Below are 115343 nucleotides of genomic sequence, written 5' to 3' on the forward strand. Positions count from 1 at the left end.
GATTCCGCGGTGGTAGCTGGAAGTTCTTCAGATGAAAACGGTGATTTTATACTTGAAGGAGTAAGGAGAGGTGTTTATTTATTAAAAGTTTCTTCCCTGGGATATGCCGACTATGTAGCTGATCTCCGGGTTTCCGGGGATACGCCGGTGGGGAAAGTGATCCTTGAGGAGAATACGGAATCCCTGGAAGAGGTCACTGTTACCGGGCGACAGCCTTTGGTACAGCGGCAGGCGGGAAAGCTGGTATTTAATGTGGAGCATACGGTGTTATCTTCGCGAAATTCGTTTGATATTCTGAGAAATACCCCGGGAGTGCTGGTCATAAACGGGGAGATAAGAATACGGAATACCGCGGCGGATGTATATGTCAACGGAAAAAAGGTTTACCTCGGCGGAGAGGAGCTGAAAGCTTTTCTCGAAAATTATCCGGGAACCCATATCCGTTCGGTGGAGGTTATCACATCGCCCCAGGCCAGTTATGATGCCGATAGCGGAATGGTACTGAACATAGTGACCTCAAAAAATATTGTTGCAGGTTATAAGGGAGGGATCAATGCGGGATGGACCCAGGCCGTTTTCCCGAAATTCAACCTGGGGACCGAGCATTATTTTAAGAGTAAGGTGCTGGATCTTTTTGCCGGTTACAACTTTGCCCCGTCGAAGGAGTACAAGCACGACCTGGATTACATCAATTTCTTTGCCGATGGCGAAATGCCCTCCGGACGCCTGGAAACGGACTTTCACCGGGTGACTCATTCTTATGTCCATAATTTTCACAGTATTGCAGACCTTACACTGAATAAAAAAAACTCCCTGAGTATTTCTGCCAATATACAACACTCCCCGGGAACGGATTACCGCAATAATGCGGTCACGGAGATATTCGAGGCCGGCGGTACTCCGGGCCCCTATTTTCTCACAGACAGTGATCTTGACAACGACCGGTCCAATCTTTCGTTTTCACTCGAGTATACCTATCGTCTTAACGACCGGGATGCCGTATTAAAAACCCTTTCCAATTATATTTATCACGACGACAGGCAGTTTCAGCAGCTCCGGACCTCCTATTTTGACGAAACCGGGCAGCACGACAGCAACAGCGCATTTGACTTTCTTGCCCGTCAGCGAAATAATATTTTTACGCAACAAGTCGATATTTCCCTTCCTTCTGCTTCATCGGTCCTGGAAACAGGGGTAAAATATTCCTCCATACAGAGCAGGAGCAGAGCTGATTTTTCGGGAGGAGGAGTTCCTGAAAATACCCCGGACGACCGCTTTAATTATTATGAGAACATATATGCGGGCTATGTGAATCACACACGGGAATGGGGTGAGGATATATCCACCGTACTGGGGGTAAGAGGGGAATATACCGATGTCAATGCCCGGTCTGTGGTTCTCGGGGAGGTCAATACCCGGGGGTATTTTGAACTGTTTCCTTCGGTAAGCCTGCGATACACCCCCGGAGAGCATCACGCGTTTGATCTCAATTACAAGCGGAGCCTGAACCGTCCGTCATACGGAGACCTGAATCCTTATCGCTATTATCTCAACGAACGGCAATACGAGGCCGGGAACCCGGCACTCACCAGGGCCATAGAACATAAGCTCGCCCTGGATTATACCTACAAACGGCAATATGTGTTTTCCCTGTATTATTCCGGGGCCTCCGGGGCACTTCGCGGACTGCCGTACCAGGATAATGCGGAACGTGTGATCTATACCTCCCGGTACAACATAGACCGGGAATTCCAGTACAGTTTTGATTTTTCTTATTACGGGAATGTTTTCGACTGGTGGTATAGTTATGCTTATACCTCTGCCTTCTATATGGAGAGCCGTTTTAATGCCATAGCCACAGACCGGCTGCACAATGTCAATGTAACCGCATTTTACGGGCAGGTGTATAACCAGTTCCGCCTGGATGAAGACGGGGCAACGAATATGGAGCTGACCCTGAATTACCTTTCGGGAATGGTTTCGGGTTCGCTGAAAAGTAAGAACCAGTTTTCTGCGGGACTGGGAGTTACCAGGACGATGTGGAAAAACAGGCTGGTGGCATCGCTGAGTCTTGAAGACATTTTTAACACCTCCAATATCTGGTATCGTTCTGAGTATGCCGACCAGGATAACGGTTATATAGCCCGCCCGGAAACCCGGAAACTTATCCTGGGCCTGAAATATAATTTCGGGAATTACCGCCTGAAAGACAACAACAGGAACACCACCCCCGACGAGCAGGAAAGACTGGGCGGGTAGTGGTGTTTTTTATGTCGTGTCTTGTCCTTACCGGCATGTAACCTCCTATATTCCGAGATGCCCGGCCGTACTTCCGGATAGTGCTTCCTTGTGGAGCATGACCGAGATCGCCTTTAATCTCATATAAGGAACACTCATGTAAATATATCCGCCGGTGTCGCCCACACGGTTCTGGTCGGTACCCCAGGAGTTCTTTACCTTGTAATACGTATTTCCGTTCTGGTCCGTCGCCTTGCCCGTAATATGCATCAGGTGGTCGTCTGTAGTATGGAAATTTTCAAATTCCTGCTGACGGTATTCGGGAGACACTGCTTTTTCCGGTTTTATTTCCGAAAGAATGGCAGGGGCATCCGCAGTGTTTTCAGGGACAACCGCTACACCGTGTTTCTGTGAAAATCCGGGCTCGCTTACATCACAATCCAGAGCAAGGGTATAACCTTCTTCAAGGGCGTGGTCTATAACCTGTATGAATTCATCCAGGGGCAGGTTGTAAAAGCTTCCGTCAGAGAAATTATCGGGGATGTTCAGCACAAATGCGGAGTAGAAGGGACGATGGGTGAACGAAGTGACGGTAATGTAGTTTTCGGGTGCTATTCCCGTCATTTTCATAAACGACTCCGGGGAGTACTCCTTACCGTCAAAAGTAAAGGTATCCACCCTTTTTCCGAGGTATACATCCAGGACGCTTTCTACGGCATCTTTCCATTTCGGGGAAAGTGTCCTGGCCGGGTTTTCGATATAGACGTTGAGCATGCCTTCGAGTACCGAAACCATTTCGGTGTGATTGTGTTTTTCCTGTCCGTCAGACAACCCGGTATATACCTGATGCGGTACCAGGCCATATTCCGCAGCACTGTTGATCACGTCGTGCGCCAGTCCGCCCTGGCTGAACTGGGCTTTTCCCTGCCGCATGACGTAATTCCAGGCTTTTTCGGGATAGGTATTCCTCACATTGTACATTTCGGAAATATCGATCTGCTTTCCGGATATGCGAATGATCTCCGATTCGAGAAAGGACGAGGTGGAAAAACTCCAGCAGGTCCCGGTGATGTCCTGGCTGATTACGGGAGTGGCTTCCAGGTCAATAACACTGTTAAAGCTGTATTGTTGTGAAAAGGCGAGGGTTGCTGAACATAAACATCCCAGGCAGAGAAGGAATTTTTTCATTCTGTGGTATTGCTTTAAAAAGACTAAAAAGGATTATTTTTACGCAAAATAACAAAATTATGAGTAAAGTAGATTGGAAAGTTGTCAAAGAATACGAAGATATCACTTATAAGAAATGCGGTGGCGTGGCACGGATCGCCTTTAACCGTCCCGAAGTGCGCAATGCTTTTCGCCCGAAAACCGTAGGCGAACTTTTCGAAGCCTTCCTCGATGCCCGGGAAGACACATCCATAGGGGTGGTTTTACTGTCGGCTGAAGGGCCTTCCGCGAAAGACGGGGTGTATTCCTTCTGCAGCGGGGGCGACCAGAATGCCAGGGGGCACCAGGGTTATGTAGATGATTCCGGCATGCCGAGGCTGAACATACTCGAAGTACAGCGGCTGATCCGGTTTATGCCCAAGGTGGTCATTGCGGTGGTCCCGGGATGGGCCGTAGGGGGCGGACACAGCCTGCATGTGGTCTGCGATCTTACCCTTGCCAGTAAGGAGCATGCCATATTTAAACAGACCGATGCGGATGTGACGAGTTTTGACGGGGGATACGGTTCGGCCTATCTCGCTAAAATGGTAGGCCAGAAACGCGCCCGGGAAATATTCTTTCTCGGAAGGAACTATTCGGCCCGGGAGGCTTTTGACATGGGCATGGTCAATGCGATCATTCCTCACGAGGAGCTCGAAGATACTGCTCTTGAATGGGCCCGGGAGATCCTGGCCAAATCACCGACTTCCATAAAAATGCTGAAGTTTGCCTTCAATGCCACCGACGACGGGATGGTAGGACAACAGGTGTTTGCAGGTGAAGCGACACGACTGGCCTATATGACGGAAGAAGCCAAAGAAGGGCGCAATGCTTTTCTGGAAAAAAGGAAACCGGATTTCAGTAATATCAAATGGATTCCTTAACCTGAGGGTTTCAGGATTTTGACATCACAGGTATTGGTTTTTTACAAAAACCAGTAAAGCTTCTTCATGTAAATACACAGAGAATGACAAAGACAAAAGCCTTTGTAGAGGCTGCGCGTTTACGCACTTTACCACTTTCCGTGGCGGGGATCATCACCGGGACAGGAGTGGCCGTTGCCAGGGGATATTTTGACTGGAAAATATGTGTCCTGGCCCTGTTGACTACCGTCGGATTTCAGGTGCTGTCCAATTTTGCCAATGACTACGGCGATGGCGTAAAGGGTACGGACAACAAAGACCGTATCGGCCCCCAACGGGCCCTTCAGAGCGGATTGCTTACTCCGGGAGAAATGAAAAGGGGCATGCTCATCACCGTAATCATCACCCTCCTGGTGGCTATGGCCCTTATTTACACAGCTTTCGGCCGGGAGCATTTTGCCTATTCGGTATTGTTCTTTATCCTCGGGATTGCCTCGATAGCGGCAGCCATAAAGTATACCGTGGGCCGATCGGCATACGGTTATAACGGGTTGGGAGACCTTTTTGTCTTTCTCTTTTTCGGATTGCTCAGCGTGGCGGGGAGTTATTTTCTCTACGTAAAGCATATCGACTGGACCGTGTTTTTACCTGCGTCGTCCATAGGATTGCTCAGTGTAGGAGTGCTCAATCTCAATAATATGAGAGATGAAAAGAGCGATGCTGCTTCAGGCAAGAATACGCTGGTGGTAAAAATAGGGGGAAAGGCAGCAAAAAAATATCATTATGTCGTATTAATACTGTCATTAGTGCTGTTTTTGCTTTTTGCTCTCCTTCAAAGTTTTTATATTTATCAATATGTATTTCTCCTGGCTTTTGTCCCGGTGCTCCTGCACCTGCGGACAGTAAAGGGAAACCGCGTTCCGGAAACACTGGACCCGGAACTTAAAAAGCTGGCACTGAGTACATTTTTACTGTCCCTGCTTTTTCTCGCAGTGCAGTTTATATAATGTTTACCACTGTTGTTTAACCCGAATAAAAAACAACCATGAAGATCACATTTTACGGACATGCCTGCTTGGGGATAGAGACTGGAGATACCCACATACTGGTCGACCCCTATATTTCTGCCAACGAAAAGGCTTCGCATATTGATATCAACCAGATAAAGGCAGATTATATCCTGGTAACCCATGCCCACCAGGACCATACCCTGGATGTGGAGACCATTGCAAAGCATACCGGGGCTATGGTTATTTCCAATTTTGAAGTGGCCGGCCACTACGGTGATAAAGGTATCGACGTGCACCCGATGAACCACGGCGGCAGCTGGGATTTCGAGTTCGGAAAGGTAAAGTATGTGAATGCCATTCACACGTCTTCTTTTCCCGATGGGAGTTACGGCGGCCAGCCCGGTGGCTTTGTCATAGAAGGCGAACACAAAAACATTTATATCGCCGGGGATACGGCACTGACCATGGATATGAAACTGATCCCGATGTATATCAAACTCGACCTCGCCATCCTGCCGGTCGGGGATAACTTTACCATGGGAGTGGACGATGCCATTATAGCCTCTGATTTTGTGGAATGTGACAAAGTTCTCGGGTATCATTTCGATACTTTTGGCTATATCGAAATAAATCACGAAGAGGCCAAGCGTAAATTTTTTGATAAAGGCAAAGACCTGATGCTGCTTTCCATAGGAGAGAGTATAGAGCTTTAATTTATAGAACTGTACATGAAAGCATCTTACCGGAAGCATATCCTTCGTTTTAAAAGAGCAAGCGGTACCTCCAGGGGAGTGTTGCACGAAAAGGAAACCTGGTTTATCCTGCTGAATGATGATAACAACGGGAAAACCGGGATCGGGGAGTGTGGCATACTTCGCAGTCTCAGTGTGGATGACCGGGAGGATTACGAAGAAAAATTGCGTTGGGCCTGCGACCATATTCATCTGGGAGAAGAAAGTCTGTATGCCGGACTAAAGGAATTTCCTTCCATACAGTTTGGCCTGGAACAGGCTTTTCGATCGCTTCGGTCGGAGCATCCTTTTTTACTCCATCCGTCTGCCTTTACGGCAGGGCGGGAGACCATCCCTATTAACGGGCTGGTGTGGATGGGAGACAAGGAGTTTATGGCACAACAGATCCGGGAAAAACTGGAACAGGGATTCGGTTGTATAAAAATGAAGATCGGAGCCATTGATTTTGAAACGGAACTGGAATTACTGCGTTCCATAAGAAAAGAGTTTTCTGTCGGGGATATCGAGATCAGGGTAGATGCCAACGGGGCTTTTACCCCCGGAAATGCCCTCGAAAAACTTCAGCGGTTATCCGGACTCGGATTACATTCTATCGAACAGCCCATAAAACAGGGGCAATGGGAATTCATGGCCGGACTATGTGAAAAAAGCCCGCTTCCGATCGCGTTGGACGAGGAACTGATCGGGATCTTTGAAATTTCCGAAAAACAGAAACTTCTGCAGACGATCAATCCGCAATACATCATACTGAAACCAAGTCTTATAGGAGGATACCGGGGCAGCGAAGCGTGGATAGGGCTTGCGGAAAAACAGGGTACAGGCTGGTGGATCACCAGCGCCCTGGAAAGCAATATCGGGCTGAACGCCATCGCGCAATGGACGTATACGCTTCACAATCCGATGCCACAAGGGCTGGGAACGGGAAGTCTTTACACCAATAATATCGAAAGCCCGCTGGAAGTTTCGGCGGGAACCTTGCGATACGGAAATAAAAACCAATGGAATACAACCATTTTGAAAAATTGAATATATGTATATAGAACAGGCGTTTAAAGGCAGGCACGAGTTGTGGCGGTATATTATCGGGGTCTTTGTGGTCTTCGGAGGAAGCCAGATCATAGGAGGCTTCCTGTTAGGGGGAGCAATGGTGATAAAATCGATGTCGGGAGAAAATATGGATATGTCCGACCCCATGGCTATCCTCAGAATATACGACCCCAATATCATGCTGGTACTTATGCTGCTGCCTTTTGCGCTGGGACTGCTGGGATTGATCCTGTGGATGAAACCGGTACATGGCCTGCCTTTCGGGGTACTGCATTCCAGCAAACAGAAACTGGACTGGAAAAAAGTGTTTTTCTCCTTCGGGTTATGGGGTATTATAAGCATACTGTTTATCTGGATAGGGTATTTTATCGCCCCGGAAGATTATCAATGGAATTTCGAGCCGGTCCCCTTTGTTATCATGTGTGTGATCTCCGTATTGCTTATTCCCTTACAGACCAGTTTTGAGGAATATATCTTCAGGGGGTACCTGATGCAGGGGATAGGTGCCTTTGCCAGGAACCGCTGGGTCCCGCTGGTCATTACTTCCGTGGTATTCGGGCTGATGCATATTTTTAACCCGGAAATCGGCAAAATGGGATATGTAGCCCTGGTGGCCTATATAGGGATAGGTTTTTTCCTGGGTATCATAACGCTGATGGACGAAGGCCTGGAGCTGGCATTGGGCTTTCATGCTGCCAATAATCTTTTTATCGCCCTGTTTGTTACGGCAGACTGGACGGCCTTTCAGACCCATTCCGTATTAAAAGATCTGTCTGACCCTTCCGTAGGATTGGAGATCTTTTTCCCGTTGATAGTGCTGTACCCGTTATTGACATTTATCTTTGCCAGGAAGTACGGATGGACCGGGTGGAAGGAAAAGCTTTTCGGACGCATTAGTGTCCCTGAAGAGAATACCGGAATATTAACTGATGAATCATTACATATAAAACCTTAGTTTATGTCTGTAGACACTCCTGTTCGGGATATTGAAATCACTTATAAGAACCTTCACAATCGCTTTAAGCTCAACGGTATCTATTACGATCTCGGGGAACTGGGGCAGGTAGCCTGTACGTATATCAAGGAGGGAGATGCATACCAGAAAGCCATAGGAGACTTCCTGCTCGAATGGCTCGACAATTCGGATGTCATTACCGTAAAGACCTCCGGGTCGACCGGGACACCCAAGGAAATAGTATTGAAGAAACAGAATATGGTGCATTCTGCCCTGGCTACCGGAAATTTTTTCGGTGTCGAAGTAGGGAACAAGGCATTGCTCTGCCTGCCTGCCGATTATATCGCCGGGAAGATGATGCTCGTCCGGGCTATCATTCTCGGGCTGGAACTCGACCTGGTACAGCCTTCGGCATCACCGTTGAAAGCTACCGGAAAAGAGTATGATTTCGTAGCGATGACCCCCATGCAGGTAGAGAACTCACTGGATGAGATATACCGGGTAAAGACCCTGCTGGCGGGAGGCGCCCCCATGTCTGATAAACTGAAGAAAGCCTTACTGCAAACCGGTTGTAATGTTTTTGAAACCTATGGAATGACAGAGACCATAACCCATATCGCAGCAAAAAGAATACAGGTAGGGGGAGTGGAAGATGAAGACCCCTGTTTCAGGGTAATGCCCGGGGTAACCGTATCCCTGGACGAAAGAGGATGCCTGGTTATTCATGCTCCCGAAATTACAGATGAGACTATTGTAACCAATGACCTTGCGGAACTGGTTTCCGAAACCGCCTTTAAATGGCTGGGACGGGCAGATCATGTCATCAATTCGGGAGGAATAAAATTAATCCCGGAACAGGTGGAGGCAAAGCTGGAAAAGCTCCTGGAAGGACGGTTCTATATCACCGGAATACCGGATGATACCCTGGGAGAAAAGCTGGTGTTGTATGTAGAAAAGCAGACCAATACCGGGTGGACCCCGGAGGGGATACGGGAAAAAATAGATCACCTGGAAGGGCTGGACAAATACGAAAATCCCAAAGAGATCTTCATGGTCGAAAAATTCAGGGAAACTTCCAGCGGAAAGGTATTAAGAAATAACCACTTGTAACTGTGAGAGGAATAAGCCGGCCAATTTATAATGATTTGTATTGCTTTCTTTAAAATTCAGTTATATATTTGCACCGCTTTTAAGCAAATGGTCGCGTAGCTCAGCTGGATAGAGCATCCCGACTTATGAGTCGGGACGGTCATAGAGTTTGTTGAGTATACTGAAATATAATAATGGTCGCGTAGCTCAGCTGGATAGAGCATCTGCCTTCTAAGCAGACGGTCCCAGGTTCGAATCCTGGCGCGATCACTTGACGGGACAAAAAGGAATTTCTTCTCTTTGTTCCGTTTTTTTTTGGGCATAAGAACCTGTTAATGTGTCAGATAGTGCATATAACTTCATTAACCCTACGGTTCGATCTGTCTTCTCACCGTTAATTCTCTTGCATAGGACAATATCCTTGTCTTTTTCAACCAGGAGAACGGAGTGGATAAAGAATACCAGGATAAATCACGTGTATACAGAAGGTCATATTTATCTCATTCGCCAGAATATCGTATATTCATTATCCCAAAGTCAAATATATAACAGTAGTATAGTACCGTGATTTATTACAAAGTAATTGAATAATACTAAGGACGAAACGACAAACAGGTAGGATGCTACCGGTTGTGGATAACAAACTACAATAAAAATGTCTATTTATAAATTCCGCTTTACAACATGACCAAACGAGATTTCTTTAAGATCATTATTAAACTTTTAGGGCTTTACTTCGCCGTTTCCGCTGTTTTTAGTGATATACCGACGTATTTGAGTTATTTTACGCAGTCCAGTCATCCCGCTGTCTTTTTATGGGCTATCGGGACGATACTGGTAGTGATACTTATCTTTATAGCACTTGTATTCTTGTCTGATAAAATAGTGACTTTATTACGATTGGACAAAGGGTTTGATGAGGACCGGATACAGTTTGAAAATTTTAACGAGGCCAACCTGGTAAAGCTGGCCATACTCATTCTCGGAGGAATACTATGGATAGATACCTTTCCCGGATTCATTACGGATTGTTTTTTGGTTTTTAAAGAGCAGGTCACCCCTAAAGGAACCGAAGATGTGATATCTGTGAAATATGGCCTTTCCGACTATTTCCGTATGGCGGTATCGGGGATAGGATTGCTCATGGGATATCTGATGTTTACCAATTATAAGAAGATCACCGGATGGCTTTTACGAAAAGAACAATAAAGATCATTGCTCCGTAAGATAATTGTAGATGATTTGTAGTCACTTTTTAACTACTTGTAGTCGGTTCATAGATGGTCGGAATGATGCCGCAAAGTAGTCCTGTGCTATATTTGCGATTGAAGTATAACCTTTAACCTGCTACAATGAACAAGGAAACCTATTCAAAGACGTTTTCTTCTGAAGCTGCCGTCGGGTGGCAATGCATAGACGGTGCTGCATTGTAAATGACGGATACAATAAAAACAACACGTATATGAAAACAGTACAGTTTTTAACAAGAGTCTCCCTCTTTGTCCTTATCGGCACATCGGTCCTTTCCTGTAACAACGACGAGGATAGCGATGATATCCCGCCCGTACCGGAAACCGGGTACTTTGTCAGGACCATGAAGGTTACGGATGGCGAGGATCGTCTTTTTTTTAACATCACCCTGGAATATGACGATAACAATAGGCTTGTCGGGGAAACTTTTGTCGCGAAATCCGGGGCAAGAAAAGTAGGGTGAAATGTTGAAGGATCAGACCTGTATACACGTAACCAACAGAGAAAAAACATACAGCAAAAAAGATGAGATTAAATAAAATAATACTGTTCCTGGCATTTGCAACAGCTATAAGTTCCTGTACCGGTCCCTCTCCCCGCAAAGTAGTGGCACAGACCTGGCTGAACGTCAACCTTGTTACGGCACACTATTCGCCGAAGTTTTTTACGGAGTTGAGGGAAAGGAAAGCAAACAACAATATAACCGTTTATAAAGATAATGCCGTCACAAAGGGTACGGCCGTGGAATATGTAACCCAAAATGTGATTGGCCCGCTTGACGAAGCTTTGAAAAAGGTAGAACGCCTGCCCGTAGAAAATGATACCAAAGCCTTGATACAAGCGTCTCTGGAAGTATTCCGCTATAGCAGGGAAGTCTTTGAAAATGACTATCTCGCCATTGCCAGATCGATTGATGAAAAACAGCCGGAAGATGCCATTGAAACTGCTGTTGATGAGCTGTTTGCAAAGCACGACGGAGCAATACAAACCCGGTTAGACCGGTTGGATAGCTATGCCATACCTTATGCCGAAAAACACAATATCCCTATCCAGAAGTAAATAATCGGCTGATATAGATGAAAATCCATATTTCGTTCAAGTTGAACAACCGGACCATTACAAAATAGCGGTTGGAGTAGTACCTGGAAGCGCATTATTCGACTGTCTGGAATTCGTATTAACGAATAAAAAGAATTGATGATTACTATAAACCCAAAAAATGCCTTTCCCGTTGACGAAGTATTGTTCACATTTGCCCTGGCATCCGAAGCCGCCGATGTATTCGCTGCATACAGGCATTTGATCTGCGGAATAGGCAAAGTAAATGCAGTCTATAACCTGATGAAAGCCATACAGCAGAAAAAGCCGTCATTGATTGTAAATTTAGGTTCTGCCGGAAGTAATCATTTTAAAAAAGGCCAAGTGATCTGTTGCACAAAATTTGTACAGCGGGATATGGATGTCAGGGGATTGGGATATGAGCAATACGAAACACCGTTATCGGGGTTGCCCCCTGTTCTCGAATACGGTCTGCAGATGGAGGGAATACCCGAAGCTGTTTGCGGAACCGGGGATAATTTTGAAATGGCACATTCGGCAAGGGGTTACAATGTTGTGGACATGGAAGCCTATGCCCTGGCTTTGATTGCTATGAAAGAAAATATACCTTTTCTCAGCCTTAAATACATTTCCGACGGTGCAGACGGCAGCGCAGCCGAAGATTGGACGGTACAGGTACACCATGCTGCCGTTGCTTTTGGCAGGGTATTAAAGCTGGACAATAGAAAGCAGGCCTGAACGTGTAATATCCTTTTCAGCTCTCAAAATCTTAGTACCTTTGGCAGTGCTATTGCAAAAGGACTTTCTACATGCACATTCGAAACGCTTACCAGAACAATCTTAAAAATATATCCTTAACCATCCCTGAGAACCGGTTGATCGTGGTTACGGGACTTTCCGGTTCGGGGAAGTCTTCCCTGGCCATGGGCGTGATAGGGAATGAAGGCTATCGGTATTTTTTAGAGAGTTTATCCGCTTACAATCAACAAAATGCCGTTTCGATACCAACAGCCTCGGTAGACGATATAACGGGGCTTCCGCCGGTGATCAAGGTAGAGCAATCCAGGCGTTTTCAATCGATCAATGCTACCTTTGGTACCTTATCCGGGTTGACGCCTGTCTTCCGGATTTTGTTCGCCCGCTATTCCAGAGAAGAAAGTATGAGCAAATCCTTGTTTTCGTTCAATCATCCCCGGGGCGCCTGTGAAATATGTCGCGGAATCGGTGAGGCCGAATATATTGATACAGATAAACTGGTAGGCGATGAAACCAGGACCTTACGTGAAGGAGCCATTGTAACCACGTTGCCCAACGGGTATATGGTGTATTCACAAGTAACGGTAGAGGAGTTGAATAAGGTATGTGAAGCACATGGGTTTAATGTAGATATTCCGTGGAAAGACCTGACCCCCGAACAACAGGAGGTGATCTGGAATGGGAGCCAGCGCATACAAGTCTACTATGGGAAACACAGCCTGGAATCGCGCCTGCGTTGGGAAGGTTTTAAGGCAAAACCCCGCGAGATCGGTTATTACAAGGGCATTTTACCCGTGATGAGCGATATACTCCGGCTGGATAGAAACCCGAGTATTCTCCGCTTTACAAGTGCTAAAACCTGTCCCGGTTGTCACGGTGCACGTATCAAGGCCGAACACCTGAAGTTCCGCTGGAAAGGACTGAATTTTCAGGAGTGGATGGAGTTGCCTTTACAACCATTGTACGATAAACTCCGTAACACACAACACCAGGCGGGAGAGCAGGTACTGGTAAACAAATTGTGTACCTCATTATACGATCTGATCCGGTTGGGGATGGACCATTACTGCCTGGGGACACCGAGTATGGACATTTCCAGCGGAGACGGGCAACGCATCAAACTCATCAAGCAGGTAAACAGTAGCTTACAGGGTATTCTATATGTTTTTGACGAGCCCTCCATCGGGTTGTCACCGGCCTATCAGCAGCATTTGTACAGCATTTTACGACGCCTCATCAGCCAGGGGAATACGGTTATGGCCGTAGAGCACGATCCGGACCTCATCCGGAAAGCCGACTGGATTGTAGAATTAGGACCTAAAGCCGGGATTCATGGCGGGGAGGTGGTCTTTAACGGGAAGAGGACAGATTTTCTTAGCGCAGAAGGTTTAGAGAGTCCGACATTGGCCGAATTGCGTTCGCCCGCAGCCCGCTTGAATAGCGAACGACAGCAGCTTTCGGAAACAGCATTCCGCCCGGCGGCAAAGCGGTTATCCGTAGTAAGCCGGAAAACAGCGGCTGTAGCAGATATTATAAAAGCATATAGCAAAGAAAAAGCATTGCAGGTACTCACCGTATCCGATCAGCCGATAGGCAAGACCCCGCGCAGCAATCCGGCAACCTATACCGGGATGGCCGATAAGATCCGGGACCTGCTGGCCAAAACCGACGAAGCCGGGACATTGCAACTGAAGAAGAGTGCCTTTTCCTTTAATAACAAGGCAGGGCGCTGCCCCCGTTGTGAAGGGGCGGGGGTAATTACCCTTTCGATGAGTGTGATGGGAACTATTAACCAGACCTGTCCGGAATGTAACGGGAAACGCTTTAAGCCGGACGTACTCCGGGTACGCTGGAATACTAAGAATATTGCAGAAATTTATGATCTCAGTATAGCAGAAGCGTATGATTTCTTTCGGGATGAAAAGAAATTATCCGGAATTCTGGCGTTGATGCTGCGCTTAGGTTTAGGATACATCAAACTCGGGCAACCGTCCAACACCTTGAGCGGGGGCGAAGCACAGCGTATAAAACTCACTAAGCACTTTGTGAAGCCTGCCCGGCAAACCATCTTGCTGCTGGAAGAACCCAGTGTGGGGCTGCACCGGCAAAATGTGGTACAATTGCTGAAAGCACTGCATCAGTTGAAACAGGAAACTTCGGGAATCGTATGTTTTGAGAATCATCCCCTGTTTCAGTCGGACTGTGATGTATGGGTAAATAATGCGGAAAGCATCGCTGCAGTAAGCGAACGTATTCCCGAACAATCAGCCACTGATGCCATTCGTGTCAGGGGAGCACGAACTCATGTGTTGAAAGACATCGATATTACATTGCCCAAACAACAACTCACAGTGGTTACGGGAATTTCGGGATCGGGAAAATCTTCTTTGGTGATCGATACCCTGCACGGCTACGGATTGCAGGAAATGAGCAAACAGTTTTCAAGCTATCAACAAAACAGGGCAGGGATTGACTATCAGTTTGAAGCAGACCATATTACCGGGTTGACCCCTACGATCTGTATCACCCGGAAAGACCAGCAGTTTTCCGGGCGTTCGGACGTAGCCAGGCAAACCGATATCGATAAAAGTCTGCGTTTTGCCTTTTCGCGTAAAGCACAATACGAAGGTAAAGAATGGTCGGCCAGCCATTTTTCGAATGCACACGAATTAGGGAAATGTGGTGTTTGTGATGGCGTAGGACACGAATTGCTTCCTGATTTGTCCAAAATAGTGTTGGATGAAGAGCTGAGCATTGCCGACGGGCTCTTTGAGCACAACAAGGCCCTGTACTACTACGGGCAGGCCGGCGGGCAGTATATGGCGATCGTAAACGAAATAGGGAAGGAGTATGGTTTTAGCCTGCAAACACCTTTTAAGTCATTAACTCAAGGGCAACGGGCTGTTATTTTTTATGGAATCCCGGAGAAAACCTGGGAAGCCACCTGGGCTTTCGAGACTAAATCACGAGCGGGAACCCAACAGGTAAAGATGGTGTGGAAAGGCTTATTCGCCTATTTAACGGACGAATATTTTCTTACCCGTAAGAATAAAAATATTCAGCATTTACGCGCTTTGCTGACCCCGGAAGTTTGTAACCATTGCCAGGGAAGCGGATTACAACCCGGGCGTTTAGCGGTTACCCTGAGCGGCAACTCCATGCGGGATCTGAAGGCGATGAGTTTACGGGAGTTTGAAGAATGGCTGGTACATATTCGGGCAAAAGAGGCAGTGGATACCGGGTTGATAGCAAAATTACGAGAGCATTTGCAACATACCCTGGAGCGGGCGCGTCAATTACATATAGACCATTTACAGCTCAACCGGAAATCGGGCACCCTGAGTGGCGGCGAACAACAGCGGGTTTCACTCATCAAACAATTGAATAGTCCGTTACAAGGGGTAACCTACTTGCTGGACGAACCTTCGGCCGGATTATCACAACACAATATACCGGACCTGATTGCTTTACTGAAAACGCTTGTGGCCAAAGGCAATACGGTCATTGTGATTGAGCATCACAAAGACATCATGCTGGCGGCCGATCATTTGGTGCATATAGGCCCGAAAGCAGGAAGTATGGGAGGCGCGGTTACTTTTCAGGGAAGTACAGCCGATTACCTGTCTTCGGAAGCATGCCACCCCTATATAAAAACAAAAAGCAGTGCGGTGCGTTTGCAGCAGGGAAAGGAGTGTATTCATATAGAAGGCATAGCACGTCACAGTCTTAAAAGAGCGCAAACAGACATTCCGGTAGGCGGTATTTCAGCCATAACCGGGAAGTCGGGCATCGGGAAGACCACCTTGGTAAAAGAGGTCGTAATGCCAGGTTTACAGCAGCATCAGCCTGTGTATTGCAGGCGTATTGATTTTCCGAAGCAATACCGGGGCGTACATTATTTCGAACCTAAAAAATTGCAGGCCTATAACAGTACGTTGTTGGTAGCTTACCTGGATATATTAAAAGTGATTACCAGGATATTTGCGAAGGAAACCGGTGGTAAGACCAAAGACTTTTCGTATAAAACCAAAACGAGTCAGTGTCCCCATTGCCAGGGAAGTGGTACTGTAACCACGAGTCTGGATGTAGCTGCCAGGCATATTGAAATTTGTGATGTATGTAAGGGAAAGCGTTATCAAAAAGCCATTTTAGCGTATACCACAGGTGGAAAACATATTGCAGATGTCCTGGCGATGAACGTTACAGAATTGTCGGATTGGATAGCCCCTTATGCCGGGACTGCCGGGGCAGTACGGCAATTGCAGGCATTGATTCATATTGGGCTTTCCCATATACGGCTCGACCAAACGGTAAAATCACTTTCGTCCGGGGAAAAACAACGTTTGTTGTTATTTCATTGGTTGCAGGACAAAACGAAAGATCAACTATTGATTTTAGACGAACCCAGTATAGGGTTGCATTACGCCGATATAGATTTGCTGTACGAAGTATTGAAGCAGCTAAGTGTGCACAATGATCTTATAGTGATCGATCACAACCCGTATTTACTGGAAAAAATAGGTGTTGGTGTAGATTTAAATCTTTCAACGGATAATATGCCCTGTAAGTAAAACCCAACAGGGATCTGAAAACCCATAATCCCGGAACAAGTTCGGCATTTTGCAAAGCCGGTCAATACCAACCGGTATACCCGCCTGGCAGGCCAGAACAAGGCCACACCAACGCCTTGTGAATTTTTGTACCGATAAAAATAATATGAAGCCGGTTTTTTTCTTATTTTGGTTAAATATCGATTTCAGTGATTACCAGGCAAAAGTCTTATTCAAAAACGTCAAGATGGAATTCGGATAGAATCCTGCCTTTTAACCGATCAAATACTTTATATGAAAAACGCCTTATCTTTTACATTCCTGCTGCAGACATTGCTTTTAACAGCACAGATTCCCGTTTTATTACCTGATAATCCGGAAGAAAATAAAACCCGGTTGAACCATACTGATAATAACCTGGAGATCTCATGGCCATTGGCAGATGCCAGCGAGGCCAGAATGGTACTCAATCTTGAAGAAGGCAAACCGCTGTTTCGCAGTATGGGAATAGTAGAAAAAGGGAATCTAAAAGAGATAGTACAGGACCTCGACCCGGCTTTTGTCATTAATGTCGGAAAAAGAACTTTAAAACCTGAAAACGGGTGGACTGTTTTTTTTGATAAAGTGCCCGAAAGGCCTTATACCTCCCATTTACTGAAATTCAGTAAAAAAGATTTGAAGGTTGTTAAAGGAGGGCAAAGGACCAAAATTATAATAGAAGAAATTACAGCGCCGGATTTTACGGGGAACATTGAAATTACGATTTATAACGGGCAGCCGTTGTTGAATATAGCTGCGGTGGTCTCTACCCGGAAAGACAGTACGGCAATACTTTACGATGCCGGTCTTACCGGAGAACAAGCCTGGGAAAAGGTCTCATTTGTCAATACTGACAACCAGTTCCGGGAAATCAGCCCGTCCGTAAAAGACACGAGTACGAACGAGGCCGTGAAATACCGGACGATCATTGGCAATTCGAAAAAAGGAGCTATTGCTGTTTTTCCCCCTCCTCACCAGTACTTTTACCCGTTGGATGAAGCATTTAATTTAAAGTTCACCTGGTACGGGTCCGGTTACAGAAAAATGATCCCGGAATACGGAATCGGCATCAGGCAGGATCCGGAAGGAGATCACCGGTTTGTTCCGTGGTTCAATGCACCTCCCGGAACAGAACAGAGACTCCACTTCTTTTGTTTGCTGGGCACCGACGGGTCGCAGACACTGATGAATTTCGTTAAGGAATACACACATGCAGACACCTATGTTCCGTTAAAGTCTTATAAAACGATGGCCAGCCATTTTCACAATGAGTTTATCATGAATGTGGTCATGGCCGATAAACCCATCCCGGAAAATCCCGAATTTGTGGATGTTTTTAAACAGATGGGAGTAGATATCGTGCATTTGGGGGAGTTTCATTACACAGCCCATCCTACAGGTCCCGACGATCAGCGTTTATCAGAACTGAATGCATTATTTGAACAATGCAGGCGTCTTTCGGATACCGGTTTCCTGTTGCTACCGGGAGAAGAACCGAATGAATTTCTGGGAGGTCATTGGATGGCCATATTTCCGAAGCCTGTTTACTGGATCATGAGCAGGGAAGAGGGCAAGCCGTTTCTTACCGAGGATACAACCTATGGAAAAATATACCGGATAAAGGATAAAAAGGAAATGCAGCGCCTGCTGGAACTGGAAAACGGGCTGGCCTGGACTGCACATCCCAGAATTAAAGGTTCCACCGGGTACCCGGATAAGTATAAGGATGAACATTTTTTCAGTTCTGATCATTTCCTGGGGGGCGCATGGAAAGCAATGCCGGCAGATTTGTCTGAACAGAGATCGGGATTGCGGGTTTTGGATTTACTGGATGACATGAATAATTGGGGGCATAAGAAGAAAGTTATAGCAGAATCCGACCTTTTTACGGTTACTCACGAAAATGAAATGTATGCCCACATGAATATCAATTACCTGCAAATGGACGATTTGCCGGATTTTGAAGAAGGGTGGCAACCGGTATTGGATGCGATGGCCGGAGGAAGGTTTTTCTCCACCACGGGAGAAATCCTGATCCCGTCGTTCTCAGTGAATAAAAGGGCGTCCGGGCAAACGGCAGAAGTAAATAAAAACGGAGAGGCCAATATTGCATTAACGGTGGACTGGACCTTTCCATTAAACTTTATAAATATCGTATCCGGAGATGGGGAAAAAGTATTTAAGGAACGGATTGATCTTGATGATACACAGGCTTTCGGAGCCAAAGAATTTCACTTTTCCGTTAATCTGTCGGGGAGAAAATGGGTACGCGTCGAGGTATGGGATGTTGCCGTAAATGGTGCGTTTACCCAAACTGTTTATCTACAATAAGTTCCGGTTACGTTAAAACAAAATGTGTCAGTCACCACGATCATTACAGTATCACAAGATCATATGTTCACCCTGTCAACGGGATTTCCGGGGATGGACACCACCAGGAAACGCAAGGGGCCGGCGGATTTATTACAGATCTTATGTGCTTGTTTCGCTTTAATTCCTATACCTTCGTTTCCGCTGACCTGAATTTCTTTCCCGTCCAGGAAAAAAGTGGCCACCCCTTCAAGAATATAAAAAAATTGTTCCGTTTCATTGTGATAGTGCAGTTGCTCTTCTGTATTTGACGGCATACACTCTTCCTTGATGATGCCGTTCTCCGATTGTAACAATGTCCACGCATCACACTTGTCTCCCCATACATAATGGGCTGAGTTCTCCTTATTCGTAATCATCACTTTGTGTAGTTATAAATCATCCCGTAACGAGGCGAACGGCTAAATAAGTAAAACCGTTATTTATGACAAAATAAAGCAGGAAAAAAGAAGGAGTACAGGTACGGTAATAATATATGCGCTCCGGATCGTTTTACTTGTGTTGGCAATACCGGAAAATCAATAAAAAAATAAAAAATACCTGTTTTTCGGGATTGTCCTGTGAGCAGGAACCTTATAACTTCGGTTTGTTTCGGGATAAATATTTTGCCGCAGCCTGGGTGAATCCGGGATGATGCCCCGTAAAGGCGGGATATTTACCTGCAATTCTCATTAAACATTGCAAAACACTAAAAACAGCAGTATATTACACTGATTGTAAGAAGCCAATACATAAATTTACCAATTATAACTTTAAATTTTCAATAAATGGGACCATTTCTGTTAAGTACTGCATTATTAATGCTCACATGCCAGCCTGTTGCTGCTGCCGGGGTAAAGTTCAATCTCAATTAACCGAGAACATGAAAAATACACCTATTTTTTTATTTATCGTCTTTCTTTTTACGGGGATGGTAAACACAAACGCCCAATACAAGCAGGGAGAGTATCAGAAACACCCGCTTCAAAAGATTTTCCCGGAACAACGGTTTGATTCGGTTGCCGCCAGGCACTCCCTGGGGCAGGGTACTGCGACCGTAAAGGGGGTGGCCTTTACAAAACCTAAAAACAACCTGGGCTTCAAGGCCCCTTTGGCCAACAGGATCTTTGCAAACCATATTACGGTAGAGTTATTTCCTTATACACCTTATTTTGAGGAATGGTACGAGCTTAAAAAAAAGAAGGAAAATGTAAAGAGAAATAAAATTGTTTATATGGACAGTATCGCTTATCAATACCGGTTGTACTGCGAGACCAATTCGAGGGGAGAATTTACTTTTCCCAAAATGAAACCCGGAAAATATATTATTATGGGAACCTTACCCTGGACCTCCAGTGGTTCCTATGATCAATATACGGGAAGTGGTTACGGTTCTTATGGGGGGCGGGTAGATTATTATGAGCGTCAGCATTATACCGTGTCCCACAGTGATTTCCTGATACGGATCATAGAGGTAGAACCGGGAGAGGAAGTCGTAAAAGTCAAACTGAAATAAAACTTCATTATACCGTAAAAAGACCATTATTGGTTTTTGTGTGGTAATCTTTCTTTGGGCTTGCTATGGCAGGCCCGTCTGTTGAATTAAAAGGTGCCATTCCTTTCTTTTGTGTCATTTTAAAGCCTCCGTATTCACCACCGCAACTGTGGTTTTCGATTCCCGGGAATGATAAACCTCATCCCGGGTAATATGCCCGTAATGCGGCACTCATGGATATTCAGAAAATTATCTCAGGACAAGATAATCGCAGCAATATTTGTAAATTTAAGATCACTACAAAACAGCCGAATTATGAAAACGGGAAAGATAGGATTAAAAGAAGCCGTTTCCATCGGGATCGGTGGAATGGTGGGCGGCGGGATTTTTGCCGTATTGGGGTTGGCAGTAGAACTGTCACAGGGAGGTACCCCGATCGCATTTTTAATAGCGGGAACCATCGCATTTTTGACTTCTTATTCGTATGCAAAACTATCCTTGAAATTCCCGGACAGGGGAGGGACCGTCAAGTTTATGAATGCGGGGTTTGGTGTCGGGGTATTTAGCGGCGGCCTGAACAACCTGCTGTGGATAAGCTATGTGATCATGCTGTCGCTCTATGCCAGCGCCTTTGGTTCCTATGCGCCAAACCTGCTGAGTATTACCGGAGAGAAGACAACGGATACCCATATCTTTATGAGCCTGATCGTATTGGTTGCCGCGGCCATCAATTATTACAGTATCACCGTGGTAGGTAAGATAGAATCGTATGCCGTAATCATAAAGTTAATAATACTTCTCTCCTTTGTGGCCATAGGCGCATACGGTTTGGCGGGGAACGAAAACCTCGGCCAGCTGGCCGTCTCAAACTGGGAAACTCCATTAAAACTTATCACGGGCGGGATGGTGATTTTTGTAGCCTATGAAGGTTTTGAACTGATCGCCAATGCAGCTCCTGATATCGTAAACCCTGAAAAAAACATTCCGAGGTCTTACTATGGCTCTGTCTTATTTGTTGTTGCGTTGTATATGGCTATTGCCGTGATCACTGTCGGGTCGTTGCCATTCGGTGAAATCGCCAAAGCCCAGGATTATGTTCTGGCCGAAGCTGCCAGGCCCATGCTGGGAAAAGCGGGTTTTACAGTGATTACCATCGCAGCCCTGATCTCTACTTTTTCAGCCATAAACGCATCTTTATACGGGGGAAGCAGGGTAAGCTACGAATTGGCGGAAGATGATGAATCTCCCCATGAGCTTACCAAAAAATTATGGAACCAGCCCATAGGGTTGGCCATTACCACCGTATTGACCTTGTTCATTGCAAACATATTGAATCTGGAAAGCATTTCTACGGCCGGGAGCATCGGGTTCCTGCTGATTTTCGCTATGGTCAACTACGCAGCTTTTAAAAAGGCTAAGGAGATAAAAGGAAGCAGGATCATCACCCTGGTGGCCACCGTACTTTGTTCCATCGCTTTAATCGTTTTGACAGCACAGCAGTTACAGGCTAATTTATCAGGAGCGCTGATCGCCATCGGTATTGTATGCTGTAGTTTTCTGTTCGAATACATTTATAAAAAGACAAGTAAATAATAAAGACAGATACTTTCAGGTAAAAATAATATGTTAAACAAATTCATCCCTTTTCTTTTTATATTTTCAGGACTGATCGCAAATGCTCAGGACAGTGAGCCCTGGGTTGCATTCCCGAATAAAGACATCTTTAACACATCTTTAACATAAGTGCTTCTCTTATATTGATAGTTTTGATATCAAATGAGAATCAGTCGCATTAAATACGGTGTTGCTTATTTGCTCCTTGTGTTTTTTATTGCTGTAAAGACAGCAGGGGTACACGCACTGACGCACCAGCACGGTGATGATAATCAGGTGGTTCATTGTACCCTGTGCGACTATATCATGACCCATAATCATATCCCGTTCCTTTCGTCAGATACGGTACAATTCCGGGCTGAGCACCCGGTACACGTTCCGGGAAGGGAAGTTGCGGGAGCATACCATACCGTATATATCGAAACCGGTATTCCCGATCATCTTTTCTCCAGGCCGCCCCCGGCATGAAATTCCTCCCTTAACCATTGCCGTATTCGACCTGGATACATTTACCTGGATCAGGCGTATTCCCAACCTGGTTATCGGCAGTGCCAGTGATAATAATACTCCTCCCAATCCTGTCAGCGGGGATAATGCATGGGCAAACGGGGGCTATTATTTTGGAGTGGTTTACACAAATACCACTTACAACATGAGCCTTTTCCATTATATTGAGTTTACAGTGGAAGGATTTTAGGAATCTTACGGCAGAACAAAAAGACAGGACCTGTTTAGACCTAAATATAGAATATACGAATCTTTAACGAGAATATAATACCGGAAAATGATTTGCAGAGACCTGAAATACGCCCGATCGGGACATGGAATGAAGTGGCTCCGTTTCGCTTTTATCGGTTGCTTTCTCCTGTTCAGTTGTAAAGAGCAAAAAAGCGGACGGATGAACTCGCTTGTCAATAAGGAGGAAACAGGAAGCATGGTCCGGGAGGTGAAAAACAAGGTACTCCTTGACCATTTCTACGTGGTACTGGACAGCAGTTCATATGCCCGGTTTATATCCCATCCGTTTATAAAAGGCTCTTATGCCGGAATAGACCTTGGCCTGCCGGGCTTTGAACCGCCCGGCCAATCGGCAACCTCGGTATACCTGAGAGGTGAAGAAGACTATATTGAAATCCTGGGGCCGCACAACAGGTTTCAGGAACCCATCGGGCAGAACGGGATAGGATTTTCGCTAAACGGGAAAGAGTTCTCGCTGGACAATAAACCCATCCTTAAAGAGACGGAGACTAAGTTTTTAAAAGGCAGCGATACGGCCTCATTCACGATAAATGACGAGGAAACCGTGTGGTACAAAGCTTTTTATACCTATGGGATGGACACCAACTTGTTTACCTGGTATTCCTATTACAACCCCGGGTTTCTGAAAGCCCTGCACCGGGAAGAAGCCGATGATTATTCGGCAAAACGGTTTTTAAAAACAGCCTATAAGCCCGACAGGCTTTTCAAAAAAATTACGAGGATTGAAATTCATTGCAACAAGGCAGACCATTTTCGTATTGCCCGGGAATTGCAGTTACTGGGAAACCTTCATAAGGAAACAGGAAAAAACCACATCTTATTTTCTGTAGGTGATGTACAGATCAGTATCCTCCTGGATGAAGCACTTCAGGATAGCAGAATTGCCCGAATGGACGGTTTGCTCAATCAAAGGGATGACCGGGTACTCCATTTCGGGAAGTTGACCATAAAAAATAATGGGTTTGAAACCCGTTGGATCTTTGACCCGTATCCATAATAACAGACCATTTAACAGAGTATAAACATCAAAAAAGCAAAACACATGAAATCAAAAATGTTTAGTCTAATGGCTCTCCTGCTTTTGGCCATAGGCTGTAAAGACCAGAAAAAGAGCTCCGGAACAGAGGAGACAGTAAGCACCGATACCGTTCAAAGCAGCATTTCCATTGAAAAACTGGAAGGTTCTCCGGAATACTCCGATGCTGTTTTAAAAATGGTAAAACCCGCTGAACCTGAAATAGAACCTGCCGAGGGAGGGACGGATTTTGAGTTTGAGCTTGAGAATTACGAGCTCGGAACGCAAACGGCATCAGACCTGGCCGGCCAGCTGGCAAATTCCGGCGACGGACAGCATATTCACTTTATCCTGGACAACCAGCCGTATGCAGCCCATTATGAGACTTCCTTTAAAAAGGAGCTCCCGGAAGGAACCCATTACCTGGTGACCTTCCTGAGCCGGTCTTACCACGAAAGTGTAAAAAATGAAAATGCCTTTATCGCCGAAAAAATAGTGGTAGGGGACAGTACCGGACAGCTGAATGTGGATCTCGGTGAACCCACTTTGATCTATAGCCGTCCCAAGGGAGAATACAGCGGTAAGGATACCGAAAACCTCCTGCTGGATTTTTACCTGTTGAATACGACCCTGTCTGAAAACGGGAATTTTGTCCGGGCTACCATCAACGGCGAGGAATTCGACCTCACCGAATGGGCTCCCTATATCGTCAAAGGGCTGCCAAAGGGAGAGGTGACCGTAAAACTGGAGTTGCTCGACGGGAACGGCGCCCTGCTTCCCGGAGACTTCAACAGCGTAGAGCGAACTGTTATCCTGAAGGAATAGGGAAACCCGTTTGCTGATAACACCGGGAGAATGACAATCAATAACTATAAACTGAATTACCGGTAATAAAAAGAGCTGTCTGAGATGGATTATATTTCTCAGACAGCTCCTGGTTACTGGAGAGAAAATACCCCGGGGCTGTTTGACATTCAGTAAAATCTTTAATACGACTCCATTGCCAGGGTAAGCGTAGTGGTAAGTTCCAGTCCGGTAGTGGAAACGGCCCTGATGGTCAACTCGTATTGTCCCGGAGTAAGGGTATCGTTCTCCCTGGTCGTAACTTCTCCCGTGTCTTCGATGATACCGAAAATTTCATGGGTATCATCGAACAGTTCCCCGTCTTTTTTGATACTGACGATCTCGAATGTACTTTTATATTCCGCCGGGTAGAATGCAGGTGCACTGGTTTTGGAGCCGCCTGTTAGTGCGAAATGAAGGAAATCGAGATGAATACTCATATCATCTTCGGGAAAATACATACCGTAGAAAAACTTGATCTGCGGGATGAATATTACCCGGAAAGGCGTGGACGCAACAGGAAACCCGTCCTTCAGCAATGCCGGTTCCAGGTCATAAGACACTTCCTCCTGCAGGGTCGGGTTACCTTCTGTACCTGCAAAAGTGATCAGGTCGCCCTCCAGGCTTACCGATACTTCACCGCCGGTTTCCGGCAGGTACCACGTGGTACCGTTTGCCGGTATGGCGGGGGATTCCAGTTCAAAGTGTGTTTCGTCATTGCTGTACAGTGCATAGGCAAACGGAATACCGTCGTTGTTCCCGGCCTCAGAACTCCTACCTGAAATACCTGGCCCCGCTACCCGGCCGGAATATATCGATAGGGATTAAGGCCATACTCTGAGAACATATGGGCCCGATGCCGGTACGGGTATTGAGTGTGAATGCTGCCTGACTGACGAACCCGATAACTAAAATCCAATGGATTTCAGGTCCGTAATGATTTACTCCCGTTCCCCGTCAATAATGCTCTTTATGATCTTTGCAGGGATACCTCCTGCAATGACGTTGTCGGGAACATCTTTGGTCACCACGGCACCTGCTGCCACAATAGAGTTCTCACCAATGGTTACCCCTTGTGTGATGGTTGCGTTGGCACCGATCCATGCATTCCTTTTTATACGGATATGCCCCGGAACCAGTGAATGCCTGTTTTCCGGTGACAGGGGATGGCCCTCTGACAGCAAACTGACCTTGGGAGCGATCAGGACATCGTCTTCTATGGTAATACCGCCCAGCCCCAGGAAAGTGCAATCAAAATTTATAAATACGTTCTTACCTATTTTGATATGCTTTCCGCAGTTGATATACAAAGGGGTGAACACCGCGGTACTTTCGTCAATTTCAGAACCTGTGATCCGGCCCAGCAAATCCCTGATCTCACCGGGGTCTGAGGACTGGTTCATCCGGAGTAGCAGTTTCTTCGTGGCATAAGAGGCTTCCCTCATTTTAGAGGCTTCGGGATCGCCGGGAGGTATGGTTTCCCCATTCCTGAGCCGTTCGAAAATATCTTTGTAATCTTCCATTCTCTGTTTGTTTTTTCAATGTAAAAATAATATTCCTCCGGCAGAAATGACTAAATATTTCCGGACTCCTCTTTATTGATTTTCAAGAGAAGCATAACAGGTTGTTGCACATTCCTTATGACGCATGCACCCTCCGGTATTCTATAATTCCGGGGATTTTCCTGTGTTCGTCCAGGGCCCCGGTCCGGGCAAACCGGCACCATATCTGCCGGATTTCCCTGCCGGCCTGTTCCAGTTCTTCCGGTGATTTTCCCTGGCTGAAAGCCGAACTTTCCCAGAGACCCTTACGGCCGAATAACAGTGAAATATCTGAAATATGGGCGGCCCTTATACCACTGTTGCGGTCTCCCCAGTGTATGCTGTAGCGGTATACCACACCGCCTCCGGCGGCAATATCGGAGGCAAAGACCTTTCCCGGGTTCCGGTATATGCGATCTGTGGTTTTACGGATCAGCCATTCCAGTACGGGTTTTCCAAGGCCGGGTATACGGCCGACAGCCTTGAGTTTTTTGTCAAAAGGGACAAAGACGGAGGTCTCCCGCTCGGTCCAGCCTATAAGTACCTTCCATTGTCCGGAACGCTGCCGCCATATTTTTTCGGCGTCTTTTTCCGGGGGCAACGGGTAATGGCCGTACTGCACCCCGAAAGGCATACCTCCCTTTATTCCGAAACGTTTCATCGAAAGTACCAGGTCGCTTTGAAGTTTCAGAAGATCCTCAATATCTGCGGAACCGGCTGTGGTAATGGCATGTGAGATCATTTTCCGGATCATCGCGGCCCTGTTCTTCCTGATACCCAGGGGAGCACTTTGTATGATGACTTTATGAAAAAGTTCCCCCACATCTTCCGCAAGCATCAGGTGTGCAATGGCATCGCCCCCTGCCGATTGTCCGAAAAGTGTAACATTTCCGGGGTCGCCGCCGAATGCCGGAATATGCTTTTGGATCCACTTCAGGGCAGCCATAATATCCAGAAGCCCCAGGTTTGCCGGGATATTGTGATATCCTCCCAGGAACCCCATAACCCCCAGCCTGTAATTGATGCTGACCACAATAACCTCATTTTCTTCTACCAGCGGATACGGATCATATACCGGGGAATCTCCGGCACCTGATGTATACGATCCCCCGTAAACCCATACCATAACGGGCCATCCGGAAGGAGGAGGGGGTATGCCGGGAAGGGTTATGGAAAGATATTGACAGTCTTCCGTAAGTGTTATGCCCTCGAGAATATCCCTGCCCAGCAGCGCCCTGGTTTTCCGGGAAGGATTCTGGGGGCAGGCCGGTGATTTTTTTCCGGCGGGAAAAGGAAGCGGGGAAATGGCCACTTCTTCCGGAAGGTGGTAACGGCTGGCTTTTGCATAGGGGATACCGGTAGCCCGGACCACATTTCCATCCCGCCATCCTTCCACAGGGCCGAGCGAAGTCTCAAAAACAATGTTCTTCATCATCAGTAGAAAATGTCAGGGGGTTTGCGGAAACACAAAAATATGAATTTTTATCATGTTGCATGGTAACAACAGGTCCCTGCACAAAGATATTCCGGTACATGAGCCGGAGTATTTCAAGGTCTGCCCGATAGTATGATGTACCGGTACTGACAGACTTGTACAAAAGGATTTTGTTCATACCTTTGTAAATAAGGTATTAAAAGAGTTTTCTATGTCCATATCCAGGGAATCCGAATTAACAGGAATGCAAAAGGCAAGTGAGGCCGTCGCATATACACTGCGTAAAATGACCGGTTATGCCAGGCCCGGAATGACCACCAAAGAGCTCGATGATTACGGGGCGGAAATCCTGTCCGGGTTCGGGGCAAGATCCGCGCCTTTTCTTACCTATGGTTTTCCGGGACATACCTGTATAAGTGTAGGAGGGGAGTTCTGTCATGGTATACCTTCCGCCAGCCGTGTACTGCAGGAAGGAGACCTGATCAATATCGACGTTTCTGCCGAGCTCAACGGATACTGGGCAGACAACGGCGGGTCGTTTGTGCTGGGAAGGGATATTAACCGGCATCAGAAACTCGTTGATGCCTCTAAAGCCGTTTTGAAAAAAGCCCTTGAAAACATCCGCGGAGGTATCAGGATTTCGGAAATAGGGCACCTTATGGAAACCGAAGCTAAAAAAAGGGGATATAAGGTGATCAAAAACCTGGGAGGTCATGGTATAGGGCGAAGTTTGCATGAAGAACCGGTAGACCTTCTCAATTATAAAGACAAATTCGACCGCCGGAGATTCCGGAAAAATTCGGTAGTAGCCCTGGAGACCTTTATTGCAACGACCTCTACCTATGCCGATACCCTCGCTGACGGATGGACTATGACGGGGAACAGGGGTGGTTTTATGGCTCAGCACGAACATACCATTGTCATTACCGATGGTAAACCTTTAATCCTCACCGAAAAAAACGGAATACTCAATGAATGACAGGGTATCAGCAATAGCAATATACAGACATCCTTTTAAAAGAATACCATGTTTATAGTAAACCTAACCTATAAGGTTTCCTTCGATCAGGTGGAACCTCATCTTCAGGCACATATGGCTTTTGTAAATGAGCAGTATGAAAACGGGAATTTCCTGGCGTCCGGGAAGAAAGTCCCGCGTACCGGCGGGATAATACTGTCTTCAATGGAAAGCAGGGAGGCCCTGGAGCGCCTTATGGAGCAGGACCCGTTTATACTGCACGATGTTGCCGGTACTGAAATCACGGAATTTGCACTGAGCAGGGTCAGTGAGCATTTAAAGGCTTTTTCAGGATCATAAGGGCTGCGAAAAAAGCCCCGATAACGGGGCCTGATCTTTGGTAATAATATGCTGCGGTCGGGGAGTATTTGTTATTTCCCCAGGACCTGCCTGATCTTGTGATAGATCTGGTGGTTGTCGTAGATACCTCTGAAGGCTTCCGAACCGGGGCCATAGGCAAATACGGGGACCATAACCCCGGTATGTCCGCCCGTGGTAAACTTTCCGTCCAGTTCGTTATAGTTGCCCTCCCTGGCCGGCAGGGAATATCCCCCGGTCTCGTGGTCTGCGGTGATTACAATAAGCGTATTACCATCTTCTTCCGCAAAGTCCAGTGCCTTACCGATGGCCTGGTCAAAATCGATCATTTCCGTAATGATATATTCCGCATCGTTGGCATGGCCGCCCCAATCGATCTGTGAGCCTTCCACCATCAGAAAGAACCCCTTATCCGATTCCTTTTGCAGGTGACGGACGGATGGTGCTATCGAGCGTGGCAAAATATCATCGCGTCCTTTCAGGATAGACTCGGGCTGATCGTCTGCTATAAAATAGCCCACCTTGCCGGCTGTGGTTTTCAAAGCATCGAGGTCATCGATAAACGAAAAACCCTTGTCTTCCAGTTCACGGATAATATTCCGGTTGTCAAACGGTTTCTTTTTGGAATCGACGCGGTTTTCAAAATATTTCTTTCCCCCGCCTATAAAGAGGTTTACCGGGGCATTGACCATATCCGCGGCAATCTCGTTTTCCATGCTTCGCTTTAACTGGTGGGCAAAAAAACTGGCCGGGGTAGCGTGGGTAATGGCACAGGTAGCAATGAGCCCGGTAGCATAGCCATCGTTCCCCAGAAGTTCCAGCAGGGTCTCTTTCGGTTTTCCGTCCTTATCTACGCCAATGGCGCCGTTATACGTCTTTTCGCCTATGGAAAATGCAGTGGCCCCCGCAGCAGAATCCGTGATGAGCTCTGAAGAAGAACTCGTCTTGCTGAACCCGATATTGGCAATCCGCTCCACATGGAGCGATTTGTTCCGGTATATCCCGCTCGAAACCTGGGTGACCCCCATACCGTCCCCGATCATCAGGATGACATTTTTAGGGCGTTTCCCGTTCTGGTTTATAATGATCTCGCCGTTTTCCAGGTCGGTTTTGACCGTCGGGCTGACATTGATGCTGCAACCGGAAATGACAAAAAGAACAGTAAGGACACTTAATCTGGTGAGTAATTTCATGGTATTGTCGTAAATTTAGGTTATTGAGTATAATTACTTGTTTCCAAATTTAGTAAACCTCCGGGAGTAATATCTCTTACCCTACTTTATATTTGTGTGATTTTTTGTTTAAGTCCGCATAGGGTATGATTGTAATTTATTGATCGGGAAATACCGGACCGGGTTTAATAATTTACACTTTTACTTATCTTTATTCTTTTTTAAACAAGGCCATATTCCTTTTGCCGGTTTCATGGCAATAATGCTTATAGCTGATATCAATCCTGTAAAGTCCTGTACTCATGAAAAAAACACTATTGTTACTTGCCTTATGCTCTTTATTATCCCTTCAACTCACTGCCCAGGAAGATAATCCCGGGACCGTAATCAACCATATTGCCGTGTATGTCGCCGACCTGGCCCATAGCACGCACTTTTACCGTGATATTATCGGGCTGGATACTATTCCCGAACCCTTTCACGACGGTAAACATACCTGGTTTTCCATAGGTTCGGGTGTGCAGCTGCATTTAATACAGGGGGCAACAACTGCCACAGAACACGACAAGAACAGCCATCTTTGTTTTTCCGTAGCGTCTGTCCCCGCTTTTATAGAGATCCTCAACAGGAACAAGATCCCTTACGAAGACTGGCAGGGAGAAAAACAGGCTGTTACCAACCGGGTAGATGGCGTAAAGCAGATCTATATTACCGATCCGGACGGATATTGGGTAGAGATCAATGATGCGCAATAAAAATACCCTCTGCAGGGTATTTCCTGCAATTTGTTTATCGGATAATTTTATACCACATAAACCGATAAATAAATTGTATTATGAAAAGACTTATACTCCCCGGGTTTATTGTTCTTTTTAACCTGGTGATGATCTCATGTTCTTCCGATGATGATAACCTCACCGATAAAAAGGGAGAAGAAGACCCGCCGAAAGAGGAAGAATTCGAAGACGGAGGTACCGTATATACCTCTCAGCTGGTTACCATCGATAAAAAGGGAGCCAGTGCAGCAAGCTACGAAGGCACCTTTAACGACCATGCGATAGCACTTAGAAGTGAAACGGACAGTACCCTGGTTTTCATGGTTTTATCAGACCTGGCCAAAGTAGGGGAAGACAACTTCCTGAAGGTGCCTGATCTCGATCTCCATATAAGCTATGAGGTGAAACAAACGGAACTGCCCGGCACCCCGGACGAGGTACTTACTCCCCTGGTTACCGAGATCAGTACTATTGATGCCGGTAGTATAGAAGATGAAAGCTTAAAACAGTTCTTCGAAGGGTTCAATGCGTATTACGCTTCCCTTTCCGCTTCCGACAAACAGGCCATGGCAGAAGCCTATGCGGCCAACTTTAACACTGATGACAGTAATCTTTCACAGCGGATGGCACCGGAAGATGTGCTTACGTCCTGTGAAGAGCATATCCGGGATATGGAGGCTTCGGCATTAGTAGCAATAAATACGGTAGAACATCCTCCGGTTTCCATTCTGTTCAACGCAATAACACTGGTAAAACTCAACACTGCCGTAACCACATGCAGGGAAATTCTCGATATCCCGGCGACAAACCTGTTTCTCGAATTCAGGGAACCGGAAGATGATAATGGCAGGGTGGTTTTTGTCTCCGGAACAGAAAGAGGGTTTGCCCTGAACCTCGGCACCCGTGGCCTGCAGGCTTCCGATGAGGAGGGGGCTACCGGGATCGTTGCGGAGAGTTTTGAGGTCATCCACCGGTTAAATACCCTGGTTACGGATAAGATCAATCCCGTTATTGCCGCCAACAGCGAAGCCGTACCCGAATATTTCACTGCGGAACCTCTGCCCGCACCGGTTTCCATTCCGGAAGAAGCGGAAACACAGGTTGCCCTGCTTGCGGAAGAACAATTCATGAATGTCGGTTTTGGTGTTTCAGGTCCGGATGTTAGCTTCACCGACCTCGCATATGCCGATGGAAGTATTCATATCGCCATGAATATTCTCAACCCGGACTGGATGGAAGGAGATGAAATAGAAACCTCCCTGACCTATACCTATGCTCCCGGGAACTCAAACCGTATAGAGGGAACCCTTCCCATAGTAGTGCAGACGTACTGTAAAGGAGCAGGACCGGCAGCAGATATAGAGGTATCCGGCGATACGGCTACGGTAGTGCCTACGAGGGGAAACGCGCCTTTGAGCTATACATGGAGTACAGGAGATGAGGGCCCTGTTGTGAGCGGACTGGCACCGGGAGAATACACTGTGGTTATTTCTGATTTTAACCAGAGATGTTCAACCACGATATATGTGACTATTGAATAATCCGGATACCGTCAAAGAATACAGACCACCTGTTAAACCGATACCATTTTTACGGCCGCTTCATGCGGCCGTAACTTTTTTATTTTCCGGCTTTTCTCCTTTTCCTCCATTTCCGGATCACCAGGAACAGTACCACGCCAATCAGGACAAAAGGCCAGACATTTGTCAGGGCGACGAAAAACCATACCAGGTTGTCCCAGCCATTGCGGAATCCCTGCCTGAACTCGTGTCCGAACCCGGTATGCCCGGGCAGGGTTTCATAGAATGATATGGTCAGGGTAGAGAATGAGACCCTGTTCTTTAAATATTCAAGCCGTCCTTCAACAGATTCGATCTCCGACCGCAGTATGCCTGCCTGTTTTTCGATCTCCAGTATTTCGGTCACATTTTTTGCCTGCTTTAACAATTCGAGATAGCGTATCTCAAGTTCTTTTTTGGTCTTCAGCCTGGCCTGTATATCGAGAAACTCCTCGGTGACGTCCCTGACGTTTATCTGCTTGTGGTCCAATTGGTCTACGTCCCTGGTGATTTCCTCCAGGAAAGCATCGAAATTATCTGCCGGAACACGAACCGTCAGGGTATTCCTTTTTGATCCCGGGTTGTTGAACTCCTGGTCTGATGCGATATAGGTATTGTATTTGTCCGCAGCCTGGTAAATGATCTCCCTCGTAGCCCCGAGGTCGTCGGTCCTGAATTCGATATTACCTTCTTTTATAAGTTTTCTTTCCGCGATTTCCACCTTGTTTTCCCCGGATGAGGAAGACGCCGGGGCCAGGGACACTTCGGATTCCGTCATTCCGGAACCGGTAGAACCGGCATGGTCTGTACAGCCGGTAAAGGACAGGGACAAAGCGATGGCAACAAATTTGAATAACTGGTGCTTCATGAGCATATGGGTTACTGATCAGTATAAAGATATAAAATATTCCGTCCCGAAAATAAAGCAGGTGCTTCGGCGTTAGCTGTTTACCGCCCCGGTCAATAATAACCCTTATAGCTATGTACCTGACAAAAGAAAGTTTTTTACGTATCGCAAGGCCTGTTGTCGTGTTTCTGATGATCTGCATTATGGGAATATCCTATGGCTGCAGGGATGAAGATGACGATGCTGTGTATGAAGAGGAAAAGGAGGCGGCAGCGGATACGGTGTCCCGGCAGCCGTGAAATGCGGCCCCATGCAATATTACCGCAGTACCGTGCTGTTTACCACATCCTGAACTTCCAGCTGGCACTGTGCCGGGAGTTTGTTGTCTTTAGGCAGAACGGCAAGGAAGCGGTCGGTATTGCGGGTATAAACGTTTTTGAACAGGGGGCGCTCGTACCCGAGTTCTTCGGTAATATTCCCGATAAATTCATCGTGGTGTATCAGGTCGCGGCTTCCGAGGTGATAGATGCCGGTGAGATGCCGGTTGATCATATAGTGTATCTGCCGTGCAAATTTATCGGCACAGGTCACATTCATCACCAGGTCGGGAAATACTTCATAGGCCTCCTTGTGTTCCAGGAAATATTTCAGTTCGCCGAGTCTCGGCGAATTGGGCCCGAACACCATGGGCAGGCGGGCGATAACATATTGCCATACCGGCAGGCGGAGCAGCATGTTCTCGATCCTGATCTTGAATTTTCCGTAAATACTTTCCGAAAGGGTCTTGTCGTATTCGTAGGAAGGATAATTGCTGAACGCATCAAAAACATTGGCCGAAGAGAGAAATATCACCCGGATGTCCCGTTTGGAAATAACGGTGGTGATTTCCTTGTGCAGCGCTACCTGCGATTCGAAATCACCCTTGACCGCAGAGATGATACAGGCCGGTTTTATGTCATTGATCAGGGCCTCTACAGCATCGGTTTCATGGTTGAACGGGAAGAAATGCTGATTTCCGGCACCGGAACCATCAGTAAAATAGGTTCCATAGGTGTCGTAATAAGGACATAATTCCCTGTAGAGGGTACCTCCCAAAAATCCGCTGGCTCCCAAGATCAGTATTCGCTTCACAACAACCTTCGTTTTTTAAAATATAGACAATCCTGTTCTGGTGGTAAACATTTCCAGGGCGCGCATTCCCAACAAGGAATTTCCCCTTTCGTTGAGCCCCGGAGACCATGTGGCCATACAGTAGTTGCCGGGATGTACGGCTACAATACCTCCGCCAACCCCGCTCTTTCCGGGCAGCCCTACCTCGAAGGCAAATTCGCCGGCCTCGTCATAAAAACCGCAGGTCAGCATTATGGCATTGATACGTTTGGCCTGACTGGCAGAGATAAAACTTTTTCCCTTCATATTCTTTCCGCCATTGGCAAACAGATAGAAGGTACGGGCCAGCTGCCGGCAGCTCATATACAGTGAACATTGATGAAAATAGAAATCCAGGACGTCTTCCACTTCGTTTTCCATATTGCCGAACGACTTCAGCAGATTGGCGGCGGCGGCATTCCGGAAGCCGGTTTCCTTTTCAGACCGTACTACGGTTTCATCATAGCGGATGCTGTCGTCATCGGCGAGTTCCCTGACGTAATTAAGAAAATCCTCTTTCGGATCTGAAAAACCGGAGAGGAGTACATCGCATATTACCAGTGCCCCGGCATTGATAAACGGATTTCGGGGAATTCCCCTTTCCAGTTCCAGCAGCGCCAGGAAATTGAAGGGGTTACCGGAGGGTTCAACATCAACCCTTTTCCAGAGATCGGGCCCTGTAAAGTCCAGTGCCTTGGACAATGACAGGACCTTGGAAATACTCTGGATGGAAAACGGAATATCAAAGTCGCCGGAGCCGTACTCCTTCCCGTCCAGGGTAAGCAGGTGCAGACCGAAACGGGCAGGGTCCACCTTGTGCAGTTCCGGGATATAGGAAGCTACCTCACCTCTTTCGGGAACGTCTTTTAAAGTGTTGTAAATATGGTCCAGGATACCTTGATATTCCATGGTTGTCATTATTTTTTGTAAAAGGGCAGTTTCACCACCCTGGCGGGTACCGCCTTGTTGCGTATCCGTATATACACCGTATTTCCCGCTGCAGCCAGTCGGGCAGGGACATAGCCCATACCTATGCCTTTGCCCAGGGAAGGCGACATGGTACCACTGGTTACCCTGCCTGTTTTTTCTCCTTCCTCGTTCACGATATCATAATCGTGCCGGGGGATGCCTTTTTCAATGAGCTCGAATCCTACAAGCTTACGCTCTACACCGGATTCCTTCTGGGCCCTGAGTGCTTCCGAATTCACAAAATCCTTGGTGAATTTGGTAATCCACCCCAGTCCGGCTTCGAGGGGAGAGGTCGTATCATCTATGTCGTTGCCGTAAAGACAGTATCCCATTTCCAGGCGGAGGGTGTCCCTGGCTGCCAGTCCGATAGGTTTTATCCCGAAAGCCGCGCCTGCTTCAAATACCTTGTCCCAGACCTCTCTGGCATCCTCGTTCCTGCAGTAGATCTCAAATCCGCCGCTACCGGTATACCCGGTGGCAGATATAATGATATTGTCAATACCTGCGAATGTACCTGTTTCAAAGCTGTAAAAGGGAATTTCGCCAAGGCTGATATCGGTAAGCGATTGCATGGCCTCAATGGCTTTGGGCCCCTGAATGGCCAGCAGGGAGTATGTTTCGGAAAGGTCTTCCATTACCGCACCGAAAGTATTATGCCTGCTGATCCAGTTCCAGTCCTTTTCAATATTCGAAGCATTTACCACCAGGAGATATTCTTCGTCTCCCAGGCGATAGATGATCAGGTCGTCAACAATTCCGCCCTCATTATTGGGCATACAGCTATACTGGGCTTTTCCTATGGTAAGCCTGGAAGCATCGTTAGACGATATTCTCTGTATGAGGTCGAGAGCGCCCTTTCCCGATATATGGAATTCACCCATATGGCTTACATCAAATACTCCTACGGCCTTTCTTACGGTTTCGTGCTCTGCATTAACACCTTCGTACTGTACCGGCATGTTAAACCCGGCAAAGGGTACCATTTTGGCTCCGAGAGCAATATGGGTTTCGGTCAATGCTGTGTTTTTTATCATATTGTTAGCGTTAGTATGTGATACGATATATTTCCCGGAATACCGGCAGGGAACCAGATCCCGAAAAACGCTGCTAAAATATTCAAAAAATAAGGAGTGGCGAAAGAAAGCCCGGAGTTTATTCCCTGTACCCCTGACGCTTTAACAGGCAGTATTGAAGAACAGAGGACAATAGCAGCAGATCGTAAACCCGGAGAAACGGACGAAAGCCCCGGTACAGGTCAGAACTCGAAATTAAAACCTTTCTCCGTGAGCTGTTCATATATTTTCGGGTCGAACCTGTAGAGCTGGGCCGCACGGTGCGATACATCGGTCTCTTTTTCATTAAGGGGGACCAGGAGTTTCATTTTGAGGAATTTACGGCGAAAATTAGGCTTGTCCATTTCCACCTCCAGTATTTCTTCATAGAGGTGCATAAGCTGTAGCAGTGTAAATTTTTCCGGAAGCAAATTAAAGCCTACGGGTGCCTGCCTGACCCTTCTTTTAAGCCGTTTAAGGCTGACTTCGAGGATACGGGTATGGTCGTATATCAGTTCCGGGACCTGCTTTACCTTATACCATTTTACCGCCGAAGCGGTAAAGCCCGGTTTAAGCCGGTAATCTTGCTTTTTTATAAGGGCATAATACCCGATGGTAATGACCCTGCTGAGCGGAAACCGGGCAGGATCTCCGAATGCCCTGAGCTGCTCCAGGTAAATATTTTCCAGTCCCGTAAGATCCCTCAGCAGCCGGTATGCCGCTGCGTCTATGCTCTCGTCCTTTCTGATCCACCCCCCGGGAAGTCCCCATTTTCCCTTGCTTATACCCTCGGCATGTTGTACGAGAAGTACTTCCAGAACCCCTTCATTTAATCCGAATATCGTACAGTCGATCGTAACCGCTTCAACAGTATTGCTGTCCATTTCCCTGATGGTCACGGAGTCAATAGCCTTCTTGTTCATCTAAACATTTTTTATCAGATCCCTCAGGACCTATTGGTATACTTCTCTTCACATTGTTCCGGTAACAGGGGCGGCAACCGCGGTACAGCAGCGAATAAAGTCAAATATCCTGTTTTTTGGACAATTATAAAAAGAAGTTGCCTAAACTTTGCAGGGAACCTGTTTAAAACTTTCCTCAATAAGCTGTAAAATGAAGGGGTTTTTAGTTACAGGTTGCAGATTCGTCGGGATGACAGGATCAATGTCATTCAAACAAACTACGAACTAACAACTACGAACTAACAACTTCCCCTATAAGGAAGGGACTTCCGGAAAAAGTTAAGTATTTTTGAGCATCATAAACCCTGAATAATGAATGTAAATATAGACCCAAGCTGGAAAGAGCAATTGCAACCGGAGTTCGGCAAACCTTATTTTGAGGGCCTGGCGACATTTGTAAAAAAGGAATATCGGTCGTATACCTGTTATCCCCGTGGCGGACAGATCTTTGCTGCGTTTGGGCATTGCCGTTTCGACGATGTAAAGGTGGTTATCATAGGGCAGGACCCCTATCACGGCCCCGGCCAGGCCAACGGGCTCTGTTTTTCGGTAAACGACGGCATAGCACACCCGCCGTCCCTGGTCAATATTTTTAAGGAAATAGAGACCGATCTCGGAATTCCGTATCCTGTAAGCGGAAACCTGGAGCGGTGGGCAGACCAGGGAGTGCTGTTGCTCAACGCCACACTAACGGTAAGGGCACACCAGGCGGGGAGCCACCAGAATAAGGGATGGGAGACCTTTACCGATGCGGTAATCCAAAAGGTATCTGACGAAAAAGAACAGGTGGTTTTCATGCTGTGGGGCGGATATGCCCGAAGAAAAGGAAGCAGGATAGACCGTTCCAGGCACCTGGTTCTGGAAACGGGGCATCCTTCTCCTTTAAGTGCCAACAGGGGATTGTGGTTCGGGAATAAACATTTCAGCAAAGCCAATGCTTACCTGGAAGAACACGGCAAGAATCCTGTTCGTTGGTAATTTGATAATGTGATAATTAGCCAATGTGATAATGTGATAATTAGCTAATGTGATAATGTGATAATTGGGATTTACTCATTGGCACATTGACCAATTGGTACATTGGCTAATTGACACATTGGCTAATTAACTAATTTAACCAGTTTGTCATACGGTTTTTTTTCTTCGATCAGTCCGAGGTTCAGTAGCTCCTCCTGGACATTTTCCAGCATTTCCGGATCGGGAGCGGACTGGCTCCAGTTCGTGAGGGAAAGCCATTCGCGTATATCCCCGGGGTGCTGGCCGAAACGGTTGGCCAGGGTGCGGTCTATGCTTGGTATTTGTTTGAAATCGGCCGTATAGGTATTGATCACCTCGAGGATGTGCTTTATGATACCGGCATCCTTTTCCAGGATTTCATCTCTTGCGGCAATGACAAAACAGGGCCAGGGTGTGGGGCAATCGCCTACCCGCCGGAATACGCCCTGGTCTACGAGGGGTTTGGTCATAAAACGCTCCCACATAAAGTAGTCGGCTTTTCCGTCGGTGAGTGCCTGTACGGCTCCGTCTATGGTATGAACAATCTCAAAATCGAGGGTACCGGTATCCCAACCCATTTTCCGGGCATGTACGAATGCCATCAGGTGTGATCCCGAACCGTAACGGCTTATGGCCGCTTTTTTGCCCTGAAGGTTTTCTGCGGTGCTGAAAGGAGACCCCGCAGCTACATGGATTCCCCAGATCAGGGGAGTACCCACATAAGTCTGAACAATACGGGAAGGACTCCCCGAAGCAATGTCCCTCACGATACCTTCGGTGAGTATGATGGCTATGTCGGTCTCTCCGTCGCGGAGCATTTTACACATTTTTCCCGTCCCTTCGGGAGTATCTTTCCATTGCAGGTCGATACCTCTTTGCCGGAAGGCACCTTCGTCGATGGCAAAATGCCAGGGGAGATTAAAATGTTCCGGTACACCGGTAATTTTTACGGTTTTCATGGATCAGGCATTTTTATTCTGACGAGACACATCGGAAACCGGTGTGTTGCAGCCCGGTATCGGGTGAAGACTTCATTCTCGAAGTGACCCTGTATCCCTTACAATACGAAGCATTACACAAAAAGGACCCTCCCCGTATCACTTTTTTTGCCACGGTAGGTTCCATGGGGTCGTGACTGTCGTCGGGCCCCTGTGGGTTATCAACAGTGCCTGACAGGCTCTGGTAATAATCGTCCCGGTACCAGTCTGAGCACCATTCCCAGACATTCCCGGCCATGTCATACAATCCGTAACCATTCGGATCATAAGTGGCTACCGGGGCAGCGAGGTGAAAATCATCCCAATCCGTATTGTCATTCGGGAAAGTTCCCTGCCAGGTATTGGCCTTCGGGCTTCCGGCTTCTATATCCTCGTTCCCCCAGGGATATTTGTTGTCCTTTAACCCGCCGCGGGAGGCAAATTCCCATTCCGCCTCGGTAGGCAGTCTCTTTCCTGCCCACCGGGCATAGGCACGGGCGTCGTCCCAGGAAATATGTACTACGGGATAATTGTCTTTTCCTTCGATGGTACTGCCTTCCCCTTCAGGATGTTTCCAGCTGGCCCCCTTGACCCAGCTCCACCATTGCGAGGCATTGTTCAGCGGAACGGGATGAGCAGGAGGGGTAAAGACCAGGGAAGCCGCTACAAAAACACTGTCGTGCGGTTTGGGAGTGCCCGGGGGCAACTGCGGTTTAAGGTCTTCCCATTTCGGGGCCTTTTCGGCAGTGGTTACATAACCCGTAGCGTCTACAAAAGCGCGGAACTGGGCGTTGGTCACTTCGGTCTTATCCATCCAGAACCCGTCCACTTTTACCTGGTGCGCCGGGTATTCATCCTGCCTCCCTTCGTTGTCGGTAGCTCCCATGGCAAATGTACCGCCGGGTATCCATACCATCCCTTCGTGTGAGACTTCCCCGGAGGAGATGTTCAGGGTGGTATCCCGTTGTATGGCGAAACGGTCAGGAAGATTGCTTTCACAGGAAGTTACCGAATCGGGTACGGGAGCACCGGTATGACTTTCCCCGTTTTTTTCTTTGGTACCGGTCTGGCAGGACAACATCATACCTGCGAGGACACTGGCGGTAAAGTAGTGTATAAGCTTTTTGAAATACATCGAATCGGAATTTTGCCTAAAGGTAATAATAAAGCCTTAAAATCCTAATACCTCGGGAAGGGATCGGGCGTATATAAACAAAAACTCCCGAAAGTGTGAACTGACGGGAGCTTGTATTGTGAATTATATCTTAAAACTGGTATCGTATACCCAGCGCGATATCCAGGTCCAGGCCATCCCTGTACTTGTCTGTAAAACCGAGTTCGGGGCGGAAATCAAGCGACAGGATAAGGGGAATGTCAAAATCGTATTCCAGGCCTACATCTCCTGCGACGAAGAAAAATGCCCCGCTACTGTCTATTTCACTGTGATCGTAGCTTCCCAGTCCGCCACCGGCACCTGCATACCAGTTAAAATTGCCGTCCAGGTTCCATACCCATTGATAGAGACCGGTGAGCTTAAAGGCATCGATGTCATCGGAATTCCGCCATCCCAGGTCCAGTTCCAGGCGGTTGTTGGAGTGCAGATACCGCTGGTACGAGATCTCCGCACCAAAACCATCACTGTCTCCCAACCGGAGTCCGAGAGCATTAGGCGAAATTTCCTGGGCGAACGAAGTAGCCACAAAACCGAAAAGAAGTGTGGCAAATAGCATGAAATTTTTCATAAACATAGGTTTATTGTGTTAATAATTTCAGTGTAAAAATAAGATTTTTATCGGAGTTTTTTTGTCCATTCTCTGCTTTTATCTAAAACTGGTACCGTATTCCCAGTGCGATATCGAGGTCCAGGCCATCGCGATAGGCATCGTTAAAACCTATTTCGGGACGCATGTCCAGGGAGAGTATCAGGGGGATATCGAAATTGTATTCGAGGCCCAGGTCTCCCGCTGCGAAGAGAAAGGTTCCGCTTTTGTCGATCTTGTCGTTGTCGTAACTTCCCAGTCCGCCACCGACCCCTGCAAACCAGTTCAGGTTCCCGTCCAGCCGCCATACCCATTGGTGTAAGGCTGTAATTTTTACAGCATCCACATACCGGGAATCCCGCCATCCCAGGTCCAGTTCCAGCCTGGTATTCGAGCGCAGCAGGCGCTGATATGATATTTCGGCTCCGAAGCCGTCGCTATCACCTATTCTGAGCCCCAGGGCATTAGGGGATATACGCTGTGCATTTACGGAACAGATGCCACAGGACACAGAAATAATAAGGAGCAGAAATAATTTTTTCATGTATATATATTTTAATTTTGTGTATGCCTATACAACGGTATTTTCATACAAATCGTATCCTATTATGTTAAAATCACCCGATATGGAACTCAAGGGAGAATATAAGGATGATATGCTCCACAGGGCGATCTATGCCACGGATGCTTCGGTATACCGGAAATATCCTGCCGGTGTAGCCTATCCGGAGAACAGGGAAGACCTGAAAAAGCTGGTACATTATGCCCGGGAAAAGAAATTATCCCTTATCCCCCGTACTGCCGGTACATCGCTGGCAGGACAATGCGTAGGCGAGGGGATCGTGGTGGACGTATCCCGGCATTTTACACGCATTCTCAGTATAGACCGGGAGAAGGCAACGGTAGATGTGGAGCCGGGAGTAATACGGGATGAACTCAATACCTGGCTGAAACCCTACGGGTTATTTTTCGGGCCGAATACCTCTACCTCCAACCGCTGCATGATCGGGGGAATGGTCGGTAATAATTCCAGCGGAACCACTTCCATACAATACGGGGTTACCGGGGACAAGGTACTGGAAATGGATGTTATGCTCTCTGATGGTTCTGAGGTGACTTTCGGAGAACTGGATGAAAAAGAATTTAAAGAAAAAATTGAAATAAATAGCCTTGAAGGACATATATACAGGTGGTTATACGATACTGTTTATCCGGAACCTGTAAAAGAGCAGATCAGGAGTGGTTTTCCGAAACCGGAAATACACCGGAGAAACAACGGGTATGCACTGGACCGGCTTTTGCGGATGAAGCCTTTTGCCGCAAAGGGGGAGAAGTTTAATATGTGTAAGCTCATATGCGGCAGTGAAGGGACCCTTGCCCTGGTTACCCGTATCCGTTTACAGCTGGAACCGCTCCCTCCGGCACAAAGCGTTATGGTGGCCGCTCACTTCAATAGTATTACGGACTGTCTTCATGCGGTAGTTCCGGTAATGAAGCATCATCTTTATACCTGTGAGATGATGGATAAGGTTATCCTGGACTGTACCAGGAATAACAAGGGCCAATTGCCCAACCGCTTTTTTATCGAAGAGGACCCTCAAGCGATACTGATGCTTGAACTGCGGTCTGATGACGCGGAAGACCTCGGGCGGAGGCGGGAACTGCTGCTGGAAACGCTGGGTAAGGATACGGCGGCCTATGCCTATCCCGTATTATACGGAGCGGAGATCGGCATGGCTATGGAATTGCGAAAGGCCGGGCTGGGGCTGCTCGGGAATATTGTGGGCGACAGTAAGGCGGTAGCCTGTATAGAAGATACCGCAGTGGCCCTGGAAGACCTTGCCCCGTATATCGATGAGTTTTCACTATTGATGAAAAAATACGGACAGCAGGCCGTGTATTACGCCCATGCGGGAGCGGGAGAATTGCACCTCAGGCCGATACTCAACCTGAAATCGTCCGCAGATGTGGCCTTGTTCCGTAAGATCACTACCGATGTTGCCCGCCTGGTTAAAAAATATAAGGGGTCGCTGAGCGGAGAGCACGGTGACGGGATCGTTCGCTCGGAATTTATCCGGCTGATGCTGGGAGATGCGAATTACGAATTACTTACCGGGGTCAAAACTGCTTTTGACCCGGAGCATATATTCAATCCGGGAAAAATCGTTCATGCACCGCCGATGGACCAGTCCCTGCGATATGTGCCCGACCGGAAAGAACCGGTTGTAGCGACCTTTATGGATTTTTCGGCCACCCAGGGGATACTCAGGGCTGTGGAACAGTGCAACGGAAGCGGGGATTGCCGCAAGACGCACCGGTCTCCGGGAGCCATGTGCCCGAGTTATCACGCTACGAAAAACGAAAAGGACACTACCCGGGCAAGGGCGAATGCACTGAGGGAATTCCTGACCAGTTCCGATAAAGCCAACAGGTTTGACCACAGTGAACTGAAAGAGGTCCTGGATCTTTGCCTGAGCTGTAAGGCCTGTGGGAACGAGTGTCCCAGCAATGTGGATATGGCCACGCTTAAGGCGGAGTTCCTGTACCAGTACCACCGGGCCAATGGCAGCACATTAAGGGAAAAGGCCTTTGCCTATAACACGGGTATCAACAGGATGATGTCTGTTTTTCCCTGGCTGGCCAACGGCATGTACCGGAACAGGCATACCTCGGCCCTGATGAAAAAAATGATGGGGATAGCTCCGCAACGCAGTTTTCCCCCGCTGCGCCTTTTCCGTGGCGAGGTCCTGCGGAACCACAACAGGCCGAAAGGAAGAGTTGTCCTGTATATCGATGAATTTACGGGTTACCTGGACGGAAATGTAGGGGAAGATGCCCTGGAATTGCTACAGCGGTTGGGGTATGAAGTAGGCCTGTATCACGGCGATAGCGGGCGGAGTTTTCTTTCCAAGGGATTTTTAAAGCAGGCAGGCGTACTGGCAGATAAGAATATTGCAGCGCTGAAGGGCCGTATAGGCAGCGATTGCCCGTTGATCGGGCTGGAGCCGTCTGCGGTGTTGTCTTTCAGGGATGAATACCTGAAACTGGCTACCGACGGGGAAGGCGCAAAACACCTGGCTGAAAACAGCGTGTTGCTGGAAGAGTTCATAGCTGCGGAAGCAGAAAACGGCAGGGTCACGGCCGCAGATTTCACTACCGAAGCAAGAGAAATAAAAATTCACAATCACTGCCATCAGAAAGCCCTGTCGAACCAGAAAGTGACCTTCGACATCCTCAACCTGCCGGAAAATTACTCGGTGAGTATCATAAACAGCGGATGTTGCGGCATGGCCGGGTCCTTCGGTTATGAAGAGGAGCACTACGAGGTCAGCATGAAGGTGGGAGGCCTGCGCCTGTTTCCCGCGGTGAACAAGGCCGGAGAACATACCGTAATCGCCGCCAACGGAACCAGCTGCCGCCACCAGATCCTGGACGGAACAGGCAGGGGCGCGAGGCACCCGGTAAGTATCCTGAAGGAGGCATTGCGGGGATAATTTGATAATTAGCCAATTAGTCAATGTGATAATTAGCGAATTAGTCAATGTGCCAATTAGCAAATTCCAATTGACACATTATCACATTATCACATTGACACATTATCACATTGGCACATTATCACATTAACTATCGATCGAGAAGGAATTGTTTAAGGTCTTCGTAAGTAGCTATACGGTGTTTTACTTTTTCCTTATCCATGACAGCCTGTATCTGTTCCGGGATGGCTATGCCGGTGCCCAGGGTATCTTCCACGATATCGAGGAATTTTACCGGGTGGGCCGTTTCGAGAAAAATCCCCGTTTTCCCGGGTTTGTCTTTCAGGTATTCTTTCAGTCCCAGGTAGCCCACCGCACCGTGGGGGTCTGCAATATATCCTGAAGACTTATGGATGTTTTTCATGGCTTCCCGCGTTTCCCGGTCGGTATAGCTGTAGGATGAAAAATGAGACTTCAGTTTTTTGAGGTCGTTGTCAAAGAGTTGCTGTATGCGTATAAAGTTACTGGGGTTCCCCACATCCATGGCATTGGAGATGGTCTGTTTTGACGGTTTTGGCTCGTATACCCCGCTGTGCAGGTATTGAGGCACGGTATCATTGATGTTCGTGGCAGCCACGAAGTGATGTACCGGAAGCCCGAGCTTACCGGCCATGATGCCGGCACAGATATTCCCGAAGTTCCCGCTGGGAACGGCAAACACCACATCCTTGTCCTTGTTTTTCAGTTGTTTATAGGCGAAAAAGAAATAAAACATCTGCGGTAACCATCTCGCTACGTTGATGGAATTTGCCGAAGTGAGCTGTTTCGCGCTCAATCCTTCATCCAGAAAGGCGGTTTTTACCATGTCCTGGCAATCGTCGAAGGTGCCGTTTACCTCCAGGGCGGTAATATTCTGCCCGAGTGTGGTGAGCTGTCTTTCCTGTATGTCACTTACCTTGCCCGAAGGATAGAGAATGACTACTTCCACGCCTTCCACACCCAGAAATCCGCTGGCCACGGCACCACCGGTATCCCCGGAAGTGGCTACCAGGACGGTGACTTTACTGTCGTTTTTCCTGTTGCGGTTAAAGTATCCCAGGCAGCGCGCCATAAAACGCGCCCCCACATCCTTAAAGGCCATGGTCGGGCCGTGAAACAATTCAAGGGCATAGATATCGTCTTCTACCGGAACCAGCGGAAAATCGAAGGAAAGGGTTCCTTCCACAATCTCTCTCAGGTCGCTTTCGGGGATCTCTCCTCCCGTAAACTGGCGTATGGCATTAAAGGCTATTTCATGGTCACCGAGGTTTTCCAGTTCTTTTATAAAAGAAGCGGGAAGGGGAGTTACAGATTCCGGAAAATACAATCCCTTATCCGGGGCAAGCCCCCGTATTACGGCTTCGCTGAAGGATGCCTGTTCACTATTCCTGTTTAAACTGTAGTATTTCATTATGCTTTTATAAGTTGAGATGGTTCAATATAAATATCGCGCGTTGTTCCGGACTGGTCTCCGGGACCTTTACTGTTTTATAACCTGATCGGACATAGGTATCCTCGATAACCCCGTAGGTTTTTACGGCGAGGTCAAAATCCTGTTTTCTTTCGGTGTCGGTACCGTAAATCGCCTTCCACGGGGGGAACAGGAAAACCTCGGTATTATAACGATAATCGCCGAGTTGCCTGCTGAACTTGTCCGGTACGGGAATGTTTTCCAGTATGGAATAGGCCAATGTATCCGGCAGCCCCCGGTCAAAAAACACGGTTTGTTTTTCGCAACGGGCCAAAGCTTCGTCGAAAACAGCTGCCGAACGGTGCCACATCATGTCCCTGTACGCTGTCATATCGCCCCAGGGCAGGGCATTTCCCCCGGTATCCGCTTGTTCCCTGATGATCTTCCGGGCCACTTCAGGCATATACATAAATCCCCTCCGGTGAAGCTCCAGAAGCGTTGTGGTCTTACCTGCCCCCGGCCCCCCGGTGAGCACGAAAAAATGGTCAATATGTCTCTGGCCGCGAGTTGTCATGGTGTGCCGGACATGGTGGGGCGGACTCCTTCGTGACTGATTCCCGATACATGTACATCAAAAGCTACGCCGCTGTCGGCATAGACCTGTGTCATGGCCTCTGCCACTTTTTTTGCGGTATGCTCCCCTTTACTCAGGGCAAATATCGAAGGTCCCGATCCCGATATGCCACTGCCCAGGGCGCCAGCTTCTGCCGAAGCCTGTTTTACCTGGTCGAACCTCGGGATCAGCAGGCTGCGCAGGGGCTCTACAATACCGTCGTGCAACGACCGGCCTATGAGGTCGTAGTCTTCGGTATAGAGCCCGCTTACCAGTCCGCCCACATTACCCCACTGTGCTATGGCCTTTTTCAGGGGTACGGAATGTTTCAGTACCGACCGGGCATCAGCGGTTTTCACCTCGATCTGCGGGTGTATGATGGTAGCGTAAAGCTGACCGGGAGTATGGAGCCTTATCACATCAAGGGGATCGTAACTCCGTACCAGCGAAAAGCCGCCGAGCAGGGCAGGGGCCACATTATCGGCATGCAAGGCCCCGCTGGCCAGTTTTTCCCCTTCCATGGCGAAGGGGATAAGTTCATTCAAAGTAAAAGGCTCTCCCAGCAGCCTGTTGATGGCAAATACGGCCCCGGCAGCACTGGCGGCACTGCTGCCGATGCCGCTTCCGGGCTTAATCTTTTTATGGATCTCCATATCAAACCCCTGCTTGCTGCCCAATGCCTTAAGCAGGGCCATTGCAGAAACGCCGGCCACATTGTTGGCTGCTTCGAGCGGCAGGTCCTGGCCTTCTATACGGGATATGGTAACCTGGCCGCTACCGGTCTTCCTGACCACCATTTCATCACCTATGTGATCGAGACACAACCCGAGCACATCAAATCCGCAGGCTACATTGGCAATCGTGGCAGGACAGAATATTCGTAATTCTTTCATGGTGATCTCTGGTTTAAAAGTTACCGGCCCGTATGATATCGGCAAATATTCCCGAGGCAGTGACATCGGCCCCGGCCCCGGCCCCTTTTACCAGTAAAGGCTGGTCACTGTATCGCTCGGTAAAGAACAGTACGATATTGTCTTTTCCCTCAAGGTTGTAAAAAGGATGGTCTTTGGGAATATGCTGCAGCCCTACACTGGCCTTTCCGTCTTCGAACCCGGCCACATACTTCAACCGGCATCCTTTGGAAGCCGCCTCCTGGTATATATGCTCAAAATGTGTGCGGTGTTTTACCAGAGAGGCATAAAAATCATCTACCGTACCGGTATCCAGGCTTTCCTCCGGGAGGAACGGTTCATTAGCAATATCTTCAATATCCAGGGCATATCCGCTTTCCCTGGCAAGGATGAGTATTTTCCGCATCACGTCGATACCGCTAAGGTCTATTTTAGGGTCCGGTTCGGTGTATCCTTCGGCCTGGGCTTGTCTTACTACCTCGTCAAAGGGCGTCTTGTCGTCAAAGTTGTTAAATACGAAATTGAGACTTCCGGACAGAACAGCCTGTATTTTATTCACCTTGTCTCCCGAAGCAACGAGGTTTTTCAGGGTGTCTATAATGGGCAGTCCCGCGCCTACGTTGGTTTCGAACAGGAAAGGGGCGTTGTATTTTCTCGAGAGTTCCTTGAGCAGGGAGTAATTTTCATAACCGGAAGAACTCGCTATCTTGTTACAGGTTACCACGGCTATACTGTTTTCGAGATATCCGGCATAGGTGGCAGCGACCACATCACTCGCCGTATTGTCTACAAAAATACTGTTGCGCAGGTTCAGCGACCTGACCTTTTCGAAAAAGGTATCGATATGGGCCGTTTCACCCTGCTCCAGCAATTCTTTCCAGTTTTTAAGGGAAATGCCGTTTTCATCGAAATACATCCTTCTGGAATTGGATAGCGCCACCACCCGTACGTTCAGTTTGAGTTTTTCCCTGAGGTACTTCTTCTGGCGTTCGATCTGCTGCAGGAACTTCTCTCCCACATTACCTACTCCCATCACAAAGATGTTCAGCTGTTTTACATGGTCTTCAAAAAAGCGCTCATGAAGCGTGTTCAGGGCCTTTTTCACATCAGCCTTGTTAATGACAGCAGAAATATTGCGTTCGGAAGCTCCCTGGGCTATGGCCCTTATATTGACATTGTTCTGGCCGAGAGCACTGAACATTTTTCCGCTGAGGCCCTGGTGGCTTTTCATATTGTCACCGACGAGGGCTATGATGGCCAGGTCACTTTCCACGCTAACCGGGTTCAGTTTCCTGGATGCGATCTCGTATTCGAAAGCTTCGTTGACCGCTTTTTCCGCTTTTTCCATATCACTTTGTGCAATCCCCACACAAATAGAGTGCTCCGAGGAGGCTTGTGTGATCAGGGCAACATTGATATCGCCATCGGACAATACCCCGAAGAAGCGTTTGGAAATTCCGGATATGCCTACCATCCCGCTGCCTTCCAGCGAGAGCAGGGCTATGTGGTCTACATGACTTATTCCCCTTACGGGACGCGTAGCGCCATTGGTGTTTTTCCGTATGGAGGTACCCTGTTGATCCGGTTTGAATGTGTTCCTGATATGTACGGGTATTCCTTTGAGCAATACCGGTTGTATGGTGGGCGGGTAGAGCACCTTTGCCCCGAAGTGGGAGAGCTCCATGGCTTCTTCATAAGAGATGTCGGGAATGGTAAAGGCCTGTTTTACCAGCTTCGGGTTTGCCGTATACATTCCGCTCACATCGGTCCAGATCTCAAGTACAGAAGCGTTTACCGCCCCGGCTATAATTGCCGCGGTATAATCAGACCCCCCTCTTCCCAGGGTAGTGGAGTTGCCGGCGGCCGAAGCAGCCACAAATCCCGGAACCACGACCACATCATAGGTAACCGTACCAAAATAGGTTTCACAAAGGGTATTGGTGGTGGTAAAATCGACCGTGGCACACCCGTAGCGCTCGTCGGTTATGACCAGGGAACGGCTGTCCTTGTGAATGGTGTCCAGCCCTTCCGCACCGAAATACTGGCTTATGATATATGATGATAACAGTTCCCCGTACGAGAGGATGCTGTCCAGCAGTTTCGGAGTGGTTTCCCCGATAAGGAATGCCCCTTCGAGCAGTGTTTCGAGGGTGTTGAGTTCCCTTTTGACATGGCTCAGGGTCTTGCTTTGGGATGCGATGGGAAGGAGTTGCTGTACGGTGTTCAGGTGACGTTCTTCGAGCTGTGTGAAAAGCCGGGTGTACTCCTCGTCGCGCCGGGAAGCTTTTTCGGCAGCCTGTAACAACAGGTCGGTAACACCGCCAAAAGCAGAAACCACAACAACCTGTTTGTTTTCTCCTGCCTTGCCGGCTACGATATCCTTTACTGATTTTATGCGTTCGGCATCTGCCACGGAGGAACCTCCGAATTTTAAGACTTTCATTTGTGAATAAAGCTTGAGTTGATATAATGATTTTGGGTTTGAATGATATTCAAACGGAAAATAAGCGGATTATATGAATAGAATTATACCCCCAATGGGGTAATACCGGTAATAATAATAATGCCGAAACAAGAAGTATGTCCTGGTACGGAAAGACGTCCGGAAGAAATTGAAGACATTATGTTGATAGTTTCAGACACAATATTGAATTATTGACGTTTCAAAAGTAGTACTTTTGTCTATATAAGCAAACATTTTTTTAACTTTTGAGGATTCGTTAACAATACTCACAAATCACCATATAATGAACATTTTTTCGGCAGAACAGCTCCGGGAGGCTGACAGATTGACAATTTTAAAACAGGATATCGATAGCCTGGCATTGATGGAGCGGGCCGGGGAGGGTGTTTTTGCATGGCTGGATGCCAGGTTAAAGGGAGATCCCGTTACCATTCACGTGTTTTGCGGTATCGGGAATAACGGGGGTGATGGCCTGGTCATCGCCAGGCACCTTATGGAAAGTGGTTATCGCGTACGCACCTATGTCGTCGATTTCAGTGACAAGCGTTCTCCCGAATTCCTGGAAAACCTGGACCGGATAAAAAGCCTGAAGCACTGGCCGGAACATTTTAACGGAGAAAAGGGTGAGGAATGCCCTGAAATCGGGAATTCGGATATTGTGGTCGATGCGATTTTCGGCATAGGGCTCAACCGGAGGCCGGAGGCATGGGTGGAGGCCATAATGGCCCATATCAATGCTTCGGGTGCCTTTGTGTTGAGTATCGATATTCCGTCGGGCCTGTATATGGAACAGTGCCCGGAAAAAGAAGCCGTTGTGGTGAAAGCACGCCACACCCTTACCTTTCAGCTTCCCAAGCTGGTCTTTTTTCTTCCCGGTACGGGAAAATATACGGATTCGTGGGAGGCACTGGACATTGGCCTTGATGCCGAATACCTCCGGAATACGGTTCCCCGGGCCCTGCTGGTCGGAAAACAGGAAGCCTTGCCCATGTACAGGCCCCGTGACAAATATGCGCATAAGGGAGTGCTGGGGCATGCGCTTATCATCGCGGGAAGTTACGGAAAAACGGGAGCTGCGGCACTTTCGGCCAGGGCCTGCCTGCATTCGGGTGCAGGGCTGGTCACTGCCTATATCCCCCGGTGCGGGTATACGGCACTTCAGGCATCGGTGCCCGAGGTAATGACCCTGACCGATGTGAATGAAGACCATATTACTGCGATAGCATATGATATCTCTCCCGCCGTTATAGGGGTTGGCCCCGGACTGGGAACGCACCGGGCCACTGCGGATGCCCTGGGAGCCTTTTTACGCCAAAACAATACCCCGCTGGTACTTGACGCCGATGCGCTGAACATTATTGCGGCACACAGGGAATATCTCCGGTTCCTTCCGGAAGATACCGTATTGACCCCGCATCCCGGAGAACTGCAACGCCTTATCGGGACATGGAAGGATGATTTCGACAAGCTGGACAAGGCAGGGGAGTTTGCCCGGAAATACAAACTGGTGCTGGTGATCAAGGGCGCCCATACCGTTATTCTGAACAAGGATCGCATTTTTGTAAACAGTACGGGCAATCCGGGTATGGCCACCGCGGGGAGCGGGGATGTGCTGACCGGAATGATCACAGGGCTTATCAGCCAGGGATATGCGCCGCTTCAGGCCGCGGTTTTCGGGGTGTACCTGCACGGAAGGGCAGGAGACATAGGGGCCTCTCAAACGGGATACGAAGCGCTTACGGCCACAGCTGTAATCGAGTATACCGGGGCCGCTTTTACCGATCTCTTTACCAGGCCGGAAGCTCCTCCGGCAGCATCCGCAGACGGAGAAGTCTCCGGCTGATCCCGTTACGGAAAAGAATTAGCATTAAAAACTTGGATATTATAGCCTGAATATGGAATTTTGACCGGTTTTCAACTGCGATACACATGAGGGATACACACTATATAAGTACGGATGTACTCAGCCTGGAACAGGTACTCGATATTATACACAGGAATAAAAAGATCGCGCTTTCGGAAGAAGCCAAACTCAATATAAAGAAATGCCGGGAATATCTCGACGGGAAGCTGAAGAGCCGGAAAGAACCGGTTTACGGGATCAATACCGGTTTCGGTTCGCTGTACAATATCAAGATATCCGGTGAGCATCTCAACCGGTTACAGGAAAACCTGGTGGTATCTCATGCCTGTGGTACCGGCGAAAAAGTACCTGCCGATATCGTAAAGCTGATGTTGCTCCTCAAGGTGCAATCACTGTCTTACGGGCATAGCGGGGCCCGGTTGTCTACTGCACTGAGACTGATTGATTTTTACAACCACGACATTATTCCGGTGGTGTATACACAGGGATCCCTGGGAGCATCCGGAGACCTGGCGCCGCTGGCCCATCTTTCATTGCCGCTTATAGGAAAAGGGGAGGTGTATTACAAGGGTGAGGTCATGCCGTCGGAGGCGGTATTGGAAATCATGGGCTGGGAGCCTGTGAAATTACTGTCGAAAGAGGGACTTGCGCTGCTCAACGGGACACAGTTTATGAGTGCCTACGGGGTATTTATGATCTTGAAAGCCTATAAACTGTCTTACCTGGCCGATCTTATAGGAAGCCTGTCACTGGAAGCCTATGACGGCAGGATAGAACCCTTCGACGAATCGATCCATCTTATCAGGCCGCACAGGGGGCAGGTAAAAACGGCAGAACGCATCCGTTTTTTTCTCGACGGGAGTACACTTATCAACCGCGAAAAGAAGCACGTGCAGGACCCGTATTCCTTCCGGTGTATGCCCCAGGTGCACGGAGCTACCAAAGACACGCTGCATTTCATAAGAAAAACCTTTAAGACGGAGATCAATTCCGTTACCGATAACCCCAATATTTTTATCGAAGAGGACAAGATCATCTCCGGAGGTAACTTTCACGGTCAGGCCCTGGCCCTGGCCCTGGATTATCTCGGTATAGCCATGGCCGAGATCGGCAATATTTCGGAAAGGAGAACCTATCAGCTCATTTCCGGGCTGCGAGGGCTTCCCTCATTCCTGGTCAATGATCCCGGGCTCAATTCGGGACTCATGATACCCCAGTATACGGCGGCGAGTATCGTGAGCCAGAACAAGCAGCTCGCAGTGCCGGCGAGTACAGATAGCATAGTGTCGTCGAACGGGCAGGAAGATCACGTGAGTATGGGGGCCAATGCCGCGACGAAATGCCTGAGGCTGCTGGACAATACGGAACGCATACTGGCCATAGAACTGCTCAATGCTTCACAAGCCCTGGTGTTCCGCGAACCGGACCGGACTTCTCCGTTCCTGGAAGGTGTTCTGGAGAGGTTCAGAAGCAGTGTGCCCTTTATCGGGCAGGACCGCATCCTTCACGAGGATATTGCGGCAGCCATCCGTTTTCTGAAGGACTATGAAATCACCGCGGAGATGCTTTCGGATTAATACCACTCAGTCCGTGAGGGATTGCCTGACTTTATCAGACACCCAAAGTTCCGCCTCTTCCAGATTGTAAAAGTATTCAAAGGGTTTCTTGCAGAATATCTGTTCTACCCTGGAACTCAGCCGTTGTGCCGAGGTGCATACTACTGCTGCAATGGCTATACAGTTGCTTATAAGATTTGTTTCGGAATACATACAGGGATCTATGGAATAGGAATAGATCCTGTGGGAAATATACCCGAAAGGCCGCTCCCCGAAATGTTCTCTGCACAGCGATACGAGCATGCCGAAATTCTCCGTGTCAAGATGGATCCCTTCAAACATTTCACAGATGACGTAGTGCTCGTGAAATTCAAGAATGCCGCAGTCGAATTTTACTTTTTTTACGGGACCCATGTGTTCTGTCGTACTGGTTTATATTTCCTGCGTTTTAAATGATTATTTTCCGGAAGGGAATTTGAGGTGCTTTTCGATGGCCCTGATCATAAGCGTTGCCACGTCTTTCTCCGTAGCCGTCTCGATCCCCTCCAGACCGGGAGAAGAATTGACCTCCAACAGTAAAGGCCCTTTGGAAGAACGTATGATATCTACCCCTGCCACCTGCAGTCTCATGGCCTTGGCCGCTTTTATGGCCATTTTCTTTTCTGCCGGGGTCACCTTGACCAGGGAAGCCGTTCCCCCGAGATGCATATTGGCGCGGAATTCCCCGGGAGGAGCTTCGCGCTGCATCGCGGCGACGACCTTGCCGTCTATTACAAAACAGCGGATATCCTTGCCATTGGCCTCCTTGATAAACTCCTGTACCAGGATATAGGCATTCAGGCTTTTAAAGGCATTGATCACACTTTCGGCAGCCTTTTTGGTCTCTGCGAGGACGACCCCTTTTCCCTGGGTGCCTTCGAGAAGCTTGATAATGAGCGGGGAACCACCTACCATTTTAATGAGGTCGCTGGTATCCAGGGGCGAGTTTGCGAACCCGGTAGTGGGGATGTCTATGCCGTTGTTCAGCAGTAACTGCAGCGAATACAGCTTATTTCTCGACTGGCTGATGGCAGCGGCACTGTTCAGGCAGAATATGTTGAGAGCCTCGAACTGCCGGGTGAGCGTACAGCCGTAAAAAGTCATCGAAGGTTTGATCCTGGGGATCACGGCGTCCAGGTCGTTCAGTATTTTTCCGCCCCGGTAATGGATTTCCGGTGTCTGGGCATCCAGTTTCATATAGCACTGGCGGATGTTGAAGAACTGGATATCATGCCCGAGCAATTCTCCGGCCTCTATGATACGCCTGTTGCTGTACAGGTCGGGATTGCTCGCAAGCAGCCCTATTTTCAGTCCGTTCCGGTTTTCATGTTTCAGCTGGTACCTGCTGTTTACGTCCTCGTCGGAGAGGTCCCCCAGGAGAAAACTGCTTTCCGGGTCTACGAGCATCCTGCCTATCATGGCCTCCCGGCCCAGTAGCATGCGGTATCCCATACTGTCTCTGTTGGTCAGGGTCAGCTCTATGTCCCAGGAAGAACCGTTGATGTACAAGGCCGTTTTTATCACATAACGGCTTTCACGGGTTCCTGTCGAACTTTTTATAACCCTGCGGTCTATTACCCTGGCTTCACAACTGATGTACTTCTTGCCATTGTGCTGAATGGGGAATACATCAAAATTCACCCAGGTTTCGTTATTGCGCTGGAAAGGGTTTATGTTCATCGCGTGAAGCGCAGAGGTTTTTGCCCCGCTGTCTACACGAACCTTGATCGTGGGAATATCGAGCTGCGGAAGCCCTACCCATTCTTCGCTGCCTATAATAATTTTATGGTCTGCCATTGATTTGTTTTATGCTCTTAAAAGATACGTATCTGTGGGGAACAAATTAACTACAATCTGTTAAAATTATAAAAGAAAAAAAGTAAATATAATGTTAGGTTTCGGGAGGAGGCAGGCACTTCCGTTGTGCTGCGCTCCAAACTACGAACTAACAACTAAAAAACTAAAAACCAAAAGAGACTGCCTGATAAAGACAGTCTCTGAATGCTATTGTTTAAATCAGTTATTTTATGGATCAGCTTTCAGTAGGTTCCTCGGCTTTTTTAATGGCCACGGTAAGTTCGTCTTTGTCCTTGTCGAGGTCCATAAAGATGCTGTCTCCTTCGGATACTTTGGAACTGATAATCTCTTCTGCAAGGGTATCTTCGATATATTTCTGGATCGCCCTTTTCAGAGGTCTTGCCCCATACTGCTTGTCAAAGCCCTTGTCAGCGATATAATCCTTGGCGCTGTCGCTGAGTTCCAGTTTATACCCGATATCACTGATACGCTGGTAGAGTTTTTCCAGTTCGATGTCAATGATCTGGTGTATATCCTCTTTTTCCAGCGGATTGAATACGATAACATCATCGATACGGTTCAGGAATTCGGGAGCGAATGCCTTTTTAAGGGCATTTTCGATCACGCTTTTCTGGTGTTCATCAGCCTGGGCCTTTCTCGCGGAGGTCCCGAAACCGACACCCTGTCCGAAGTCCTTGATCTGCCTGGCCCCGATATTGGAAGTCATAATGATGATGGTATTCCTGAAATCTATTTTTCTTCCCAGGCTATCGGTGAGGTAGCCGTCGTCCAGTACCTGCAGCAGCATGTTAAATACATCGGGGTGTGCTTTTTCCACCTCGTCCAGCAGGATCACCGCATAGGGTTTTCTGCGCACCTTTTCGGTAAGCTGTCCGCCTTCTTCGTACCCCACATACCCGGGAGGTGCCCCGATAAGCCGTGATATGGCAAATTTTTCCATGTATTCGCTCATGTCGATACGTACCAAAGAATCTTCGGAATCGAATAGCTCCCTGGCCAGTATCTTGGCGAGCTGGGTCTTACCGACCCCGGTCTGTCCCAGGAATATGAACGAACCTATGGGTTTGTTCGGGTCCTTGAGCCCGGCCCGGTTTCGCTGGATGGCCTTGACCACCTTGTTTACGGCCTCGTCCTGCCCGATGACCTTGCCCTTGATCAGTTCGGGCAATTGCGCCAGTTTACTGCTTTCGGCCTGGGCTATACGGTTTACGGGCACTCCGCTCATCATGGAAACCACATCGGCAACACTTTCCTCGGTGACGATCTCCCGGTGAAGCTTGCTCTCTTCCTCCCATTTTTCCTGGGCGGTAGCGAGTTCTTTTTCCAGTCGTTTTTCGTCGTCCCTGAGTTTGGCGGCCTCCTCGTATTTCTGTTTCTTGACCACCGTGTTTTTAAGTACCCGTACATCTTCCAGCTGTTTTTCCAGCTCGAGGATCTGTTTGGGCACTTCCATATTGGTGATATGTACCCGCGATCCTGCTTCGTCAAGGGCATCTATGGCCTTGTCCGGAAGATAGCGGTCGGTCATATACCTGTTGGTGAGCTTTACGCAGGCCTCGATGGCTTCGTCGGTATAATCCACATTGTGGTGCTCTTCGTATTTTTCCTTGATATTGTGCAGGATCTCAATGGTTTCCTCCACACTGGTAGGCTCCACGATAACTTTCTGGAACCGTCTTTCGAGGGCCCCGTCCTTCTCGATATACTGCCTGTATTCATCCAGGGTAGTGGCACCCACACACTGGATCTCCCCGCGGGCCAGGGCAGGCTTGAACATATTGGACGCATCGAGACTGCCCGTAGCGCCACCGGCGCCTACAATGGTATGGATCTCATCGATAAAGAGGATGATGTCGTCATTCTTTTCCAGCTCGTTCATCACGGCTTTCATGCGTTCTTCAAACTGTCCCCTGTACTTGGTCCCGGCAACCAGGGAAGCCAGGTCGAGGGTAACCACCCTTTTGTTGTACAGTATTCTCGATACTTTTTTCTTTATGATCCTGAGGGCCAGTCCTTCGGCGATGGCACTTTTACCCACCCCGGGCTCCCCGACCAGCAGGGGGTTGTTCTTTTTCCTCCGGCTGAGGATCTGGGAAACCCTTTCGATTTCCTTCTCCCTTCCCACTACGGGGTCCAGTTTTCCTTCTTCCGCCAGTTGGGTGAGATCCCGCCCGAAATTGTCCAGTACAGGTGTTTTGGACTTTTTGCCCGATTTGCTCCCCGAAGGGTTGTTGAAGGGGTTATCCCGGGACGATTCCTCTGCAGATCCGGACTCATCCGAAAAAGATTCGGCAGTAGGCAGGTCGATGTATTCGTCTTCGCTTGCACTCATAAACTTGAATTGTTCTTTGACCCCGTCATAATCCACTTTGAGCTTGTTCAGCAGTTTTGTGGTAGGGTCGTTTTCGTTTCTCAGGATACACAGCAGAAGGTGCGCCGTATTGATAGACGTACTCTGAAAGAGTTTTGCTTCCAGAAAAGTAGTCTTCAATGCGCGTTCTGCCTGCCTGGTGAGATGTAAATTCTTTTTGCTATTGGCCGTAAGGGGAGAACTGGAATTGGCCGGACTCAGTATTTCCACTTTTCTTCGCAGCACATCCAGATCGATTTCCATGGCATTGAGTATATTGATCGCTTTACCACTACCGTCCCTTAATAGTCCCAACATAAGATGTTCCGTTCCTATAAAATCATGTCCGAGGCGCAATGCCTCTTCCTTGCTATAGGCAATTACATCTTTTACTCTTGGTGAAAAATTGTCATCCATAATTTATCTCCTTTCGATATTCCCCCGGCAGAACACTGTCGGGCCGGGGATGGGATTAAAAATAAAAACTACCGGTACTATTACAAAAACCGTACCCTTTGAAGAGCCCCGTATTGCTAATAGACGAAAAATCTCCGAAAAACAAAAATTTTTCAGGAGCAATTTATCAACGGTTTTATACCGATGGCCGGATCGGGGCGAATACACGTTATGCTACCCGTTTACAGGAGCCGGACAAGCCGGTCTGCATGCCTTTTTGCAACAATGGCCCTGCGAAACTTCCTCACACACCGGCTTACGGGTCCGGGATCAGACAATACGTCAGTCCGTTACAGGGCTGAAACTTCTGGAAATCAAGGAGGATAACCGGTCGTGATCCGATTCTTCCGGTGTTGATAAAATACTTAAAAAAGCCATAGGTGAAAGCTTACCAAAGTCAATAAAATCCGTATATTGGCTCGATTTGAAAATTAACCAGATTAATTAATTTTTTTGATATGGCAGAAGGAGAAAAGCTGATCCCTATCAATATTGAGGATGAGATGAAATCGGCTTACATCGATTATTCGATGTCGGTCATTGTGTCACGTGCACTTCCGGATGTGAGAGACGGGCTGAAGCCGGTTCACCGCAGGGTGCTGTTCGGGATGTACGAATTAGGGGTGCTTAGTAACAGGTCTTATAAAAAATCTGCAAGGATTGTAGGGGAGGTACTGGGTAAATACCACCCTCACGGGGATTCGTCGGTTTACGATACCATGGTAAGGATGGCGCAGGAATGGAGTTTGCGTTATATGCTTGTCGACGGGCAGGGAAACTTCGGCTCTGTGGACGGCGATCCGCCCGCAGCAATGCGTTATACGGAAGCGCGGATGCGAAAGATATCGGAAGAATTGTTGGCCGATATCGACAAGGATACCGTAGAGCACCGGCTCAATTTTGACGATACCCTGAAGGAACCCACGGTATTGCCTACGAGAGTTCCGAACCTTTTGGTCAACGGTGCCGCAGGGATTGCGGTAGGGATGGCCACCAATATGCCGCCGCACAACCTGAGCGAGGTTATAGACGGGACCATAGCCTATATAGATAATAATGATATCGAGGTTGACGAGCTGATCCAGTATGTCAAGGCGCCCGATTTCCCGACGGGAGGTACCATATACGGGTACGACGGGGTCCGAGAGGCTTTCAAGACCGGAAAGGGACGTGTGGTAATACGCGCAAAAGCCCGGATAGAAGAGGTACAGGGGCGTGAATGTATTGTGGTCACCGAGATCCCGTACCAGGTGAACAAGGCCGAAATGATCAAGAAAACGGCCGAACTGGTCAATGAAAAGAAACTGGAGGGCATTGCGAATATACGGGACGAATCAGACCGGAAGGGGATGCGTATCGTTTATGTGCTTAAACGCGATGCCATACCCAATATCGTATTGAATACGCTTTATAAATATACCGCCCTGCAGTCTTCCTTCAGTGTGAATAATATTGCCCTGGTCAACGGAAGGCCCCAGCTGCTCAATCTCAAGGACATGATCTACCATTTTGTGGAACACCGTCATGAGGTTGTCGTCCGGCGTACGGAATACGAGCTTAAGAAAGCGGAAGAAAGAGCGCATATCCTGGAAGGGCTGATCATTGCTTCAGATAATATAGATGAAGTGATCGCCCTGATCCGTGCCTCCGGCAATGCCGAAGAGGCGAGGGAGAAACTGATGGAGCGTTTTTCCCTGACCGAGATCCAGGCCCGTGCCATTGTGGAGATGAGGCTGAGACAGCTTACCGGACTGGAACAGGATAAACTGAGGGCCGAATACGAAGATATCATAAAGTATATCGAGGAACTGAGGGATATTCTGGCCCGCAAGGAGCGCAGGATGGAGATCATCAAGGAAGAGCTTCAGGAAGTCAGGGATAAATACGGCGACGAAAGGAGATCCGTGATCGAGTATGCCGGAGGTGATTTCAGTATAGAAGATATGATCCCGGACGAGCAGGTCGTTATTACCATATCGCATGCCGGCTATATCAAGAGAACCCCGCTTTCGGAATACAAGACACAGAACAGGGGAGGGGTAGGACAAAAAGCGTCCAATACCCGGAATGAAGATTTTCTGGAACACCTTTTCGTAGGGACCAACCACCAGTACATGATCTTCTTTACACAGAAGGGGAAGTGTTTCTGGCTAAGGGTCTACGAAATTCCCGAAGGCACACGTACTTCCAAGGGAAGGGCCATCCAGAACCTGATCAATATAGCACAGGACGACAAGGTAAAAGCCTTTATCTGCACGAAGGACCTGAAGGACGAAGCGTATATCAACAATCATTTTGTGATCATGGCTACCAGGAAAGGGGTGGTCAAGAAAACCTCGCTGGAGCAGTATTCCCGCCCGAGACAGAACGGTATCAATGCCATTACCATACGCGAAGACGACGAATTGCTGGAAGCCAGGCTTACGACCGGGAACAGCCAGGTCATGCTGGCCGTGAAATCGGGCAAGGCGGTGCGCTTTGAAGAAGAGAAGACCCGGCCCATGGGCAGAAATGCTTCCGGGGTAAGGGGAATTACCCTGGCGGATGAGTCTGATGAAGTAGTAGGCATGATCACCATAAACAATCCGCAGGAAGAAAGCGTACTGGTCGTCTCTGAAAACGGTTACGGAAAACGGACCTTTATCGACGACCCGGAAGACGGTACTCCCATATACAGGATTACCAACAGGGGCGGTAAAGGGGTGAAAACCATTTCCATTACGGAAAAAACCGGTAAATTAGTAGCCATAAGGAGTGTTTCCGATACGGACGACCTTATGATTATCAATAAATCGGGGATCGCCATACGATTGAAAGTAAGTGACCTGCGTGTTATGGGCAGGGCTACCCAGGGAGTTCGCCTTATCAATATCAAGGGAAAAGATTCCATTGCCGCAGTTGCCAAGGTGATGCGGGAAGAGGAGAATGTGGAAGATATTGATACTGCGGGAGATGAAAATATGGAAACAAATAATTAACTTTGTTAAAATATTAAAAATAAAACCTGATCTTGAGCCGTTGTATAGGTATAATCAAAAAAAAGAAATTTATTTAACACAAAACTCATGAAGAAAAAGATTTTTATCTTTTCCGCAGCACTGTTGATCTCTTCTTTGTCCATTGCTCAGAAGAAAGAGCTCAGGGATGCGGAAAAAGCGTTGAAAAAAGGAAGTATTGCGGAAGCGAAATCTGCATTGCAGAGCATAGAGAGCTCCATATCTTCCGCTGATGACCGCTTTAAGGCCCAGTATTATTACCTTGACGGGAAACTGAATTACGAGGAAGCCAAAAAAGGGGGGGATGCCGATGCGGCCTATCAGGAGGCTGTAGAATCGTTTAAAAGCCTTATTGAAATAGAAAAGGAATCGGGGAGTGAAAAGTATACCGGGGAAGCTTCACAGCTTATCCAGACCATTTCTGCCGATCTTGTAAATTCAGCTGTAGAAGATAACCAGAACGAAGATTACGCCGCTGCGGCCAAAAAACTGTATATGGCTTATCAGCTGGATACCGACAACCAGGATTATCTTTATTTCGCCGCATCAAGTGCCGTTAACGGAGAGGATTTCGACACTGCCCTGGAGTATTACCTGAAGCTCAAGGAGCTGGGGTATACCGGTGAGGCTACAAAATATTACGCAACGAACAAGGAGACCGGCGAGCGTGAGGAACTCCCCAAAGACCAGAGGGATCTCATGGTAAAAGCGGGTACCCACAACAAGCCCGAGGAAGAAAAAACAGAATCCCGGTTTCCGGAGATCGTCAAGAATATCGCCCTGATATATTCCCAGCAGGGTGACAATGAAAAGGCGATAGAGGCCGTACAGGAAGCCAGGAAAGTTGACCCGGAGGATGTTAACCTGCTGATGACGGAGGCCAATCTCTATATCAAGCTGGACCAGAAAGACAAGTTCAGGGAAGTGATGGAGCAGGCTATCCAGAAAGACCCGAACAACCCGATGCTGTATTACAACCTCGGGGTTATTACCGGTGAGCAGGGAGATAAGGAAAAGGCCAAGGAATATTATGAGAAATCTATCGAACTCGATCCGAAATACGAGGCCAGCTATATGAACATGGCTTCGCTGATACTGGGTGATGAAGTGGCTATCGTAGATGAGATGAACAGTCTCGGGACATCCAAGGCCGACAACGAGCGTTATGACGAGCTGAAAAAGAAACGCGAAGACCTGTATCGCGATGCTGTTCCGTATCTTGAAAAAATCCTCGAGCTTAACCCGGAGAGCCTCGACGCTACCAAGACCCTGATGAATATTTACGGTTCCATAGGGGATGATGACAAGTACAAGGAAATGAAAGACAAACTCGATAGCATGCAGTAGCCAGCTGTAGCAGGAGAATGATTAATATGTAAAAAAGCGGGGAGAAACAACCCCGCTTTTTTTTATGCTTGTTTGTAAATCATTATTATTCCTCTGTTTCACCTTCCTGGTTCCGGAATACCAGCTGGTCGCTGAACTCGTCGAGGAGTATGATACTGTCGGTTGTGATCTTCCCGGCCAGTATTTCCTTTGAAAGCTCGTTGAGCACTTCCCGCTGGATCACCCTTTTTACCGGGCGGGCACCGAATTGGGGGTCGTACCCTTTCCGGGCAAGATAGGAAACGGCCTCTTCCGTGGCATCGAGTACAATATGCTGTCTGGCTACCATCCTGGTCACATTTTTGAGCTGCAGCTCCACGATCTCCCTGATATTGGCTTCCGTAAGCGGTGTAAACATGATGATGTCATCTATCCTGTTCAGGAATTCCGGTCTCACGGTTTGTTTCAGTAACCCGAGAACTTCAACCCTGGCTGCTTCCGTAGCGGCATGCACATCTTCCGAATGGTCAAATTTTTCCTGGATGATCTGGCTTCCGAGGTTGCTGGTCATGATGATGATGGTGTTTTTGAAATCGGCAAGTCGCCCCTTATTGTCGGTAAGCCTGCCTTCATCCAGCACCTGCAGCAGTATGTTGAACGTATCCGGGTGTGCCTTTTCAATCTCGTCCAGCAATACCACGGAATAGGGTTTACGCCTTACCGCCTCGGTAAGCTGTCCGCCTTCATCATATCCTACATAACCGGGAGGGGCACCTACCAGCCGGCTCACCGCATGTCGTTCCTGGTATTCACTCATATCGATACGGGTGATGGCCGATTCGTCGTTAAAGAGGTAGTCGGCCAGGGCCTTGGCCAGCTCTGTCTTTCCCACCCCTGTAGTTCCGAGGAACAGGAAAGAGCCTATCGGCCGTTTCTGGTCCTGCAAGCCAGCCCGGCTTCGCCGTATGGCATCGGATACGGCCTGGATGGCTTCGTCCTGCCCTACAACGCGTTTGTGGAGCTCTTCTTCCAGCAGCAACAGTTTTTCACGGTCGCTCTGCAGCATCTTGGTTACGGGAATACCGGTCCATTTAGCCACAACTTCGGCAATATCTTCATTGGTCACCTCCTCTTTTATAAGGGAACTTCCGCCCTGTTGCTGCTGTTCGAGCTGCACCTGCAGTTCATCCAGCTTTTCCTGGGCTTCCTTGATCTTTCCGTAACGGATTTCTGCCACTTTTCCATAGTCTCCTTCTCGTTCTGCCTTTTCGGCTTCGAGCTTGTAGTTTTCTATGGCTTCCTTGGTATTCTGTATGTGGTCTACCACCTCCTTTTCACTTTGCCACTTGGCATAGATCTCGTTGCGTTCTTCCTTGAGATTGGCAAGGTCTGCGTTGAGTGATTTCAGCTTGTCCTGGTCGTCTTCCCGCTTTATGGCCTCTATCTCTATTTCCAGCTGCATGATCTTCCTGTCGAGTACATCCAGCTCTTCCGGCTTCGAATTGATCTCCATCCGCAATTTGGATGCCGCTTCATCCATCAGGTCTATGGCCTTGTCGGGCAGAAAGCGGTTCGTGATATAGCGCTGTGACAATTCTACGGCTGCAATAATGGCCTCGTCCTTGATCCTCACCTTGTGGTGGGTTTCATACTTTTCCTTGATCCCCCGGAGGATGGAAATGGCACTTTCGGTATCCGGTTCGTCTACCAGCACCTTCTGGAAACGGCGTTCCAGGGCCTTGTCCTTTTCAAAATATTTCTGGTACTCGTCGAGGGTTGTGGCCCCTATGGCTCTCAGTTCTCCCCGGGCCAGGGCAGGTTTAAGGATATTGGCGGCATCCATGGCACCCTCACCGCCACCGGCGCCCACCAGGGTGTGTATCTCATCGATAAACAGTATGATCCTGCCCTCGGAAGAGGTCACTTCCTTGATCACCGATTTCAGTCTTTCCTCAAATTCTCCCTTGTACTTTGCACCGGCAATCAGCGCCCCCATATCCAGGGAATGGATCTCCTTGTCCCTGAGGTTTTCCGGGATGTCCCCCTGTATGATACGGTGTGCGATCCCTTCGGCAATGGCCGTCTTACCCACTCCGGGTTCTCCTACCAGCATAGGATTATTCTTGGTACGTCTTGACAGAATCTGTAAAACCCTTCGTATTTCCTCGTCACGGCCGATAACAGGGTCGAGTTTTCCGTCGTTGGCCAGCTGATTGAGGTTTTTGGCGTATTTGTTAAGTGCGTTATAGGTATCCTCCGCACTTGCAGATGTTACCTTTTCACCCTTGCGCAATTCATCTATGGCTGCCTGCAGTCCTTTTTCCGTGACTCCCTGGTCTTTCAGTATCTGCGCAATCTTGCTTTTCGACTTGAACACGGCGAGGATCAGGTGCTCTACGGAGACGTATTCGTCATTCATCCTGCGGGCAATGACACTCGCTTCGTTCAGGGTACTTCCGGCTTCCCGGGAGAGCATGAGTTCCCCTCCCTCCACTTTGGGAAAACTTTGCAGGGTATTGTCGAGGATCTGTTGCAACAGGCTTACATTGACCTGCAGTTTCTTCAGCAAAAAGGGAAGTACGTTCTGGTCTACTTCAAATATGGCTTTGAAGATGTGTTCGTTTTCGATCTGTTGATGGCCGTATCCCTGGGCGATCTGCTGTGCCTGCTGAATGGCCTCTTGGGCTTTTATGGTAAAATTGTTAAGGTTCATATATATTATTTTTATGCTTTTCTATACTAATGATTATTTACGATATCTTCAATGGTCAATTCCCGTTCCAACAATACACTCATGTCATTTTGTCTTGTTTTTAAAATAAAATACTGTCATTTTGACACCAAGACTTGTTGCTTTTCCTGGTAACAGGGGGCCTCCGTCATGGTTTAATATCGTATTTTTGTCCCGGGAAAAGAAATCGAACTCGTCTTGGGTTGTTTCATTTAGGCGAAAAGCCACTATTTTGTGCCCAGATGAAGGCTTTTTGGAGCCACATAGCCATAGCTATGGGGAGAGAAAAAGACAAAATATGGGTGCAAAAGAGGGTTTTGCAGCAAATTATAATAACTCAAGACGAGTTCATTGTCTGATACTATAAAGTTATGGGTTTTTTTGATAAGATATTCGGTAGGGGAACAGGAGATGATAAAAATCATGATCCCGGGGAGCGGCTGGAATGGTCCCCGCTTGTTTCATTGTCACAGCTTGACGAGGTGGTAAAGGAAAGTACTGAAGTTCCGGTACTTATTTTTAAGCACAGTACGCGTTGCGGGATCAGCAGGATGGCCTATAAGAATTTTGAGAGGGAAATGGATGCCGGTGCCCCGGTAAAGCTGTATTACCTGGATATCCTGAACCATCGCGATGTGTCCGGTGCCGTTGCGGAACGTTTCGGGGTCATACATGAGAGCCCGCAACTGCTCCTGCTCAGAAATGGGAAGGTAGTCTACAACGAATCGCACGGGGCCATTACGGCAGGAAAACTACTGGAACAGTTAGGGTAAAAACAAAACGCCCCGCACGGAGCGGGAACGTTTCTAACCAACCAAAACCGGACCTCCTGCGGAGGCCCGTAAGCTATCAGTATCTCAGAATTTATATTCGTTATCTGCGATGATACGCTCTGCAATGCTGTTCTTCAGGGCTATGACGTCGGGCATATTTGCGTATTTCGTAAAGCGTTTGAGCCCCATAAGCATCATGCGCTGTTCATCACCTTGTGCAAAAGATACTATAACTTCCCTGCCTTTACTGTTTATAATGTCTACTGCCTTGTAAAGGTATAGCCTGGCCATGGCTATTTGTGTCCGGGCGGTATCTTCTCCCTGTGCCTTTGCCGTTTTCCCGGCGCGGAGCAGCACGGATTCTGCAATATAGGTGTGAATAAGAATATCTGCGGCCGAAAGCAGTAGCTGCTGGTGTTCTTCCAGTTCCGGTCCGTATTTTTGCACGGCGGCCCCGGCCACCATGAGAAATACCTTTTTGAGTTTGGCAATCATCTCCTTTTCTTCGGAGAAAAGGGAGGAGTAATCAGGACTATCGAAAGAAGGGATTCCCATCAGTTCGTCAGCTACATTCTTTGCCGGGGTAAGGAGGTCTACATGGCCTTTCATGGCTTTTTTGACCAGCATTCCCACTACGAGCATCCTGTTGATCTCGTTCGTACCTTCGTAGATACGCGAAATACGGGCATCTCTCCAGGCGGCCTCCATGGGAGTATCTTCCGAAAAGCCCATGCCCCCGAAGATCTGTATTCCCTCATCGGTACAGTTCTGGATATCTTCGGAAAGGGCCACTTTGAGTATGGAACATTCGATGGCGTATTCCTCAACGCCCTTGAGTTCTGCTTCCTGGTGAGAATTTCCCTGCTCCTTGCGGATGGCGATGCGGTCTTCGATGTTCTTTGCCGCCCTGTAACAGGCCGATTCGCCGGCATAGAGGGTAGTGGCCATATCGGCAATTTTGCCCTTTATGGCACCGAATTGGGCGATGGGGGTGTTGAACTGTACCCTTTCGTTGGCGTATTGCACCGAATTCGTAATCACCCTGCGCTGGGCATCCAGGCAGGCGGCAGCAAGTTTGATACGGCCGATATTAAGGGCATTCATGGCGATTTTAAAGCCGTTCCCCCTTTCGGAAAGCATGTTTTCTACCGGGACTTTGGTCTCGTTGAAAAAAACCTGCCGGGTAGAGGAGGCCCTGATCCCGAGTTTGTGCTCTTCCTCCCCGAGGGTAATCCCGTTTTCCGGGTCGTATTCCACGATAAAACCGGTAATGTATTTGTCGTTTTCGATCCGGGCAAAGACGATCATCAGGTTACAGAAACCGGCATTGGATATCCACATTTTCTGCCCCGAGATCAGGTAGTGTTTCCCGTCTTCGCTGAGCACGGCTTTTGTTTTACCGCTGTTGGCGTCACTTCCTGCTCCCGGTTCCGTAAGGCAATAGGAACCAAACCACTCCCCCGATGCCAGTCGGGGCACATACTTCTGTTTTTGCTCTTCGGTCCCGTAGAGCAGTATGGGCATGGTACCTATCCCGGTATGTGCACCGAAGGCCGTAGCCAGCGACCCCGTAGCGCCGGAGATATAATCACAGACCAACATGGTCGATACAAACCCCATTCCCATACCGCCGAATTCTTCCGGTACGGCTATGCTGAGAAGGCCGAGTTCCCCGGCCTTCCGCATGATCTCTTCGGTAAATGCATAATCCTTTTTCTCAAACCTTTCCTTGTTCGGCCATACTTCACGGTCTATAAAATCCTTTACCGTATCGCGCATCATTTTCTGTTCTTCCGAAAAATCTTCGGGAGTGAAGATATCCTCACATGCGGTTTCCTTTACGAGAAACTGTCCGCCGCGGAGTATGTTATCCTTTTCTGTTTGTGCTTCCATAACCCTTATCTTTTATTTGTTTTTTCAGTGTCTATAACAATTCGTAAATACCGGCAGCGCCCTGCCCGGTACCTACACACATGGTTACCATACCGTATTTGTTACCCCGGCGTTTCATCTCGTCGAACAACTGTACAGAGAGTTTGGCTCCCGTACATCCGAGCGGATGCCCCATTGCAATGGCCCCGCCGTTGACGTTGACGATCTCCGGGTCCAGTCCCAATTCACGGATAACGGCCAGCGACTGTGAAGCAAAGGCCTCGTTAAGTTCTATCAGTTCGATGTCCCCGAGTTGCATCCCGGCCTGTTGCAAGGCTTTAGGGATGGCCTTTACGGGGCCGATCCCCATAATCCTGGGCTCCACACCGGCAGCGGCATAACTGACCAGCCGTGCTATGGGTTCCAGGTTGAGTGCTTTGACCATATCCTCACTCATCACCATGACAAATGCAGCACCGTCGCTCATCTGTGAAGAATTTCCGGCGGTAACGCTACCGTTGCTGGCAAATACGGGACGCAGTCTGGCAAGCACTTCAAGGGAAGTGTCGGCACGCGGGCCTTCGTCTTTACTCACCGTATAATTCTTTGTCGCTTTCTTCCCGGAGCCATCCACATAAGTCTGTTCAATAGGGATGGGAACGATCTGCTGATCGAATTTTCCTTCTGCCTGGGCCTTCAGGGCTTTCTGATGAGAGTTAAAGGCAAATTCGTCCTGGTCTTCTCTCGTAACCTTGAACTTTTCGGCGACCGCTTCTGCCGTTAGTCCCATACCCCAGTAATAATCCTCGTGTCCTGCTTTGGCTAAAGCGTAATCGGGCACGGGTTTGTATCCTCCCATGGGGATGTAACTCATACTTTCCGCACCTCCTGCTATGATACAGTCGGCCATTCCGGATTGTATTTTTGCCGTGGCGATACCTATTGTTTCTATACCGGAAGCACAGTACCGGTTAACGGTAACTCCGGGTACATCGACGATATCGAGCCCCATCAGGGAAATGAGCCTCCCCATATTCAACCCCTGTTCAGCTTCGGGCATGGCATTTCCCACTATCACATCATCTATGCGCTTTTTGTCTAACCCGGGGAGCTCCTCCATGATGTGCTGTATCGTTTCGGCCGCGAGCTCATCCGGCCTCTTGAACCGGAACGTACCCCTCGGCGCCTTGCCTACGGCGGTACGGTATGCTTTTACTATGTATGCTGTTTTCATTTTTTAGATGTTAGGTTTTAGTATTGAGATGTTAGGTTTTAGTATTGAGATGTTAGATTTTAGTATTGAGATGTTAGATTTTAGTATTGAGATTTTAGTATTGAGATGTTAGATTTTTGATTTGAATGAATAAATCATTTTCTGAATTTCTACACATTGTTCGATTAAAATATCAATTTCAGAAATGCTATCTGTTAGATTTAATTCCTTTATCAGGATTAATTGAGTTTGTAATTCGTAACAAGAACCATTTGCTATTCCTAAAAAATGTTTAAATTCTTTATTTGAATTTCTTCCTGCTCCTTCAGCTATATTGGAAGGAATGGAAACAGAACTTCTCTTGATTTGAAAAATAATTCCAAACTTCTCATTATCCGGGATTTTAGAACACAGTACATAAATTTCTTTGGCTAATTGTATCGATTTTTTCCAAACAATTAAATCGTCTACTTTATGCATCTCATAAAAATCTAAATTCTAAAACCTCACTACTCAATTCTCACTACTCAATTCTCACTACTCAATTCTCACTACTCAATTCTCACTACTCAATTCTCACTACTCAATTCTCACTACTCAATTCTCACTACTCAATTCTCACTACTCAATTCTCACTACTCAATTCTATAATTAATTCCTCAACGGCTTCCCCGTCTTTAACATATGCTGTATTCTTTCGAGGGTTTTCCGTTCCGTACAGAGCGACAGGAAGGCTTCCCTTTCGAGATCCAGCAGGTATTGTTCGCTGACGGGCGAAGCTTCGGAAAGATCTCCGCCGGCCATGACGTAAGCCAGTTTATTCGCGATTTTTTTATCGTGTTCCGAAATGTATTTGCCTGCATACATGCTGTCGGTACCCACGAGGAATGGGCCGAGTGCCTGCTTTCCGAGCACCTTGATATCTTTTCTCCTAATGGGTTGGGTATAGCCTGCTTCTGCCAGGAGTACGGCGTGTTTTTTGGCTTCGGCAATCTGGCGGTCCTTGTTCACGACGATAATGTCTTTTCCTTTTTGGAGTATACCGAGGTCATACGCTTCGTAGGCAGAGGTCGATACTTTTGCGGTCCCTATAGTCAGGAAGTATTCCCGCAGGGCATTGAGTTCCACATCATCTTTCTTAAAGGTATCGGAGGCCCTCAGCGTCATTTCCTTGGAACCGCCCCCACCGGGAATGACCCCCACACCAAATTCCACCAGCCCGATATAGGTTTCGGCTGCTGCCACCACCTTGTCGGCATGCATGCTCATTTCGCAGCCGCCACCCAGGGTCATGCCGTGCGGGGCCACCACCACGGGAATGGAGGAGTAACGCACGCGCATCATGGTATCCTGGAACATTTTTATGGCCATGTTGAGTTCGTCGTATTCCTGTTCCACAGCCATCATGAATATCATCCCGATATTGGCACCTACCGAGAAGTTGGCCGCCTGGTTGCCGATCACCAGTCCGGCATACTCCTTTTCCGCCAGGTCGATGGCTTTATTGATCCCCTGCAGCACTTCTCCGCCTATCGTATTCATTTTGGAACGGAATTCCAGGTTGAGGATACCGTCTCCGAGATCTTCGACGATGGCATCGCTGTTGCTCCACACTTTTTTGCTTTCGCGGATATTGTTCAGGATGATAAAGGCATCCTGTCCGGGCACCTTGACCTGCGATCCGGACGGAATGTCGTAATAACAGGTGTTTCCCTCTTTTACCGTATAGAAAGTGTCACTGCCCTTACTGAGCATTTCTTCTACCCATGCTGCCGGTTTTTCCCCTTCGGCCTGCATCATTTCCAGTCCCTGTTTTACGCCTATGGCATCCCATATCTCAAAGGGTCCGTTCTCCCACCCGAACCCGGCCTTCATGGCGTCGTCAATTTTGTAAAGGTCATCGGTAATTTCCGGGATGCGGTGGGAGACGTAGGCAAACATGGCAGAAAAGTTCTTCCGGTAAAACTCGCCGGCCTTGTCTTTTCCGCCCACCAGCACTTTAAAGCGGTCAATGGGGCGGTCTATACTTTTGGTAAGCTCCAGGGTGTCGAAAGAAGCTTTTTTCTGAGGACGGTATTCCAGGGTATCCAGGTCGAGGGAAAGAATATTGCTTTTCCCGTCTTCCCCTTTTACCTTTTTGTAAAAGCCCTGTCCCGTTTTGCTTCCCAGCCACTTGTTTTCCATCATGGTACCGATGAAATCCGGAAGTTTAAACAACTCGTGGGCTTCGTCGTCGGGACAATTTTCATACAGGCCGTTGGCTACATGAACCAGGGTATCGAGCCCTACAACATCTACCGTACGGAAGGTAGCTGATTTCGGGCGCCCGATTACAGGGCCTGTGAGTTTATCTACTTCTTCTATGGTAAGCCCCATTGCTTTCACCTGATGGAAAAGGCTCATAATCCCGAAAATCCCTACCCGGTTTCCTATAAAAGCAGGAGTATCTTTGGCTACGACCGAAGTCTTGCCGAGGAATTTCTCGCCATAGCCGTTGAGAAAATCCAGAACTTCCTGGGAGGTGTCCGGTCCGGGTATGATCTCGAAGAGCCTGAGGTATCGTGCCGGATTAAAAAAGTGTGTGCCGCAGAAGTGTTTCCGGAAGTCTTCGCTGCGGCCTTCGCTCATGAAATGGATGGGGATTCCCGAAGTATTTGAGGTCACCAGCGTACCCGGTCTGCGGTGTTGTTCAATTTGTTCGAACACCTGTTTCTTGATATCCAGCCTTTCCACAACGACCTCGATAACCCAGTCTGCATCGGCGATACGGTGCAGGTCGTCATCGAGGTTACCCGTAGTGATACGGTCTGCAAATTTTTTGTGATAGATAGGGGAAGGGCTGGATTTAAGTGCGGTAGCCAGGTGTTCATTGACGATGCGGTTTCTCACGGAGCTGTCTTCAAGAGAAAGCCCCTTTTGCTGTTCTTTTTCGGTCAGCTCACGGGGCACGATATCCAGAAGGAGTACTTCGACACCGATATTGGCAAAATGGCACGCAATGCCACTGCCCATGATACCGGAACCTATGACCGCTGCCTTTTTAATGTTTCGTTTCATGTGTTCTTAGTGGTTTGTTGTTTTTGTTTATGAGAAACCGGTTTTATCCGGTTTCCTGTAACAGGATATATTTTCTTTTCTACGATAAGACTGTTGATAATGTCTATAACTTCAAAGAAGTGGTTGAGTTTCTCCTCGGGAACATTCTGGTGTATCACTTCGTTAAAGGTGAGGACCACCATTTTGGAGAGTTCCCTTTTTTCCCTCCCGAAAGGAGTGAGGCAGATCAATACACTGCGCCCGTCATCCGGATTGGGCCTGCGTTCGATCAGTCCCTTGGTCTCCATATTCTTGAGAATACGGGAAAGGCTGGTGGCTTCCATGCCCATTTTCGGGCCGAGTGCTGTAGAAGGAGTGCCCTTTTCCTTGTCGATACTCAATAGTGTGAACCCCGTGGCCATGGTAGTGTCGTATTTTCCCGCTTCTTCATTATACATCCTGGCAACAGCCTGCCAGGTAGCTCTTAATGCGTAATCAATGGTCTTTTCTTTCATCTGAAATGGTCTGATATCCCAAATATACAAAATTTTACTATGCATGCATAGTAAAATGAATGTTAAATTTATCCCTGCTGTCCTATCATATTCTTTTGTTTCAGGAAGTTAATTTTACAAAATGATATTGCCGGTCCGGATATGGGTGGTGCTCTTTGCGGGAATAACCCGGTCAAACCACAGGCCAGCGGAGCATCAAAAAAAATGCTTACATTTGTTTTCGAACACACTAAATGGTAAACGCAGAAGTATGAAAACACCTGTTACTGTACTGGGATGTATGTTGTTTGCCGTATTGGTATACGGCCAGGGGAACGAGAAGTTGTCGGAAACTACGAATGAAAAGAAAATGGAATGGTTTTCCGATGCCAGGCTCGGGATATTCATACATTGGGGAATATACGCTGTAGACGGAGTAGACGAATCGTGGTCTTTTTACAACGACAAGATCTCCCATAAAGATTATATGAAGCAACTGGACGGTTTTACGGCCAACCGGTACGACCCGGAGTACTGGGCGGAACTCATCAAAAAGAGCGGAGCGGGATATGCCGTACTCACTTCCCGTCATCACGACGGGGTGGCCTTATGGGACACCGGGAAAGGCGGGCTGAGTGTGGTACATGATACCCCTGCAAAACGGGAACTGATCGCCCCTTTTGTATCGGCCTTGCGAAAAGAAGAGTTAAAGGTGGGTATGTATTATTCCCTTTCGAACTGGTCTCATGACGACTATAACGAATTTACCAAAGAGAAAAAGCGGTATGACATTGCCAGGGAACCCGAAAGGTGGGAACGGTATAAAGAATATATGTTCGGCCAGATAGAAGAGATCGCCTCGCGGTTCAATCCCGATCTGTGGTGGTTCGACGGTGACTGGGAGCACAGTGCGGAAGAGTGGGATGCTGCCGGGATCAGGAACCTCCTGCTGCGCTATAATCCGGAAACCATATTGAATTCCCGTTTGCAGGGTTACGGGGATTATTCCACCCCGGAACAGGGCGTTCCGGTTTTTAATCCTCCCGCCAGGTACTGGGAACTCTGCCTTACCATGAACGGTAACTGGGGGTATCAGCCGTCGGACACAGACTATAAGACCCCGGATGAGATCGTTCGCATCTTTGCCGACATGATCGGAATGGGCGGGAACCTGTTGCTGAATATCGGTCCGAAGGCCAGCGGGGAGATCCCGGAAGAGCAGGTAGCGATACTGGAGGAAATGGGGCGGTGGACCGGCAAGCATGCCGAAGCTGTGTACGGCACCGGGAAAGGGATCGACCTGCATTATTTTTACGGGCCTACCACTTTGTCTGCCGACAGAAAAACACTCTTCCTGTTTACCTCTGGCACACCTGCAAACAACCTTGTGCTGAAAGGGATAAAAAACAACATCAGGGAGATCAGCGTGGTAGGAAGCGGAACCAGACTGGAATATCATACCACGGGGGCCATTGACTGGGCCGATTACCCGGGGATAACCTATATCAGTTTGCCCGAGGAAGAGGCAGATCCTTCGTTGACCGTTTTAAAGGTAGTGCTGGACGGCGAGATAGACCTGTTTAACAAATACGGACCCAAAGAGGAATAGGGGATATGTTCGTGGTGCCGTAGAGACGCAATATTTTGCGTCTCTACAACTATAATATTTGGTTATGATTCATCCGGTTGACGGTATATCTTATCGTATAAATCCTTGTATTGTTCCTTGATGACCCTCCGTTTCAGTTTAAGGGTAGGAGTGAGCTGCCCGTTTTCCACCGACCACACATCGGGGGTCAGTTCGAATTTCTTGATCTGTTCCCAGTGTCCGAACTTGCTGTTGTGTGAAGCGACCTCTTCCTTGAACCGGGCAATAACCCCGGGGGTTTGCACCAGTTCTTCATCGGTCTTGCCTACATCTACCTTTTTCCTTGCCGCCCATTCGCGAACGAATTCGAAGTTCGGCTGAATAAAGGCCGCCGGCAGTTTTTCCCCTTCCCCGATCACCATGATCTGTTCGATAAAGCGGGACTGTTTCATTTCATTCTCTATGATCTGGGGAGCGATGTATTTTCCTCCGGACGTCTTGAACATTTCCTTTTTGCGGTCGGTAATCCGCAGGAACCCTTCGCTGTCTATTTCCCCGATATCCCCGGTATGGAAATAACCGTCTGTCATGGCCGCTGCCGTTTTCTCAGGGTCCTTGTAATATCCCATCATAAGGCTGGGGCCCTTACACAGTATCTCTCCGTCTCCGGCTATTTTCACATCCACTTCGGGGATCATCTTCCCTACGGTACCTATTTTCCATCCCTTGTTTTTCTGACAGTTTACGGCAATTACAGGAGAGGTTTCGGTAAGGCCGTAACCTTCCATGACCGGGATGCCTGCGGCTGCAAATATCCGGCTCAGGCGCGGTTGCAGGGCGGCACTTCCCGATACCATGATATCCAGTTGCCCCCCGAGCCCTTCCTGCCATTTGCTGAATATCAGTTTCCGGGCAATACCGAGTTTTGTTTCATACCACCATCCGTTTGCCCCGTAGGGCTCGAATTTCTCGCCCAGTCCGAGCGCCCAGAAAAAGAGTTTTTTCTTGACTCCCGTAAGTTCTGATCCCCTGGCGTATATCTTGTCGTATACTTTTTCCAGCAGTCTCGGCACCACTGTCATGACGTTGGGTTTTACTTCTTTCAGGTTGTCGCTCATCTTGTCTATGGACTCTGCAAAATATACGGAAATCCCGTAATACTGGTACAGGTATACCACCATTCTCTCGAAAATATGACAGATGGGAAGAAAGCTCAGCGCCCTGGAATCTCCTTCATTCAGGGGGACCCTCTCTGCACTGTTGAGCACATTGGAAACAATATTGCGGTGCGAGAGCATGACCCCTTTGGGCCTCCCGGTGGTTCCCGAGGTATAGATCAGCGTAGCGAGGTCTTCGGGGTTTATGTCTTTCATACGGGATTCCACCTCGTCCTGGTTGCTGTCGTCTTTGCCCAGCTCCAGTATTTCCGTCCAGTGCTTCACTCCCGGGATCCTGTCGAAGGAATACACCTCCTTAAAAGCAGGTAACCCGGAACGTATGGCATTTACCTTGGCCAGGACCTCTTCGTCGGAAACAAAACAGTACTGTGCTTCGGAGTGGCCCAGAACGTATGCGTAATCTTCTTCCGATATGGTAGGATAGATAGGTACGGTTTGTGCACCGGTCTGCAGTACTCCGATATCCAGGAGATGCCACTCCGTCCTGTTGTTTGAAGATATTACCGCGATCTTGGTGTCTTTTTCGACCCCTATGCGCAAGAGCCCCCTGCTGATGGCACAGGCCTGTTCTACATAGTCCTTACTCGACGTCTTATGCCAGTCTCCGTCCTGCTTTGTGACCAGGGCATCTTCCAGCCGGTATTTTTCCAGTTGATAATAAGGGATATCGAAAATACGGGTTACGTTTGTCATTGTCGTTGTGGTTTTGATTCCGTATCGGGGCAGACAGGGAATATATCTTTCTGCAAAATAGGAAAATTGCGGATATAAATCAATGCAGCATTTTAAAAAATGACAGTATATCGGGCTCAGGGATACATAAATCCGAAAAAAGGGGGAGCGCAGTTACCAGGTTGTCAGTTATTGAAGGATCAGGTTACGGGTTTCTTTTCAACCACTTACTGTTTTAATAGGCGGGTAACCGGGTGACAGAATCATAAAATAATTATAAATCAGCAAATTATCCTTTCATTCCTCTTGAAGGTAGCGGAGAAATTTTAACTTTGTAGCTCAACAAGATACAAATCTGATACATTTATTTATGACTAAAGTAAAAGCAACCGACACGGTAAGAGTACATTACACGGGAAAACTGGATGACGGACAGGTCTTTGACAGTTCGGTAGACCGGGAACCTCTTGAAGTACAATTAGGGCAGGGAAGTCTTATTCCCGGTTTTGAGAAGGGGCTTGTAGATATGGAGGTTAATGAAAAGAAAACCATAACCATACCCAAAGAAGATGCTTACGGCGAGGTACGCGAGGAGCTTTTTCACCAGGTAAAGCGGGAGGAGCTGCCTTCCGACATCACTCCTGAAGTGGGCATGGGCCTTGTTGCCAGGAATCCGGACGGAACGGAATACCAGTTGCGTGTGGCACAGGTAGCCGACGACCATGTAGTACTGGATGGCAACCATCCGCTGGCGGGACAGGACCTTACTTTTGACCTGGAGTTGCTGGAAATAAAGTAACAAAACAGACAGAAAGGGGAAAAAAATATTCCCCATTCCATATAAAAAAACAGGGGCCCGGGAACGGGCCTCTTGTTTTTTATCTATCCCTGTACAGTTCACAGGGCACCTCGATGGTGTCCAGTAATTCCACAATACGACCGGTGTTGATCGGGACGACGGATTCCATACGGAGGATATTGTCGGTATCCTCAAGATCAAAATCAATGATGGCATCCGGAAAATGGGACGATAGCAGGGATATACATTTTTCGGCAAGTACCTCATCGGTTACGCCGGTACGATATATTTCTACGGTTTTGGGTGTGAACATGGCTTTTATTTCCGGTATTTCTTTTTGTTGTTCTACTCTACGGTAACCGACCTGTCCGTAGTCTCCGACAGGCGGAAATATCCGTAAGGATAATTATTCTCGTTCGTCGTATTCAGGATGTTTCCCTTTATACTGGATGCAGGAACCCCGAAAGGGTTGCCTTCGGACGACTGGATAATCAGGGACATATAATTGTAAAACCGTTTTGAAATGCCATACAGGTTCATGGTCACCTCGCTCCCCGTATCCAGGTCTTCATGCGTAAAAATATCGTATACCAGGTTGCCCTGGGTAAATGAATCGTCATTGACACTGTATTCTACATAGGGCAATACATGGCTCGAAAAACCGGTGAGATAGTAGTTTTCCGTATCGGGGTCGTCCTGGTAATATCCCCTGACTTCAATGGCATCTCCGAGAAACCCGGCATCTTCAGCATATTCCATCGCAGTAATTTCGGGTACGGCGACAAGTTGCTCGGTTGCCGTGTAGGTTTCTCCTTCCACGACTACGGTAAGGGTATAGTTTGTGCCGATGACGGGAACAAAATCCGTACAGCGGTATATTCCGGTACCCGGGTCTTCTTCAAAATCGAAGATTTCCCCGGTTTCGGCCGCAACAGATACCATAGCCCCGGATACGGGCGGAAGTTCACGGTCATAGTAATCGGTAGTCGTAGTGAGCCTGACGGTCTGCTCTTTTCCGGTGGTCCCCTTTTTCCATTCGATCCCGGCGTCGATCACCAGCCTGGGGTCGGCGGTATCCAGGTCTACTTTAACGGTATCCTCACAGGAGGCCAGTACAAAGGTCAGAAGGAGGACGGAGATATATCTGAGTTTTTTCATCTGTTCTTTTTTATTTGTTTTTCATAGGTCAGATGGAATGCCCAATGATCATTTCGGTTGGTACCCGAAAAATTTGGTTATGGGCATTTCATGGTGCTAAAATTTGAAATTATAGGTTACACTGGGTATCAGGCCGAAGACAGACAGGCGGGCCGCTTCGCTGTAGCCGGTATCCTCATTGGGCCGGAAAGTGATGGAAGCGGCATTTTTACGTCCGTACAGGTTAAAGATACTGAATACCCATTCGCCCTGCCATCCCTTTTTCTTCTGAGGTTTGGGCACATAGGTGGCAGAAATATCGAGGTGGTGGTACGAAGGCAGCCTGCTGTCGTTTCGCGACCGGTAATCGGGAACACTGATGCCGCCTATTTCATATCGCCCTTCCGGAAAGGTGACCGGTCTTCCGCTCTGAAAGGTGAAATTTCCCCCGAGAGACCATTTGTCATTGAGTTCATATCCTGCCGTTATGGCGAGGTTGTGAAGCTTGTCGTAAGGAGTAAGATACCACGCTCCGTCGTTTATCCCGGTTTCCTGCGGGGTTCTTCCGGGGGTTTGCTGCTCTGCCCTGGACAGGGTATAGGATATCCACCCGGTGAGTTTTCCGGTATTCTTCTTCAGCAGTACTTCCAGTCCGTACGACCTTGCCCTTCCTTTCAGTATTTCGGTTTCGAGATGGTCGTTGGCAATGAGTTCGGCATTGTCTACATAATCGATGCGGTTTTTTACCTTTTTGTAAAAAACTTCCGTTTCCAGGGAATATGCCGCATTGTTAAAGTTCCTGAAATATCCCAGGGCTACCTGGTCCAGTATCTGTGGTTCTATATAAGGGCCGCTGGGCGTCCACGTATTGACCGGGGTGGGAGATAGGGTGTTGGACAGCAGGTGGAGGTATTGCGCCATCCGGTTGTAGCTCAGTTTCACCGAGGTTTCCCCGTTAAAGGCATAAGATAAGCCTGCCCGGGGTTCGAGATTGCCGAAATCCGCTATTTTTTCACCGCTTCCGTAATGTGTACTGCCGGTAGGCGGGGCGTCTTCATAGATCCCGAGTTCCGGGTTGAAGACCACGGGAGTATTGTTTTCATAGGTATTGATGTCCTCCTGTCCGTAGCGGTAAAACATGCTGTACCGCAACCCGTAGTTCAGTGACAACTGGTCGGTGAGCTTGTGTTCTGCCTCGACGTATACCGAGGGCTCCAGGGCGTATTTTTTTTCCAGTTGCCTGAAATTGAAACTGGATTCACCCCGGGGCTTTATCGTTCCCGGGTTAAAGTCGTAATACTGTGCATGTGCTCCGTAGCGAAGCCTGAAATTATCGGATATATGCTGGTTGAGATCGTATTTGACCGTATAGGTCTCAATGCTGTTGTCCCATGAAAAATCGTAGAAAGACAAGTCTAACCCGAAGCTGTAATCACTGTATATCAGTGACAGGTCAGACATAAGCGATCCCGAAAAACGGTGATTCCACCTCAGGTTCAGCATGGCGTTGCCATAGGAGGTGGAAAAACTGCTGCTCAGTTTAAACACATCCCTTCCGAAGTACCCGGACAGGAACAGGGTGTTGTTGTCGTTGAACTTATAGCTCAGCTTGGTGTTGAGATCATAGAAATACCCGCTGTTATCATTGTCGGCAAGTTTCAGGAACAAGTGGGCATACGAGCTTCGTCCTGCCACCATGAAGGTTCCCCTCCCGTTGTCGAACGGCCCTTCTGCAAGCAGCCTGCTCGATATAAGGCCTATTCCGCCGTTCATGCTGAAGCGATCGGTACTCCCGGTTTTCTGGTGTACGTCCAGTACCGAGGATACCCTGCCCCCGAACCGTGCCGGGATACCTCCCTTGTAGAGTTCCATTTCCTGTACTATATCCGGATTGAACACGGAAAAGAACCCCAGTAAATGGGAGTCACTGAATATGGGAGCGCCGTCCAGTAGTATCAGGTTCTGGTCGGTAGCCCCTCCGCGGACATTAAACCCGGAGGAAGCTTCCCCGGCATTGGTGACCCCGGGAAGCTGCAACAGGGTTTTTAACGGATCTGTTTCCCCCAGTACCGCAGGGATACGTTTGATCTCTTCAGACGACAACCTGTTGACACTCATCTGCGGTTTCCTGATCTCGGTAATACTGCGATTCCTGGTCACCACCACTTCATCGAGAAGGGCGGCATCCGGTTCCAGACGGATCTTCATGAAACCGTCACCGGCTTCCGGGTATGAGGTCTTATAGCCCATATAGGACACTTCGAGCCCTGCCCCGGGCTGCGAAACGGCTATGCTGAAATTCCCGTTCATATCTGTGACCACCCCGTTCCGGGTACCGCGTTCCAGTACGGTAGCCTGGGGGAGCGGAGTACCGGTCTCGTCCAGAACCTGTCCGCTCAGCCTGGTACTCTTGCCCGGGTTTCGGCGCTTCAGGTATATGATACCGTTTTTGATCTCCCATTGAAGTCCGTGCTTTTTCCGGATTACTTCAAGCAGCTCTTTAAGAGTATAGGCACCCCTGTTTATTCCTGAGTCTGTTATATTGTCAATTTCCCCGTTATTGTACGCAAAGGTATACGCTGTTTGCGCTTCCGTTTGTCTTATAATGTCGTACAGCTTTCCCGGTACGATACGTACTTTTTCCTCCTGCCCGAACAGCAGGGTGTACTGGCATAAAAGCATAAAGGTAAAGAGACACGGTCTCCTGAGCAGGTATTTCATATGAACTGGATGTTTTATATATTGATGTTTAGTGTTTCGCATCGCCGGTCTGCGGTTTCAGTACGACGGTATGTTCATCAGTAAAATCAGCCTTTAATTCAAGAAGCACGGTAATCCCTTCTATGGCCTCCCCGAACGAGGTCTGCCGGGGATACGTCAGGGTAATGCGCGTTTTCATGACCGATTCCGGAATAGCGCCGGTATGGATGCGGGCATGATAATGCTCCTGAATGCGCCCGATGACCTTTTCGAGAGGAACACCCCGGAAGTCCAGCGGTATTTCCCCGTTCGTATCGTTGAATTTACGGTGCTCTATCCTGGCCATGCCATTGTTACGGTTTATGAGCAACCTGGTATTTTTAACCAGGTCTGTACTGTTCTCATGATGATAGACCCTTACGCTTCCTTCCTCTACATCCACCCGCGATACGGTATCTTTTTTAAAAGAGCTTACAAGGAATTTTGTACCGGTAACCAATAGCCTGTTCCCGTCGAAATTTACGTAAAAGGGATGCCGGGTATCGTGCTTTACCTCGAAATACGCCTCTCCCTGCAACCTTATTTCCCTGTCGGTGATAAAATTTTCCCGGTATTCCAGGACCGAAGCTTCCCGGAGCGCTACCCTGGAGCTGTCCGGAAGCAGAAAAATGCTTTCAGGCTCTCCTTCGGCGACCTCGATACGTACAAAATTTTCAGTGTGGTAATGGGAGATAAAAAAGTAGGAGAGCCCCGCAGTAAGCATAACCAGTATACTGGCGGCAATGGCAAAACGGTACGCTTTCCGGACCGGTTTGCGGGACGTGCCCATTCCGGCGCCTTTCCTGATCTTTTCCAGTACCCTGGAATTATATGCCGGCGAAGAGGTATCCGGCACGGCATTTTCCCACTCGGCCTTCAGCAACCGGGAAAACCACAGTTCGTTTTCCGGCCTTTGCACGGCCTTGAGCAATACATCCGCCTCTTCCGGAGATAAGGTCCCGTCGAGATGCTTTTGCCATAACAGGTGAAGTTCGTCCATGTCCGATACTGTTTATTCTTGCCAGATATAGCCGGACAGGGCAGAAAACACCCAGTCTTGTTTTGTTAAAAAAATATTAAATCTTTTGTTGAGTTATTGAGTTGCTGCCTGAATAACTCAATAACCCGTTAACCAAGTAACTGATTACTGAGTTGCTGCCTGAATAACTCAATAACCCATTAACCGAGTAACTGATTACTGAGTTGCTGCCTGAATAACTTATCGTTAGTTTGTAAATGGCGAAATGGTCGGGAGTCGGAAGTCCGAAGTTGGGGTTGGGAGTTCATTCCGACAGCCTGTCCCGAACATCGGAAAAGGAGAACTCTGAAGGGCTCAACGCAGTTAAATCTCCGGCGCTTCCGTTATGCTGTTAAAGCTCCTTTGATCGCGGGGGGAGATTCTTCCTCCGCTGCGCTTCGATCAGAATGACAGAGGCTTGTCATTCCGACGATAGGAGGAATCTCAGGTCTTTCGGTGATGCTGTTAAATTTCCTTTGATCGCGGGGGGAGATTCTTCCTTCGCTGCGCTTCGATCAGAATGACAGAGGCTTGTCATTCCGACGATAGGAGGAATCTCAGGTCTTTCGGTGATGCTGTTAAATTTCCTTTGATCGCGGGGGGAGATTCTTCCTTCGCTGCGCTTCGATCAGAATGACAGAGGTCTTGTCATTCCGACGACAGAGCCTGTCCCGGCCTTTTCGGTCGGGGAGGAACCTCCGGCACCTCCGTTGACAGCAACTAACAACTAAGAACTAATAACTAATAACTATTTATCAGGAGAATACGTTTATTCCCAGAAGTACTATCCCTATGGCAGAAAATCCGGAGAGTTCTTCCCGGAGTATGGTCAGGGCACGGTTCATATGATTTTCCACGGTGCTTTTACTGATCCCGAGTTCAAGGGCTATCTCTTCGGTAGAATATCCTTTTATTCTTTTGAGTATCAATACCTGTCGGGCCCGTTCCGGAAGCTTGTCCATAGAGGTTTCCAGTGCCCTGTGAATGGCTTCCCTGGCATGGACGGCCTCGATATCCTCTTCTTCCGTAATATTCCTGTCGGCGGCCAGCAGCTGCCATTCTTCTTTCAGGTATTTCAGGGCGTGATTTTTGGCGATAGTGAAGATGTAGGCACTGATATTGCCGGAGGGTTCTATGGTATGCCTCCTGTTCCATATCGTTATAAACGTTTCCTGGATGATGTCGTCGCTGTGCTTGTCCAGCCGCAGGCGGAGCAGGAAGCCCCTTATTTTACCGGTATATCTTTGGTACAACAAGGTAAACGCACTTTCACTGTCCTGCAAAAGTTGCTGAGCCAGCATACTGTCTGATACGTGTTCCATAGGAATGAGAAAGCATTTTGACGACCTTGTCCGGATGGTTCAGGAAGTATTAACGCGAAAGTATCACTAAAAATTTTATCTGGCCATAATAATGTTATTTATAAGAAAAATTTAATATTTCCCTGTTTTATGAAATTACGACGCTATTCTTCAACAAGCCTTGAGAGGCCAGGTAAAACGCAGATCGCCGGGATGGTAGTAAAATCCCTATACCTACAGTAGAAATAATTGGCCGTAAGACTTTATCAAACCATTTGTTTACAATAAATTTGAGGTTCAGTTTATAAGTGGTTTGGAAAAAAAGAAGAAAAAAAGATCCGGGTTCGTAAAAATAACCCTCCGGGTATTGCTCGGTTTCCTGGTATTGCTGGTGTTGCTCCTGCTTTTTATAAGGAGTCCCTGGGGACAGGACATTATTACGGGACGTATCGTGTCTTACCTGTCCGGGAAAACGAATACCCGGGTTGCCGTAGATCGCCTGTATATTACATTTTCCGGGGGAGTTTCCCTGCAAGGCCTTTACCTGGAAGACCGGGAGGGCGATACGCTGCTGTATTCGAAGGCCCTGGAGGCGGAAGTCCCGGTATGGCCGCTGGTTACCGGCGGGGACATAGCCATTAACCGCGTAGAGTGGGAGGGGCTTCGCGCCAGGATATATCGTAAAGACACTGTTGAAGGGTTCAATTTCCAGTTTCTCATCGATGCTTTTGCCCCGGAGGATACTACAGCCGTGGAAGTCCCCGACGACAGTGGCGGAGCGGGAATTGGGATCAACCTCCGGAACCTGAGGTTTAAGGATTTTGACTTGTCGTATAAAGATGACGTCAGCGGCATGGATACCCGGCTTGTTCTCGGGGAACTCTACCTGAGAATGAAGAAATCGGACCTGCAGCGGATGGATTTTCATATTGCCGATGCAGCCATCAGGGATACGGATGCCCGCTACCTGCAAACCCTGCCTCTGGTGAGTGAAGACGAACCGGAAACGGAGGAAACGCCATTGCCGCGGATTGTGGTGGATAATCTTGAAATCACATCCCTGAATGCCCGCTATGAGTCCGTCCCCGACGGTATGAAAGCTATGGCGGCCATCGCGGATTTCAGGCTGAAACTCCCGGAGGCCGATCTGGAAAACAATACAATAACCCTGGATGCCCTGGAGTTGTCAGGCTCTGATATACTATATGAAAGTACTTCTTTAAACAAAGACCCAAAAGATAGTTTAAACCAGGATATTACCGAAACCGGTAAAGAAGGGTTTTCATGGCCGGAATGGAGAGTCACAGCCGGAGCGGTAACACTGGAAGACAACCATCTGGTTTACACCATTGACGGGGCCGGGCCACAGCCCGGGGTGTTTAACGCCAATGCCCTTACCCTTGACCACCTCACGCTACTGATCAACGATATTTACCTGGGCGACCAGAGGGCTGGCCTGGCCATAGAGACATTCCGTTTTGACGAAGCTTCCGGGCTGCAGTTAAAGGAACTGACCGCCAGGGCCGGTATCGATGAGAAAAGAATGACCCTGGACGGGTTGCGCCTCCATCTCAATGACAACCGCCTCGATGCCCGGGCCGAGGTATCGTATAAAGATCTCGAATCCTTTTTTCAGAACCCGGAAAGGGCAACGGCCGGTTTTGATATCGACAACCTGCAATTATCTCCCGGGGATGTCTTCTACTTTCAGCCCGGGTTAAAGGAGAACCCTTATATAACAGCCCTCGCTGAAAAAGACGTGGGGGCAGTGATCAGGGGGAAAGGAACCCTGGCCAGACTGTCCCTTACCGAGGGTAAGGTAAACTGGGGAAAGGACACCCGTATTGATGTACAGGGGAAACTGAGCCGTCTTGCGGAACCGGATAGCCTTGGATTTGAACTTGATGACATCCGTTTTTCCACATTAAAAAAAGACCTCCTGGTTTTTGTGAATGAAGAGGAAACAGGGATCTCCCTTCCCGACAGCCTGGAACTCGAAGGAAAGCTCCACGGAAACCTGCAACAGGTTTCCACGGCCCTGGACCTGAGATCTACCGACGGGGATATTACTTTTGAAGGGGCATTGTCGCAACTGGGGGAGAAGCCTTTTGAGGGGACACTGAATGTAACCGGATTAGCATTGGGAAAACTGCTTCAGAACCCGCAGCTGGGAGCCTTGTCTATGGAGTTGAAGTCCGCCGGAAAGCTCAGGGAGATCTACGATATGGATGCAGCACTTGATCTCAATGTCGCCCGGTTCAGTGCGGGGGAGATTTCCGTACATGAACTACCGCTTACCGCTGATATCATTCGGGGGGAAGGGGAGATAAAATCGGCTTATAAAGACAGTATTGTAGATTTTGATCTCCGGGCCGGGGTAACCCTCGATTCGGTGTCTCCGCAGGTAATTGCGGATATCGATCTCAACGGGGCCGACCTTCATGCCCTGGGCGTTATGAGCATGCCGGTAAAAGGGGCGGTAAAGGTACATGCTGATTTTAAGGGAAATGCAGAACGTTTCCGGCTAAACTCGGATATTACCGGGGGAGTAGCCGTCTACGACCAGAATTCATACCCTCTTGGCGACCTTTCCATCAAGGCATTCGCCGATAAGGATACCACTTCCGTGGTGGTGAGAAACAAAATGCTGGACCTCGACCTGCATTCCAATGTAGATCCCGGAAGTTTTACCGGGGCCCTGCAATCGCATTTCCGCGAACTGATTACGGAACAACAGGATTCGGTAACAGGGCGCAAAGACACTGTTCCCGGAACCCTGCCGCCACCTGCCCGCCTGGAGCTGAAAGGGCGGCTGAACAGCGCCCCGATACTGAGTGATATTTTTTTACCGGGATTAAAGGAACTGGATACCGTAAAGATCACGGCAGATTTTCAACAGGAAAACCAGGTTCTGCAAGCTGATATTACTGCTCCGCATATCAATTATTCGGGAAGTGAAATAGACAGTCTCCTGCTCAGGCTGAATTCCGCGAACGGGGTACTGGCGGGGCATTTCGGGTTCAGGGAACTCAGTACCGGGCCGATATCAATTCATCATACCACGCTCGATGCCAGTGTGAAGGACAACAGGATGCTCCTCGACTTCAACGCTTTTCACCAGGAGGAAAAGCTTATGGGTATCCGGACGGAGATCAGCAGGAAGGGGGATACGGTCTATGCCCGGCTGGACCCGGCAGAACTGGTATTTGACAAGAAACAATGGAGCATTCCTGCAGATAACCAGGTCATGATATATCCCGGGCAGGTCCGGTTCAGTGATTTTGTACTGCGGCAGAGCGGGCAGCAACTGGAACTGGTGAGCACCGAAGCGGATGATAAATTCCCGAAAGACCGCCTCGCCCTCAGGTTCGACAATTTCACCCTGTCGTCGCTTTTAACCTATCTGAACCCGGATGAGCCCCTGGCCGACGGGATCATAGATGGAAATATCGTCATGGCAGACCCTTTCGGTACCCCGGGATTCCTGGCAGGGCTTAACATAGATAGCCTGGAAGTCATGACGGCACCGCTGGGAACGCTGAAACTCCGGGGCATTTCCCCACAGGGAGAGCACTATAAGATGGACCTGTCGGTTAAGGGAGGAGACCTCGACCTGGATATGAAAGGGGATTATACGGCGGATACGGGAGGAGCGGTAAACCTGGAAATGAACCTGAACAGCCTGAAAACAAGCCTGGCAGAAAAATTGTCGGGAGGAGAGATCAGTGAACCCGGCGGTTCTGTTTCGGGAAAAGTGGAAGTTGGGGGTACTGTGGACGCCCCGCAGTACAACGGAAATTTCAATTTTAACGATGTAAGCTTCCGGGTCAACATGCTCAATACACTGTTTCGCCTGCCTTCCGAAAAACTGTCACTGGACAATGAAGGGATGACCGTTGACCACTTTACCATAAGGGATGAGAATGATAATACCTTTGTGATAGACGGCAGGGTGGTTACGGAAGATTTCGGCAATCCCGGTTTTGATCTTACGCTCAAAGCCGAAAATTTCAGGGCACTGGATTCGGAAAGGGAGAATAACGACCTGTTTTACGGCAAGGCATTTTTTGATACGGATGCCCGTATTACCGGCAACCTGAAAATGCCGAAAATAGACATGCAACTGCATGTAGGTCCTGATACGGATGTGACGTATATCATCCCCGAGTCTGAACTGGATGTCGTGGAGCGGGACGGAGTGGTGCTCTTTGTGAACCGGGAAGATCCCGACGATATCCTCACCAGGACCAGGGAAGAATCGGTTACCCTCTCCGGGATGGAAGTCAAGGCCCGGATATCGCTGGATAAAAAGGCTGTTTTCAGGGTTGTTATCAACGAAAAGACCAATGACAACCTCGAGGTGTCGGGAGAATCCGATCTTATATTCAACCTGTACCCCAACGGGCGAACGACCCTGTCGGGAAAATATACGCTCAGCAAGGGGCATTACGAGCTGAACCTCTACAACCTGGTACGCCGGAGGTTCGAGTTTAACCAGGGCAGCAGCATTACCTGGGCGGGAGATCCGCTGGATGCCGATCTCGATCTCAGGGCCATTTACCAGGTAAAGGCAGCTGCTTCCCCGCTGATGGCCCTTCAGCAATCGGGGGATGCCTCTGCGAATATGAGGTTCAGGCAGCAGTTGCCTTTCCTGGTGTATCTCAATATAGAAGGGGAGCTGATGCAGCCGGACCTCAGCTTTAACCTGGATATGCCCGAGGACCAGCAGGGGGCCATAGGAGGCCAGGTATACGGCAGGGTACAGCAACTCAACGAGCAGGAAGATGAGCTCAACAAACAGGTATTCTCACTGCTGGTATTCAACCGCTTTTTCCCGGCCAGCGGCAGCGATGGCAGTGGAGGAGGGGCAGCCTCCATAGCCAGGGATAACCTGAACCAGGCCCTGTCGGGACAGCTGAATGCCCTTTCGGATAAACTGATGGGAGAGTCGGGGGTAGAACTGGATTTCGGGCTCGACAGTTATACCGACTACCAGGGAAGCAGTCCGCAGGAACGCACACAACTCGATATTACCGCCCGTAAAAAACTCTTTGACGACCGCGTGGTCATCAGCGTGGGAAGTGAAGTGGACATTCAGGGCAGCAATCAGGCCCCCGGCCAGGAAAACCCGCTTATCGGCAATGTCAGCATAGAATACCTGCTTACCGAAGACGGCCGGTACCGCCTGAAAGGGTTCCGGAAGAACGAATATGAAAATGTGATCGACGGACAGCTTATCGTAAACGGAATAGCCCTTATATTTACGAGAGAGTTTAACAGGTATGAGGAGCTTTTCAGGAAAACACTGCAGGAAAAAATAGAAGAAGAGAAGGAAGCGGCCCGTAAAAAAGAGAACGATAAAAAGGACGAAAAGGAAGAGGAGAAGAAGGATGAAAAACAGCTTTGAAAAAATACGATCTGCCTGTCACGGGTATGTCTGGGCCTTATGGGCCGTATTAATGGCCTCCTGCGGAGTGAACAAATATATTCCCGAGGAAGAAATGTTGTTTAAGGGTTCTGATCTTGAACTTCATGTACCGGACAGCTTAAAGGATAAGGTGAAGGATTACGCCGCCCTGGAATCTGAACTGGAAGAGGTGCTTCGCCCTGTTCCCAACAGTAAAGCACTCGGGGTATACTGGGGGCTGAGAGCGCATTATAAATCCCGGAAAGAGAAGCCCGGGTTTATCAACAGGTTCCTGAACAAAAAAATAGGGGAAGCGCCTGTTTACGCTTCAGATGCCGATCTGTCGCGTACGGAGGCCATTATACGCAACCGCCTGGAAAACCGGGGATTTTTCTATAGTGATGTGCAGTCGCAGATGGAGGAAAACGAAAAGAAAAAACGGGCAGAAGCCCATTATACCGTAAGCCTTCCGGAGCCCTACACGCTGGAACGCTATATCGTGGACCCTGATTCGGCCCCTGTGATCAAAGAGATTGAAAAAAATATCAGGAAATGGATCATACGTCCCGGAATGCGTTTCGACCTGCAGGCCCTGAAATCGGAAAGAGAGCGGCTCGACAATGCCGTGAAGGCCAGGGGATATTACAATTTTAACCCGGATTTCCTGGTTTTCGAGGCAGACACCAACCAGTATAAGGAGAAGAAATTCGACCTGTTCCTCAGGCTCAAGAAGGATGTACCTGAAAAATCGAAAGTTCCCTATCGTATTGAAAAAGTGACAGTATATCCCAATTACATACTGGAAAGCGATACGGTATCGATAGACACCGTAAAGCTCAACAACAAGGACTTTATACAAAGCGAAACCTTTTTCAAGCCTTACCGGCTCGACCCTTTTATACAGATCGCCAGGGGCGCGTACTACAACCCCGACGTTTCCCGGAATACCAGCCGGAGGCTTACTTCCATAGGAGCCTACAAGTTTGTCAATATACGCTATGACGAGATCGACTCCCTGGCCACGGACAGCACCCGGTCGCTGGCAGCCAACATATTTCTGTCGCCGTTGAACAAGAGGGCGTTACGGGCAGAATTGCAGGGTGTAGTAAAATCGAATAATTTCATGGGGCCCAACCTGGCGCTTACGCTTACCAACAGGAACCTTTTCAAGGGAGGTGAAATACTGAGTATTACCGCCAGCGGGGGATATGAACTACAGGTAGCCAGCGGCGATAATACGGGAATGAACAGCCTGCAGCTCGGGTTGAAGGGTGATCTGATTTTCCCGAGGGTATTGTCGCCCATACGCATTCGCGAGAACTGGTTCAAATATGCCATTCCCAAAACAAAGATCAGCATGGGGGCCGATTACCTGAGAAGGAGCAAGCTGTACAGCCTGGCGACAATCAGTACGACCTTCGGGTATATATGGGACTCCAACCGCTATATTACCCATGAGTTCAACCCGGTATCCCTCAACTATGTGAACCTGGCGGAAACCACACCGGAATTTGAACAGATACTGGACGACAATCCTTTTCTGCGCAATAGCTTTGACCAGAAGTTTATTCCGGGGCTCACGTATTCGTTTACGTATAACGGGATGGTAGACCAGTACAAAAAACACCAGCTTTTCCTCAATTCTACCGTAGACATTGCAGGCAACCTGATCGACCTCTTCAGCCAGAGAGACAGCGACAGGCCGCGTTCTTTCCTGGGGCTGGAATACTCACAGTACGCCAAGGCCGATGTGGATGTCCGTTATCACATATGTATGGGAAGAGAAAAAAAACTGGCTACCCGTATTTTTGCCGGGCTCGGGGTCCCTTACGGGAATTCCGGCATCATGCCGTACAGCAAACTTTATTTTTCCGGCGGGCCTTACAGCGTAAGGGCCTTTCGCATTCGCTCGCTGGGACCGGGAACCTTTAATCCCGAAAATAATTCGGGGACGACCTATTTCGACCAGACCGGGAGCCTTCGGCTGGAGTTTAACATGGAATACCGCTTTCCGCTGTTCTCCTATCTGAAGGGCGCCGTGTTTGCCGATGCAGGGAACGTCTGGAACACTTCTGAAAACGAAGCACTTCCGGGAGGAAAATTCAGCAGTAACTTTATGAAGGAACTCGGAATGGGAGCAGGAGTGGGGATGCGTGTCGATGTACAGGGGTTTGTGATCCGTCTCGACCTGGCAGCTCCCCTGAGAAAACCCTGGTTGCCCGAAGACGAACGCTGGGACTTCGATTACAAAAACCCGGTGCTCAATTTTGCTATCGGTTACCCGTTTTAGTAGGGAGCGCGGTTTATAATTAAACCGCGCTATTTGTTATATAAGGTGTTGTGGGTAGTATTTTTTCTGGTGACAGGATTTGAATAATATTATACACTGACGCTTTACTTCTTCCGGCTTTCAATCCATTTTCTCGCATTGACAAACGCCGCTATCCACGGAGAAACTTCATCTTTGCGATCTCCGGGGTAATACGCCCAGTTCCAGGGGAATATGGAGCGTTCGAAATGCGGCATGGTCACCAGGTGCCTTCCGTTGTCAGAAACCATCATGGCCGTATTAAAATCAGAACCGTTGGGGTTTGCCGGGTAGCCTTCATAGGCGTATTTTGCTACGATATTGTATTTTGATTCCTCATAGGGAAAACTGAATTTCCCTTCTCCGTGTGCCGACCAGATCCCGAGTTTGCTCCCCGCAAGGGAGCCGAGCATCACCGAGTTGTTGGGTTGGATTTCTACGGCGGAGAAGGTGCACTCGAATTTATGGGAGTCGTTGTGCAGCATTTTCGGTTTCTGTCCGTGGTCCGGATTGATCAGCCCGAGCTCTACGAACAGCTGGCAGCCGTTACATACCCCGAGCGAAAGGGTATCCTCCCTTTCAAAGAAATTTTCCAGGGCTGTCCTCGCTTTTTCGTTATAGAGGAACGCCCCGGCCCATCCTTTGGCTGAGCCCAGCACATCGGAATTGGAAAATCCGCCCACAGCCCCGATAAACTGTATGTCTTCCAGTGTTTCCCGACCTGATATCAGGTCGGTCATATGTATGTCTTTCACATCAAAACCGGCCATGTACATGGCATTGGCCATCTCCCTTTCCGAATTGCTTCCCTTCTCGCGGAGTATGGCTGCTTTCGGTCTTTTTCCGGCCGGTACAGGACGTTTTCCGTCAAAGCCTTCCGGGAACTGATACCTTACCGGCTGTTTTTTATAGTTCTCAAAGCGTTCGTCTGCCTTGGTCCCGCCGCTCTGTTTTTTGTCGAGCAGGTAAGAGGTTTTATACCAGGTATCCCTCAGGGCACTTATTCCAAAAGAAAAACGGTCACTGCCGTTTTTCAGCTGCAGCCTGTCGCCTTCCACAACTTCCCCGACACGGATAACTTTTATACCGTGTTGTTCAAGCAGTTGTGCTGCTTCATCCCCGGCCTGGAAAACAATACCGGCGTTTTCATTGAACAGGGCTTTTACGGTATCCGTTTCCCCGATGCCTGTAAGGTCTATCCGGGCCCCGAGATCGTGATCTGCAAAACACATTTCGAGCAGGGTAGTGATCAGTCCGCCACTGCCTATATCATGCCCGGCCTTTACTTTTCCTTCCTGCACCAGTTGCTGTATGGCGTTAAAGGCATTTTTAAAATATTCCGGATCCTTCACCGTCGGTGCTTCGGTACCGATACGGTTACAGATCTGGGCAAAAGACGATCCTCCCAGTTTAAAACGGTCTTGAGAAAGGTTTATATAGTATATGCTTCCTCCGTTGCGCTGTAAAACCGGTTCTACCACGGCGGTGATATCAGAACAGTTTCCCGCAGCAGATATGATAACCGTCCCGGGAGCAATGACTTCATCGTCGGGGTATTTCTGTTTCATGGAAAGGGAATCCTTTCCGGTAGGGATATTGATACCCAGGGCCACGGCAAATTCGGAACAGCCTTCAACAGCCTCATACAGGCGGGCATCTTCACCTTCATTCTTGCAGGGCCACATCCAGTTGGCCGAAAGCGAAATACTTTTCAGCCCTTCTTTCATCGGTGCCCATACTATATTGGTCAGTGCCTCCGCGATACTGTTACGGCTACCGGCCACGGGATCGATAAGGGCCGAAACAGGGGAGTGCCCGATAGAAGTAGCGATCCCTTCCTTGCCCTGGTAGTCGAGGGCCATCACCCCGCAGTTGTTCAGCGGCAGTTGTAAGGGGCCCGCACATTGCTGTTTGGCCACACGCCCGCTCACACAGCGGTCTACCTTGTTGGTAAGCCAGTCTTTACAGGCCACGGCTTCAAGCTGCAGTAATTGTACCAGGTATTCTTCGATCTGTGATTTATTGTATTCAACCTCCCTGTAATCCGTCTTTACGGTACGGTCGTTCATTATGGTTTTGGGCGAACTGCCGAACATATCGTCCAGTTCGAGGTCCATCGGCTTCTCCCCGCCGGAGGAAGACTCAAAAGTAAAACGGTGATCCCCGGTAACATCGCCTACCTGGTACATGGGAGCGCGCTCCCTTTCCGCTATGCGTTGCAGGGTCTGTGCGTCTTTTTCACCGATCACCAGGCCCATACGTTCCTGCGATTCGTTTCCTATGATCTCCTTGGCCGAAAGGGTAGGGTCTCCCACCGGAAGCTTGTCCAGGTCTATTTTTCCGCCGGTTTCCTCCACCAGTTCGGAAAGGCAGTTCAGGTGGCCTCCGGCACCGTGGTCGTGTATGGAGACGATGGCATTATGGTCACTTTCCACCATACCCCTTACCGCGTTGGCGGCCCTTTTCTGCATTTCCGGATTGGAACGCTGAATGGCATTGAGCTCTATACCGCTGCTGAACTCCCCGGTATCTGCCGAAGAAACGGCTGCTCCCCCCATCCCGATACGGTAGTTGTCACCGCCCAGGATAACGATCTTGTCGCCTTTTTCCGGGGTTTTCTTCCTGGCCTGGTCGGCTTTGCCATAGCCAATACCCCCGGCCAGCATGATCACCTTGTCATACCCCAGTTTCCGCGATGCTTCTTCGTGTTCAAAAGTGAAAAGCGAACCGGCGATCAGGGGTTGTCCGAACTTATTTCCGAAATCAGAGGCGCCGTTGGAGGCCTTGATCAGGATATCCATAGGGGTCTGGTACAGCCATTTGCGTTCTTCCATCCCGTTTTCCCAGGGGCGATCCTGTTCCAGGCGGGAATAGGCGGTCATATACACCGCGGTACCGGCGAGGGGCAAAGATCCCTGTCCGCCTGCAAGACGGTCCCTGATCTCACCACCCGATCCCGTAGCGGCACCGTTAAAAGGTTCTACGGTAGTAGGGAAGTTATGGGTTTCTGCCTTGAGGGAAATTACCGAATCGAAATCCCTGACCGCATAAAAATCGGGCTTGTCAGCGCTTTCGGGAGCAAACTGTTGTATCCTGGGGCCTTTCAGGAAGGCTACATTATCCTTATATGCCGAAACAATATCATTCGGGTGCGCTTCCGAGGTTTTTTTGATCAGTTTAAAAAGCGATACGGGTTTTTCTTCCCCGTCTATAATAAAAGTGCCGTTAAATATTTTATGGCGGCAGTGTTCGGAGTTTACCTGGGAGAACCCGAATACTTCGGAATCCGTAAGTTTTCGCCCGATCTTTTCCGATAGTCGTTCCAGGTATTCCACCTCTTCGGGGCTCAGCGACAAACCTTGCTGTCGGTTATACGCCGCAATATCATCAATTTCCAGAACGGGTTCCGGTGCTATGCTGACCGTAAAAATATCCTGGTCCAATCCGTCGAATTTCTGGAAGAGCATGGGGTCGAAGCCGGTATCGTCTTTTGCGACCCCGTGGAATTCCTCGATACGGATAATTCCGGATATCCCCATATTCTGGGTGATTTCCACCGCATTGGTACTCCAGGGAGTGATCATGGCAGCCCGAGGCCCAACAAAAAAGGCGTCGAGAGACGCCGCTTCGAGCTTTGGCGCACCGCCAAACAACCATGTTAATTTTGAAATATCTTCTCTGCTGAGTTCTTTACCGGCCTGAACCGCAAAAACTTTCTGTTCGGGGTTTCCGAAGAAAAGGATCATATGTTGTCGAATTAGTCCTGTTTTACACTGTATTTGTAGTGCCTTTATTCAAAGTTGCAAAGTTAAGGATTTATTGTCAGGTCGGGGAGGTTAAAAGCTGCAATTTTAACTCTGTCGTTTCCAGATACCCGGATGCCTTGGACGTATTGAATACCGCTGTTCGTCATAATAATCAATGGCTTCCTGTATGTCAATAATAGCCACAGGTTCTATAACAACAGCGTAAGCCATTGATTATAATTTACTTTTAAAAGTAAACTGTTCACGGGCCTCTTCCCAGGGAATCAGGTTCTCGGGTTTAGAATTTTTAATACGCTCCCTTACAATGGCCTTGTGTTCTTCGGGGATTTCAATGTCTTCGGCTACCTGGATTCCCAATTGCCTGATCAATTCCATAAAGAAAGAGAATTTTTTATCCGGTATTTTAAGTGTTATTTCCCTCATCGGACATCGGTTTTATACAAATATACGAATTCATCAGGTACATTTCTGTACACATCAGGACATTTTAAACCTCATTTAACGAAGTTGGCCGGGAATATCAGCGATCAACCCGGGTTACCCTTACACCGTAAAGCTGTTCGAATATGTTTTCCACCGTTCCGGCGTCCCTTTTCCGCACGGCGAGGGTAATGCGGCAGTCCATTTCCATCTGCTGCCCCGTGATATTCAGGTTTTTTTCCTTTATGACCCGCATCACCTTGTTCATATCCTTATAGTCGAAGTTCAGCTCATAGACCACATCAATGGTCCTTTCCTCGATCTCCGAAGCTTCGAGGGCCAATTGTGCCGCGGTACGATAGGCATTTATGAGTCCGCCCACCCCCAGTTTCACCCCGCCGAAATAGCGTACCACCACGATGAGGACATCGGTAACATCAAACGATTGTATCTGTCCGTAGATCGGCATACCGGCCGAATTGCTGGGTTCCCCGTCATCATTGGCCCTGTAGGCCGTATTTTCGGTACCCATCTGCCAGGCATAGCACCAGTGCCGGGCCGAATGGTGCTTCTTTTTAAGGGTTTCCAGGTGTTGCCTGACCTCTTCTTCGGATATCACGGGAAATGCATACCCTATGAACTTGCTGTTCCTGTCCTTGAACAGCACTTCCGGAGCAGCATTGACAATGGTCTTATACGTATCCTTTTCTGTCAATATCAGTGTTTTTCCGGTTTTACATAGATCAGCCTGTCGCCTGCAATGCCGTACTCCCCGGCGACCGTTCCTTTTAAAAGGGGCGCCGGGGTGCCCCCGTTAAGCATTACATTACCCTGAAATACCCGGGCCTCGTCCCATATATCTGCATCTATAAAAGCCTGAAGCGTTTGCCGTCCGCCTTCAACGATAAGGCTCTGAATATTGTGGCCGTACAATACGCTGCAAATTTCCCCGGCAAGGTCTTTACCGAAACCGATGGTCTCGAAAAAGGTATTTTTTTTCTGCCTTTTTTCCTGTCCGGTGAGCACAATGGTTTTCACACTGTTGTCGAACAGGGCCATTTCCCCGGGAAGGCGCAGGTTTCTGTCCAATACAATCCTTACCGGCGAATTTCCGTACCAATCCCTGGTATTCAGCGCAGGATTGTCCTGCAATGCGGTTTCCGTACCTACCAGGACGGCCTGTTCTTCACTCCGCCAACGGTGTACCAGCTGCCGGGAGTACCGATTGCTGATCCATACCGGGGCCCGGTGTTCCCGTTTTTCCGGGCTGATATACCTATCGGTGCTTTCTGCCCATTTGAGAATGATATAAGGCCGTCTTTTGTTGTGAAAGGTAAAAAAACGCTTGTTGAGTTCCCTGCATTCCTCTTCCAGGACCCCGACAGTCACATTACACCCGGCTTCCATGAGTTTTTTTATGCCCCTTCCCGCCACGGCATCAAACGGGTCTATGATCCCGATAACCACATTCCTGATCCCCGATCTTATGATCAGGTCGCTGCAGGGCGGGGTTTTTCCGTGGTGGCTACAGGGTTCCAGGCTTACGTATATGGTCGCTTTTTCCAGCAGTGACCTGTCCTTTACGGCATTAATGGCATGTACCTCAGCATGAGGTTCACCGGCTTTGCGGTGCCAGCCTTCGCCTATTATGACGCCATCGTGCACCACTACACTGCCCACCATAGGATTGGGGCTGGTAGTACCCAGTCCGTTTTTGGCCAGCTGAATACAGCGGTTTACGTATTTTTCATGTATATTCACCTCCCGAAAAATAAATGGTTCCCGCAAACGCGGGCCCGGTTTGTTCCACAAAAGTAATATAATCCGGCAGACTGGCAGGAGTGTGGAGAGTTCCAAAATCAAACATCCGCAACCTCGTACGGAAAAGAAAGGGGCAGGGCAGGGTAACGGGGGGCAGGGAGATGATTGCGGACCGAGAACTTAAAGATGTGATACTAAAGGAGATCAAAAACATATTTCAGGCAGAACTGAAGGGAATATATGCCCCGGAAGAAACAGATGTATTGTTTTTCAGGCTTACGGAAGCCTATTTCGGCATCAACCGTATCGGGCTTGCGCTGCAACCGGAACTGGTGCTCCGGAAGGAAGAGGACGACAGGCTTTTTGCCGCACTCCACGAGCTGAAACAACATCGTCCTGTACAACAGATACTGGGGAGTACCCTGTTTTATGGTCTCGAACTAAAGGTGAACGAACACGTGCTTATTCCAAGGCCGGAAACCGAAGAACTGGTAGACTGGATATGCAGTGATTACGGCCATAAAAGCGGGCTGTCGGTACTCGATATAGGTACGGGCAGCGGCTGTATAGCCATAGCCCTGGCCAGGAACCTGCCGGGTGCCAGGGTAACGGCTGTAGACCTATCTGAAGCGGCGCTTGAAACGGCACGGGAAAATGCCGGAATGCACGGTGCGGATATTCGCTTTATCCGGGAAGACATCCTGAAAGCACATAAGTTACCTGAAGAAAACATTGATATCATAGTGTCCAACCCTCCTTATGTCAGGAATATGGAGGCGAGGGAGATAAAAAAGAATGTCCTGAAACACGAACCTCATAAAGCTCTTTTTGTTCCCGATGACACCCCCCTTGTCTTTTATGAAAAAATTGCACGGCTGGCTTCGGGGCACCTGGCAAAAGGAGGAAGCCTGTATTTTGAGATCAACCAGTACCTGGGTAAGGAAATGATAAAAATGATCGGTGATACCGGGTTTAAAAACAGTATTTTGAAGAAAGATGCTTCCGGGAACGACCGTATGCTGAAGGCTTTTTGTTAGAATAAGAGGCCTAAAGAAACCGAAGGATAAAATTTAGACCGCCTCTAAGCCCTTATGTTTTTTCAGGAAATCGTAGATTTGGGCATTGAACTCGTCTTGGGTTGTTTCATTTAGGCGAAAAGCCACTATTTTACACCCAGATGAAGGCTTTTTGGAGCCACATAGCCTTAGCTATGGGGGGAGAAAAAGACAAAATATGGGTGCAAAAGAGGGTTTTGCAGCAAATTATAATAACTCAAGACGAGTTCATTGTACGGTTTGCGATCTGTGGCAGGCCAATAAGATTACAGGAAGACAATATCACTCATATATTATGGATCCCATTCTGGAGAAAATACAGGAATTGAGAGAAGAACTTACCGGGCATAATTACAATTATTACGTCCTGGATAATCCCACCATATCGGATTACGATTTCGACATGAAGCTGAAAGAGCTTCAGCAGCTGGAAGCAAGATATCCGGAATATCACGATCCTTTTTCCCCTACGGTAAGGGTCGGGGGGATGATCACCAAGAACTTCGAGACGCTGGTGCACGAATACCGCATGTATTCCCTGGATAACTCATATTCGAGGGAAGAACTGGAAGACTGGGAAAAGCGTGTACAGCGCATACTCGGGGGCACCGAAGTGGACTTTGTATGTGAACTGAAATACGACGGGGCTTCCATAAGCCTTACTTATGAAAACGGCAGGCTTGTAAGGGCCGTGACACGGGGCGACGGATTCCAGGGAGACGATGTCACCAATAACGTAAAGACCATACGTTCCGTTCCCCTGAAACTCAAAGGAAATTATCCTGAGAAATTTCACATCAGGGGAGAGATCATCATTCCTCTCGAGGGTTTTTCCCGGATGAACCAGGAGCGTGTGGAAGCGGGGGAAGACCCTTATATGAACCCGAGGAATACTGCTTCGGGAAGCCTGAAGCTCCAGGATAATGCGGAAGTGGCCAAAAGGCCCCTGGATTGTCTCCTGTACAGCATAATCGGGGAGAAGCTCAATTTCTCCACGCAGTTCGAGGGGTTGGAGAAAGCCCGGGAATGGGGTTTTAAGGTGCCTCCGGTAACCAAATTATGTCACAGTACCCGGGAGGTCATGGATTTTATCGATTACTGGGATATCCATCGCCATGAACTGCCTTATGAAACCGACGGGGTGGTGGTAAAAGTAAACAGCCTGGCACAGCAGGATGAACTGGGATATACGGCCAAGGCGCCCCGCTGGGCGCTGGCCTATAAATTCAAGGCCGAACAGGTATCGACCAGGCTCAGCAGTATTTCTTACCAGGTTGGGCGCACCGGGGCCATTACTCCCGTAGCCAACCTGGAACCGGTACTACTGGCCGGAACTACGGTAAAAAGGGCTTCCCTGCACAATGCAGACCAGATCGCAAAGCTGGATGTGAGAGTGGGCGATACGGTATTTGTGGAAAAGGGAGGGGAGATCATCCCCAAGATCGTACAGGTAGACTTTACCCGGCGGCAACCCGGTTCGGAACCTACGGTGTATATTACCCATTGCCCGGAATGCAGTACGGAGCTCATCAGGAAAGAAGGGGAAGCCCAGCATTACTGTCCGAATTATTACGGTTGCCCGCCGCAGATCACGGGGCGCATACAGCATTATATCTCCAGGAAAGCCATGGATATCGAAGGGCTCGGAGGAGAAACCGTGGCCTTGCTGTACAAGGAAGGGTTGATAGAAAATTATGCCGATCTCTACCTGCTTCGCAAAGAACAGGTAATTCCCCTGGAACGTATGGCCGATAAAAGTGCGGAAAACCTGGTAAACGGTATAGCAAAATCAAAGGAAATACCTTATGAAAGGGTCCTTTATGCCCTGGGGATACGTTTTGTGGGGGAAACGGTGGCCAAGAAACTGGCCAAGGCCTATCCTTCCATAGACACACTCAGAAGGGCTACCCTGGAAGAACTCGTAGCCATTGATGAAATAGGAGTAAAGATCGCGGAAAGCGTAGTGGACTTTTTCAGCAATGAGGATAATGTCCGGATCGTGGAACGCCTCCGGTCGTATGGGGTGCAAATGGAAACTTCTCCTGAAAAACTATTGGGACAAACCAACCTGCTCAAGGGGCAGACCTTTGTGGTGTCAGGGGTTTTTGAGCATATATCCCGTAACGACCTCAAGAAAAAAATAGAGGATAACGGGGGGAAGGTCGCTTCTTCCATTTCTTCCAGGACAGCCTATGTGATCGCCGGTGACAATATGGGGCCCAGCAAGCGGGAAAAAGCCGAAAAACTGGATATTCCCATTATATCGGAATACGATTTTATGGAAATACTGCAACGGGCAACAACCGGGGTTTCCTGATCAATCGATCCTCGTTGCAGTGCCCCGGTGCTTGTTTTTGGAATCTCCTACTACGGAATATTCAAAGGTATAAGAGTCTTTGCCGGTGGAAAGGATCCTGACCTGTACGGCTTTTTTCTCCTGTAGCGAATGCGGGTGCAGTTTCCTCATTATAAATTCGCAGTCGCTCACCCAGGTTACCGATGCCGTGTCTACTTCTTCTCCTATATAATCGATGTTGATGGAATCGTTCCTGACAAAGGTAGAGTGTACTTCCTCCCCGTTCAGTATATAGGTAAACTCAAAGGTTCCGGTCTTAAAATCCTTGCAATTGCGCTCTGCTTCATAACAGGACACAGTGATCACAGCCAGAATAAAAATACAGAAGATTTTTTGTAGTTTGCTCACGACGGAAGAATAGGTTTAGGTTTAACGTCCTGCAAAGGTACGGATTAAAATACTCTTGCCAACCCATGTGGAAATGTTCATTTTTTTCATATTTTATCAACTTTCATAAGCTTTTTCCAACGTGGCTATATCCAGCTTCTTCATCTGAGGGGGCGTAGGTTTAACTTTGAACAGGATAGGATGGCTAAAAAGTTTACTCTTTCCTGTATTCCTTAAAAGTCCCGTCTTTATAGAAGAAGACAATACGTTCCAGTTCGGGATGTTTGCCGGGAGCATCGGTCTCCTTACCCGTATCCTGTGCGGGAGAAGTTCCGGAAAACAGGTCGGGAGAGGTAGCCGGAAGAACCGTTTTCCCGGTTTCCGGTTTTTCCTTTCCGGCAGGAAAAGTCCCCTTGCCGTTCAGCAACCAGTAAAGTTCCACTTCAGGGTAAGCCTGTAAAATACGCAATACAAACTCCAGGCTCGGCTTGTTCCTTCCCGAAAGAATATGGGAAATGGAAGAGCGCTGTACCCCGATACGATCGGCGAAGGCAGAAGCACTTACCCCGTAATATTCCAGCACCTGCTGCAGCCTTTTGGTGAAATCCTCCGTGTTTACCATTGTAAACAATGTTTAATCTAAAGTGTTCGTTACAAATGTAAACATAATTGATCGAAATAGCAATTTTAATGTGCTTTTAAACTGTAATACATTAAAGTTTTAGTATAGATAAATATATATAATTAATTGATATTTATTTAAATATATCCTAAGTAATAACATTTCTCCTGAAGATGTAGGAAACAGGGGCTACAGGAAGCGATTTCTTCTTTTAGAAGTTTATTGTTGTAAACAGCCGGAGCATCCTTTCCTGTTTACAGATGTAAAAAGCAGATTGTTTACTTTTGTAATCTTAAAAAATCAACCTATGGAATTGACAACCTGGCACGATGCTAATTATCACTCCGGACTGGCAGGAAGGTATATCACATCTGCCGATATAGTACCGCTTATACACACTTATGAAAAACAGGGAGAAATTTCCGTTATCGGAACTTCGGTAAAACAGGAGCCCATTTACCTGCTGAAAACGGGAGAAGGTAAAAAAAAGATACTGATGTGGTCGCAGATGCACGGAAACGAATCGACAACGACCAAAGCCGTGATCGATCTTCTGGAGTTCCTGAACCGGGGAGAGGGCCCCGCACGGCATATCCTGGAACAATGTACCTTATATATTATCCCCATGCTTAACCCTGACGGGGCAAAGGCCTATACGCGTGTAAATGCCAATGAAGTGGACCTCAACCGGGATGCGGCTGATCTCAGCCAGCCGGAAAGTTTTGCGCTCCGGCATGCTTTCGACCGGATCAAACCCGATTTCTGCTTTAACCTGCACGATCAGCGTACCCTGTTCAACACAGGAAACAGTGACAAACCGGCAACGCTTTCGTTCCTTTCTCCTGCTACCGACGAAGCACGGACCATAACTGCGCCCCGGAAAAAGAGTATGGAGGTGATCGGCACCATGAACCGGGTATTGCAGCAATACATTCCCGGACAGGTGGGGCGGTACGACGACAGTTTTAATATAAATTGTGTCGGTGACAGCTTTCAATCATTGGGAACACCCACCATACTTTTCGAAGCAGGCCATTTTAAGGAGGATTACGACAGGGACATCACCAGGAAATTTGTCTTTACTGCCCTTATAACGGCGCTGGAATATATTTCCGGTACTGAGGTAAGCGGGGAGGGGTACGGGGAGTACTTCGATATTCCCGAAAACGGAAAACTTTTTTTTGATATTCTCATCCACCGTTTTCCCTTTGCGGGGAATGAGGGCGATGTGGTATATAAGGATATAGGAATACGCTATAAAGAAGTACCCGAAGACGGTAAAATCAAATTTGACCCTTTCGTATCAGAAATTGGTGATCTTGAAGGGTTTTACGGGCATAAAACTTTTGATGCCGGCGGAAAAAAGATCAGTCCGGTAGAAGAAAAAAACTTAAAAACAACTGCTTTGCTTAAATTATTTCTTTAAATTAACCCTATCTTAACAAAAAACATAAATATTTACGTGTATATATTGAATATTTTTTATTTTTTTGCACTCTGATTTGTTATTAAAAAGAGAGTTAAAAATTATTGGTTAAAAGTAAGATTAATATGGCAAAGTTTAGATTAGACGAAGTAGATCACCAGATTCTGGATATGCTTATCGACAATACGCGTACACCTTTTACCGACATCGCAAAAAAATTGCTGATTTCTGCGGGGACAGTACACGTACGTGTCAAGAAAATGGAAGAAGCGGGTATTATACGGGGTTCTTCCCTTACACTGGATTATGTAAAACTGGGATATGCCTTTATCGCTTATGTAGGGATATTCCTGGAAAAGACGCATCAGACAAAGTTTGTTATCGAACGTCTTAATGAGATTCCCAACATTACGGTGGCGCATGTAACCACGGGCAAATTCAATATCTTCTGTAAGGTAAGGGCAAAAGATACCAAGCACGCCAAGGATATTATTTTTAGAATTGATGATATAGACGGAGTGGCGAGAACAGAGACCATGATCTCCCTCGAAGAGAGCATCAACGACAAGAAACGATTGATGCACTCCATATTTAACGAAATGTAAAATTTTTGTTTACACACAATAAAGAACCCTCTCCGATTGCTGTATTGGAGAGGGTTTTTGTATCTTCGGGCTGGAATAAAAGTAGCGTATATATGTTGAGAAAACCCAAAATTGAACGTTTTAACGAGAATGTATTGTCTAAATATCAGATATACAATAGTATACTGATGACCCTGCCTTTTGATGAAATAACCAACACGGGGGTTTTGCTGCCCCTGTTCAGCGAGATATGTGAAAAGGGGTATGACGAGAGCAAAAACCCTACGGAAATCGTAGAGAATTTTTTCTCGAAATACTATGAAAATCCCGCCGAAGAGGAAAAGAATGATCTGCTGTTCCGTTTTATTCAGTATATCGAGCGACAGGTAGTGCTGTTCGACGCTATAGAGGATGCCGCATTTCCCGTTGTGAACAACATGGACGGACGGGGTACGCTGAGAAGCGTTAAGGAAGAAGCCGAGGAAAAAAATGAAACGGCAGACCTGCGCGATTTTTTGCAGAAGTTCAAGGTAAGGCCGGTGCTTACGGCCCATCCTACACAGTTTTATCCCGGCCCTGTACTGGGCATCATCACCGACCTGGCCAAGGCCATCAGGAATAACGATCTTAACGAGATCAAGGTACTGCTTGCCCAGCTCGGGAAAACACCTTTTTTCAAAAAGGAAAAACCGACACCATACGATGAGGCCGTAAGCCTGATATGGTTCCTGGAAAATGTATTTTATCCTTCGGTAAGCAAAATATACAATTATATACAACACAATATTTTTGAGGGAGAAAAGCTCGATAACCAGATCATAAATCTCGGTTTCTGGCCCGGGGGTGACCGCGATGGCAATCCTTTTGTCACCAGTGAAATTACCCTGAAGGTGGCCGAAAGACTTCGGCTCACCGTACTGAAAAACTATCACAGGGACCTCAGGAAGCTAAAGCGCAGGATCACCTTTAAGGTGGTAGACAAGCTCATTGCCGACCTGGAAGAAAAAATATACAAGAGTATCTATGTATATGCCGAAAAACCGCTCACTACTGCTGAAGAGACCCTCACGGCACTGCAGGATATCAAGGATATACTGGTAAAGGAACACCAGTCACTGTTTGTGGAAGAAGTGAACGACCTGATCAATAAGGTAAAGATCTTCGGATTTTATTTTGCTTCCCTGGATATCCGGCAGGACTCAAGGGTACACCACACTGTAATTTCCGACATTATTGCAGAGTCGAGAAACCTGGGGCTGGATATTTTTCCGGACAATTACGAGAAACTGTCTGAAAAGAAACAGATCGAGGTGCTGGGCAAGGTAAGCGGAAAACTCAATCCCAAACTCTTTAAGGAAGAGATCACCCGTTCGACACTGGAATCCATTTACGCCATGAAAGAGGTCCAGAAAGTCAACGGAGAACTGGGGTCCAACCGCTATATAATCAGCAATAACGGGAGTGCGCTGAACGTGATGGAAACTTTCGCGATGATACGTCTTTGCGACTGGAAAAACCCTACCCTGGATATCGTTCCGCTTTTTGAGACGGTAGACGATCTCAGGGTGGCCGATAAGGTCATGGAGGTGTTGTATACCGACAAGGCATATGCTGCTCTTCTGAAACGAAGAGGGAACAAGCAGACCATCATGCTCGGATTCTCCGACGGTACCAAGGACGGAGGGTACCTGATGGCCAACTGGAGTATATACAAGGCCAAGGAAATACTCACCGAGGTATCGCGGAAATACGGTATAAAAGTGGTCTTCTTCGACGGCCGTGGCGGCCCGCCCGCAAGGGGAGGTGGTAAAACCCACCAGTTCTATGCCTCGCTGGGGCCTACCATTGAAAATGAGGAAGTACAGCTCACCGTACAGGGGCAGACCATCAGTTCCAATTTCGGGACCCTGGATTCCTGCCAGTACAACCTGGAGCAGCTTATCAGTTCGGGAGTCGCCAATGATGTTTTTGACGAAGCGCAGAACAAGTTGCAAAAAGAGGATAAAAAGACCATGCAGGAGCTCGCCGACATCAGTTACCAGGCGTATGTCGACTTTAAAAAGCATCCCAAGTTCCTGCCCTATCTCGAAGAGATGAGCACGCTTAAGTACTATGCAAAAACCAATATAGGCAGCCGTCCTTCCAAACGGGGAAAATCGGAAAAACTCGATTTTTCCGATCTCCGGGCCATTCCTTTCGTAGGAAGCTGGAGCCAGTTGAAACAGAACGTCCCCGGTTTCTATGGAGTGGGGCTGGCTATTGAGGCGCTCGATAAAAAGGGAGAACTGGACAGGGTGAGGTCGCTCTATCAGAATTCTACTTTTTTCAGGACACTGATCGAAAACAGTATGATGAGCCTTACCAAATCGTTTTTCAAACTTACCGAGTACATGAAAGATGATGCGGAATACGGAAAATTCTGGACGATCATTCACGATGAATACCTCAGAAGCAAGAAAATGATACTGAAGGTAACGGGAGACCAGGACCTGATGCAGAATACCAGGTCGGGTAAGGCTTCTATCGAGATACGGGAAAAAATCGTACTGCCTTTGCTTACCATTCAGCAATATGCCCTGCGCAAGATCCATGAATTGCGAAAAGACCCGGAGGCTGATGAGAACCTGCTTGGTATTTACGAAAAAATGGTCACCAGATCACTGTTCGGAAATATTAATGCCAGCAGGAACTCGGCATAAACCCGAATGATCTTAATAGGAGACAGCCATCGTTGACCTTGTGTAAACGATGGCTTTTTATTTTTCAGCGCTCCCGTTTTGCAGGTTGCAGACCGATTTTGTAACTTACGGGAAGTACAACACTGTAAAATAGAAATCACCGTTAGTTTGCAAATGTCGGAATGGGGGAAGTGGGGAGTTGTCATTCAGAACGCAGTGAAGAATCTCCGGCCCAGGACCAAAGGAACTTTAACAGCATAACGGAAGCCCCGGAGATTTAACTGCGTTGAGCCCTTCGGGGTTCTCCTTTCCCGATGCTCAGAACAGGCTGTCGGAATGCCAACTAACAAACTACGAACTAAGAACTAAAAGACTAAATCATGAAACAAGTTTTAATTGTCGGGGCCAACGGAAAGGTCGGGAGAATACTGTGTGAAAAACTAAAAGACGCTTCTGGCTATATGCCCGTGGCCCTGGTACGAAAAGAAGAGCAGCAAGCTTTTTTTGACAGCCAGGAGATCACTTCCCGCGCAGGAAGTATTGAAAACAGCACGGATGATATAGCAGCCTTGATGAAGGAGATCGATATTGTGGTTTTTACCGCGGGTTCCGGGGGTAAAACAGGGTATGATAAAACCCTTACTGTCGATCTTGACGGCGCCGTGAAATGTATGGATGCGGCCGGTAAGTGCGGGATCAGGCGCTTTGTTATGGTCAGTGCCCTCAATGCTGACAAAAGACCGGGCTGGGCGGCATCGGGGATAGCCCCCTATTATGTGGCCAAGCATTATGCAGACCGGCTTTTAAAAAAATCCGGACTGGATTATACCATTGTAAGGCCCGGCAGGTTACTGGATAGTCCCGGAAAAGGAAAAATAAACATAAAAGATCCCGAAAAAGAGCAGGGGGTACCCAGGGAAGACGTAGCTTCCGTAATTATAGAAACACTGGATCACGACAATACCATAGGCAAGATTATTGAATTCAACGAAGGGGAGAGGCCGATAGAAGAAGCAGTGGCTGCTGTTTAAAGTTCAATGCCGCTCCCGGAACTGTTGCGGGGTCAAACCGGTACGCTGTTTAAAAAACCTGGAAAAACTGGCATGGTCGTAAAAACCGAGTTCATAAACTATTTCCTTGACGTATCTATCTGAAGTTTTCAGCAGTCTTTTGGCCTCGAGCAGGCTTCTGTCCTGGATACGGGAAGAAGCCGGAACTGAATCGATTTTAAACACTTCATTTACACTGCTCACTTTCATCCGTTTTGGGTGGTTCACTTTATCCGTTCTTTCCACTCCATCTTCCTAATCAGAGCATCACGCAAACCGTCAAGGAATTTTGTCCGGTTTATTTTTCGACTTTTAAGTTCCATATAGGTATGGTAAAAATCACCCAAGTTGATATTAAAAGCTAGTTCAAATGTTCTAGCAATGAGTTTGATATCCGCATTTCCATTGTCAAATACCGCTTGTGAATGGAGTGCATAAATCAATTCTGTTAAAGCGGTTTTATTTGCGGTCCAATTTAAAGGATAGCTTTCAGAAGTGTTTTTTTGTTTGTTATTACTTAGCTGGTCTTCAAGATAGACCTGTATAAGATCGTTCGCAATAATTTTGGCGACCTTATAGTCATGTGATGTTGAAAAGCGATGGTCTGCCTCAAAATAAAAAGTATCTAACCATAGCCCAATATTGTGTTTTCCACGTACAAAAAGGCACTCATCAAGGAAAGAGTTATTGCTTCGGTAATATTTATAAAAATCAAGGTTATTATCAAAGAACCTTTTTAGTTTCTTCAGTTCTTTATTAAGATATTTCCTGGTGCGTTTGACTCCGTACGGTTTTCTGGTTTCGATTTTGTAAATGGCATTATAGTAGATGAGTTTTGAAACAATAAGAGGTTTTTGGTATTTGAAAAAATAGATTTCCTCTTCCGTGTTCTTAAAATCTTTCTTAAGTATAAAATCCTTTAAATCCGAAAGGCTTGTGATGATGAGCTGTATAACAGCTTCGATACTTTTTGTAGGGCAGTCAGCTTCACTTACTATTTCTTGAATTGCAGTTTCCAATTTAAGATGTGTTTCATTGTAGAATTTTTCCATCCCCTTAGTTTGCAATATTGATGTTTGATTTATTAATAGAAAAGCCTAAACGGTACATTTAGGCTTAATGCGGATCATCAAGTTGAAGGATTATTCAATTGCCTTATTCAATAAAAGTTACAAACTCATCCATCGGGTTTCGAACTTTTCTCATTGGAGCCAGCCAATCATGTTCTGCACGATAGCCCACATACATTAAAACCACACTTTTTAAACCTTTCACTTTCAGTTCCAACGTTTTATCTACCTGAGCATTGTCAAACCCTTCAGCAGGCGTACTGTCTATTTTTAGCTCTGCAGCTTGAGCTAATGCCATTGCCAGGCCGATGTAGCACTGACGTGCGGCATTGTCAAAATTTTGTTCTATGGTTTGTGAAGCGAAAATGGCTTTTATCTTATCGGTATAACTTTTAAATTGTCCGTCCGGCAAGCCTCTTTGCCTTGTGGTATAATCGTATATCGTATCTATACGTTCATCTGTATAATTGTCCCAAGCTGCAAATACAAGGACATGTGAGCAATCCATCATAGATTCAGGATTTAGAGAGCCTTCTTTTAATCTTTCTTTCATTTCCTGATTAGAAATAGCTAATACCCTATATTGCTGTAAGCCTGAAGATGTGGGTGCCAATCGGGCAGCTTCCAGAATCTTGTATAAATCCTCCTCGCTTACCCTTTTTGTTGGGTCATAAGCTTTTGTGGCGTATCGCCAATTAAGATTTTCAATTAATGACATATTTAAATTTTGTATTATGTTAGTTAGAATGTTTTTTTAATAACTATTCTAAGGTTTTAGAAAATTATCCTGTTCGTAGCTCGGGTTTGGATACTTGTAAAAACCTTCACCGGTGGACACTCCGAGTTTATTTGGCTCTATAAAATTTTTTCTGATGAATTCTTTTCTTTTGATCCAAGTATTCTCACCAGTCTTCTCTACATTATTGGTGATAACGTTATATGCAGTAGTCATTCCGATGATGTCCAAAAGGGCGAAAGGTCCGATATGCCTGTTTCCAATTGGTGTTAGTATCCAGGTTTTATCAATACTCTCTACATCTCCGACCCCATCTATCAACAAATCCAATGCGGTCATCAGCCACGGAACTGATAGTGCATTCATAATATAGCCGGGATTTTCTTTCTGAATGACAACTGGTACCATCCCAATTGTTTTTGCAAATGCAAGAATGATTTCGATGTTTTGGGGATCCGTGCTGGCATGACCCATGATTTCTACAACGTTGTACTTCCAGACCAGGTTAGCAAAGTGCAGTGCCAAAAATTTCTTTGGCCTGCCTGTTTCAGCAGCAAAATCACTTGGGAGCAGTGTGGAGGAATTCGTACAAAAAATGGTTTTTTGCGGTGCCAGTGTACTTAATTTGACATAGAATTCTTTCTTTACTTCCAGGTTTTCAGGTACGGCTTCTATGGTAATATCTGCATCTGCAACAGATCCTGCGAGATTTGTAGTATAACTTATATTATTGAAAGCGTTATCCAAATCCTCATCAGTGGCATCGATATCGGTCTTATAAGATTCACGTAGGTTCTTAAACCTTTTACGGGCATTTTCAAGGAATTCATCTTTGATATCATATAAAGTGACTTTATGGCCGTGAAAGGCTGTTTGAAACGCTATTTGCGCACCCAGTACGCCTGCGCCAAACACTGTGACATTTTTTATATCCATATTATTTGCTTTTAAAATTGAACATTATATTCTTTAAACTAAAAATTCATATTTCAACAACTCTATCACCTTACCGCAGAATGAATTAGCTACAATGGTTCGCACATATCTCAAAAAATCCATTTGGACTTTCATTGTATTGTGCACTTAAATTGACGCAGATTGCTCAATTGAAGATAGAACTTGGTGCAATGCTGCTGCATCCTCAAATGTGGGGGCGTTATGGGTATTCTTGCGGATATCACCAGCTGCAAGTCTGTAAATGGCGGCAACATTTCTAACTAAAGGATCATTGGGTAGCCCTTGGTACATTTCAATAGGTGGAGTCAAGTTTCTCAATTCTTTTTCGCCGCTTTTCTTCCCAAGTATGTTAAGTCTTAACAGTTGGGCGTGTCCTGAAGTACCGGTAACTTGTATATCTCCTTCGGTTCCATTAATCTCCCATACTAGGCTGGTTGCGTTGATACCGCCACGATAATGAGCAGAAAAAGCAGCTCCGCTTTTAAATGCACCAATAACCAGTATTTGGTCTTCAGTTGTTTTAGATTTAATTTCGTCTGTATCGGTTACTTTTACAGAGGTGAAATTATTGTACATTTCTGTCTTAAATTTCCCAAATCCTCCCAATACTTTTATGACACCTGCTAAGGTGTGCGCGAATGGAACTGTAAATAATGTCGCTCCAAATGACTTATCATTAATATAGTAATTGTGAGAAATTACGTTATCCCCCCAGTTGTTAACAGAACCGTTCAAGGTAGAAGATAAAACCCTCCCCACATATCCCTCATTAACGAGTTGCTGTAGATAAAGCAACTCTGGAGCAGCAACTAGTTGAGTGCCGACCACGGCGACTACATTTTTTTTGGCGGCTAATGCAGCCAATGCTTTTGTTTCTTCCAGGCCATTGCCCAATGGATGTTCACAATAGACGTGCTTACCGGCTTCCAATACAGCCTTAACCAATTCATAGTGATGAGGCACCTTGACGGTGATAACCACCAGGTCGATTTCATTTGATTGTATCAATGCCTGAGCATTTGCAAAAGCTAAGGGAATCTGGAAAGCTTCTGCTGATCTTTTGGCGCTCTGGTAAGTAGAGTTTGCAACCCCTACAATTTCAAACTCTTCAACCAACGTTCGCAATGCAGGTATATGAGCGGTTGAAGCCCATTGTTTGTCTGGATTTAACCCAATAAATCCAATACGAATTTTCGATTTATTCATTCTCTTTTATTTTTCACACTCTCAATAATGATTATTGAGTTCATGCGGTGTCAGATTATAGTCGTTTATAAGATTCATTACGTAAAGTATAGTCTCGTTCAGCATTCTACTCCTTAATTTCGGATCAGCATTTGACAACGTATAATTCAAGCAAATATGCCCATGCATTACTGCTATGGCAGTCTGGCTTTTATGTAAAAGGTATTCTTCTGTACATACTTTCTTGCCGCACAGATTTTTCAGCGTTTCACTTAAAAAATTCAGAAATAGTCCCAACTCTTTGAATTGTGTAAAAGGATCGGTGCAAGTGCTACCAACCTCCCACATTAAATTATACATTTCTTTCTCGTCAATCGCAAAGTTCCAACATGTGGTCACTATTGCCGTCAACCTTTCTTCCGGGTTGGTCAGCTTTCTACAATTTTTCTCAATACATCCATTAAATTGCTGATAGCATAATTCGCATAGAGCAATTAAAATGGCTTCTTTATTTTTAAAGTAAGAATATATTACTGGTGGAGAGTACTCAATGCGGTCAGCTATTTTTCGCAGGCTTAGGGATTGGCGTCCATCATTTTTTAAAATAGCAAGGGCTGCGTAAAGTATGTCTTTACGCAACTCGCTCTTTAATCTGGCTATCCTTTCTTTGCTGCCCATTATTATCTATGCTGAATTACAAAATACTTAGAAAGTAAACTCACTGACTGTTTCCTGTGCTTTAGATAAGGCAGTTTCTTTAACTCCGGGGATAGCTGTTCCCTCCACCCTGAAGGCTGTGAGGTCTGTCAAGCCGATAAATCCCAGGATTGCCCTTAGATAGGGTTCTGTAAAATCATAGCTCTTCATTGGCTCTTCGCTATATATACCCCCTGAGGCGATGGCCAGATATACTTTTTTATCGGTTAAGAGACCTATCGGTGCATTATCTACGTAGCTGAATGTCTCGCCAACACGCGCCACGTAATCGATCCATCCCTTTAAACTGGCCGGAATACCTAAATTGTATATGGGTAAACCAATTACGATAAAATCAGCTTCTTTCAATTCAGTTATAGCCTGCCCGGAACGGCCAAACACTTCTCGCTGGATTGCAGTGTGATGTTCGGCAGGTGTAAAAAATGCCTCAAAATGTTTGGCTTCAAGATAAGGGAAATGTGACTCCGACAGGTCGAGTTTATTAACCTGGCTGTCAGGATAAGCATTTTTTAAGTTCTCAACGATTGTGTTTGATAACTGACTGCTGGAAGATGTTTCTCCGTGGATGCTTGAAATGATGTGCAATATTTTTTTCATTTTTCTTTATTTTTAGTTATAATGATTTCTGTGGGACTACCTTTAGTAAGCGCTAGCAACTAATAAGTGCGACGCTCTAATATTTTATGCTCTATTTAATTTATGATAGTATCGGTGGGATACGATTAAGAAAATAAGTGGTAATAATGGTGTTATCGCCGCTCCAACGCCGTCAACAACGGTATGTGCAATGATTGCCGACATAAAAACAATACCATAAGCGGCATAAGCCCATTCTTTTATTATTCTGGGAACAGCAGGGATAAGTAAAAGTGGAATGCCTATAATTTTGCCGATAGCCAGCTCAACTTTAAAATAGTCGGGAAAGCCTAAATGCCTGAACGCTTCTCCCATAGCATCTGTAAAGTAAAGGAAGGCAGAGGATGCACCGGTCAGGATTGTTAGTGAAGTGGACACCCAATAAATGATTTTGTCTTTTCTCATATTTTTTAATTATTGTTTGTTTAACTATGCAAAGTTACCTACATTTGCTATCCAAAAGATATTACTATCCCATTGGATAGCACTATCCAATGGGATAGTAATACATCACATTATGATCACAGATAAAATAAATCAAGAGAAAAAACAGGAGTGCGTGAAGGCAATTCTACCTGTTAAGGACGCTTTAGAAGTTTTAAACGGGAGATGGAAAATACCCATCATTATATCGCTAAAATTTGGAAATAAGCGATTTAAGGAAATATCGAGGGATGTTCAGGGTATTACTGACAAAGTGCTCTCAAAAGAATTGAAGGCCTTGGAGGTAAATCAACTTATAGCTAGAACAGTCTTTGATACTTTTCCCCCGACCGTAGAATATTCCTTGACCGAACACGGCTTTTCACTACATAACGTTATAACGGCACTTGGCGAATGGGGTACGAGTCATAGGGAAAAGATTATTGGAAAATAGCGTAAACCTTTCCAATGGTAAAGTGCAAACAACCATGCCACGATATATCATTTCTGCTGCACCAAATGCTGCAAGTTCATGTATTTCTTAATACGTTTTGCGCCGTATGGCTTCCTTGTATCTATCTTATAAATGGCGTTATAATAAATGAGCTTTGAAACAATTACTGGTTTCTGATATTTGAAAAAATGGATTTTTTTCCTCCACATTTTTAAATCCCTTATTTACAACATATTCCTTAACTTCTGACAAACACTTAAGAATGTTATCTATAACAGCTTCTCTCCGATGTAATGAACAATCGGCCCCAATCTCTAATTCATTGATTGCGGTTTCCAGTTTAGTTCGTGTCTCATTATAAAATTTATTCATTTAGTTATTTGAAATCATGGCATTCTTATCTGTTACTAAATTTACAAACTACCTTATGTATTCGGATCTGCACTATTTTAGAAATAGTCAGGCGTCATTAAGTTGGACAATTGTCCTCAAACTAAATAGACATTTACTTGTCGCTATTAGCTTATCTTTAAATCATTATACAGATGCAACTAAATTGACCACTTTTACCTTAATAATTTTTCAGTTTTCGTCAGAAACTTTTCTACAGCATCTTCAAAATCTATATCCATCCGGTCGGCCAAAACCGCCAGCCACCAGACACATTCGCCCAATTTGTGTTCCAGCTCGGTATCCGTGTCCTTTGCCGGCCAACGTATTTGCTGAGACATTGTGTGGCGACCAACTAAACCCGCATCTGTTAAAAACGCCAGGGCATCTTCCTCAACAGTCCATTCACTGCCATGGTGCCGTTTCTCTAATTGATGATAGGCTGCCCTGATGTCCTTTGAGCGTCCGACAATTTCTTTAATATCCATAGTCTATATTCTTATAATGATTTTTTACCAGGGCAAAGCGCCATTAGGCCCGAAAAATTTACCGCTTAAGGAAATGTCTTTCATCAGGGCATATTCAGCAATTAATTCAGCTGCACTTTCAGGTGTCGCAGTCCCGGTATTGTTGTTCAGGTCTGTTTTGATGTGGCCTGGTTCTATGGCAATGACAGGGATGCCAAATGGTTTCAGCTCTTTTGCAAACGCTACGACAAACGCGTTCAATGCCGTTTTGGAACTTGAATAGCCAGCGAAATTTACCTGCCCGTAGACGGTACTTTCATCACCTGAAAGCGCGAGCGAACCGACAATACTGCTGATCATAACGATACTTGCATCTGGTGCAGATTTTAATAACGGAAGTAACTGCTGGGTTACGCGGACCGGGCCAAATGTATTCGCCTCATATTGTTTCCTGATCGAGGAAATGGGTTCTTCGCTCGGCGCTACTGAAAGGTCTTCGGCAAATCCTGCGTTATTGATAAGAATATCCAGTTTGCTTAGGTGTTGCTTCAGATATTGTGCGGCTGCAGCCACACTTTCATCATTGGAAACGTCCACTTGCAACACGTGCACGTCCAGGTTTAGCGCTTTCAGAATACCATGCGCTTCTTTTCCTTTATGCATGTCCCGAACACCCATCCACACCTGAAAACCTTTTTCTGCCAGGAGCTTTGCCGTAGCAAAACCGATGCCTTTATTGGCACCGGTTATGAAAGCTGTCTTATTATTATCCATTATTTTCAATGGTTTTTGGGTCAATGGTATTGGGTGCTGCGTGATGTGACAGATCACCGACTAAGGTAATCACCAGTTCACGAACAGAAAAATGCCATTTGCCGTTCGTTTTTTTGAACAGATCATGATAACGTGCGACAGCAACAGGCTGTAACGGAAAATCGCGTTCAGCATCCTGCTGAAAAATAGTAAGGTAGGACACTGCGGTCGCTTCCTCTTCCTGAATATCCAGGACTGTATTGGTTGTAACGTGAGCTGTTCTTGGCGTACCATCTGCATACACCTGAAGATTTTGCGCCAATTGGCGGGCTATGTTTTCTTTACCTTCCATAACGTTGCCTGGTGCGATGATCTTTCCATCGGCAAATAGTTCGCCTACTTTTTCAAAATTTCCCTGGTCAAGATAGTGGGTATATTGTCCAATCAGGTTTAGGATCTGTTGTTCGTTGCTCATAAAGCTTTTATTAAATTGATTAAAAATATGTT

At 47.6% G+C, this 115343-nt stretch carries 94 protein-coding genes and 1 tRNA gene (1 of these 95 cut by a window edge); 42 read left to right on the plus strand and 53 right to left on the minus strand.

Translation table 11 applies throughout. From position 1 onward, the window contains the following. On the plus strand, nucleotides 1-2259 hold the 3' portion of the coding sequence (locus DN748_RS12065) for an outer membrane beta-barrel family protein (protein ID WP_112372082.1). The gene continues 153 nt to the left of window position 1, outside the view; the window shows 2259 of its 2412 coding nt (coding positions 154-2412); its start codon lies beyond the left edge, outside the window; the stop codon is at nucleotides 2257-2259. Between the two features lie 45 nt (nucleotides 2260-2304). Here the strand turns inward: DN748_RS12065 and DN748_RS12070 are convergent, their stop codons facing one another. Continuing rightward, nucleotides 2305-3426, minus strand: a complete 1122-nt coding sequence (locus tag DN748_RS12070) for a C1 family peptidase (protein WP_112372083.1) — start codon at nucleotides 3424-3426, stop codon at nucleotides 2305-2307. Nucleotides 3427-3485: 59 nt separating this feature from the next. Here DN748_RS12070 and DN748_RS12075 point away from each other — a divergent pair, with 59 nt between their 5' ends. The 13 genes from DN748_RS12075 (at nucleotide 3486) to DN748_RS12135 (ending at nucleotide 19146) form a co-directional block, all read left to right on the plus strand. Next, nucleotides 3486-4328, plus strand: a complete 843-nt coding sequence (locus DN748_RS12075) for a 1,4-dihydroxy-2-naphthoyl-CoA synthase (RefSeq protein WP_112372084.1) — start codon at nucleotides 3486-3488, stop codon at nucleotides 4326-4328. Nucleotides 4329-4411: 83 nt separating this feature from the next. Next, on the plus strand, nucleotides 4412-5314 hold the full coding sequence (menA, locus tag DN748_RS12080; RefSeq protein ID WP_112372085.1) for a 1,4-dihydroxy-2-naphthoate octaprenyltransferase: 903 nt from the start codon (nucleotides 4412-4414) through the stop codon (nucleotides 5312-5314). Between the two features lie 38 nt (nucleotides 5315-5352). After that, the gene (locus DN748_RS12085; RefSeq protein WP_112372086.1) at nucleotides 5353-6030 is read left to right on the plus strand and encodes a metal-dependent hydrolase; all 678 of its coding nucleotides are present in this window, start codon (nucleotides 5353-5355) and stop codon (nucleotides 6028-6030) included. 15 nt (nucleotides 6031-6045) lie between these two features. Then, nucleotides 6046-7095, plus strand: coding sequence for an o-succinylbenzoate synthase (locus DN748_RS12090; protein ID WP_112372087.1), 1050 nt, complete (start codon nucleotides 6046-6048; stop codon nucleotides 7093-7095). Nucleotides 7096-7099: 4 nt separating this feature from the next. Next, nucleotides 7100-8071: a CPBP family intramembrane glutamic endopeptidase gene (locus DN748_RS12095; RefSeq protein ID WP_112372088.1), complete on the plus strand. Its 972-nt coding sequence runs from the start codon at nucleotides 7100-7102 to the stop codon at nucleotides 8069-8071. A 3-nt stretch (nucleotides 8072-8074) separates the two neighbouring features. Further along, entirely contained in the window at nucleotides 8075-9181 is a 1107-nt protein-coding gene (locus DN748_RS12100) for an AMP-binding protein (RefSeq protein ID WP_112372089.1), read from the plus strand. 175 nt (nucleotides 9182-9356) lie between these two features. Next, a tRNA-Arg gene (locus DN748_RS12105) sits at nucleotides 9357-9430 on the plus strand. Nucleotides 9431-9844: 414 nt separating this feature from the next. After that, on the plus strand, nucleotides 9845-10369 hold the full coding sequence (locus tag DN748_RS12110; protein ID WP_112372090.1) for a hypothetical protein: 525 nt from the start codon (nucleotides 9845-9847) through the stop codon (nucleotides 10367-10369). Nucleotides 10370-10622: 253 nt separating this feature from the next. After that, the gene (locus DN748_RS12115; protein ID WP_112372091.1) at nucleotides 10623-10874 is read left to right on the plus strand and encodes a hypothetical protein; all 252 of its coding nucleotides are present in this window, start codon (nucleotides 10623-10625) and stop codon (nucleotides 10872-10874) included. Between the two features lie 62 nt (nucleotides 10875-10936). Continuing rightward, nucleotides 10937-11470: a hypothetical protein gene (locus DN748_RS12120; protein WP_112372092.1), complete on the plus strand. Its 534-nt coding sequence runs from the start codon at nucleotides 10937-10939 to the stop codon at nucleotides 11468-11470. Nucleotides 11471-11608: 138 nt separating this feature from the next. Beyond that, nucleotides 11609-12208 (plus strand): phosphorylase family protein, encoded by a 600-nt coding sequence (locus DN748_RS12125; protein WP_112372093.1) that lies wholly within the window; start codon nucleotides 11609-11611, stop codon nucleotides 12206-12208. Between the two features lie 71 nt (nucleotides 12209-12279). Then, nucleotides 12280-16797 carry an excinuclease ABC subunit UvrA gene (locus DN748_RS12130; protein ID WP_112372094.1) on the plus strand — a complete coding sequence of 1506 codons (4518 nt, stop codon included), beginning with the start codon at nucleotides 12280-12282 and terminating at the stop codon, nucleotides 16795-16797. A gap of 273 nt (nucleotides 16798-17070) precedes the next feature. Then, the gene (locus tag DN748_RS12135) at nucleotides 17071-19146 is read left to right on the plus strand and encodes a CehA/McbA family metallohydrolase domain-containing protein (protein ID WP_112372095.1); all 2076 of its coding nucleotides are present in this window, start codon (nucleotides 17071-17073) and stop codon (nucleotides 19144-19146) included. Nucleotides 19147-19205: 59 nt separating this feature from the next. On the opposite strand, the gene DN748_RS12140 is transcribed toward DN748_RS12135, so the two are convergent. Continuing rightward, complete coding sequence (locus DN748_RS12140; RefSeq protein ID WP_112372096.1) at nucleotides 19206-19544, minus strand: cupin domain-containing protein; 339 nt, start codon at nucleotides 19542-19544, stop codon at nucleotides 19206-19208. A 503-nt stretch (nucleotides 19545-20047) separates the two neighbouring features. On the opposite strand from DN748_RS12140, the gene DN748_RS12145 reads away from it, so the two are divergent. From DN748_RS12145 to DN748_RS12165, 5 genes are all read left to right on the plus strand, one after another. Next, a complete protein-coding gene (locus DN748_RS12145) occupies nucleotides 20048-20680 on the plus strand; it encodes a peptidase associated/transthyretin-like domain-containing protein (protein WP_112372097.1) in 633 nt (210 codons plus the stop codon). Between the two features lie 294 nt (nucleotides 20681-20974). Beyond that, complete coding sequence (locus tag DN748_RS12150; protein ID WP_112372098.1) at nucleotides 20975-22252, plus strand: APC family permease; 1278 nt, start codon at nucleotides 20975-20977, stop codon at nucleotides 22250-22252. Nucleotides 22253-22480: 228 nt separating this feature from the next. Further along, complete coding sequence (locus DN748_RS19005; protein WP_146746607.1) at nucleotides 22481-22741, plus strand: hypothetical protein; 261 nt, start codon at nucleotides 22481-22483, stop codon at nucleotides 22739-22741. Between the two features lie 316 nt (nucleotides 22742-23057). After that, on the plus strand, nucleotides 23058-24029 hold the full coding sequence (locus DN748_RS12160) for a DUF5829 family protein (protein ID WP_146746608.1): 972 nt from the start codon (nucleotides 23058-23060) through the stop codon (nucleotides 24027-24029). A 45-nt stretch (nucleotides 24030-24074) separates the two neighbouring features. After that, nucleotides 24075-24872 (plus strand): hypothetical protein, encoded by a 798-nt coding sequence (locus DN748_RS12165; protein WP_112372101.1) that lies wholly within the window; start codon nucleotides 24075-24077, stop codon nucleotides 24870-24872. Nucleotides 24873-25033: 161 nt separating this feature from the next. On the opposite strand, the gene DN748_RS12170 is transcribed toward DN748_RS12165, so the two are convergent. The 3 genes from DN748_RS12170 to DN748_RS12180 all read right to left on the minus strand — a co-directional run bounded on the left by DN748_RS12170 (nucleotide 25034) and on the right by DN748_RS12180 (nucleotide 27866). Beyond that, the gene (locus tag DN748_RS12170; protein WP_112372102.1) at nucleotides 25034-25453 is read right to left on the minus strand and encodes a hypothetical protein; all 420 of its coding nucleotides are present in this window, start codon (nucleotides 25451-25453) and stop codon (nucleotides 25034-25036) included. A gap of 378 nt (nucleotides 25454-25831) precedes the next feature. Further along, the gene (locus DN748_RS12175; protein ID WP_112372103.1) at nucleotides 25832-26413 is read right to left on the minus strand and encodes a DapH/DapD/GlmU-related protein; all 582 of its coding nucleotides are present in this window, start codon (nucleotides 26411-26413) and stop codon (nucleotides 25832-25834) included. A 115-nt stretch (nucleotides 26414-26528) separates the two neighbouring features. Next, entirely contained in the window at nucleotides 26529-27866 is a 1338-nt protein-coding gene (locus tag DN748_RS12180) for a carboxylesterase family protein (RefSeq protein ID WP_112372104.1), read from the minus strand. A 211-nt stretch (nucleotides 27867-28077) separates the two neighbouring features. Between DN748_RS12180 and map the strand changes: the two genes are divergently transcribed. Both map and DN748_RS12195 read left to right on the plus strand, forming a co-directional pair. Then, nucleotides 28078-28845, plus strand: coding sequence for a type I methionyl aminopeptidase (gene map, locus DN748_RS12190; RefSeq protein ID WP_112372106.1), 768 nt, complete (start codon nucleotides 28078-28080; stop codon nucleotides 28843-28845). Nucleotides 28846-28893: 48 nt separating this feature from the next. Beyond that, nucleotides 28894-29184 (plus strand): YciI family protein, encoded by a 291-nt coding sequence (locus DN748_RS12195; RefSeq protein WP_112372107.1) that lies wholly within the window; start codon nucleotides 28894-28896, stop codon nucleotides 29182-29184. Between the two features lie 71 nt (nucleotides 29185-29255). Here the strand turns inward: DN748_RS12195 and DN748_RS12200 are convergent, their stop codons facing one another. Continuing rightward, nucleotides 29256-30395: an alkaline phosphatase gene (locus DN748_RS12200; RefSeq protein ID WP_201741474.1), complete on the minus strand. Its 1140-nt coding sequence runs from the start codon at nucleotides 30393-30395 to the stop codon at nucleotides 29256-29258. 281 nt (nucleotides 30396-30676) lie between these two features. Between DN748_RS12200 and DN748_RS12205 the strand changes: the two genes are divergently transcribed. Beyond that, on the plus strand, nucleotides 30677-31129 hold the full coding sequence (locus tag DN748_RS12205) for a VOC family protein (protein ID WP_112372108.1): 453 nt from the start codon (nucleotides 30677-30679) through the stop codon (nucleotides 31127-31129). A gap of 80 nt (nucleotides 31130-31209) precedes the next feature. Continuing rightward, nucleotides 31210-32691 (plus strand): hypothetical protein, encoded by a 1482-nt coding sequence (locus tag DN748_RS12210; RefSeq protein ID WP_112372109.1) that lies wholly within the window; start codon nucleotides 31210-31212, stop codon nucleotides 32689-32691. Nucleotides 32692-32770: 79 nt separating this feature from the next. Here the strand turns inward: DN748_RS12210 and DN748_RS12215 are convergent, their stop codons facing one another. Continuing rightward, nucleotides 32771-33577, minus strand: a complete 807-nt coding sequence (locus DN748_RS12215) for a DUF4349 domain-containing protein (RefSeq protein WP_161554553.1) — start codon at nucleotides 33575-33577, stop codon at nucleotides 32771-32773. Between the two features lie 113 nt (nucleotides 33578-33690). Between DN748_RS12215 and DN748_RS19105 the strand changes: the two genes are divergently transcribed. Continuing rightward, a complete protein-coding gene (locus DN748_RS19105) occupies nucleotides 33691-33855 on the plus strand; it encodes a hypothetical protein (RefSeq protein WP_161554554.1) in 165 nt (54 codons plus the stop codon). 19 nt (nucleotides 33856-33874) lie between these two features. On the opposite strand, the gene DN748_RS12220 is transcribed toward DN748_RS19105, so the two are convergent. The 4 genes from DN748_RS12220 to DN748_RS12235 all read right to left on the minus strand — a co-directional run bounded on the left by DN748_RS12220 (nucleotide 33875) and on the right by DN748_RS12235 (nucleotide 37649). Next, nucleotides 33875-34687 (minus strand): sugar nucleotide-binding protein, encoded by an 813-nt coding sequence (locus DN748_RS12220; protein ID WP_112372111.1) that lies wholly within the window; start codon nucleotides 34685-34687, stop codon nucleotides 33875-33877. A gap of 15 nt (nucleotides 34688-34702) precedes the next feature. Beyond that, nucleotides 34703-35614, minus strand: a complete 912-nt coding sequence (locus DN748_RS12225; protein ID WP_112372200.1) for a glutaminase — start codon at nucleotides 35612-35614, stop codon at nucleotides 34703-34705. A gap of 8 nt (nucleotides 35615-35622) precedes the next feature. Beyond that, nucleotides 35623-36705, minus strand: a complete 1083-nt coding sequence (gene gcvT / locus DN748_RS12230; RefSeq protein ID WP_112372201.1) for a glycine cleavage system aminomethyltransferase GcvT — start codon at nucleotides 36703-36705, stop codon at nucleotides 35623-35625. 224 nt (nucleotides 36706-36929) lie between these two features. Then, nucleotides 36930-37649 (minus strand): NUDIX hydrolase, encoded by a 720-nt coding sequence (locus tag DN748_RS12235; protein ID WP_112372112.1) that lies wholly within the window; start codon nucleotides 37647-37649, stop codon nucleotides 36930-36932. A gap of 351 nt (nucleotides 37650-38000) precedes the next feature. On the opposite strand from DN748_RS12235, the gene ung reads away from it, so the two are divergent. Next, complete coding sequence (gene ung, locus DN748_RS12240; RefSeq protein WP_112372113.1) at nucleotides 38001-38666, plus strand: uracil-DNA glycosylase; 666 nt, start codon at nucleotides 38001-38003, stop codon at nucleotides 38664-38666. A gap of 122 nt (nucleotides 38667-38788) precedes the next feature. Here the strand turns inward: ung and DN748_RS12245 are convergent, their stop codons facing one another. The 4 genes from DN748_RS12245 to DN748_RS12260 form a co-directional block, all read right to left on the minus strand. Next, complete coding sequence (locus DN748_RS12245; protein ID WP_112372114.1) at nucleotides 38789-39643, minus strand: substrate-binding domain-containing protein; 855 nt, start codon at nucleotides 39641-39643, stop codon at nucleotides 38789-38791. Between the two features lie 13 nt (nucleotides 39644-39656). After that, nucleotides 39657-40796, minus strand: coding sequence for a formylglycine-generating enzyme family protein (locus DN748_RS12250; RefSeq protein ID WP_236636850.1), 1140 nt, complete (start codon nucleotides 40794-40796; stop codon nucleotides 39657-39659). 130 nt (nucleotides 40797-40926) lie between these two features. Then, nucleotides 40927-41403 carry a hypothetical protein gene (locus DN748_RS12255; RefSeq protein WP_112372203.1) on the minus strand — a complete coding sequence of 159 codons (477 nt, stop codon included), beginning with the start codon at nucleotides 41401-41403 and terminating at the stop codon, nucleotides 40927-40929. Nucleotides 41404-41485: 82 nt separating this feature from the next. Continuing rightward, nucleotides 41486-41965 carry a hypothetical protein gene (locus tag DN748_RS12260; protein ID WP_112372115.1) on the minus strand — a complete coding sequence of 160 codons (480 nt, stop codon included), beginning with the start codon at nucleotides 41963-41965 and terminating at the stop codon, nucleotides 41486-41488. Nucleotides 41966-42029: 64 nt separating this feature from the next. Between DN748_RS12260 and DN748_RS12265 the strand changes: the two genes are divergently transcribed. Next, on the plus strand, nucleotides 42030-44915 hold the full coding sequence (locus tag DN748_RS12265) for an FAD-binding and (Fe-S)-binding domain-containing protein (RefSeq protein WP_112372204.1): 2886 nt from the start codon (nucleotides 42030-42032) through the stop codon (nucleotides 44913-44915). A 130-nt stretch (nucleotides 44916-45045) separates the two neighbouring features. Here DN748_RS12265 and thrC read toward each other — a convergent pair whose 3' ends face one another. Genes thrC through thrA form a run of 4 tightly spaced genes read right to left on the minus strand, consistent with a single transcriptional unit; the run spans nucleotide 45046 to nucleotide 50311 of the window. Next, a complete protein-coding gene (gene thrC, locus DN748_RS12270; RefSeq protein WP_112372116.1) occupies nucleotides 45046-46344 on the minus strand; it encodes a threonine synthase in 1299 nt (432 codons plus the stop codon). 7 nt (nucleotides 46345-46351) lie between these two features. Next, nucleotides 46352-46918 (minus strand): AAA family ATPase, encoded by a 567-nt coding sequence (locus DN748_RS12275; protein ID WP_112372117.1) that lies wholly within the window; start codon nucleotides 46916-46918, stop codon nucleotides 46352-46354. Continuing rightward, nucleotides 46915-47850 (minus strand): homoserine kinase, encoded by a 936-nt coding sequence (locus DN748_RS12280; RefSeq protein ID WP_112372118.1) that lies wholly within the window; start codon nucleotides 47848-47850, stop codon nucleotides 46915-46917. Before DN748_RS12280 ends, DN748_RS12275 begins: the two co-directional genes overlap by 4 nt. Before the next feature lie 13 nt (nucleotides 47851-47863). Beyond that, nucleotides 47864-50311 (minus strand): bifunctional aspartate kinase/homoserine dehydrogenase I, encoded by a 2448-nt coding sequence (gene thrA / locus DN748_RS12285; protein WP_112372119.1) that lies wholly within the window; start codon nucleotides 50309-50311, stop codon nucleotides 47864-47866. 304 nt (nucleotides 50312-50615) lie between these two features. Here thrA and DN748_RS12290 point away from each other — a divergent pair, with 304 nt between their 5' ends. Beyond that, nucleotides 50616-52175: an NAD(P)H-hydrate dehydratase gene (locus DN748_RS12290; protein WP_112372120.1), complete on the plus strand. Its 1560-nt coding sequence runs from the start codon at nucleotides 50616-50618 to the stop codon at nucleotides 52173-52175. Between the two features lie 86 nt (nucleotides 52176-52261). Then, nucleotides 52262-53773, plus strand: a complete 1512-nt coding sequence (gene hutH, locus DN748_RS12295) for a histidine ammonia-lyase (RefSeq protein WP_112372121.1) — start codon at nucleotides 52262-52264, stop codon at nucleotides 53771-53773. A gap of 6 nt (nucleotides 53774-53779) precedes the next feature. On the opposite strand, the gene DN748_RS12300 is transcribed toward hutH, so the two are convergent. From DN748_RS12300 to DN748_RS12310, 3 genes are all read right to left on the minus strand, one after another. After that, nucleotides 53780-54166, minus strand: a complete 387-nt coding sequence (locus DN748_RS12300; protein WP_112372122.1) for a hypothetical protein — start codon at nucleotides 54164-54166, stop codon at nucleotides 53780-53782. Between the two features lie 42 nt (nucleotides 54167-54208). Continuing rightward, a complete protein-coding gene (rimK, locus tag DN748_RS12305) occupies nucleotides 54209-55588 on the minus strand; it encodes a 30S ribosomal protein S6--L-glutamate ligase (protein WP_112372123.1) in 1380 nt (459 codons plus the stop codon). Nucleotides 55589-55823: 235 nt separating this feature from the next. Then, nucleotides 55824-58376, minus strand: coding sequence for an ATP-dependent Clp protease ATP-binding subunit (locus DN748_RS12310; RefSeq protein ID WP_112372124.1), 2553 nt, complete (start codon nucleotides 58374-58376; stop codon nucleotides 55824-55826). 497 nt (nucleotides 58377-58873) lie between these two features. On the opposite strand from DN748_RS12310, the gene gyrA reads away from it, so the two are divergent. Both gyrA and DN748_RS12325 read left to right on the plus strand, forming a co-directional pair. Continuing rightward, on the plus strand, nucleotides 58874-61393 hold the full coding sequence (gene gyrA, locus DN748_RS12320) for a DNA gyrase subunit A (protein WP_112372126.1): 2520 nt from the start codon (nucleotides 58874-58876) through the stop codon (nucleotides 61391-61393). 87 nt (nucleotides 61394-61480) lie between these two features. Then, the gene (locus tag DN748_RS12325; protein WP_112372127.1) at nucleotides 61481-62758 is read left to right on the plus strand and encodes a tetratricopeptide repeat protein; all 1278 of its coding nucleotides are present in this window, start codon (nucleotides 61481-61483) and stop codon (nucleotides 62756-62758) included. A gap of 85 nt (nucleotides 62759-62843) precedes the next feature. Here the strand turns inward: DN748_RS12325 and clpB are convergent, their stop codons facing one another. Next, a complete protein-coding gene (gene clpB, locus DN748_RS12330) occupies nucleotides 62844-65450 on the minus strand; it encodes an ATP-dependent chaperone ClpB (protein WP_112372128.1) in 2607 nt (868 codons plus the stop codon). Nucleotides 65451-65839: 389 nt separating this feature from the next. Between clpB and ytxJ the strand changes: the two genes are divergently transcribed. Continuing rightward, the gene (gene ytxJ / locus DN748_RS12335; RefSeq protein WP_112372129.1) at nucleotides 65840-66241 is read left to right on the plus strand and encodes a bacillithiol system redox-active protein YtxJ; all 402 of its coding nucleotides are present in this window, start codon (nucleotides 65840-65842) and stop codon (nucleotides 66239-66241) included. Between the two features lie 84 nt (nucleotides 66242-66325). Here ytxJ and DN748_RS12340 read toward each other — a convergent pair whose 3' ends face one another. The 5 genes from DN748_RS12340 to DN748_RS12360 form a co-directional block, all read right to left on the minus strand. Continuing rightward, complete coding sequence (locus DN748_RS12340) at nucleotides 66326-68134, minus strand: acyl-CoA dehydrogenase family protein (protein WP_112372130.1); 1809 nt, start codon at nucleotides 68132-68134, stop codon at nucleotides 66326-66328. A gap of 31 nt (nucleotides 68135-68165) precedes the next feature. Then, entirely contained in the window at nucleotides 68166-69347 is a 1182-nt protein-coding gene (locus DN748_RS12345) for an acetyl-CoA C-acyltransferase (RefSeq protein ID WP_112372131.1), read from the minus strand. A 108-nt stretch (nucleotides 69348-69455) separates the two neighbouring features. After that, nucleotides 69456-69806: a four helix bundle protein gene (locus DN748_RS12350; RefSeq protein WP_112372132.1), complete on the minus strand. Its 351-nt coding sequence runs from the start codon at nucleotides 69804-69806 to the stop codon at nucleotides 69456-69458. A 171-nt stretch (nucleotides 69807-69977) separates the two neighbouring features. Continuing rightward, on the minus strand, nucleotides 69978-72383 hold the full coding sequence (locus tag DN748_RS12355) for a 3-hydroxyacyl-CoA dehydrogenase/enoyl-CoA hydratase family protein (protein WP_112372133.1): 2406 nt from the start codon (nucleotides 72381-72383) through the stop codon (nucleotides 69978-69980). Further along, on the minus strand, nucleotides 72380-72877 hold the full coding sequence (locus DN748_RS12360) for a MarR family winged helix-turn-helix transcriptional regulator (RefSeq protein ID WP_112372134.1): 498 nt from the start codon (nucleotides 72875-72877) through the stop codon (nucleotides 72380-72382). Before DN748_RS12360 ends, DN748_RS12355 begins: the two co-directional genes overlap by 4 nt. 250 nt (nucleotides 72878-73127) lie before the next feature. On the opposite strand from DN748_RS12360, the gene DN748_RS12365 reads away from it, so the two are divergent. Further along, nucleotides 73128-74465: an alpha-L-fucosidase gene (locus DN748_RS12365; protein ID WP_112372135.1), complete on the plus strand. Its 1338-nt coding sequence runs from the start codon at nucleotides 73128-73130 to the stop codon at nucleotides 74463-74465. Nucleotides 74466-74527: 62 nt separating this feature from the next. Here the strand turns inward: DN748_RS12365 and DN748_RS12370 are convergent, their stop codons facing one another. Then, nucleotides 74528-76315: an AMP-dependent synthetase/ligase gene (locus DN748_RS12370; protein ID WP_112372136.1), complete on the minus strand. Its 1788-nt coding sequence runs from the start codon at nucleotides 76313-76315 to the stop codon at nucleotides 74528-74530. A 349-nt stretch (nucleotides 76316-76664) separates the two neighbouring features. Here DN748_RS12370 and DN748_RS12375 point away from each other — a divergent pair, with 349 nt between their 5' ends. Continuing rightward, the gene (locus DN748_RS12375) at nucleotides 76665-77093 is read left to right on the plus strand and encodes an FKBP-type peptidyl-prolyl cis-trans isomerase (RefSeq protein ID WP_112372137.1); all 429 of its coding nucleotides are present in this window, start codon (nucleotides 76665-76667) and stop codon (nucleotides 77091-77093) included. A gap of 79 nt (nucleotides 77094-77172) precedes the next feature. Here the strand turns inward: DN748_RS12375 and DN748_RS12380 are convergent, their stop codons facing one another. From DN748_RS12380 to DN748_RS12400, 5 genes are all read right to left on the minus strand, one after another. Then, a complete protein-coding gene (locus DN748_RS12380; RefSeq protein ID WP_112372138.1) occupies nucleotides 77173-77406 on the minus strand; it encodes a hypothetical protein in 234 nt (77 codons plus the stop codon). Nucleotides 77407-77438: 32 nt separating this feature from the next. Further along, on the minus strand, nucleotides 77439-78251 hold the full coding sequence (locus tag DN748_RS12385; protein ID WP_112372139.1) for a DUF4249 family protein: 813 nt from the start codon (nucleotides 78249-78251) through the stop codon (nucleotides 77439-77441). A gap of 96 nt (nucleotides 78252-78347) precedes the next feature. Further along, entirely contained in the window at nucleotides 78348-80951 is a 2604-nt protein-coding gene (locus DN748_RS12390; protein WP_112372140.1) for a TonB-dependent receptor domain-containing protein, read from the minus strand. A gap of 28 nt (nucleotides 80952-80979) precedes the next feature. Beyond that, on the minus strand, nucleotides 80980-81969 hold the full coding sequence (locus tag DN748_RS12395) for a FecR family protein (protein ID WP_112372141.1): 990 nt from the start codon (nucleotides 81967-81969) through the stop codon (nucleotides 80980-80982). 773 nt (nucleotides 81970-82742) lie between these two features. After that, nucleotides 82743-83309 carry an RNA polymerase sigma factor gene (locus DN748_RS12400; protein ID WP_112372142.1) on the minus strand — a complete coding sequence of 189 codons (567 nt, stop codon included), beginning with the start codon at nucleotides 83307-83309 and terminating at the stop codon, nucleotides 82743-82745. Between the two features lie 292 nt (nucleotides 83310-83601). Here DN748_RS12400 and DN748_RS12405 point away from each other — a divergent pair, with 292 nt between their 5' ends. Both DN748_RS12405 and tamL read left to right on the plus strand, forming a co-directional pair. Beyond that, nucleotides 83602-88695 (plus strand): translocation/assembly module TamB domain-containing protein, encoded by a 5094-nt coding sequence (locus tag DN748_RS12405; protein WP_112372143.1) that lies wholly within the window; start codon nucleotides 83602-83604, stop codon nucleotides 88693-88695. Next, complete coding sequence (gene tamL / locus DN748_RS12410; protein ID WP_112372144.1) at nucleotides 88679-90985, plus strand: translocation and assembly module lipoprotein TamL; 2307 nt, start codon at nucleotides 88679-88681, stop codon at nucleotides 90983-90985. Before DN748_RS12405 ends, tamL begins: the two co-directional genes overlap by 17 nt. A gap of 104 nt (nucleotides 90986-91089) precedes the next feature. Here tamL and purL read toward each other — a convergent pair whose 3' ends face one another. From purL to ribD, 5 genes are all read right to left on the minus strand, one after another. Next, nucleotides 91090-94749: a phosphoribosylformylglycinamidine synthase gene (gene purL / locus DN748_RS12415; RefSeq protein ID WP_112372145.1), complete on the minus strand. Its 3660-nt coding sequence runs from the start codon at nucleotides 94747-94749 to the stop codon at nucleotides 91090-91092. 105 nt (nucleotides 94750-94854) lie between these two features. Beyond that, nucleotides 94855-94980 (minus strand): hypothetical protein, encoded by a 126-nt coding sequence (locus DN748_RS19375; protein WP_262511156.1) that lies wholly within the window; start codon nucleotides 94978-94980, stop codon nucleotides 94855-94857. 3 nt (nucleotides 94981-94983) lie between these two features. Then, nucleotides 94984-95193: a hypothetical protein gene (locus DN748_RS12420; RefSeq protein ID WP_112372146.1), complete on the minus strand. Its 210-nt coding sequence runs from the start codon at nucleotides 95191-95193 to the stop codon at nucleotides 94984-94986. 97 nt (nucleotides 95194-95290) lie between these two features. Continuing rightward, nucleotides 95291-95905: an IMPACT family protein gene (locus DN748_RS12425; RefSeq protein WP_112372147.1), complete on the minus strand. Its 615-nt coding sequence runs from the start codon at nucleotides 95903-95905 to the stop codon at nucleotides 95291-95293. 2 nt (nucleotides 95906-95907) lie between these two features. Beyond that, nucleotides 95908-96951 carry a bifunctional diaminohydroxyphosphoribosylaminopyrimidine deaminase/5-amino-6-(5-phosphoribosylamino)uracil reductase RibD gene (gene ribD / locus DN748_RS12430; protein ID WP_112372205.1) on the minus strand — a complete coding sequence of 348 codons (1044 nt, stop codon included), beginning with the start codon at nucleotides 96949-96951 and terminating at the stop codon, nucleotides 95908-95910. A gap of 161 nt (nucleotides 96952-97112) precedes the next feature. On the opposite strand from ribD, the gene prmC reads away from it, so the two are divergent. Next, entirely contained in the window at nucleotides 97113-97988 is an 876-nt protein-coding gene (prmC, locus tag DN748_RS12435; protein WP_236636851.1) for a peptide chain release factor N(5)-glutamine methyltransferase, read from the plus strand. Between the two features lie 313 nt (nucleotides 97989-98301). Then, nucleotides 98302-100323, plus strand: a complete 2022-nt coding sequence (ligA, locus tag DN748_RS12445; protein WP_112372149.1) for an NAD-dependent DNA ligase LigA — start codon at nucleotides 98302-98304, stop codon at nucleotides 100321-100323. Here the strand turns inward: ligA and DN748_RS12450 are convergent, their stop codons facing one another. Both DN748_RS12450 and DN748_RS12455 read right to left on the minus strand, forming a co-directional pair. Then, complete coding sequence (locus DN748_RS12450; protein WP_112372150.1) at nucleotides 100324-100710, minus strand: hypothetical protein; 387 nt, start codon at nucleotides 100708-100710, stop codon at nucleotides 100324-100326. A 193-nt stretch (nucleotides 100711-100903) separates the two neighbouring features. Continuing rightward, a complete protein-coding gene (locus tag DN748_RS12455; RefSeq protein ID WP_112372151.1) occupies nucleotides 100904-101311 on the minus strand; it encodes a helix-turn-helix domain-containing protein in 408 nt (135 codons plus the stop codon). Nucleotides 101312-101618: 307 nt separating this feature from the next. Between DN748_RS12455 and DN748_RS12460 the strand changes: the two genes are divergently transcribed. The 4 genes from DN748_RS12460 to DN748_RS12475 all read left to right on the plus strand — a co-directional run bounded on the left by DN748_RS12460 (nucleotide 101619) and on the right by DN748_RS12475 (nucleotide 107030). Beyond that, a complete protein-coding gene (locus tag DN748_RS12460) occupies nucleotides 101619-102737 on the plus strand; it encodes a M14 family zinc carboxypeptidase (RefSeq protein ID WP_112372152.1) in 1119 nt (372 codons plus the stop codon). 125 nt (nucleotides 102738-102862) lie between these two features. Continuing rightward, nucleotides 102863-103342 carry an Lrp/AsnC family transcriptional regulator gene (locus DN748_RS12465; protein ID WP_112372153.1) on the plus strand — a complete coding sequence of 160 codons (480 nt, stop codon included), beginning with the start codon at nucleotides 102863-102865 and terminating at the stop codon, nucleotides 103340-103342. 92 nt (nucleotides 103343-103434) lie between these two features. After that, on the plus strand, nucleotides 103435-106020 hold the full coding sequence (locus tag DN748_RS12470) for a phosphoenolpyruvate carboxylase (RefSeq protein WP_112372207.1): 2586 nt from the start codon (nucleotides 103435-103437) through the stop codon (nucleotides 106018-106020). A 359-nt stretch (nucleotides 106021-106379) separates the two neighbouring features. After that, complete coding sequence (locus DN748_RS12475) at nucleotides 106380-107030, plus strand: SDR family oxidoreductase (RefSeq protein WP_112372154.1); 651 nt, start codon at nucleotides 106380-106382, stop codon at nucleotides 107028-107030. Nucleotides 107031-107033: 3 nt separating this feature from the next. Here the strand turns inward: DN748_RS12475 and DN748_RS12480 are convergent, their stop codons facing one another. The 8 genes from DN748_RS12480 to DN748_RS12515 form a co-directional block, all read right to left on the minus strand. Next, nucleotides 107034-107252 (minus strand): helix-turn-helix domain-containing protein, encoded by a 219-nt coding sequence (locus tag DN748_RS12480; RefSeq protein ID WP_236636852.1) that lies wholly within the window; start codon nucleotides 107250-107252, stop codon nucleotides 107034-107036. 20 nt (nucleotides 107253-107272) lie between these two features. Then, entirely contained in the window at nucleotides 107273-108100 is an 828-nt protein-coding gene (locus DN748_RS12485; protein ID WP_112372156.1) for an RteC domain-containing protein, read from the minus strand. A gap of 103 nt (nucleotides 108101-108203) precedes the next feature. After that, a complete protein-coding gene (locus DN748_RS12490; protein WP_112372157.1) occupies nucleotides 108204-108836 on the minus strand; it encodes an NAD(P)H-dependent oxidoreductase in 633 nt (210 codons plus the stop codon). A gap of 48 nt (nucleotides 108837-108884) precedes the next feature. Further along, a complete protein-coding gene (locus DN748_RS12495) occupies nucleotides 108885-109790 on the minus strand; it encodes a 3-hydroxyacyl-CoA dehydrogenase (protein ID WP_112372158.1) in 906 nt (301 codons plus the stop codon). A gap of 147 nt (nucleotides 109791-109937) precedes the next feature. Beyond that, a complete protein-coding gene (locus tag DN748_RS12500) occupies nucleotides 109938-111017 on the minus strand; it encodes a Gfo/Idh/MocA family protein (RefSeq protein ID WP_112372159.1) in 1080 nt (359 codons plus the stop codon). A 21-nt stretch (nucleotides 111018-111038) separates the two neighbouring features. Next, on the minus strand, nucleotides 111039-111674 hold the full coding sequence (locus DN748_RS12505; protein WP_112372160.1) for a TetR/AcrR family transcriptional regulator: 636 nt from the start codon (nucleotides 111672-111674) through the stop codon (nucleotides 111039-111041). Between the two features lie 27 nt (nucleotides 111675-111701). Further along, nucleotides 111702-112310 (minus strand): FMN-dependent NADH-azoreductase, encoded by a 609-nt coding sequence (locus tag DN748_RS12510; protein WP_112372161.1) that lies wholly within the window; start codon nucleotides 112308-112310, stop codon nucleotides 111702-111704. An 84-nt stretch (nucleotides 112311-112394) separates the two neighbouring features. Further along, a complete protein-coding gene (locus DN748_RS12515; RefSeq protein WP_112372162.1) occupies nucleotides 112395-112754 on the minus strand; it encodes a DoxX family protein in 360 nt (119 codons plus the stop codon). A gap of 112 nt (nucleotides 112755-112866) precedes the next feature. Between DN748_RS12515 and DN748_RS12520 the strand changes: the two genes are divergently transcribed. Further along, entirely contained in the window at nucleotides 112867-113226 is a 360-nt protein-coding gene (locus DN748_RS12520) for a winged helix-turn-helix transcriptional regulator (protein ID WP_052195972.1), read from the plus strand. A 47-nt stretch (nucleotides 113227-113273) separates the two neighbouring features. Here the strand turns inward: DN748_RS12520 and DN748_RS19340 are convergent, their stop codons facing one another. From DN748_RS19340 to DN748_RS12540, 4 genes are all read right to left on the minus strand, one after another. Then, nucleotides 113274-113435 (minus strand): RteC domain-containing protein, encoded by a 162-nt coding sequence (locus DN748_RS19340; protein ID WP_236636853.1) that lies wholly within the window; start codon nucleotides 113433-113435, stop codon nucleotides 113274-113276. 357 nt (nucleotides 113436-113792) lie between these two features. Continuing rightward, nucleotides 113793-114104, minus strand: a complete 312-nt coding sequence (locus DN748_RS12530) for a nucleoside triphosphate pyrophosphohydrolase family protein (RefSeq protein ID WP_112372163.1) — start codon at nucleotides 114102-114104, stop codon at nucleotides 113793-113795. 24 nt (nucleotides 114105-114128) lie between these two features. Beyond that, complete coding sequence (locus DN748_RS12535) at nucleotides 114129-114857, minus strand: SDR family NAD(P)-dependent oxidoreductase (protein WP_112372164.1); 729 nt, start codon at nucleotides 114855-114857, stop codon at nucleotides 114129-114131. Then, nucleotides 114850-115311, minus strand: coding sequence for a nuclear transport factor 2 family protein (locus DN748_RS12540; RefSeq protein WP_112372165.1), 462 nt, complete (start codon nucleotides 115309-115311; stop codon nucleotides 114850-114852). Before DN748_RS12540 ends, DN748_RS12535 begins: the two co-directional genes overlap by 8 nt. Between the last annotated feature and the right edge of the window lie 32 nt (nucleotides 115312-115343).

The sequence above is a fragment of the Sinomicrobium soli genome (genome assembly GCF_003285545.1).
In the GTDB taxonomy this organism is placed as follows: Bacteria; Bacteroidota; Bacteroidia; order Flavobacteriales; family Flavobacteriaceae; genus Sinomicrobium.

Coding starts and splice junctions, on each gene's coding strand:
- DN748_RS12070 (WP_112372083.1), bottom strand. CDS start 3,426: ATGAAAAAATTCCTTCTCTGCCTGGGATGTTTATGTTCAGCAACCCTC.
- DN748_RS12075 (WP_112372084.1), top strand. CDS start 3,486: ATGAGTAAAGTAGATTGGAAAGTTGTCAAAGAATACGAAGATATCACT.
- menA (WP_112372085.1), top strand. CDS start 4,412: ATGACAAAGACAAAAGCCTTTGTAGAGGCTGCGCGTTTACGCACTTTA.
- DN748_RS12085 (WP_112372086.1), top strand. CDS start 5,353: ATGAAGATCACATTTTACGGACATGCCTGCTTGGGGATAGAGACTGGA.
- DN748_RS12090 (WP_112372087.1), top strand. CDS start 6,046: ATGAAAGCATCTTACCGGAAGCATATCCTTCGTTTTAAAAGAGCAAGC.
- DN748_RS12095 (WP_112372088.1), top strand. CDS start 7,100: ATGTATATAGAACAGGCGTTTAAAGGCAGGCACGAGTTGTGGCGGTAT.
- DN748_RS12100 (WP_112372089.1), top strand. CDS start 8,075: ATGTCTGTAGACACTCCTGTTCGGGATATTGAAATCACTTATAAGAAC.
- DN748_RS12110 (WP_112372090.1), top strand. CDS start 9,845: ATGACCAAACGAGATTTCTTTAAGATCATTATTAAACTTTTAGGGCTT.
- DN748_RS12115 (WP_112372091.1), top strand. CDS start 10,623: ATGAAAACAGTACAGTTTTTAACAAGAGTCTCCCTCTTTGTCCTTATC.
- DN748_RS12120 (WP_112372092.1), top strand. CDS start 10,937: ATGAGATTAAATAAAATAATACTGTTCCTGGCATTTGCAACAGCTATA.
- DN748_RS12125 (WP_112372093.1), top strand. CDS start 11,609: ATGATTACTATAAACCCAAAAAATGCCTTTCCCGTTGACGAAGTATTG.
- DN748_RS12130 (WP_112372094.1), top strand. CDS start 12,280: ATGCACATTCGAAACGCTTACCAGAACAATCTTAAAAATATATCCTTA.
- DN748_RS12135 (WP_112372095.1), top strand. CDS start 17,071: ATGAAAAACGCCTTATCTTTTACATTCCTGCTGCAGACATTGCTTTTA.
- DN748_RS12140 (WP_112372096.1), bottom strand. CDS start 19,544: ATGATTACGAATAAGGAGAACTCAGCCCATTATGTATGGGGAGACAAG.
- DN748_RS12145 (WP_112372097.1), top strand. CDS start 20,048: ATGAAAAATACACCTATTTTTTTATTTATCGTCTTTCTTTTTACGGGG.
- DN748_RS12150 (WP_112372098.1), top strand. CDS start 20,975: ATGAAAACGGGAAAGATAGGATTAAAAGAAGCCGTTTCCATCGGGATC.
- DN748_RS12160 (WP_146746608.1), top strand. CDS start 23,058: ATGATTTGCAGAGACCTGAAATACGCCCGATCGGGACATGGAATGAAG.
- DN748_RS12165 (WP_112372101.1), top strand. CDS start 24,075: ATGAAATCAAAAATGTTTAGTCTAATGGCTCTCCTGCTTTTGGCCATA.
- DN748_RS12175 (WP_112372103.1), bottom strand. CDS start 26,413: ATGGAAGATTACAAAGATATTTTCGAACGGCTCAGGAATGGGGAAACC.
- DN748_RS12180 (WP_112372104.1), bottom strand. CDS start 27,866: ATGATGAAGAACATTGTTTTTGAGACTTCGCTCGGCCCTGTGGAAGGA.
- map (WP_112372106.1), top strand. CDS start 28,078: ATGTCCATATCCAGGGAATCCGAATTAACAGGAATGCAAAAGGCAAGT.
- DN748_RS12195 (WP_112372107.1), top strand. CDS start 28,894: ATGTTTATAGTAAACCTAACCTATAAGGTTTCCTTCGATCAGGTGGAA.
- DN748_RS12200 (WP_201741474.1), bottom strand. CDS start 30,395: ATGAAATTACTCACCAGATTAAGTGTCCTTACTGTTCTTTTTGTCATT.
- DN748_RS12205 (WP_112372108.1), top strand. CDS start 30,677: ATGAAAAAAACACTATTGTTACTTGCCTTATGCTCTTTATTATCCCTT.
- DN748_RS12210 (WP_112372109.1), top strand. CDS start 31,210: ATGAAAAGACTTATACTCCCCGGGTTTATTGTTCTTTTTAACCTGGTG.
- DN748_RS12215 (WP_161554553.1), bottom strand. CDS start 33,577: ATGAAGCACCAGTTATTCAAATTTGTTGCCATCGCTTTGTCCCTGTCC.
- DN748_RS19105 (WP_161554554.1), top strand. CDS start 33,691: ATGTACCTGACAAAAGAAAGTTTTTTACGTATCGCAAGGCCTGTTGTC.
- DN748_RS12225 (WP_112372200.1), bottom strand. CDS start 35,614: ATGGAATATCAAGGTATCCTGGACCATATTTACAACACTTTAAAAGAC.
- DN748_RS12235 (WP_112372112.1), bottom strand. CDS start 37,649: ATGAACAAGAAGGCTATTGACTCCGTGACCATCAGGGAAATGGACAGC.
- ung (WP_112372113.1), top strand. CDS start 38,001: ATGAATGTAAATATAGACCCAAGCTGGAAAGAGCAATTGCAACCGGAG.
- DN748_RS12245 (WP_112372114.1), bottom strand. CDS start 39,643: ATGAAAACCGTAAAAATTACCGGTGTACCGGAACATTTTAATCTCCCC.
- DN748_RS12250 (WP_236636850.1), bottom strand. CDS start 40,796: ATGTATTTCAAAAAGCTTATACACTACTTTACCGCCAGTGTCCTCGCA.
- DN748_RS12255 (WP_112372203.1), bottom strand. CDS start 41,403: ATGAAAAATTTCATGCTATTTGCCACACTTCTTTTCGGTTTTGTGGCT.
- DN748_RS12260 (WP_112372115.1), bottom strand. CDS start 41,965: ATGAAAAAATTATTTCTGCTCCTTATTATTTCTGTGTCCTGTGGCATC.
- DN748_RS12265 (WP_112372204.1), top strand. CDS start 42,030: ATGTTAAAATCACCCGATATGGAACTCAAGGGAGAATATAAGGATGAT.
- thrC (WP_112372116.1), bottom strand. CDS start 46,344: ATGAAATACTACAGTTTAAACAGGAATAGTGAACAGGCATCCTTCAGC.
- DN748_RS12275 (WP_112372117.1), bottom strand. CDS start 46,918: ATGACAACTCGCGGCCAGAGACATATTGACCATTTTTTCGTGCTCACC.
- DN748_RS12280 (WP_112372118.1), bottom strand. CDS start 47,850: ATGAAAGAATTACGAATATTCTGTCCTGCCACGATTGCCAATGTAGCC.
- thrA (WP_112372119.1), bottom strand. CDS start 50,311: ATGAAAGTCTTAAAATTCGGAGGTTCCTCCGTGGCAGATGCCGAACGC.
- DN748_RS12290 (WP_112372120.1), top strand. CDS start 50,616: ATGAACATTTTTTCGGCAGAACAGCTCCGGGAGGCTGACAGATTGACA.
- hutH (WP_112372121.1), top strand. CDS start 52,262: ATGAGGGATACACACTATATAAGTACGGATGTACTCAGCCTGGAACAG.
- DN748_RS12300 (WP_112372122.1), bottom strand. CDS start 54,166: ATGGGTCCCGTAAAAAAAGTAAAATTCGACTGCGGCATTCTTGAATTT.
- rimK (WP_112372123.1), bottom strand. CDS start 55,588: ATGGCAGACCATAAAATTATTATAGGCAGCGAAGAATGGGTAGGGCTT.
- DN748_RS12310 (WP_112372124.1), bottom strand. CDS start 58,376: ATGGATGACAATTTTTCACCAAGAGTAAAAGATGTAATTGCCTATAGC.
- gyrA (WP_112372126.1), top strand. CDS start 58,874: ATGGCAGAAGGAGAAAAGCTGATCCCTATCAATATTGAGGATGAGATG.
- DN748_RS12325 (WP_112372127.1), top strand. CDS start 61,481: ATGAAGAAAAAGATTTTTATCTTTTCCGCAGCACTGTTGATCTCTTCT.
- clpB (WP_112372128.1), bottom strand. CDS start 65,450: ATGAACCTTAACAATTTTACCATAAAAGCCCAAGAGGCCATTCAGCAG.
- ytxJ (WP_112372129.1), top strand. CDS start 65,840: ATGGGTTTTTTTGATAAGATATTCGGTAGGGGAACAGGAGATGATAAA.
- DN748_RS12340 (WP_112372130.1), bottom strand. CDS start 68,134: ATGGAAGCACAAACAGAAAAGGATAACATACTCCGCGGCGGACAGTTT.
- DN748_RS12345 (WP_112372131.1), bottom strand. CDS start 69,347: ATGAAAACAGCATACATAGTAAAAGCATACCGTACCGCCGTAGGCAAG.
- DN748_RS12350 (WP_112372132.1), bottom strand. CDS start 69,806: ATGCATAAAGTAGACGATTTAATTGTTTGGAAAAAATCGATACAATTA.
- DN748_RS12355 (WP_112372133.1), bottom strand. CDS start 72,383: ATGAAACGAAACATTAAAAAGGCAGCGGTCATAGGTTCCGGTATCATG.
- DN748_RS12360 (WP_112372134.1), bottom strand. CDS start 72,877: ATGAAAGAAAAGACCATTGATTACGCATTAAGAGCTACCTGGCAGGCT.
- DN748_RS12365 (WP_112372135.1), top strand. CDS start 73,128: ATGAAAACACCTGTTACTGTACTGGGATGTATGTTGTTTGCCGTATTG.
- DN748_RS12370 (WP_112372136.1), bottom strand. CDS start 76,315: ATGACAAACGTAACCCGTATTTTCGATATCCCTTATTATCAACTGGAA.
- DN748_RS12375 (WP_112372137.1), top strand. CDS start 76,665: ATGACTAAAGTAAAAGCAACCGACACGGTAAGAGTACATTACACGGGA.
- DN748_RS12380 (WP_112372138.1), bottom strand. CDS start 77,406: ATGTTCACACCCAAAACCGTAGAAATATATCGTACCGGCGTAACCGAT.
- DN748_RS12385 (WP_112372139.1), bottom strand. CDS start 78,251: ATGAAAAAACTCAGATATATCTCCGTCCTCCTTCTGACCTTTGTACTG.
- DN748_RS12390 (WP_112372140.1), bottom strand. CDS start 80,951: ATGAAATACCTGCTCAGGAGACCGTGTCTCTTTACCTTTATGCTTTTA.
- DN748_RS12395 (WP_112372141.1), bottom strand. CDS start 81,969: ATGGACGAACTTCACCTGTTATGGCAAAAGCATCTCGACGGGACCTTA.
- DN748_RS12400 (WP_112372142.1), bottom strand. CDS start 83,309: ATGGAACACGTATCAGACAGTATGCTGGCTCAGCAACTTTTGCAGGAC.
- tamL (WP_112372144.1), top strand. CDS start 88,679: ATGAAAAACAGCTTTGAAAAAATACGATCTGCCTGTCACGGGTATGTC.
- purL (WP_112372145.1), bottom strand. CDS start 94,749: ATGATCCTTTTCTTCGGAAACCCCGAACAGAAAGTTTTTGCGGTTCAG.
- DN748_RS19375 (WP_262511156.1), bottom strand. CDS start 94,980: ATGGCTTACGCTGTTGTTATAGAACCTGTGGCTATTATTGACATACAG.
- DN748_RS12420 (WP_112372146.1), bottom strand. CDS start 95,193: ATGAGGGAAATAACACTTAAAATACCGGATAAAAAATTCTCTTTCTTT.
- prmC (WP_236636851.1), top strand. CDS start 97,113: ATGATTGCGGACCGAGAACTTAAAGATGTGATACTAAAGGAGATCAAA.
- ligA (WP_112372149.1), top strand. CDS start 98,302: ATGGATCCCATTCTGGAGAAAATACAGGAATTGAGAGAAGAACTTACC.
- DN748_RS12455 (WP_112372151.1), bottom strand. CDS start 101,311: ATGGTAAACACGGAGGATTTCACCAAAAGGCTGCAGCAGGTGCTGGAA.
- DN748_RS12460 (WP_112372152.1), top strand. CDS start 101,619: ATGGAATTGACAACCTGGCACGATGCTAATTATCACTCCGGACTGGCA.
- DN748_RS12465 (WP_112372153.1), top strand. CDS start 102,863: ATGGCAAAGTTTAGATTAGACGAAGTAGATCACCAGATTCTGGATATG.
- DN748_RS12470 (WP_112372207.1), top strand. CDS start 103,435: ATGTTGAGAAAACCCAAAATTGAACGTTTTAACGAGAATGTATTGTCT.
- DN748_RS12475 (WP_112372154.1), top strand. CDS start 106,380: ATGAAACAAGTTTTAATTGTCGGGGCCAACGGAAAGGTCGGGAGAATA.
- DN748_RS12485 (WP_112372156.1), bottom strand. CDS start 108,100: ATGGAAAAATTCTACAATGAAACACATCTTAAATTGGAAACTGCAATT.
- DN748_RS12490 (WP_112372157.1), bottom strand. CDS start 108,836: ATGTCATTAATTGAAAATCTTAATTGGCGATACGCCACAAAAGCTTAT.
- DN748_RS12495 (WP_112372158.1), bottom strand. CDS start 109,790: ATGGATATAAAAAATGTCACAGTGTTTGGCGCAGGCGTACTGGGTGCG.
- DN748_RS12500 (WP_112372159.1), bottom strand. CDS start 111,017: ATGAATAAATCGAAAATTCGTATTGGATTTATTGGGTTAAATCCAGAC.
- DN748_RS12505 (WP_112372160.1), bottom strand. CDS start 111,674: ATGGGCAGCAAAGAAAGGATAGCCAGATTAAAGAGCGAGTTGCGTAAA.
- DN748_RS12510 (WP_112372161.1), bottom strand. CDS start 112,310: ATGAAAAAAATATTGCACATCATTTCAAGCATCCACGGAGAAACATCT.
- DN748_RS12515 (WP_112372162.1), bottom strand. CDS start 112,754: ATGAGAAAAGACAAAATCATTTATTGGGTGTCCACTTCACTAACAATC.
- DN748_RS12520 (WP_052195972.1), top strand. CDS start 112,867: ATGATCACAGATAAAATAAATCAAGAGAAAAAACAGGAGTGCGTGAAG.
- DN748_RS19340 (WP_236636853.1), bottom strand. CDS start 113,435: ATGTGGAGGAAAAAAATCCATTTTTTCAAATATCAGAAACCAGTAATT.
- DN748_RS12530 (WP_112372163.1), bottom strand. CDS start 114,104: ATGGATATTAAAGAAATTGTCGGACGCTCAAAGGACATCAGGGCAGCC.
- DN748_RS12535 (WP_112372164.1), bottom strand. CDS start 114,857: ATGGATAATAATAAGACAGCTTTCATAACCGGTGCCAATAAAGGCATC.
- DN748_RS12540 (WP_112372165.1), bottom strand. CDS start 115,311: ATGAGCAACGAACAACAGATCCTAAACCTGATTGGACAATATACCCAC.